A 115343-nucleotide genomic window follows, 5' to 3' on the forward strand; every position below is an offset into this window, starting at 1 on the left:
GGGAGGACACCATGGACGTCCTGCATGATCGATGCGCCGCGTTGGACGTTGCCAAGGACGAGGTCAAGGTCTGCCTACGAACCCCCGGCAAACGCCGCAACACCCACCACACCGAGGTCCGCACGTTCACCACGATGACCAACTCGCTGCTGGCGATGCGCGACTGGCTGATCGCCGAACAGGTGTCGCTGGTGGTCATGGAGGCCACCGGCGACTACTGGCGCTCACCGTTCTACCTACTCGAAGATGCCCTCAACGTCGAGCTGATCAACGCCAAGCACGCCAAGGCCCTGCCCGGCCGCAAAAGCGACGTCGCCGACTCGGTCTGGCTGTGCCAGCTGGGCGAGTGCGGGCTGCTGCGCGCCAGCTTCGTGCCTCCCGAGCCGATCCGCCAGCTGCGTGACCTCACCCGCTACCGGCAGGTCCTGCAACAAGAACGCACCCGCGAAGCCCAACGCCTGGAGAAGGAACTCGAAGACGCCGGGATCAAACTGTCGGTGGTGGCCACCGACATCCTCGGCGTCTCCGGGCGGGCCATGCTCGGCGCGCTCATCGACGGTGAACGCGACGTGGAAGTCCTCGCCGACCTCGCCCGAGGCCGGATGCGCCCGAAGATCCCCGACCTGCAAGAAGCCATGGTCGGACGCTTCGGCCCCCACCACGCGTTCCTATGCCGTATGCACCTGGACCGCATCGACGGCATCGACCGCGACATCACCGCCCTGTCACAGCGAATCGACGCCGCGATGACCCCGTTTCAGGACCTGCTGACCCGCCTAGACACCATCCCCGGGGTCAACCAGCACGTCGCGCAGGTCATCATCGCCGAGACCGGCGGCGACATGTCCCAGTTCCCCACTCCCGCGCATCTGGCCTCCTGGGCCGGGGTCTGCCCCGGCAACCACGCCTCCGGCGGCAAACGCAAGTCCGGCAAGACCCGCAAAGGCGACCACTGGCTCACCGCCAGCCTCGGCGTCGCCGCCCTGGCCGCCCTCCGCAGCAAGAACACCTACCTGGCCGCCCAATACCGACGCCTGGTCCGCCGGCTAGGCAACAAACAGAAAGCCATCGTCGCCCTGGAACACTCCATCCTGACCTCGGTCTGGCACATGCTCACCAACACCACCGACTACCACGACCTCGGCGGGGACTACTTCCTACGCCGCGACCCCGAACGCGAACGCCGCCGCGCCATCACCGCCCTCAACAAACTCGGCTACACCGTCACCCTCAACCCCATCCAACCCACCCAGCCCGCCGCATGATCCAGTGACCAGCACCGACCGCCACTCACGGGGTCATTTTCGAGCTAGTGTGCGGCAACCCGTGGTCTCGTCATCGGTTTTGACCACAACATGCCGCACATCGAGGCCGAAGGCGTCGCGGTTGACGCATCGAGACAAGCTGATCAGAATGAGCGGCAGAGCCAGGTCTGCCCACCGGCGTGAGGGCACCGACGGCGAGGCCGCCGTCGCAGTCGCCGGTGCATCCCCCGTGAGTGGCCGTCCACGTGGCACGGCCCGTCGCGCTCTGTCCGCGTACTCGATGATGAGCGGGCCGTCTCCCTTGGTCTTTCCGCCCGCGGCGCTCCCGCGGCGCGGGCATCCGAAGTGGAGCTCGCAATGTCCCGACCCACCGCTCTCGGCGGCGCCCTCGCGGCGCTCGCCACCGCCGCGGCCGGCATCCTCGTCGCCGCCGCCGTCAGCACCAACCCGGCTGTCGCCGCCGTCGGCGGCACCGGCACCGGTTACCTGCACACCAGCGGTAACAAGATCATCGACAGTACGGGGGCCACGGTCCGGCTCACCGGCATCAACTGGTTCGGCATGGAGACCGACAACAAGACCTTCCACGGTCTGTGGTCGAGCAACCCGTGGCGCAACCAGCTCGACACCATGGCGCAGTTGGGCTACAACACGCTGCGCGTCCCGTACTCGAACGACGCGCTGAAGCCGGGCGCGACAGCCACCAGCATCAACGACTACGTCAACCCGGACCTGGCCGGGCTCTCTCCGTTGCAGATCCTCGACAAGGTCATCGGCTACGCGGGCAGCAAGGGGATGCGGGTCATCCTGGACCGGCACCGGCCCACCTCGGCCGGGCAGTCCGCGCTCTGGTACACCTCCACGGTCTCGGAGGCGACCTGGATCAACGACTGGAAGATGCTGGCCCAGCGGTACGCCGGCAACAGCACGGTCATCGGCGCGGACCTGCACAACGAGCCGCACGCCGAGGGCACCAACCCGAACGCCACCGGCGCCTGCTGGGGCTGCGGCGACACCGCCCGCGACTGGCGGCTGGCCGCCGAGCGGGCCGGCAACGCGATCCTCGGGGTGCAGCCGAACTGGCTGATCTTCGTGGAGGGGGTGAGCTGCCCCAGCGGCGGGCAGCCGAACGTCTGGAACGGCGAAACCGAAGACTGCGGCTGGTGGGGTGGCAACCTCTCCAAGGCCGGGCAGTTCCCGGTCCGGCTGAACGTGGCCAACCGGCTGGTCTACTCCCCGCACGAGTACGCGACCTCGGTCTACCGCCAGCCGTGGTTCGACGACCCGACCTACCCGGCGAACATGCCGGGCATCTGGGACAACTACTGGGGTTACCTCTACAAGCAGAACATCGCGCCGATCATGATGGGCGAGTTCGGCACCACGCTCCAGGACCCGAAGGACAAGGTGTGGCTGCAGAACCTGCTCGCGTACACCGGGACCGGGGTGAACGGAATGTCCTTCACCTACTGGTCGTGGAACCCGAACTCGGGTGACACCGGCGGCATCGCGAACGACGACTGGACCACCATCAACCAGGCCAAGCAGAGCATCATCCAGCCGTACCTGATCCCGCCGGTGGGCGGCGGCAGCCCGTCACCGACCGTCTCCCCGACCGGCACGGCATCGCCCACCGCGCCTCCGCCGACCGGGGCCTGCACCGCCACCTACAACCAGGTAAACGCGTGGCAGGGCGGCTTCCAGGGCGAACTGACGGTGAAGAACACCGGCACCGCCACGTTGAACCCGTGGTCGGTGACCTGGACCTGGCCGTCCGGGGTGACCCTCGCCAGCGGCTGGAACGCCACCGTCACCCAGTCCGGCACCACGGTCACCGCCGCCGCGCCCGACTGGGCGAGGTCCCTCGCGCCGGGTGCCTCGGCGACCATCGGCTTCACCGCCAACGGCACCGCCGCCGCGCCCGGCGCGGTCAAGCTCAACAGCGTCGCCTGCTGAACCTTCCGCCACCCCGGGACCGGCGGCCGTCACCGACACGTGGCGGCCGCCGGTCTTTACATCGATGCTCGTCTGTGTTTTCCCCGGGAAACGTTACCGATCCGTCGGGCAAACGTTTACACGGAGCCGCTTCTCAGGGCAGCACGTCCACTCCGGGCCCGCCACCACCGAGGGGAAGCACCATGCGCATCACGTCACGACGTCCCACCGCCCTACTCGCCGCAGCCGCCACCTCCGCGGTGCTCCTCGCCGGGGCCCTCACCGCCGCCACCTGACCGGCCACGGCCGCGCCGACCGACCTGGTCGGCTGGGCCACCGAGAACGGTGGCACCACCGGCGGCGGCAGCGCTCCGACCACCACGGTCACCAGTGCCTCGGCCCTCACCGCAGCCGTCTGCTCCAGCGGCGCGGCGGTCATCCGGGTCTCCGGCACCATCACCTGCTCCGGCATGCTGCAGGTCCGGTCCAACAAGACCATCCTGGGCAACGCCGGCGCGACCATCTCCGGCTGCGGCTTCAACATCAGCGGCGACCGCAACGTCATCATCCGGAACATCATGTTCCAGAACTGGAACGACGACGCGATCAACATCCAGGAGTCGGCGAACAACATCTGGATCGACCACAACACCTTCACCAACGGCTACGACGGCGTGGTCGACATCAAGCGGGGCTCGGACTTCATCACCGTCTCCTGGAACCGGGTGTACCGCCACGACAAGACGATGCTGCTCGGACACGACGACGCCAACGCCGCCCAGGACACCGGCCACCTGCGGGTGACCTACCACCACAACTGGTTCGACGCCAGCACCCAGCGCCACCCCCGGGTCCGCTTCGGCAACCCGGTGCACGTGTACAACAACTTCTACAACAACAACAGCGGCTACGGCGTGGCCTCGACCATGAGCGCCGGGGTCCTCGTCGAGGGCAACTACTTCGAGAACGTCAAGGACCCGTACCACCTCGGAGAGGCCGACTCCGGGCCGGGCACCCTGGTCGCCCGCAACAACTACTTCGTCAACTCGGGCAGCGGCCAGGCCGGCGGCAGCGTGGCCGGCATCCCGTACCCGTACACCCTCGACAGCGCGAGCAGCGTCAAGTCGATCGTGACAGGCGGCGCGGGCGCCGGGCGGATCACGGTCTGACCCACCATCGGTCGGGGCCCGCCGCGCCGGCGGGCCCCGACCGTCGTCAGTGGGCCCCCGACCGTCGTCAGTGGGCGGCGCAGCCGGTCGTCGGCGCGGGCGCCGCGGCCGGGGCGCCGACCGTGGGCAGTCCGAGCAGCACCCCCGGGGTACGCGGAGACCGTCCCGCCTCGGCGGCGTCGCCGGCCCGGGTACGCCGGTGCGACACCGGCTCGCCGTCGGCGTTGAGGTGGTGCGGGGCGGCGTAGGTGATCGTGGTGTGCACGATGTCGCCGGGGCGGATCTGCCCGGCCAGGGCGCCCGTCGCGAAGTGGACCAGGCGGCCGTCCCGGGCTCGGCCGGACATTCGGCCGGTGCGCTCGTCCTTGCGCCCCTCGCCGACGGCGACCAGCACCTCGACGGTCTCCCCCACCAGCTTCTTGTTCTCCGCCCAGGTGATCTCCTCCACCGTGGCGATGAGCCGTTCGTAGCGCTCCTGCACGACCTGCTTGGAGAGTTGGCCGTCCATGGTCGCGGCCGGGGTGCCGGGCCGCTTGGAGTACTGGAAGGTGAACGCCGAGGCGAACCGCGCCTCGCGGACCACGTCGAGGGTCCGCTCGAAGTCGGCCTCGGTCTCGCCGGGGAAGCCGACGATGATGTCCGTGGTGATCGCCGCGTCCGGCATCGCCGCCCGGACCTTCTCGATGATGCCCAGGTACTTCTCCGACCGGTACGACCGGCGCATCGCGCGGAGCACGTCGTCGGAGCCGGACTGCAACGGCATGTGCAGCGAGTGGCAGACGTTCGGCGTCTCGGCCATCGCGGCGATCACGTCGTCGGTGAAGTCCTTCGGGTGCGGGCTGGTGAACCGGACCCGCTCCAGGCCGTCGATGTCGCCGCAGGCGCGCAGCAACTTGCCGAACGCGTATCGGTCACCGAACTCGACGCCGTAGGAGTTGACGTTCTGCCCGAGCAGGGTCACCTCCAGCACGCCCTCGTCGACCAGGGCGCGTACCTCGGAGAGGATGTCGCCGGGGCGGCGGTCCTTCTCCTTGCCGCGCAGGGCGGGCACGATGCAGAACGTGCAGGTGTTGTTGCAGCCGACGGAGATCGACACCCAGCCGGCGTACGTCGACTCGCGGCGGGCCGGCAGCGTGGAGGGGAACACCTCGAGGGACTCGAGGATCTCCACCTCGGCGGCGGCGTTGTGCCGGGCCCGCTCCAGCAGCACCGGCAGTGAGCCGAGGTTGTGCGTGCCGAAGACCACGTCCACCCAGGGCGCCTTGCGGACGATCTCGCCGCGGTCCTTCTGGGCCAGGCAGCCGCCGACCGCGATCTGCATCCCGGGGTGCTTGTCCTTGACGGGGCGCAGATGACCCAGGTTGCCGTAGAGCCGATTGTCGGCGTTCTCCCGTACGGCGCAGGTGTTGAACACCACCACGTCGGGCTGCTCGTCGGCCTCGGCGGCGCGCAGGTACCCGGCCTGTTCGAGCAGGCCGGAGATGCGCTCGGAGTCGTGCACGTTCATCTGGCAGCCGTACGTGCGCACCTGGTAGGTGCGCGGGCTGCCCGCGGCTGCGGTAGTCATGACCCGGACAGCGTATCCGGGCCGAGCTGGTCGGACCGAACGAGGAGGAGCCGTGTGCCGGCCCTGCTCGACCAGCTGGTGGTCCGGGGCCAGCGCCCGGCGGCCCGGGCCTGACCCGGGCCGCCGCCCTCGCTGCGGGTCAGGCGGCGGCGAGGGCCGGGGCGACCGAGTCGGGCCCCCACTGCGAGCGGTGACACTGCGACCAGCCCCGACAGCCGGGGTGGGCCGCGGTGCAGAGCCGCTGGTCGCTGAGCACCTCACCCTCGTCGGTCTCGACGACGTCGAAGTGCACCGGGCGGATCGTGCCGTCCGGGGCGACGAGCAGGTGCCGCCCGGCGTCGAGGGTGTCGTCGCGCATCAGGCAGTTGCGGTCCAGCAGCCGGGCCAGCGCCGCGATGCTGGGCAGCTCGGGCAGGCCCTCGGGCACCCCGTAGCAGTCGACCATGGTGCCGTAAACCCCCGGCGCCTCCCACACGTCGCAGATGACCGCGTACGCGGGAAGTCGGGCCGAGTCGGCGGCGGCGAGGGGCATCACCACCCGGCCGAGCGCCTCGGCCAACGCCGGGTAGACCTCCACCGGCGCCGCACCGTCGATTCTCCAGTTCCACAGCTCGGTCATGCCGCCTCCTCGCTGTGCTCGTCCCACCGGCCTCCGGATCGGGCCTTACTGACGATGGTGGGGTGCATATGGCCTCAGCCGGGGGCAAGTTACCGGTCTGTGACCATTCCGGGCAAAATTTCCTCCGACACCATTGCTCAGAGTGGCGGGAAGATGACAGTTTATCGGGTATGGTGCCCCGCCGGAGGCAGCGACATGGGGGTTCAGCGGACCCGGACCAGATGCTCGCCGGCGGCCAACAGCTCGCCGATCACCGTGCCGCCGGGCACCTCGCCCGCGACCAGCAGCCCGCCGGAGGTCTGCGCGTCGGCCAGCAGCAGCCGCTCCCCCTCGTCGTGGCCGCCGAAGTCGGTCCACGGGGTCACCCAGTCCAGGTTGCGCCGGGTGCCGCCGCTGACGTGCCCGTCGCGCACCGCCTCCCGGGCCTCGGGCAGGTACGGCACGGCCGCCGCGTCGATCGCGACGGTGAGCCGGCTGGCCCGGGCCAGCTTCGAGGCGTGCCCGAGCAGCCCGAAACCGGTGACATCGGTCCCGCAGCGGATGCCGGCGGCGACCGCCGCCCGGGCCGCGTCCCGGTTGAGCCTGGTCATCGCGGCGACCGCCGCCGGGAACCGCTCCCCGGTCCGCTTGTGCCGGGTGTTCAACACCCCCACGCCGAGCGGCTTGGTCAGCGACAACGGCAGGCCGGCCCGGCCGGCGTCCAGTGTGATCAGCTCCTCCGGCCGGACCACCCCGGTGACGGCGAGGCCGTACTTCGGGCCGTCGTCGTCCACGCTGTGCCCGCCGGCCAGGTGGCAGCCGGCCTCCCGGGCCACGTCCTGCCCGCCGCGCAGCACCTCCCGGGCCAACTCCAACGGGAGTACGTCCCGAGGCCAGCAGAGCAGGTTGAGCGCGACGAGCGGGGTGCCGCCCATCGCGTACACGTCGGACAGCGCGTTGGCGGCGGCGATCCGGCCCCAGTCGTACGCGTCGTCCACCACCGGCGTGAAGAAGTCGGCGGTGCTGACCAGCCCCGTCCGCTCGTCCAGCCGGACCACCGCGGCGTCGTCGCCGTGGTCCTGGCCGACCAGGAGGTCGGCGGCGCCGCCGACCGGTCCGAGCCCGGCGACCATGGCCTCCAACTCGCCCGGGGGAATCTTGCAGGCGCAGCCACCGCCGCGGGCGTAATCGGTCAGCCTGAGCGGCTCGGTCATCCCCACATGATCTCCTTCAGCTGTCCGGGTCGCCACCCGAACGGGCCGGTCCCTGACGGAATTCGGACTCTCAGGCATACCGGTGACTGGTGTTACCGCTCCGTGACCATTCGAGTTGCGTCCTGACACATCGCCCCGCCTACAGTGGCCCAACCGGGGGAACGATCGCCCCCGGCTTTCCGCCACGGACGACAGGGACGACAGGGACGGTGGACGACGTGACGACGGGCGAACCGCTCATCGTGCTGGACGGGGTCAACAAGTGGTTCGGCCCCCTGCACGTGCTTGACGACGTCTCGCTTTCCGTCGGCAAGGGTGAGGTGGTCGTCGTGATCGGCCCCTCGGGCTCCGGCAAGTCGACGCTCTGCCGAACGGTCAACCGGCTGGAGCCCATCGACTCGGGCACCATCACCTTCGACGGCACCCCGCTGCCCGCCGAGGGGAAGGCCCTCGCCAAGCTGCGCAGCGAGGTCGGCATGGTCTTCCAGTCGTTCAACCTCTTCGCGCACAAGACCATCCTGGAGAACGTCACCCTCGGCCCGCTGAAGGTCCGCAAGGAGAAGCCGGCCGCCGTACGCGAGCGCGGCCTGGCCCTGCTCGACCGGGTCGGCATCGCCAACCAGGCCGCCAAGTACCCGGCGCAGCTCTCCGGCGGGCAGCAGCAGCGGGCGGCGATCGCCCGCGCGCTGGCCATGCAGCCCAAGGCGATGCTCTTCGACGAGCCGACCAGCGCACTGGACCCGGAGATGGTCGGCGAGGTGCTGGACGTGATGGCCTCGCTGGCCCGCGACGGCATGACCATGGTCGTGGTCACCCACGAGATGGGCTTCGCCCGGCACGCGGCGAACCGGGTGATCTTCATGGCCGACGGCAGGCTCGTCGAGGACGCCCCGCCGACCGAGTTCTTCGCGAACCCGCGCAGCGAGCGGGCCAAGGACTTCCTCTCCAAGATCCTCACGCACTGAGCATCCGTAGTGGAGCGCGCCGGCCTCCGGCGGCTCCTTCGAAGAAGGAGATGATTATGCGTTACAAGCGCGTGGCCGCGGTCGCCGCGGCGGCGACCCTGGCGCTCGGCCTGGCCGCCTGCGGTGGTGACAGCAATGAGGGCACCGGCGCCGGCAGCAAGTCCTTCAAGGCCGGCAGCACCATGGAGCGGCTGAGCAAGGCGCAGAAGATCAAGGTCGGCACCAAGTTCGACCAGCCGGGCTTCGGCCAGAAGGGCCTGTCGGGCAAGCCGGAGGGCTTCGACGTCGAGATTGCGAAGCTCGTCGTCAAGGAGCTCGGCATCCCCGAGGACAAGATCGAGTACATCGAGACGCCGTCGAAGGTCCGCGAGGACAAGATCGCCGACGGCACCGTCGACCTGATCGCGGCCACCTACACGATCAAGGACGAGCGCAAGGAGCGGGTCTCCTTCGCCGGGCCCTACTACGAGGCCGGCCAGAACATCATGGTGAAGAAGGACGACGCCAGCATCACCGGCCCGGACTCGTTCAAGGACGGCGCCAAGAAGGTCTGCTCGGTCACCGGCTCCACCCCGGCCGAGGAGATCAAGAAGTACGTCAAGGACGTCGCTTCCCAGCTGGTGCTCTTCGACACCTACGACAAGTGCCGGGACGCCCTCAAGGGCGGCCAGGTCGACGCGGTCACCACGGACAACGTGATCCTGCTCGGCTTCATCGCCAAGGACGAGGCTTCCTTCAAGCTCGCCGGCGACAACTTCACCAAGGAGCCGTACGGCATCGGGGTGAAGAAGGACGACACCGACTTCCGCAACTTCATCAACGACGTCCTGGACAAGGCCTTCAAGGACGGCAGCTGGAAGAAGGCCTGGGACGACACCGCCGGCAAGTTCGGCGCGACGCTGGGCGACCCGCCCACGATCGACCGCTACTGATCAAACCGCTGATCTGGAGGGTGGGGAGGAACACCAACCCGTGAGTGTGCTCATCGACAAGTTCGACGTCTTTGCGGGTGGTTTCTGGCTCACCCTCCAGATCTGCGTGCTCGCCGCGATCGGCGCCCTGATCCTGGGCGCCGTCGTGGCGATGCTACGGATCTCCCCGGTGCCGCCGCTGCGCGCCGTCGGCACGGCCTACGTCAACACCTTCCGGAACATGCCGCTGACCGTGGTCATGTTCTTCGCCGCGTTCGGCCTGCCAGCACTCGGGTCGAACGCGGACTTCCTGCGGATCCCCGGGCTGGAGCTGATCTTCCGCCGGCTCGGCACCGACCTGCCGTACTTCCGCTTCGCACTGATCGCGCTGGTGCTCTACACCTCGGCGTTCGTCTGCGAGGCGCTGCGCTCGGGAGTGAACGCGGTGCCCGCGGGACAGGCCGAAGCCGCCCGCTCGCTCGGCCTCACCTTCGGCCAGAACCTGCGCTACGTGGTGCTGCCGCAGTCCTGGAAAGCGTCGGCGGTGCCGCTCGGCTCCGTGATCATCGCCATGATCAAGAACTCCGCGCTGATCGGCTTCTTCGGCGTCGTCGGTGACCTCTCGCAGACCGCCGACCAGCTCACCTCGGCCGGCGGCTACGCCTTCATCCCGGTTGCCATCGGCATCTCCGCCGGTTACCTGATCATGACCGTGCCGCTCGGCGCCCTCCTCGACCGGATCGAGAAGCGACAGGCGGTGGCCCGATGAGCCAGCAGACCGTCCTCTACGACATCCCCGGCCCCCGCCAGCGGCGGATCACCCTGATCAGCAGCCTGGTCGCCGCGGTGGTGCTGCTCGTCGGGGCGTACTTCCTGATCTACCGGCCGCTGGCCGACAAGGGCCAGTTCTCGATGGAGCTGTGGGGCTCGTTGATCGACCCCGCCAACGAGAACTTCTCACTGGTCTGGCACCGGATCGGCATCGGCCTGAAGAACACGTTGATCGCCGCCGCGCTGGCCATCCTGTCCTCGCTGGTGGTGGGGACCCTGCTCGCCGTGCTGCGGATCCAGCTCAAGAGCCTGCTCCGGCGACGCTTCACCGGGCTGGCCGCGCCGGTCGCGTACCTGCTGCGCGGGTTGAGCCTCCTGCTGTCGGCGGTCACCCGGGTCTCCGTCGAGGTGTTCCGCGGCCTCCCGGTCGTGATCACCATCTTCTTCGTGGCCCGCGGCTTCCCCGCCTTCGGCGTCATGTTCGACAACCTCTGGTACCTGGTCATCGGCCTGACCATCTACAACGGGGTGGTCATCGCCGAGATCCTCCGCTCCGGCATGGAGGGGCTGCCCGGCGGCCAGGCGGAGGCCGCGGCCGCGATCGGCCTCTCCCCGCTGCAGGTCACCCGGATGATCCTGCTGCCGCAGGCGTTCCGGATCATGCTCCCGGCGCTGATCAGCCAGCTGGTCGTGGTGCTCAAGGACACCTCGCTGGGCTTCATCATCAGCTACGAGGAGACCCTGAACATCGGCAAGCAGATCATCGGCGTGCTGGGCAACCCGATCCAGGTCTACGTCGTGATCGCCGTGCTCTTCATCGCGGTCAACTACTCGCTGTCCAAGCTGGCCCAGTACGTCCAGCACCGCCTCTCCCGCGGCCGCAAGACCGCCGGCACCCCGGCGCAGAACCTGCCGCCCGCGGCGATCATGTCGCAGGCCGAGGGTACCGGCGGAATCTGATCCGACCCGTACGGTGAAAGGGCCGGCCCGGTTTCCCGGGCCGGCCCTTCTTCGCGTGCGGCCTCAGCGAGCGATCTCGGTGACCCGGGACTCGCGGACCACAGTCACCCGGATCTGGCCGGGATAGGTCAGCTCCTCCTCGACCTGCTTGGCCACGTCCCGCGCGAGGACCGCCGCGCCGATGTCGTCGACCTCCTCCGGCTTGACCATCACCCGAATCTCCCGGCCCGCCTGCATGGCGAAGACCTTCTCCACGCCGACCTTGCCGGCCGCGATCTCCTCGATCCGCTCCAGCCGCTTGACGTACGCCTCCAGGCTCTCCCGCCGGGCCCCCGGCCGGCCGCCCGAGCAGGCGTCCGAGGCCTGGGTGAGCACCGCCTCGATGGTCTGCGGCGGCACCTCGTTGTGGTGCGCCTCGATGGCGTGCACCACGTCCTCGCTCTCGCCGTACTTGCGGGCCATGTCGGCGCCGATGATGGCGTGGCTCCCCTCCACCTCGTGCGTGAGCGCCTTGCCGATGTCGTGCAGGAACGCGCACCGCTTGATCGTCGGCACGTCCAGCCGCAGCTCGGCGGCCATGGTCCCGGCGATGTGCGCGGTCTCCACCAGGTGCTTGAGCACGTTCTGCCCGTACGACGTCCGGTAGCGCAGCCGGCCCAGCAGAGTGACCAGCTCCGGGTGGATCTCGGTGATGCCGACCTCGACCAGGGCGTCCTCGGCGGCCCGATGGCAGAGCTCCTCGACCTCGTGCCGGGCCAGGTCGTAGACCTCCTCGATCCGGTGCGGGTGGATCCGGCCGTCCAGCACCAGCTTCTCCAGGGTGATCCGGCCGATCTCCCGACGTACCGGGTCGAAGCAGGAGAGCAGCACCGCCTCGGGGGTGTCGTCGATGATCAGGTTGACCCCGGTGACCGACTCGAAGGCACGGATGTTGCGCCCCTCCCGGCCGATGATCCGCCCCTTCATCTCATCCCCCGGCAGGTGCAGGACGCTCACCACGCTCTCCGCGGTCTGCTCGCTGGCGACCCGCTGAATGGCGTCCACCACGATGTGCCGCGCCCGCTGCTCGGCGGTGTCACGGGCCTCGGACTCGATGTCCCGGACCAGCAGGACGGCCTCCCGCTTGGCCTGGCCCTCGATCGACTCGACCAGCTCGGCCCGAGCCGCCTCGGCGGTCAGCCCGGCCACCCGCTCCAACTCCCGGCGGCGCTGCTCCTCCGCCTGCGCGAACGCCTGCTCCCGCTCCACCAGGCCGGCCTCCCGAGCGGCCAGGGCGGCGCTGGCGGCGGTGAGCTGCCGTTCCCGCTCGGCGAGCCGCTCCACCTCCTCGGTGTGCAGCCGCTCCCGCTCGTCCATCCGGGCGGCCCGCCGCTCCACCTCGGCGGCCTGCTCGCGGGTGGTCGCGGCGAGCACCGCCACCTCCCGCTCGCCACTGCGCCGGGCGGTGGCGCGCAACTGCTCGGCGTCCGCCTCGGCCTGCTTGTGCGCCCGCTCCAGCACGGTGTCGGCCTCGGCCCGGGCGTCGTCGAGAACCCGCCGCGCCTCGGCCCGGGCCGCCTTCGCCTCCGCCTTGGCGGCGGCCGCCTCCGTCCGGGCCGCGGCGGCGGCCGACCTCGCCACGTCGATCGTGCTGTTCGCCTCGTCGGCGGCGCTGCGTAACGCCGCCAGCGACTGCTCTCGCCGGTCCTTCTCGGCGATGAAGGCCGGGTCCTCCGGGGCGGGCGCGAGGTTGAGCCGGCGCAGGGTGCGGACGCCGACCAGGACGGCACCGACCACCAGTACGGCGAGGAGCAGCACCACCGCGAGGATGAGCATGTCGAAGGCGCTCATACGGCCACCCCGAGTGCGCGGCCGGTGGCGCGCGGAAGACCGGTTAATCTGTGTCGCCCCGCCATGGCCGCCTCCCCTGAACGTCGCGCCGCAGGCGTGGTGCCAACTGGCACGCACCTGCGGCTCTGGACGCCCGACCGAGCGGCTGGCCTTGGGTAGCTTTCCGTCGGCGGTGCCCCGTTGGGCATCGCTGGCGGCCGGTTGCAGTTGTCGGCGGTGCCGGACCGGCCGTCCGGAGCTGCCGTCAAAGGCCGGTTAAGCTGGCCCAAATTGATGCTGTTCTGTTACGGGATCTATGTTGTGCGCTTAGCCTGCGCTGGTCGGGCAATGTGAGCCTGTATGGCGAGGCTAGGTCTCCGAGGGCCGTCTGGTCAAGAACTCATGATCACACCACCCGGACGGAGAGAAGTTGCGGCATCACGCTGCGCCGATCAAATGCCGGACACGCCCGGACAAACCCCACCGACCACAGTGGCCTCAGTCACGTTCCCGACCTGCTCAGCAGGCTCCCGTGCTCGCCCGACCGGCACGCCGGGCCGCCCGACCGGCACGCCGGGCAGCCGGCACGCGCGCAACATCGGGGAAGTTGCTGCCTACCCGCGACGGCAGGCAGCAACTTTCCCGAAGCTGTGCGGATCTCGGACGCGGCCGGTGCTTCGGTGGCGGTGGTCAGTCGAGGGTGCGACGGTCCCGGTGGTCGAGGTCGTTCTCGGCGTCGGCCAGCGCATCGGCGTCGATGTGCTCGGCGAACTCGGCCGCCTCGGCGCTCTGCGCGGCCAGGGCGTCCTTCACCGCGCGGATCGCCACGCCCGGCGCGTACCCCTTGCGGGCCAGCATGCCGACGAGGCGGCGGAACACCGCGTCCGGCTCGCCCCTGGTGGCGCGCAGCTTCCGCTCCACCAGGGCGCGGGCCGTCTCCGCCTCGGTCTCCTCGTCCAGCTCGCCGAGCGCCTCGCTGGCCACCTCGCCGTCGACGCCGCGCTGACGCAGCTCATTGGCGAGCGCCCGCCGGGCCAGCCCACGGCCGGCGTGCCGGCTGCTGACCCAGGCTCGGGCGAAGGCGGCGTCGTCGACGATGCCAACCTCGTCGTAGCGATCAAGGACCTGAGCGGCGACCTCCTCGGAGATGCCCCGCCTGGCGAGGGCGCCAGCCAGCTCCGCCCGGGTACGCGGCCGGACCGCGAGCTGCCGCAGACAGATCTCCCGAGCCAGCTCGCCCTCGTCCTGGGGCGGGCTCGGGGTGGCCTCGGGATCGGTCTCCTCGGCACGCCCCCCACGGCCACGGCGGGAGCGGGGTGGGGTGGTGGCATCACCCGCGCGGGGCGGGCTGGCATCCCAGCCCCGCCCCGTACGGGCGCGTCGTCCTGCCACAGGTCAGGTCAGAAGTCGACCGGCGGCAGCTCCGGGCCACCGGCGGCGTCGCCCACGCCGAGCCCGACGCCGAGCTTCTCCAGGATCTTCTTCTCGATCTCGGCGGCCACGTCCGGGTTCTCCCGGAGGAACTCGCGGGCCTTCTCCTTGCCCTGGCCGAGCTGGTCGCCGTCGTACGTGTACCAGGCGCCGGACTTACGGATGATCGACTGTTCCACGCCGACGTCGATCAGGGAGCCCTCGCGGGAGATGCCCTTGCCGTACATGATGTCGAACTCGGCCTGCTTGAACGGCGCGGCGACCTTGTTCTTCACCACCTTGACCCGGGTGCGGTTGCCGACCACCTCGGTGCCGTCCTTGAGGCTCTCGATGCGGCGCACGTCGAGCCGGACCGAGGCGTAGAACTTCAGCGCCCGACCACCGGTCGTCGTCTCGGGGCTGTTGTGCACCAGAATCCCGTCGGCGAGGTAGTTGTGCGAGCCTTCGATCTCGATGTCGAACCGGTCCATGTTCTTGTAGTCACGCCTGACCTCGATCTCGAGGATCCTGGCAGGAACGGGAGCCATAACCGGCTTCATGAACTCCGGCACAACGGCACATTGCCCGTGGAGCTTTGGCAAGAGCTTGTACTCCATGCACTCAGGAATGTAGGGCGCGACGAGCCTCTGAAACTTCTCTGATGCCGCCGTCGTGAACCGCAGGTACGGAATTGACCTGGCACCCTTCGGGGCAACCCTCACGTCAAGTTGGTACGTGTCGCGCAGGTAGCTCGCGAGCCGTTCACGAGACCCCTCACTCATCGCTTCGACGCAAATCTCGATGCGTCCGCTGCCCCCCTCGGTCCGCTGCTGCAAGCCCTTGGAGCGCACCGTGAAGCAGCCGTCGTCCATGTACCAGACCGCCAGCGCCAGTGGGGTAAGTTCCTTGAGGTACTCCCAGCTCAGGTGCTTCTTCCCGTCACCGAGATAGACCGCCTCCCGCAGCTCTGCCAGCTCGGCGAGCGGTGTGAAGTCGGCGAAGACCGCCCCCTTGGCGTTGGACGTGCGGCTGTGCGGAACGTTGGCGAGCAGGGATACCTTCCAGTCAAGGTAGGCGGTCTGCTTCGCGCCATGCCCCATGCGAAAGCGGGCGCTCGCCGCCTCAGATCGGACCGGTGCCGAGAGATTGCCGTCACCCATCAGCGAGCCGAGGATGACCTGCCACTGCGATGGCCCAAGCAAGTGCGGTTGGGCGAGCATCACCCGGTCTCCGGGAAGGAGCTCGCCCGCCTCGCGCCAGCCGCCCGGAGTCATGATGAGGTGATTGCGGGTCATCGACATGACGGCTTGCCCGCGACCGGATCCACCACCCGCACGCTCGACCTTGAAGCGCAGGAACTCCTCGGTCGTGCCGTTGTTGAACCAGTTGACGACCCGGCGCGGAGCGAGGCAGCCCAACTCCCCGTCGTAGGAGAGCACCTCGACATCCATCTTCTCACTAACGATCTTGCCGAGAAGCTCTTGGGATCCGTCCGCCAGAGTGACCTTGGTATCCCAAGATCCACAGCCAAACATTACCCCGATCTTTTCGCGGAGCTGGTTGATGAAGATCGCGGTGGTGCCGGTGTTGTTGAGCACACCGGTGATCTTGCGGAGCGCCTGGCTCATCAGGCGGGCCTGGAGGCCCACGTGGCTGTCGCCCATCTCGCCCTCGATCTCGGCGCGCGGCACCAGGGCGGCGACCGAGTCGATCACGAGAATGTCGAGCGCGCCGGAGCGGACCAGCATGTCTGCGATCTCCAGCGCCTGCTCGCCGGTGTCCGGCTGGGAGACCAGCAGGGCGTCGGTGTCGACGCCGAGGGCCTTCGCGTATTCCGGGTCGAGCGCGTGCTCGGCGTCGATGAAGGCGGCGATGCCGCCCGCTCGCTGGGCGTTGGCCACCGCGTGCAGGGCGACCGTGGTCTTTCCGCTGCTCTCCGGTCCGTAGATCTCGACGACCCGACCGCGGGGCAGGCCACCCACGCCGAGCGCGACGTCGAGCGCGATGGAGCTGGTCGGGATCACGGCGGTCTGGATGACCGGCCGCTCCCCGAGTCGCATCACCGAGCCCTTGCCGAACTGCTTGTCGATCTGAGCGAGAGCAAGGTCGAGCGCCTTCTCCCGGTCCTGCCCTGCCGCCATCGTTGCCACCCCTGCCTTCGCCGGCGTCTTACCTGAGCTTCGCGTCACGCGGGACACGCTAGGCGCTGGGTCCGACAGAAAACCAGCCGACGGGCCGCGAGCTGTGGACGAGCACCCCGCTGTGGACAATAGCCGAACAGGTGTACGACTCGGCAAGCGACACGCGGAGCCCGGGGAAAAGGCTGCTCAGCGTAGCCGCGCGGGCACCCGGTCGGGATAGGCGGCGACCACCGCCCGCCACACCACGTGCGTCTCCTCACCCGCCGCGAGGGCCTGCTCGATGGTTCGCCCGTCGAGCTGGGACAGCACTTGGTCGCTGGCGATGCTGGCCGCGTAGCCCGGCCCGAACGCCTCCTCCAGCCGGACCCAGAAGTCGGTCAGCCGCACGTGATCAGTCCTCCTCGTCAGGTGCGTCGTCCGCGGGACGCCGGAGCCCGTCCGGTGTCGTCAGCGGGAGGCCGGAGCCCGTCCGATGTCGTCCACGGAACGCCGGAGCCCGTCCGGGGTCGTCGGCGGCACCGGACGCAACGCTAGCGCCACCAGGGGCACCACCGCGATCGCCGCCAGCAGGGTCAGGGTCGGATAGCCCACCGCCCGCAGGACAAACCCGCTGGCCGCCGCCGCGCCGGCCCCGGCCAGGCCCATGACGAGGTCGCAGAGCCCCTGCACGCCCGGCCGGGCCGCCGTGGGCACCGACTCCGACAGCAGGGTCGAGCCGGCCACCATGGTCCCCGACCAGCCCAACCCGAGCAGGATCAACCCCGCCGAGAGCAGCGGCGTGTGGTGTCCGGCGGTGCCGGCGACCGCGCAGGCGGCCAGCAGCAGGGCCACGCCGCTGAGGATCACCGGGCGCCGGCCCAGCCGGTCGGTGAGCCAGCCGACCATCGGGGAGAGCGCGTACATGCCGGCGATGTGCAGGCTCAGCACGATGCCGACCACTCGCAGCACGTCCGCGTCGGAGTGCGACTCGCCGAGGCGTACCGGGGTCATCGACATCACCGCGACCATCACCAGGTGGCCCATCGCCACCGCGGTGATGCCGAGGCGGGCGGCGGGCCGTTCGCGTACCACCTGCCAGGCCGCACGCATGCCGGCGGGGCCGCGGGCTGCCGGGGACTCCAGCTCGGCGCCGCGCGGCGGCCCGGAGCCGTCGGCGGTCGGGGCGGCCGGGGTGTCGTCCGCCGCCAGCCGGCGCGCGGTGAGCAGCGGGTCGGGCCGGAGCAGGAGCAGCAGTACGACGGCGGTCAGGGTGAACGCGGCGGCGCTGAAGGCGAACGGGCCGGCCAGCGGGGGCAGGCCCCAGTCGCGGGTGGTGGCGTCGGCGAGTGTGGCAAAGTTCGGCGCGGCCACCGAGCCGATGGTGGTGGCCCAGACGACCAGGGAGAGCTGCCGGCCCCGGCGGGCCGGCTCGGCCAGGTCCACGGCGCTGTAGCGGGCCTGGAGGTTGGCGGCGGTGCCGCCGCCGAAGAGCAGCATGCCGAGGAAGAACAGCGGCACCAGGTCGGCGACGGTGGCGACCACCACCAGCACGCCGCCCGCCGCGCCGGTGAGGTACGACGTCACCAGACCGGGTCGCCGCCCCCGGGCCGCCATGATCCGGGTGATCGGTACGGCGAGCAGTGCCGCGCCGACCACGCCGGCGCTCTGGGCCAGGCCGGCCAGGGCGGTGCCGGCGACCCGGGCGGCGAGGAGCGCCCCGACGGAGATGCCGATGGTGACGCCGATGCCGCCGATGATCTGGGTGCAGAAGAGCAGCCGGAGCGTCCGCCGTTGGATCGGGGCGATGTCCGGCCGGGTCGGTGCCGGGGCGGTCAGGTCGGTGGCCATGCCTGGTGCTCCTCGGTAAGGGGTGACCATCCTCCCGCACCCTACCGGGGCGCCGGCGCCGGGTTCCGCTACAGGCCGAGCCCTCGGCCGATGATCTCCTTCATGATCTCGGTGGTGCCGCCGTAGATGGTCTGCACCCGGCCGTCCAGCCAGGCCTTCGCCACCGGGTACTCCAGCATGAAGCCGTAGCCGCCGTGCAGTTGGAGGCAGCGGTCGGCGACCCGGTTCTGCAGTTCGGTGGTCCACCACTTGGCCTTGGCCGCGTCGGTCACCGAGAGCCGGCCGGCGTTGAACTCGGCGACGCAGTGGTTGACGAAGGTGCGTGCGATGGTGACCTCGGTGTCCAGTTCGGCCAGGAGGAACCGGTTGTGCTGGAACTTCCCGATCGGCCGGCCGAACGCCTCGCGGGTGCGGGCGTAATCGAGGGTGAGTGCGAGCAGCCGCTCCGCCGCTGCCACCGCCGCGACGGCGATGCCCAGCCGCTCCCGGGGCAGGTTGGCCATCAGGTGGTAGAAACCGTGGTTCTCGGTGCCGATCAGGTTTTTCACCGGGACCCGGCAGTCGTCGAAGAAGAGTTCGGCGGTGTCGTTGGCCTTCAGGCCGACCTTGGCCAGCCGCCGGCCGCGGCTGAAGCCGGGGGTGCCGGTCTCGACCGCGATCATGCTCACCCCGTGCGCGCCCTGGTCGGGTGCCGTCTTGGCGACCACCAGCACGAGGTCGGCCATTTCTCCGTTGGTGATGAAGGTCTTCTGGCCGTTGAGGACGTACGTGTCGCCGTCGCGGACCGCGCTGGTGCGGACCCCGGCCAGGTCGGAACCGGCCCCGGGCTCGCTCATCGCGATGGCGGTGACCAGGTCGCCGGAGCAGAAGCCGGGCAGCCAGCGCTTGCGTTGGTCGTCGGTGGTCAGCTCGGTGAGGTACGGCGCCACCACGTCGTTGTGCAGGCCGAACCCGAGGCCGGCGCAGCCGGCCGCGACGACCTCCTCGTCGAGCACCGCGTTGAACCGGAAGTCGCGCTGGCCACCGCCGCCGTACTCCTCGTCGACGTCCATGCCGAGCAGCCCGGCGGCGCCGGCCCGGCGCCACACCTGGCGGTCCACGATCCCGTCGGCCTCCCAACGCTCGTGGTGCGGCACGGCCTCCCGGGCCAGGAACTCGCGGCACAGCGCCCGGAACTCCTCGTGCACGGACTCGTAGAGATGCTGCTCCATGGCGATGAGTGTGCCGGCCGGACCGGCGGGCGGGAAGGGCCGGCGACGCCGCGAACCTGCCGCGGGGTCTTGACGACGCTATCCGTCGCGCCCTTATTCTCACGGCACGATTTCCGTGGACCTTGGTCCGCTGACGCAACGTTAACCGTAGGACTGAGGAGCCTCGATGCCTGCTGGGGCCGCTACCCCCGCGGTCGCCCTTCGCGGCCTGCGCAAGTCGTTCGGCCAGGTGGAGGCGGTGGTCGACGTCGATCTGGAGATCGGCGACGGTGAGTTCTTCGCCATGCTCGGGCCGTCCGGCTCGGGGAAGACGACCGTGCTGCGCATGATCGCCGGGTTCGAGCCGCCGACCGCCGGGGCGGTCCTGCTCGGCGGTCGCGACGTCACCCGGCTCGCCCCGTTCGAGCGGGACGTCAACACCGTCTTCCAGGACTACGCGCTCTTCCCGCACCTGACGGTGCGGCAGAACGTCGAGTACGGCCTGCGGGTACGCAAGGTGGGCCGCGCCGAACGCCAGGCGCGGGCGGACGAGGCGCTGCGCAGCGTACGCCTCGACGGCCTGGGCGACCGGCGGCCGGCCGCGCTCTCCGGCGGGCAGCGCCAGCGGGTGGCCCTGGCCCGCGCCCTGGTCGTCCGGCCGAAGGTGCTGCTGCTCGACGAGCCGCTCGGCGCGCTGGACCTGAAGCTGCGCGAGCAGATGCAGGTCGAGTTGAAGGCGCTGCAGCGGGAGGTGGGCATCACCTTCGTCTTCGTCACCCACGACCAGCAGGAGGCGCTCACCATGAGCGACCGGGTGGCGGTCTTCGACCACGGACGGATCGCGCAGGTGGGCACCCCCGCCGAGGTCTACGAGCGGCCCGCCACCCCGTTCGTCGCCAGCTTCGTCGGCACGTCCAACCTGCTCACCGGGGACGCGGCCCGGGCGGTGCTCGGCCGGGACGGCACGTTCTCGGTACGGCCGGAGAAGATCCGCCTCGAGGGCCTGCCGACGGCTCCGGGTCGCGGCGCGGCATCGGACGCGCCCGAGCTGGAGTTGCCGCCCGCCGGCGCGGAGGAGACGTCGGCCACGGGGCGGGTGGCCGAGGTGGTCTACGCCGGGGCGTCCACCCGGTTCGTCGTCGACCTCGACGCCGGCGCCCGGATGGTCGTGACGCAGCAGAACCTGACCACCTCCTCGGCCGACGTGGCGGCGCTGCGCGGCGTCCCGGTCCGCCTGGCCTGGCGTACCGAGCACGCCGTGCCCGTACCCGATCCCGTGGTGCCGATCCCCCGTGACGACAAGGAGAGCGCACATGCGTACCGGTAGAACTCTGACCGCGCTCGCCGCGGTCGGCCTGCTCGCCCTGACCGGCTGCGGCGACGGCGGCACCGACGCCGGCGGTTCCGGCCCCGGCGGCATCAAGCCACCCAAGATCGACAAGCTCACGACGCTGGGCGCCGGTGAGGGGCAGGTGAACATCGTCGCCTGGGCCGGGTACGTCGAGGACGGCTCGACCGACCCGAAGGTGGACTGGGTCAGCGACTTCGAGAAGCAGACGGGCTGCCAGGTCAACGTCAAGGTCGCCGGCACCTCGGACGAGATGGTGACCCTGATGAAGACCGGCGAGTACGACGTGGTCTCCGCCTCCGGGGACGCGTCGCTGCGGCTGATCTACGGTGGGGACGCCGCGCCGGTCAACACCGACCTGGTCAGCAACTACAAGGACGTCTTCGACGGGCTGAAGCTGAAGCAGTGGAACTCGGTGGACGGGGTGGCCTACGGCATCCCGCACGGGCGCGGCGCGAACCTGCTGATGTACCGCACGGACGTGGTGAAGCCGGCGCCGACGTCGTGGGGCGTGGTGTTCGACGCCGGCTCGCCGTACCAGGGCAAGATCACCGCGTACGACTCGCCGATCTACCTCGCCGACGCGGCCCTCTACCTGATGAAGCACCAGCCGGAGCTGGGCATCAAGAACCCGTACGCGCTGGACGACAAGCAGTTCACCGCGGCCGTGGACCTGCTGAAGAAGCAGAACGAGACGATCGGCGAGTACTGGTCGGACTACACCAAGGAGGTGCAGGCCTTCAAGACCGGCAACTCGGTGCTGGGCACCACCTGGCAGGTGATCGCCAACCTGGCGCAGGCCGACAAGGCCCCGGTCGAGGCGATCCTGCCCGAGGAGGGGGCGACCGGGTGGTCGGACACCTGGATGGTGTCGGCGAAGGCGAAGCACCCGAACTGCGCGTACCGCTGGATGGACCACATCGTCTCCCCGAAGGCCAACGCGGCGGTGGCGGAGTGGTTCGGTGAGGCGCCGGCCAACCGGCTCGCCTGCGCCGAGACGGCCGACAAGAACCACTGCGCGACCTACCACGCCGAGGACGAGGCGTACTACGAGAAGGTCTGGTTCTGGAGCACGCCGGTGGCCCAGTGCCTCGACGGGCGCAAGGACGTGACCTGCAAGGACTACGCGGCCTGGACCCAGGCCTGGACCACCGTCAAGGGCTGAGGTGGCCACCTCGACGCTCGACCGGCCCCCGGGCACCGCCGCGGCGGACATCCCCCGCGGGCCGGTCCGCCGGCTCTCGGCCTGGCTGCACCGCCACGCCGGGGTACGCCTCGCCGCCCTGCTCGCCGCGCCGCTGTTCTGGCTGGTCGTCGCCTACCTGGGCGCGCTGGCCGTGCTGTTCGTCTCGGCGCTGTGGACCGTCAACGGCTTCACCGGGGAGGTCGTCCGGCAGCCCACCCTGGTCAACTTCCGCACCATCGCCACCGACGAGGTCTACCGGACGGTCGCGCTGCGCAGCGTCGGCGTGGCCGCGGCGGTGACGGTGATCGACACGCTCATCGCCCTGCCGATGGCCTTCTTCATGGCGAAGGTCGCCCGGCCCCGGTACCGGCGCTGGCTGGTGGTCGCCATCCTCACCCCGCTCTGGGCCAGCTACCTGGTGAAGGCGTACGCCTGGCGGGTGCTGCTGGCCAACGGGGGGCCGGTGGACTGGCTGCTCGGCGGGCCGGGCAGCGGACCCGGATACGGGCTGAGCGCGACCGTGCTGGTGCTGGCCTACCTGTGGCTGCCGTACATGATCCTGCCCATCTACGCGGGCCTGGAGCGGCTACCCGACTCGCTGCTGGAGGCGTCGGCGGACCTCGGCGCCCGGGCGGGCCGGACGTTCCGGAAGGTGGTGCTGCCGGTCATCGTCCCGTCGGTGATCGCCGGTTCGATCTTCACCTTCTCGCTCTCGCTGGGTGACTACATCACCGTCCAGATCGTGGGTGGCAAGACGCAGCTCATCGGCAACCTCGTCTACGCCAACATCGGAGCGGCGAACAACCTGCCGTTCGCGGCCGCGCTGGCCACCATCCCGGTCCTGATCATGGTCGTCTACCTGGTCGCCGTGCGGCGGTCCGGGGCTCTGGAGGAGTTGTGACGCTCTCCCGGTCGGCGCGCTGGCTGCTGCGCGGCGCGATGGCGCTCGGCCTGGCCTTCATCTACCTGCCGCTGGTCATCGTGCTGGTCAACTCCTTCAACGCCGACCGCACCTTCGCGTGGCCGCCGCCGCACTGGACCACCGAGTGGTGGGCGCGTGCGTGGGACAACGCGGGCGCGCGGGAGGCGCTGTGGATGTCGGTCAAGGCGGGGCTGGGCGCCACCGCCATCGCGCTGCTGCTCGGCTCGCTGGTCGCCTTCGCCGTGCAGCGGTACCGGTTCTTCGGCCGGGGAACCGTGTCGCTGCTGGTCGTGCTGCCGATCGCGCTGCCCGGCATCGTCACCGGCATCGCGCTGGACACCGCGTTCCGCTCGGTGCTGGCGCCGCTCGGCATCGGCAAGGGCCTCTTCTCGGTGGTCGTCGGGCACGCGACGTTCTGTGTCGTGGTGGTCTACAACAACGTGCTGGCCCGGCTGCGCCGGCTGGGCGGCAACCTCCAGGAGGCGTCGGCCGACCTGGGCGCCGACGGGCTGCAGACCTTCCGGTGGGTCACCTTCCCGGTGCTGCGTTCGGCACTGCTTGCCGGTGCGCTGCTGGCGTTCGGGCTCTCCTTCGACGAAATCATCGTCACGACCTTCACGGCCGGCCCGGGCGTGCAGACGCTGCCGATCTGGATCTTCAGCAACCTGTTCCGGCCGAACCAGGCACCGGTCATCAACGTGGTGGCCGCCGTGCTGATCGTCGCCTCGGTGGTGCCGATCTATTTCGCCCAGCGGATCTCGGACACGGCCACCGGCGGTCGCCTCTGACGGCCCGCCGGGCCGGATCGGCCCGCCCGCCGGTGCCGCCGGCCGCCACGCCCACAGGCAGCGGCGGGCCGAGCGGGTTTGCCGGCGTACGGGGTGGGTAGCTCGCGTCGTCCATCGGCCTGACCTTTGGGGGCGACGCGGTGTCCGTACCGGCCAGGGCTGTCTCGCGGCGCGACCCGCCGCCGCCCCCGTTCGCCGCCGAACTGGCCCGGGAGCTGCGCGCCGCCGTCGAGGGCGAGGTGCGCTTCGCCCCGGGCGACCGCGCGTTGTACGCGTTCGACGCATCCGCCTTCCGCCAGCTGCCGATCGGCGTGGTGCTGCCCAGGAACGCGGCGGACGTGGCGGCGGCACTGGCGGTGTGCCGCCGGTTCGGGGCGCCGATCTTCGCGCGGGGATGCGGTACGGGGCTGACCGGACAGACCGTCAACTCGGCGGTCTGTTTCGACTTCTCCAAGTACCTGAACGAGATCGTCGAACTCGATCCAGTCCGACGACGGGCCCGGGTGCAGCCGGGAGTGATCTGCGACCAACTGCGGGACGCCGCCGAGGTCCACGGGCTGACCTTCGGACCGGACCCGGAGACGCACGACCACGTGACGCTGGGCGGCATGATCGGCAACAACTCGTGCGGCACCCACTCACAGATGGCCGGCAAGACCGTCGACAACATCGACGAGCTGGACGTGATCACGTACGACGGCACCCGGCTCCGGGTCGGCCCGACCGACGAACGGGAGCTGGCGCGGATCATCGCCGAGGGCGGCCGGCGTGGCGCGATCTACGCCGGGTTGCGACACATCCGGGACCGCTACGCCGACGTGATCCGCTCCGGGATGCCGGACATCCCGCGCCGGGTCTCCGGATACAACCTGGATCAGCTGCTGCCGGAGAACGGCTTCCACGTGGCGCGGGCGCTGGTGGGTTCGGAGTCGACGCTGGCGCTCACCCTGGAGGCGGAATGCCGCCTGGTGCCGTCGCCGCCGCACCGGGCGCTGGTCGTCATCGGCTACCCCGATATCGCCTCCTCCGGCGACGACGTGGCCTGGCTGCTCGGCTTCGCGCCGATCGGGATGGAGTGCACCAGCCGGCACGTGGTGGACAACCTGCGAGCGAAGCGGATGCACGTCGGCAACGAGCGGCTGCTGCCGCCGGGGAACGCCTGGCTGCTCGTGGAGTTCGGCGCGGACACCGAAGCCGAGGCGGCTGCCCGCGCACGGGAGCTGTCCGAGGCGCTCCGGCACCGCCCGGGCGGGCCCAGCCACCGCTGTTACACCGACCCGGCGCAGCAGACCGGGGTGTGGGAGATCCGCCGGAACTCGGCCGGCACGACCCGGATGCCGATCGGTCTGGGCGGCCACCCCGGCTGGCCCAACTGGGAGGACGCGGCCGTATCCCCGGACCGGCTCGGGGACTATCTGCGCGCGTACGCCGGGCTGCTGGACCGGTTCGGCTACGACGCGGTCATCTTCGGGCACTGGGGGCAAGGTTGCGTGCACTGCCGGCTGAACTTCGACCTGCGTACCGCCGAAGGGATCCGCCACTACCGCGACTTCATGGAGCAGGCCGCCGACCTGGTCGTCTCCTTCGGCGGCTCGCTGTCCGGGGAGCACGGCGACGGGCACGGCCGGGCCGAGCTGTGGCCAAAGATGTTCCCCCCGGAGCTGCTGCGCGCGTTCGAGGAGTTCAAGCGGGTCTGGGATCCGGACGACCGGATGAACCCGCACAAGCTGATCGACCCGTACCCGCTGGACTCGCACCTGCGGGAGGGCACCAGCTTCCGCCCGCTGGAGCTGGAGACGGCCTTCCGGTATCCGGTCGACGGGGGCAGCTTCGCCGAGGCGGCCGGCCGGTGCTTCGGGGTGGGCAAGTGCCGGCACACCTCCGGCGGGGTGATGTGCCCGAGTTTCATGGTGACCCGGGAGGAGCGCCACTCGACGCGGGGGCGGGCCCGGCTGCTGCAGGAGATGGCGGACGGGTCGGGCTCGATCACCGGCGGCTGGCGCAGCCCGGAGGTGAAGGAGGCGCTGGACCTCTGTCTGGCCTGCAAGGGCTGCCGGGGCGACTGCCCGGTCCAGGTGGACATCGCCACCTACAAGGCGGAGTTCCTGCACCATCACTACGCCGGACGGATCCGGCCCCGCCAGGCGTACGCGCTGGGGCTGATCAACGTGTGGGCCCGGCTGGCCTCGTACGCCCCGCGGGTGGTCAACGCCGTCACCCACGCGCCGCTGCTGCATCGGCTGGTCAAGCTCGCCGGTGGCGTCGCCCCGGACCGCGAGGTTCCCGACTTCGCCCGGCGTACCTTCGTCGACTGGTTCGCCGAGCACCGTCCCCGGGACGTGACCGCGCCCCCGGTGCTGCTCTGGCCCGACACCTTCACCAACCACTTCGAGCCGCGGATCGGCGTCGCGGCCGTGACGGTGCTGGAGGAGGCGGGTTTCCGGGTGGTGCTGCCCGAACGCCGCCTCTGCTGCGGCCGGCCGCTGTACGACTACGGGATGCTCGACCTGGCCCGCCGCTACCTGCGCCGGGTGCTCGCCGCGTTGGCCCCCGAGATCGAGGCCGGCATCCCGCTGGTCGGGCTGGAGCCGAGCTGCCTGACGGTGTTCCGGGACGAGCTCACCAACCTCTTCCCCCACGACGCGCAGGCGCAGCGGCTCCGGGCGCAGAGCTTCACCCTCGCCGAGTTCCTGCACCGGTACGCCCCGGACTGGCCGGTGCCCCGCCTGGAGCGCGACGCGCTCGTGCAGCCGCACTGCCATCACCACTCGGTGCTCGGCTTCGACAGCGACGCGGCGCTGCTGCGCCGGATGGGGCTGCGGGTGGCGCAGCCGGACGCGGGCTGCTGCGGCATGGCCGGCAGCTTCGGCTACGAGGCGGGCGAGCGGTACCGGGTCTCGGTGGCCGCCGGCGAGCGGGTGCTGCTGCCGGCGGTACGCGCCGCCGCCGCGCGGACGCTCATCGTGGCCGACGGGTTCAGCTGCCGCGGGCAGATCCGGGGCGGCACCGACCGCGAAGGCCTGCACCTGGCCGAGGTGCTGGCGCTGGCCATCCGGGAGGGGCGGGCGGGCCCACCGGGCGGCTACCCGGAGCGGCGGCGGCCCGAGGTGGCCCCGGCGGGACGGGGCCGGGCGCGGGTCCTGATCGGCGCCGGGCTGCTGGCGGCCGGCGCGCTCGCCGTCCGTCGTCGGGGCGCCGCTCGGGGTTGAGCGGCGACATTTCAGGACGCGGAGAGAGGAGGAGGCGGTGGCGGAGCAGCGTACGGCCGCGGACACCCTGGTCGACCGGCTCGTCGACTGGGGCGTGGAGGCCATTTTCGGATTGCCGGGTGACGGCATCAACGGGCTGATGGAGGCCCTGCGGAAGCGGCGGGACCGGATCCGCTACGTGCACGTGCGGCACGAGGAGGTCGCCGCGATGGCGGCGGTGGGGTACGCCAAGTTCACCGGCCGGCTCGGCGTCTGCTTCGCCACCTCGGGGCCGGGCGCGGTGCACCTGCTCAACGGCCTGCTCGACGCGAAGGTCGAGCAGGCGCCGCTGCTGGCGATCACCGGGATGTCGTACCACGACCTGATCGGCACCAGCTACCTCCAGGACATCAACACCGACTACCTGTTCAACGACATCGCGCTCTACAACCAGCGGATCATGGGCCCGGCGCACGTCACCAACGTGGTCGACTACGCGGTGCGTACGGCGCTGTCCCAGCGCGGGCCGGCGCACCTGGCGTTCCCGATCGACTACCAGGCGGCCCCCGCCGGGTCCGGCCCGCGGTACGTGCGCAACGTGCCCGGCCACACCTCGACCACGTTCCGTACGCCGGTCCGGGTGCCCTGCCGGGCCGACCTGGAGGCCGCCGCGCGGACGCTCGCCGGCCGGACGAGGGTCGCCATCCTGGCCGGGGCCGGTGCCCGTGGCGCCGGCGACGAGCTGGAGGCGGTGGCCGAGCTGCTGGGCGCGCCGATCGTCAAGGCGCAACTGGGCAAGGACTGCGTGCCCGACGACAGCCCGTACACCACCGGCCCGATCGGGCTGGTCGGCTCGCTGCCCTCCGAGGAGGCACTCGAGCAGTGCGACGCGCTGCTCATCGTCGGCTCGACGATGCCCTACATCGAGTACTACCCGAAGCCGGGGCAGGCGGTCTGCGTACAGATCGACGACAAACCGGAGCGGATGGGGCTGCGGTGCCCGGTTGACGTGCCGCTCTGCGGTGACGCCGGTGCCACCCTGGCCGCGCTCCGGCCGCTGCTGCCCCGCAACGACGACCGCCGCTTCCTGACGAAGGCGCAGGAGGGGATGGCCCGGTGGTGGGACCTGATCGCCGAGCGGGGCACCCGTTCCGACACGCCGATGAAGCCGCAGGTCCCGGCGTGGGCGTTGAACGACGCGCTCGCGCCGGACGCGATCGTGTGCGGGGACTCCGGCACGGTGACCACCTGGACGGCCCGGCAGATCAGGCTCCGCCGGGGCCAGCGGTTCAGCTTCTCCGGCACGAACTGTTCCATGGCGGCCGGCCTGCCGTACGCGATCGGGGCGCAGACCGCGTACCCCGGCCGGCAGGTGGTGGTCTTCACCGGCGACGGTTCGCTGACCATGCAGCTCGGTGACTTCCTCACCGCCGTTCAGCACGATCTGCCGATCAAGGTGGTGGTGCTCCGCAACGACACGCTGGGCCTGATCAAGTGGGAGCAGATGGTGTTCCTGGGCAACCCGGAGTACGGCGTGGACGTGGCCCCGCTGGACTTCGTGAAGTTCGCCGAGGCGTGCGGGGCGAAGGGCGTACGCATCGACGATCCCGGCCGCTGCGCCACGCAACTGGCCGACGCGCTCGCGGCGGACGGCCCGGTCATCGTGGAGTGCGTGGTGGACCAGCACGAGCCGCCCATGCCGGCCAAGATCCGGAAGGACCAGGTCAGCAAGCTGACCAAGGCGCTGCGGTCCGGCACGCCCAACCGCAACCGCATCGCGCTGGACATGGTCAAGGATCTGCTGGACGAGGCGAGCTTCCAGGCGAGCCCCGCGCGCGCGATCCCGGACCGGGCCGGGCAGGCGCTCTCCGGGCTGGCCGGCCGGTTGCGCGACCGCGCCGATGACGAGCACTCCGAGTAGGGCCGGGAGACGACGGGAGGCCCTTGTGGTGCACGCGCTGAGTGCCACGGCCGCCAGCGCGGATGTGATCAGCTACCTCGGCCTGGGACGGGCCTTCCCGGCGAACATGACCGGCAACACCGTGCTGGCTCGGACTGGGGGTGGCCACCGGCGACCTGGCCGCCGCGGGGCGCTCGGCCAGCGCGCTGGTCGCCTTCGTGATCGGTGCGGGCGTGGTGGGGGCGACGGTGTCGGTGCGGGGCTGGTCGCGGGGGCTGCTCTGGATGCTCGCGGTCGAGGTGCTGCTGCTCGCCGCCCTGCCGGCCTGGTGGTTCGCGCTGCCCGGCCGCCCGTCGGGCTGGCCGCACGCCCTCACCGCCCTGGGGGCGGCGGCGGCGTTCAGCACGTGGGCGGCCCGGGCCGCGCTGATCCCGGTGGCGCTGTTGGGCCTGGCCGTGGCGACCGCCGCGTCGGTGCAGCGAGCCCGGTCGATCTCTGGCGTCCGCTGAGCCGGCCGGAACTGCCGGGCCCGCCCCACGGCCGGCGCGTCGCCCGGCCCGGCCGGTGCCGGTCAGGCGACAAGCACCGCGGCGGCCACCCTCAGGTCCGCGACCAGACCCTCGTACGCCACGTCCTGGTTGTCGGCGCGCAGCACCGCGGACGGGTGGATGGTGGCCAGCAGTTGGGCCTCCGGGACGTCGGCCACCTTGCCGGTGTTGTCCACCGGTACCCGGGTGAAGTCCTCTGGGCGCTGGGCGGCCGCCGGCCAGGGCAGCAGCTCCCCGCGCTGCCTCGTCACCCGGAACGTCGGGCCGAGCAGGGCCTTGGCGGCGGTGGCGCCGAGCACCACCACGACCTCCGGGCGGAGCCGGGCGAACTCGGCGACCAGCCAGGGCCGGCACGCGGTGATGTGCACCCGGTCCGGCGTCTGGTGGATCCGGCGCTTCCCGCGCAGCTCGAAGCGGAAGTGCTTGACCGCGTTGGTCAGGTAGATGTGGCCGGGGTCGATGCCCGCGTCGTCCACCGCGCGGCGCAGCAGCCGGCCGGCGGGGCCGACGAAGGGCAGCCCCTGCTGGTCCTCCATGTCGCCGGGCTGCTCACCGACGAAGACCACCCGGGCGCTCTCGTCGCCCCGGCCGAAAACGGTCTGCGAGGCGTCCTGGTAGAGCTCGCAGCCCCGGCAGCCGGCCGCGGCGGCGCGCAACTGGTCGATGGTGTCCGCCTGCGGCGGGATGAAGTGCTGGGCTCCGGGCGCATTCTCGGTCTCGGCCATGCCGACTTTATATACCGGTTTCGGGCCACCCGTCGGGTGCGTCCGGTGGCTGGTCCGGATCAGAAGCCGCCGCCGCGGCGACCGGCCACCGCGAGCGAGATGATCACCAGGATGATCACCACCGCCACGGTGATCCAGAGGCCGACTACGGCCCGCTTCGAAGCCACGATGCTCCACCCCCTGGGTCGCGCGTTACGCGCTCGTCGCCGCACCATGCCGCCGGCGGAGGTCAGGCGGTGAACGAGGCCGGCCCGGCGGGACGCACCGCCCGCGCCACGGCGTCGGCGAGGGGGGTGAGGTCGCCCTCGTCGAGCGAGCTGACCGTGATGCGTACGCCGGGGGCGGCGGCGATCCGGTTGAGCGCGCCGGGGGCCACCGACCAGCCGGCATCGCGCAGCGCGGTGACCGCCACGGTCTCGTCGGGCACGGGCACCCAGACGTTGATCCCGGTCCGCCCGTGGGCGGCCAGGCCCCGCGCGGCGAGCGCCTCGACCAGCCCGTCCCGGCGCCGCTCGTAGCTCTCCCCCGCCTGGCGTACCAGGTCCGCGGTCGTCGGGTCGCGCCAGAGCGCCAGGACCAGGCGTTGCAGCACGGTGGAGACCCAGCCGGCGCCGACCTGGGCGCGGCCCGCGACCCGGGCCACGGTGGCCTCGTCGCCGGCGAGCACCGCGAGCCGCAGGTCCGGGCCGTAGGGCTTGCTCACCGACCGGACGAAGGCCCACGCCGGGGTCGCCCCGGCGATCGGGTGCAGGGGTACGCGGGCCAGTTCGGCGGCGTGGTCGTCCTCGATCAGCAGCAGGTCGGCGCGGCCGGCGAGCAGCGTGCGCAGGGCCGCGGCCCGGTCGGCGGAGACGGTGGCGCCGGTCGGGTTCTGGGCGCGGCTGGTGACGATCAGCGCGCGGGCGCCGGCGGTGAGGGCGGCCCGGACGCCCGGCTCGGTGGGGCCGTCGTCGTCGACGGGCACCCCGTTGGGGCGCAGCCCGAGCGCGGCGACGAGGTCGAGCAGGTTGGCCCAGCCGGGGTCCTCGACCGCGACCGCGTCGCCGGGTCGCAGGTGGGCGGTGAGCAGGCGCTCGATGCCGTCCAGCGCGCCCCCGGTCACGGTGATCTCCTCGGCCGGTACGCCGTCGGCGGCGAGCCGCTCCCGGGCCGCGTCGGACAGTTCGGGCAGGACGGCGGTGGCCGCGTACCCGGTGGGCGGGCCGACCTCGGCGGCGAGCGCGGCCAGGTGCGGGCCGAGCGGCGGCAGCAGTCGGCTGTCGGGCTCCCCGGAGGAGAGGTTGCGGGCGCCGGGCAACGCCGGCGGCATCAGCGCGGAGCGGCGGGTGGCCACCGGTGGGCGGGGCCGGACCCGGGTGCCGTGCCGGCCGGCGGTGGTCACCAGGCCGCGCTGCCGCAGCTCCTGGTACGCCTTGGCGACGGTGGCCGGGCTGACGGCCAGCGCGGTGGCGAGGGCGCGGACGGCCGGCAGGGCGTCGCCGGGGGCGAGGGCACCGGTGCGGATGCCGGTTTCCACGCTGGCCGAAATTGCCGACGACGACGACCCGACGACCTGATAACGTGCTGCCACAGTTCGAGGATTGTACTAGAACAAAGGTGGATTGTCGTATGTACCCCCGGACCGAACGGACCACCGCCACCCGCACCCGCGACCGGATGCACTACGACCGGGCCACCGCACACGCCCTGCTCGACGAGGCGTACCACTGCGCGCTGTCGTTCACCGTGGACGGCGAGCCGCGGGTGCTGCCCACGCTGCACGTCCGCATCGGCGACACCCTCTACCTGCACGGCTCCACCGGCAGCCGGCCGCTGCTCGCCGCCCGGGGCGACGCCGGGCTGCCGATCTGCGTCGCGGTGACCCACCTCGACGGGCTGGTCTACGCCCGTTCCCAGTTCCACCACAGCGCCAACTACCGGTCCGTGGTCGCCCACGGCACCGCCCGACTGGTCACCGACGAGCGGGAGAAGGCCGAGGTGTTCGCCGCGCTGGTGGAGAAGGTGGCCGCCGGACGCAGCACCGACAGCCGGCCGCCGAACCGACGGGAACTGGCCGAGACCGCGGTGCTGGCGCTGCCGCTGCGGGAGGTGTCGGTCCGGATCCGCGCCGGTGGGGTGAAGGACGAACCCGCCGACCTCGACCTGCCGCACTGGGCGGGCGTGGTGCCGCTGCGGCTCACCGCCGGGCTGCCCGAGCCGGCCGCCGGGGTGGCCGCGCCGGTGCCGGCGTACCTGCGGCCGGCCCGCTCGCCCTGGCTGGAGCCGGTGGTGCTGCGCGGCGAGCACGTGGTGCTGGAGCCGCTCGAGGAGTCCCACGCCGAGGAGCTGTACGCCGCCCTCGACGACGAGGAGGTGTGGCGGTACGTCGGCAGCCCACGGCCCACCAACGCCGACCAGATGGCCGGCCTCATCCGGGCCGCGCTGGCCGATCACGAGCGGGGCGTCCGGGTGCCGTGGGTGCAGCGCTGCGCGGCGACCGGCGCGGTGGTCGGCACCACCTCCTACTACCAGCCGGACGCGGGCCTGCGGACGATGGAGATCGGCTTCACCCAGCTCGGGCGGGCGTGGTGGCGCACCGGGATCAACACCGAGGCGAAGCTGCTGCTGCTCACCCGGGCCTTCGAGGAACTGGACGCGATCCGGGTGACCTGGCAGACCAGCACGCTCAACGAGCGCTCGCAGCGGGCCATCGAGCGGCTCGGCGCCACCCGGGAGGGGACGCTACGGTCCAACCGGCGGCGGGCCGACGGCTCGTGGCGGGATTCGGCCCTCTACTCGATGCTCGCCGCCGAGTGGCCGAGCGCACAGGCCAGGCTGCGGGAAAGGCTTCACTCGACGGCACCGGTGGCGTCATGATGACCGGCGTGCTGGGCATCACCGACATCTGGACGTACGTGCTGGGGACCGTGGCGATCGTGCTGCTGCCCGGGCCGAACTCGCTCTTCGTGCTCTCCACCGCCGCCAAGCGCGGCGTGCGGACGGGCTACCGGGCCGCCGGCGGCGTGTTCGTCGGCGACTCGGTGCTGATGATCCTCTCCGCCGCCGGGGTGGCGTCGCTGCTCAAGGCGTACCCGCCGCTCTTCCTGGTGATCAAGTACGCCGGCGCCGCGTACCTCGGCTACGTGGGGTTGACCATGCTGCGCGGCGCCTGGCGGCGCTGGCGCGACCGCAACGACCCGGCGACGCCGCGGCTGATCGACGCGGCGGAGCCGGCCGCGCTGCACAGCCCGTTCCGGAAGGCGCTGGTGATCAGCCTGCTCAACCCGAAGGCGATCCTCTTCTTCATCTCGTTCTTCATCCAGTTCGTCGACCCCGGGTACGCCTGGCCGGCGCTGTCGTTCCTGCTGCTCGGGCTGATCGCCCAGGTGACCAGCGCGCTCTACCTCACCGCGCTGATCTTCACGGGCACCTTCCTGGCCGCCCAGTTCCACCGCCGCCGGCGGCTGGCCGCCGGCGCCACGACCGGCATCGGCATGCTCTTCCTCGGCTTCAGCCTCAAGCTCGCCACCGCCTCGGTGTAAGGAAGGGCCCCTTGTTAACGCCTGCGGTATAGCAAGGGGCCCCTGTTAACGTCGATCGAGCGGCACCCGGCGGTGCTGCGGCTAGATGCCGCCACCGTTCCCGCTGCTGATACCGCCGGTGCCGCCGGCGGTGCCGCCGAGGCCGACACCGGGCGGGATCGGCTCGTCCGGGTGGCGGCTGACGTGCGCGGACTCCCGGATCGTGGCGGACCAGTCGGCGTGCGCGGCCGCCGCGGCGTGCCGGTCGATCGCGTGCCGCAGCCAGCCGTCCACGGTGGCGACCCAGTCCCGCTGCTCGGTACCGGCGTGCCAGGCCCGGAACCGGCTGATGCTCTGGTGGGTGACCCCGGCCAGGGAGAGCCGGCGGTCCATCCAGAGCAGCACCTCCAGTCCCGCCGCGTTGGTCACGAAGATCACCTCCAGCTCGGTGATCGGCCCGGCGTACAACGGCGCCACCCAGTAGCCGAGCCGCTCGTGGAACGGAAGTTTCTGCTCCACCCCGGGCAGCCGGCCCTGCTGCAGGCCCGCCTGGCGCATGACGAAGCCAAGGGTGTCCAGCGCGGCGAGGACGTGCTGCTGGACGGGGAGCGGATGGACGAGGACCGGCACCATCGCGCCCTGGTCCAGGTCTGGGTCGACGGACACCTCGGTACGCAGCCCGGTGCGCAGGCTCATCAGCGGCACCCCGCCGAAGATGGTCACCGGGGTCTCCCAGGGCAGCGGGACAGCGAAGTCGACCGCCCGCCGCCGGCCGGCCGGTACCACGAACCGGCCGGCGATCGGCACCTGGTGGTACTGCACCAGCCGGCGGGGCGAGTCGGGGTCCTCCGGTTCGACCTGGGCGACCAGCCCGAGCCGGACGTGCCGGACCAGCACGTCCTCACCCCCGGCCGTGAGGGTCACCCGGCCGGGCAGCCGCAGCCCGGGCCGGGTGCTCGGATTGGGCAGGGTGGTACTCACCGAGAGCCCGGTCCAGACGGACTCCGACGACACCCCGGTCAGCCGCATCCGCGCACCCCCTCCCCGACCGGCGGCATTCCCCGGATGCCGGCCGGGCACTCCTGGCCTGGGCTCCGCTACCGGACGTCAGCGCATCCGGCGGCCCCGGGGCACAGGGTCGGTCTCGTCGTCGAACTCGCCGATAACCTCCTCCAGCAGATCCTCGAGGGCGACGAACCCGACCGGCCGGGTCGGGCCGCCACCGTTGCGGACCAGCGCCAGCTGGGCCTGCCGGCCGCGCATCGCCGCGACCGCCTCGGTGACCGAGGCCCCGGCGGGCAGGACGAACGCGGAGGTCATCAGCTCGCCGGCGGTCGCCGGCCGCCCGGTGGTGACCGCGCGGACCGCCTCGCGTACGTGGACCAGGCCGCAGACCTCCCCGCCGGCGTCGACGACGGCCAGCCGAGAGCGACCGCTGTCCCGGGAGACGTGCTCGATCCGCTCGGCGCTGTCCTCCCGGCGGACCGTGACGATCCGGTCGAACGGCTCCATCACCTGCGCCACGGTGGTGCCCTGCAGCTCCAGCATGCTGGTCAGCATCTGGTGCTGCTCGGCGCCGAGCAGCCCGTGCTCGCGGGACTGCTCCAGCAGGATGCGCAGCTCGTCCGGGCCGTGCACCTGGGCGAGCTGGTCCTGCTGGCGTACGCCGACCAGCCGCAGTACCGCGTTGGCCAGCGCGTTCAGCGCGGAGAGCACCGGACGGGCGACCCGGGCGAAGGCCCGGAACGGCAGCGCCAGCAGCATCGCCGAGCGCTCCGCGTCGGTGATCGCCCAGGACTTCGGCGCCATCTCGCCGACCACCAGGTGCAGGAACGTCACCAGGGCCAGTGCGAACAGCAGCCCCACCACGTGGCTCGCCGCCTGCGGCAGCCCGACGGTCTGCAGCAGCGGGCTGACCAGGTGCTGGATCGCCGGTTCGGCCAGGGCGCCCAGCCCCAGGGTGCACAGGGTGATGCCGAGCTGCGCCCCGGCCAGCATCAGGGACAGCTCGCGGGCCCCGTCCAGAGCCGCCCGGGCCGCCCGGCCGCCGCCGGCCGCCAACTGTTCCAGGCGGTACCGCTTGGCCGCGACCAGGGCGAACTCGGCCGCCACGAAGAAGCCGTTGAGCGCCAGCAGCACGATCGAGAAGAAGAGCGCGAAACCGGGCGTCATGCTGCCTCCTCCCCGCGCTCGACGGCGGTCATCCGGAGCCGTACGGAGTCGGCCACGTGCCGGTCCACGGCCAGCACCTCGACCAGGGCGCGCGGCTCGACGGCGGACTCGTCGCCTTCGACGCCGAGGCTGATCTCCAGCCGGTCGCCCACCTCGGGCACCCGGCCCAGCTCCCGCATGACCAGCCCGGAGACGGTGTCGTACTCGGGCGCCTCGGGCAGCGCGATGCCGGTGCTGTCGGCGACCTCGTCGATCCGCCAGCGGGCGGGCACCACCCAGGACCCGTCCTCCTGGCGCGCCGGGGCCCGCTCCGGCGGGTCGTCCTCGTCGCGGATCGGCCCGACCAACTCCTCGGCGATGTCCTCCAGGGTGATCACGCCGGCGAAGCCGCCGTACTCGTCGACCACGCAGGCGAGCTGCCGGTGCCCGACCCGGAGCCGGTCCAGCACCGTCGGCAGCGGCAGCGTCTCCGGCACCAGCAGCGGGGGTACGGCCACCGCCGCGACCCGGGTGGTGGCCCGGTCGGCGGGTGGCACCCCGAGCACGTCGGCGATGCCGACCACGCCGACCAGGTCGTCGACGCCCTCCGCGCCCTGCACGGGGAACCGGGAGTGGCCGGTGTCGAGCAGCTCGACGACCCGGCTGACCGGTTCGTCGGCCCGTACGGTGTGCACGTCGACCCGGGGGACCATGGCCTCCCCGGCGGTCAGCTCGCGGAAGTCGAGGCCCCGGTCGAGCAGGTCGGACATCGCGGCGTCGAGGTGCCCCTCCTCCCGCGACTCGGCGATGATCTGTTCCAGGTCCTCCGGGGTGGCGCCGCTCGGCAGCTCCTCGATCGGCTCGATGCCGACCCGGCGCAGCAGCCGCACGGCGGCCCGGTCGAAGAGGGTGATCAACGGCCCGGCGATCCGCAGGTAGATCAGGGTGGACCGGGCCAGCGCCCGAGCGAGGTGCTCGGCGCGGGCGATGGCCAGGTTCTTCGGGGCCAGCTCGCCGAGGACCATCTGCACCACGGTGGCGATGATCAGGGCGAGCGCCACCGACAGCGGCAGCGCGACGGCGGCGGAGACCCCGGCGACGCCGAGCAGGTCGGCCAGCCCGGCGCCCAGGTACGGCTCGGCGGCGTAACCGACCAGCAGAGCGGTCACGGTGATGCCGAGCTGGGCGCCGGAGAGCATGAACGACAGCCGACCGGTCACCTCCAGGGCCCGGGCGGCGGCCCGGTCACCGCCGTCGGCGAGCTGCTTGAGCTTGCCCCGGTCCACGGCGACGTAACCGAACTCCTGGGCCACGAAGTAACCGGTGGCGGCGGTGAGCACGATGATGAGAACGAGTCCGACGAGGATCAGCACGGGAGGTTCAGGGCTCCCGGGGCCGTCGGGGCGAGGGGTTGCCGGGCCGTACCCGGCTGGCTACTGCTGCCCTCCTGGGCAGAAGAGTCGATCATGCCGCCATTCTATCGGCGTCGTCTGGACATCCGCTGAGGGTGCCGGGAAGGCCCCTCGACATCCGGTTGCGGCGCGGCGTCAGCCGCGCCGAGCCGGAATGGCCGGCTCGGCGGCCGGGCGCTCCCGCGGGGCCTCCACCAGCAGGTCGGGCCGGCCAAGCTGGCGCACGGCCTTGTTGACCACCCGTTGCGCGGCGGCGAGGGAGCGCACCGGAAGCAACTTGCCGCGGCTCTCCCTGCGTAGCACGAAGTAGTGCACGGCGGCACGGACCAGTCCACGGTCGGCGGCGCTGGAGTGGGCCGTGGCGACCACCAGCTCACGCAGGCAGCGGGCCAGTTCCTCGGCGAGCTCCAGCTCGGGGCCGTGCAGACCGGCGCGAAGCGCGGCGAGATGGCTGTCGACCTTGCGGATGAGCACGTCGGTCCCGGGCCCGGAGCCTCGCCCCTCGACGGTCATCCAAGCCCTCCACCCACGCTGCGTTGCGAGTGAAGTTACTTTATGTTGCGCGGTACAAGCAAGCAGTTAAGTAAGACTTAATACCTGCAACGCCTCATCCATCGCGTAAGCCTCCCTACCGGACAGACCAGCGCCCGGCAGGGGCCGGATGTCACATCGGCGAGGCAGGATGGACGGCGTGGCGGACGAGGTGACCGGCGGAGACGCGACGGTGCTGGCGGATTTCGGCGCGGCGACCCGGGAGTGGTTCACCGCCGCCTTCGCGGCGCCCACCGCCGCCCAGGCCGGCGCGTGGCGGTCGGTCGCCGCCGGGCGCAACGCCCTGGTCGTGGCCCCGACCGGCTCGGGCAAGACCCTGGCCGCGTTCCTCTGGTCGCTGGACCAGCTGGCCAAGGCACCGCCGCCGGCCGAGGCGCGGCAGCGCTGCCGGGTGCTCTACGTCAGCCCGCTCAAGGCCCTCGCCGTCGACGTGGAGCGCAACCTGCGCGCCCCGCTCGCCGGCATCCGGCAGGCGGCCACCCGACTCGGTCTCGCCCCGCCGGAGATCACCGTCGGCATGCGCACCGGCGACACGCCGGCCGACGAGCGGCGGGCCTTCGCGCGTACCCCACCGGACATCCTCATCACCACGCCGGAGTCGCTGTTCCTGCTGCTCACCTCCGCCGCCCGGGACTCGCTACGCGGGGTCCGCACGGTCATCGTCGACGAGGTGCACGCGGTCGCCGGCACCAAGCGTGGCGCCCACCTGGTGCTCTCGCTGGAACGCCTCGACGCGCTGCTGGAGGCGCCCGCGCAGCGGATCGGCCTGTCCGCCACCGTACGGCCGGTCGACGGCTGCGCCCGCTTCCTCGGCGGGGCCCGCCCGGTCGACGTGGTGCAGCCGGTCAGCCGCAAGACCATCGAGGTCAGCGTCCAGGTGCCGGTGGAGGACATGACCCGCCTCGACGAGCAGGAGCCGCCGGAGGACGACCTCGGCGGCCTCGGCCCGCGCCGGGCGTCGATCTGGCCGGCCGTCGAGGAACGGGTCTTCGCGCTGATCCGGTCGCACCGGTCGACCATCGTCTTCACCAACTCCCGCCGCAGCGCCGAGCGGCTCTGCGCGCGCCTCAACGAGCTGGCCGCCGAGGAACTGGAGGCAGCGTCCGCCCTGGACGGCAGCCGCGTGGCGCAGGGCGGCGGGCCGGTGGGCGTATCCGATCCGTCGGCGTCGGGCGACGAGCCGGCGGGCGGCGACGTCGGCCCGGCGGACGGACCCGGCCCGGAGCTCGGCGACGGACCGGCACGGCGGCGCGGCGCGGACGCGTGGGGTGGCCCGGCTGGGCCGCCACGCGCGCCACGGCAGCCGGCCGAGGTGATGGCGCAGTCCGGGGCGGCGGCCGGCGCGCCACCGGTGATCGCCCGCGCCCACCACGGCAGCGTCTCCCGCGAGGAACGCCGACACATCGAGGAGGCGCTGAAGTCCGGGCAGCTCCCCGCCGTCGTCGCCACCTCCAGCCTGGAGCTCGGCATCGACATGGGCGCGGTCGACCTGGTGGTGCAGATCGAGGCGCCGCCGAGCGTCGCCGCCGGCCTGCAACGGGTCGGCCGGGCCGGGCACCAGGTCGGTGCGGTCTCCCGGGGCGTCGTCTTCCCCAAGCACCGCGGCGACCTGCTCTCCTGCACCGTGGTCGCCGAGCGGATGGGGCAGGGCGCGATCGAGGAGCTGCACTACCCGCGCAACCCGCTCGACGTGCTGGCCCAGCAGATCGTGGCGATGGTGGCGCTGGAGCCGTGGCGGCTGGGCGACCTCGCCGTGCTGGTCCGCCGGGCGGCCCCGTTCGCCGAGCTGCCCGACTCGGCGCTGCACGCGGTGCTCGACATGCTGTCCGGGCGCTACCCGTCGACCGCCTTCGCCGAGCTGCGTCCCCGGCTGGTCTGGGACCGGGCCACCGACGTACTCACCGGCCGGCCCGGCGCGCAGCGGCTCGCGGTGACCAGCGGCGGCACCATCCCCGACCGGGGGCTGTTCGGGGTCTTCCTGGCCGGCGCCGAGCGGGCCGCCCGGGTGGGCGAGCTGGACGAGGAGATGGTCTACGAGTCGCGGGTCGGCGACGTCTTCCTGCTCGGCTCGTCGTCCTGGCGGATCGAGGAGATCACCCCCGACCGGGTGCTGGTCTCGCCCGCCCCCGGGCAGGCGGCCCGGATGCCGTTCTGGAAGGGCGACCAGCTCGGCCGCCCGGTCGAGCTGGGCCGCGCCATCGGCGCCCGGGTCCGCGCGCTGTTGCGGTCCGGCGACTCCGAAGCCGTCGCCGCGCTGCGGGCCGGCGGGCTGGACGACTGGGCGGCCGGCAACCTGATGGCCTATCTGCGGGAGCAGCGGGAGGCCACCCGCGCCCTGCCCGACGACCGGACGGTGGTGGTCGAGCGGTTCCGCGACGAGCTGGGCGACTGGCGGCTGGCGGTGCACTCGGTGCTCGGCGCCCGGGTCAACGGCCCCTGGGCGCTGGCCATCGGCCGCCGCCTCGCCGAGCGGTACGGGGTGGACGCCCAGGCGATGCCCTCAGACGACGGCATCGTGGTGCGGCTGCCGGACACCGCCGACGAGCCACCCGGCGCCGACGTGGTGGTCTTCGAACCCGACGAGATCGCCCAGCTGGTCGAGGAGTCCGTCGGCACCTCGGCGCTGTTCGCGTCCCGGTTCCGCGAGTGCGCGGCCCGGTCGCTGCTGCTGCCCCGCCGCGACCCCCGCCGCCGGCAGCCGCTGTGGCAGCAGCGGCAGCGGGCCGCCCAGCTCCTCGACGTGGCCCGCGAGTACGCCGACTTCCCGGTCACCCTGGAGGCCGCCCGGGAGTGCCTGCAGGACGTCTTCGACCAGCCGGCCCTGGCCGAGCTGATGCGCGACCTGGCCGCCCGGAAGGTACGCCTGGTCGAGGTGGAGTCCGAGCGCCCGTCCCCGTTCGCCCGTTCGCTGCTCTTCGGCTACGTCGGCGCGTTCCTCTACGAGGGCGACGCCCCCCTGGCCGAGCGCCGGGCCGCCGCGCTCGCCCTCGACTCCGGGCTGCTCGGCGAGCTGCTCGGCCGGGTCGACCTGCGCGAGCTGCTCGACCCGGCGGTGCTCGCCGAGACCGAACGGCAGCTGCGCTGGCGCACCGAGCAGCGCCGCCCCCGCGACGCCGAGGACGTGGTCGAGCTGCTCCGGGTGGTCGGCGACCTGAGCGAGGCCGAGCTGGCCGAGCGGGGCGTGCCGGCCGGCTGGCTGGCCGAGCTGGCGGCGGCCCGCCGGGTGCTGCGGGTCCGGATCGCCGGCGAGGAACGCTGGGTGGGCGTGGAGGACGCGGCCCGGCTGCGGGACGCGCTCGGCGTGGCGCTGCCGGTCGGGGTGGCCGAGGCGTACCTGGCGCCGGTGGCCGACCCGCTCGGCGACCTGGTCGCCCGGTACACGCGCACCCACGGCCCGTTCGCTGCGGCCACCTGCGCCGCCCGGTTCGGGCTCGGGGTGTTCGTGGTCGAGCAGACGCTGCGCCGACTCGCCGCCACCGGGCGGGTGGTCTCCGGCGAGTTCGCCCCGGACAGCGTCGGCACCCAGTGGTGCGACGCCGAGGTGCTGCGGTTGCTGCGGCGACGGTCGCTCGCCGCGCTGCGCCGGGAGATCGAGCCGGTGCCGCCGCGGGCCCTCGCCGCGTTCCTGCCCCGCTGGCAGCAGGTCGGCTCGTCGACGCGGGGCGTGGAGGCGGTCGCCGCCACCGTCGAGCAGCTCCAGGGAGCGGCGGTGCCGGCGTCCGCGCTGGAACGCCTGGTGCTGCCCGCCCGGGTGGCCGACTACTCCCCCGCCCAGCTCGACGAGCTGTGCGCCAGCGGCGAGGTGGTGTGGGCCGGGTCCGGGGCGATCTCCGGCGGCGACGGCTGGGTCACCCTGGCGTACGCCGACGTCGCGCCGCTGCTGCTCCCGCCGCCGGACGAGGCGCTGGCGCTGACCCCGCCGCACGAGGCCGTGCTCGACGCGCTCGCCGACGGGCAGGCGCTCTTCTTCCGCTCGCTCGCCGACCGGGTCGGGTCGACCGACGACGCCGCCCTGGCCGCCGCGATCTGGGACCTGGTCTGGGCCGGGCACCTGACCAACGACACCCTCGCCCCGCTGCGGACGGTGCTCGGCGGGGGCGGGGCGCACCGGTCCCGGCCGTCCGCCCCGCGCACCCGCTACCGCCGGCCGGGCCGGGTGGCGCTGCCCAGCCGCGGCGGCCCGCCCACCGTCGCCGGTCGCTGGTCCCGGCTGCCCGAGCGGGACCTCGACCCGACCCGCCGGGCCGCCGCCCTCGCCGACCTGCTGCTCGAACGGCACGGCGTGGTCACCCGGGGCGCGGTCATGGCCGAGCAGGTCACCGGTGGCTTCGCCGCGGTCTACCCGGTGCTGTCCGCACTGGAGGAGCGCGGGGCGGCCCGCCGGGGCTACTTCGTCGAAGGGCTGGGCGCGGCCCAGTTCGCGGTGCCCGGGGCGGTGGACCGGATCCGCGCCCTGGCCGACGACGTCCGGGGCGCGGGCGGGCCGACCGTGGTGCTGGCCGCCACCGACCCGGCGAACCCGTACGGGGCAGCGCTGCCCTGGCCGGAACGGGTGATCGACTCCGGCGACGGCGCGGCCCCGGCCACCGGGCACCGGGCCGGGCGCAAGGCCGGCGCCCTGGTCGTGCTGGTCGGCGGCGACCTGGTGCTCTACGTGGAGCGGGGCGGGCGGACCCTCCTGTCGTTCACCGATGACACCGACGCGCTCGCCGCGGCCGGCAAGGCACTCGCGGACGCGGTGCACTCCGGCGCCCTCGGCGCCATCTCGGTCGAACGCGCCGACGGTGAGGCGGTGCACGCCTCGCCGCTGCGCGACGCGCTGACCGCCGCCGGCTTCCGGCCCACCCCGCGTGGCCTGCGCCTACGCGGCTGACCGGAGGGGGCGAGCCCCGGTCGGTAGGGTGGCCGGCAGACGACGAGGGAGGACGGTCCGATGACCGCGATCCAGATACGACCCGCAGAGCCATCCGACCAGCCGGACGTGGCGGTGCTGCACCACCGCGAGTGGGGCGGCCCGTACGTGGTGGTCCACGACACCCAGTACGACCTGCGGGAGCTGCCGACGCTGGTGGCGGTGGACGACGCGGGCGAGCTGGCTGGCGCCCTGGTCTACCGGCTCGCCGACGACGGGCTGGAGGTGGTGAGTCTGGTGGCCGTCGACCCCGGCCTGGGCGCCGGCAACGCCCTGCTGACCGCTGCCGAAGGGGCCGCGCTGGACGCCGGGGCGGGCCGGCTCTGGCTGGTCACCACCAACGACAACCTCACCGCGCTGCGCTTCTATCAGCGACGAGGGCTGCGGATCGTGGCGGTCGACGTGGGCGCGGTCGACCGGGCGCGCGCGATCAAGCCGGCCATCCCGTACGTCGGCGAGGACGACATCCCGCTGCACGACGAACTGGTCCTGGAACGCCGGCTGGCGCCGACGCAACCTGGCCGACCTGCCGCCGGATAGCCTTCCCGCATGGCCCGGACCGCCTGGATCTCGCTGACCACCGACTACGGTCTCGCCGACGGGTTCGTGGCAGCGTGTCACGGCGTCCTCGCCCGGCTCGCCCCGTCCGCCCGGGTGATCGATGTGACCCACCTGGTGCCGCCGGCGGACGTCCGCAGGGGTGCGGCGGTGCTCGCGCAGACCGTGCCGTACCTGCCGGTGGGGGTGCACGTCGGAGTGGTCGACCCGGGCGTCGGGACCAGCCGGCGGGGCATCGGGCTCGCCACCCCGGGCGGCCTGCTCGTCGGGCCGGACAACGGGCTGCTGCTGGACGCCGCCGAGGCCCTGGGCGGGATCACCGAAGCGGTGGAGCTGACCAACCCGGCATGGCTGGCACCGGCGGTCTCCCGCACCTTCCACGGCCGGGACGTGTTCGCGCCGGTCGCCGCCCGGCTGGCGCTCGGCGCACCGCTGGCCGAGGCCGGTCCGGCAGTGGAGCCGGCGACGCTGGTCCGGCTGCCCGCACCGGTGATCCGCACCGAGCCGGACGGGTTCGCCGCCGAGGTCCTCACCGTCGACCACTTCGGCAACGTCCAGCTCGCCGCCCCCGCCGGCCTCCTCGACGGGTTCCCTGAGCAGGTCCGGGTAGTCGGCCCGGCCGACCGACAACTCCACCTCGGCGCGTCTGACGCCACGCCGCGACCTGAGGCCGTCGGTGAGGCCGTCGGTGGAGCCGTCGCGGTGCGCGGGGGCACCTTCGACGACGCCCCGGCCGGAGAGCTGGTGGTGTACGCGGACTCGGCCGGCCTGGTCGCCGTCGCGGTCAACACCGGCCGGGCGGCCGACCGACTCGGCGTACGCCCCGGGGACGTGCTGACGGTGACCCGGGGCTGAACCGGTCGGGCCGGGTCGCGGCCGGCTGCGGCCCGGTCGGGCTCGGATGTGGCCCGGTTGCCGCCCGTCGGGCCTGGTCGGGCCCGGCGGCCCGGTCCGACCGGGGTGCGGCCCGCACGGGCGAGGCAGGATGGACGGGTGCCCGAAGGTGACACCGTCTGGAACACCGCCCGCGTCCTGCAGCGGGCGCTGGCCGGTGCCCGGCTCACTGGCTCCGAATTCCGGGTGCCGCAGCTCGCCACGACCGACCTGGCCGGCTGGGCCGTCCGCGAGTCGGCCAGCCGGGGCAAGCACCTGCTGCTCCGGCTCACCGCGTCGGACGGGCACGTCGACGGCCGGCGGGACTGGACCCTGCACTCGCACCTGCGGATGGACGGCGCCTGGCGGGCGTACGCCCCGGGCGAGCGGTGGGCGGCCCGGCCGGCGCACCTGATCCGGGCGGTGCTCCGCTCCCCCGGCGCGGTCGCGGTCGGCTACCACCTGCACGAGCTGGCGCTGGTCCCGACCGCCGAGGAGGAGTCGCTGGTCGGCCACCTCGGGCCGGACCTGCTCGGCCCGGACTGGGATCCGGACGAGGCGGTCCACCGGCTGGCCGCCCACCCGGACGAGACCATCGGCGAGGCGCTGCTGGACCAGCGCAACCTGGCCGGGATGGGCAACATCTACACGTGCGAGGCGCTCTTCCTGCGCGGGATCTCGCCGTGGACGCCGGTCGGCGCGGTACCCGACCTGGCCGGCATGGTCGCCCTCGCGCGGCGGCTGCTCGCGGCGAACCGGGGCCGCTGGACGCGGAGCACCACCGGTTCGCTGCACCGGGGGCAGACCAGCTACGTGTACGGCCGCCGGGCCCAGCCCTGCCGGCGCTGCGGCACCGCCATCCGCAAGGGGGAGTTGGGCGAACGGGTCACCTACTGGTGCCCGGCCTGCCAGCCGGACCGCCGCTGACGGGGTTTGCTTTGGCCTCGCCGCCGACTCGGTCGGGCTGGTCGCGTCGGCGGTCAACACCAGCCGCGCCATTGCGAGGGGCAGCGCGTTCTCAGGGCCGCTCAGGGCCCTTTTCGGGGCCGTTCTCGAGGTTCGGATGGTCGGGCCCCAGTGGGCCCTTCCGCCTGACCCACAACATGAACCGGTCGTACATCACGTTGCCGTCGGGCGGGTTGGCCGGAGTGAGCCGGCGCAGGTCTTCCGCAGCTTGAGTCAACTGTTGGGCCATGTAGACACCAAGGGCGGCGAGGTTCCGCCGGTACTCGATGCCGAGGAGCATCCGGGCCGACGGGCACGGCCAGTCCATGTCCCCGCAGACACGGCACTTCCACCCTGGCCGGCGGGGCAGGTGAGGCAGGTGGGGCATCCGGTGGTGGGTGGCCGGCGCTCCGTTGGCGGGCCACCTCGCGGCACCGACGTGCTTGCGTACGTACGGACGGACGATCGGGCCTTGTTCCTCGCTGCGGCTCATCCCCCCATCGTGCTCCCGCTGTTAGCGATCGTCAACCCCGATCGGCGTTACCAATCGCCGATCAAGCGCCGATACCTACCGTCAACATGTGGTTGAGTTCGTGGGGATCGCTGAGATTCGGGAGATGCTTGGAGGCGTCAGCCGCGCCCGTGCATCCGTGATCGCCAGCCGACGCGACTTCCCTCCCCCGTATCAGGTGCTCAAGATGGGCCAGATATGGCGGAGGTCTGACGTAGAGAAGTGGATTAGAGAGCACCGGCCAGACCTGGCCACAGACTGACAGTGGGCCGAACGCCGCGAGCAGTCCACTTTGTAGGCTGGCCGCTCGTGCACATCGAGCCCGGGTCGGGCGTCACGGTCGACGGCGTCGCTCGGCTCCATACGACATGGGGGTAGGCGGTCTCGTGCGATTCAGCAGGAGCCGGCTCGGCGCGCTCGCGCTGACCACGGCCTTGACGATGACGGGATGCGGGGCCCTGGGCGGCCCCGACCGGCACGAAGGCGCGAAGGCCACGGCCGGCGCCGCGCCCGAGGGCGCCGCGGACCTCGGCGCGGTGGTCGCCACCCGCGACGTCCAGATCAGCAAGAGCAGGAACCTCTTCTCGGTGCATGTCGAGCTGTACGAACTGCGGCGGCGGGACGGGTTCGTCACGGTCAACGTCAAGATGACCCGCACCGACCAGGGCACGGGGAACGACGACTGGCAGGTCAGCGACACCTTCGAGGGCGACACCATCTCGCTCACCTTCGCCGGGGTGACCCTGGTGGACCGGAAGAACCGCAAGCGGTACCTGGTCGCGAGAGTGGACCCGAACACCACCCCGGACGGGAAGGACAGCCAGTACCTCGCCTCGACCAATCTCTCCAAGCTGTTCGTGAAGCCCGACCAGTCCATCTGGCTGTACGCCACCTTCGGTGCCCCGCCGGACGACGTCTCCGCCGTCGACGTGGTCATCCCTCAGGTCCCGGTGTTCGAGAATGTCCCGCTCGGCTGAGCGGGTGGCGGCGCTGGCCGTCGCCCTCGTCCTCGTCGTACCGGCCGGTGAGGCGGTGGCCGCGCAGTCGATGTCCCCGACGCCGGGACCGATGATTGTGCCCGGGCCGACCATCGCCCCCGGTGCGAACGTGGTCCGCCCGGCGCTGGACATCACTGCCTCCCCGCTGGACATCCTCGTCCCGGTCGAGGACCTGGCCGACGGCAGCATCACCGCCGAGTCCGGCTCGCGGGTCGAGCTGACGCTCGCCGCCGACGTCCTGTTCGCCTTCGGCAAGGCCGAGCTGTCCCCGGCCGCCCGGGCCCGGCTGGCCGGGATCGCCGAGCAGCTCCGTACGCAGGCCAAGGGCACCGTCCAGGTCGACGGCCACACCGACTCGGTCGGCGACGAGCAGAGCAACCTCACGCTGTCCCGGCGGCGGGCGGAGGCGGTCCGGGCCGAGCTGGCCCGGCTGCTCGGCGCCGCTCCGGTCCGCTTCGAGGTGCACGGCTTCGGCAAGGCGCGCCCGGTGGCGCCGAACCAGGTGGACGGCCGGGACAACCCGGCGGGCCGGGCCCGGAACCGGCGGGTGGAGATCCGTTTCGACCGGTGATGCCCGGCGACGGCCCGTGGAAGTTCCACGAACCGGCAAGATCCCCCAAGATACGGACGATTGGGTACTTCCCTCCTCGCCCCTGACGTCGCATGCTGCGGTTGACCGCTCACCGATCGTCAGCGGTGCGTACGCCCGGCACTCCAGGGTGGCGGCGGGCGCGCCTTGATCCGGGGGGAGAGCCATGGCCCTGTTCCGCAGATTCCGGTCGGGCTGGGCGGACCGCGCCGTCCGGACCGACGAGGACCACGCGCCGACCGTGCCCGCCGCCCGGGTCACCGAGGAGGAGACCGGGCCGACACCGGCCAGCCTCGACCCGGCCGCGGTGCCCCGCTGCTTCGGCCCGGTGCCGAACTTCGCCGGCAGCCCGCTGCCGGTGCTCGACCGGGCCGGCCGGCCGGTGCCCGGCACCGGCATCCGCAAGTTCGTGGACGCGCTCCCGCTGCCCGACGCATTCCGCAACTCCGGCTCGGCTGACGGCCATAATTCGGCCACCGCGCCGCCGGGCGGCAATCCGGACCGGATGAAGACCGGGTGGCCATACAATTCGGCCACCGCACCGCCAGGCGGCAATCCGGACCGGATGAAGACCGGGTGGCCATACAATTCGGCCACCGCACCGCCAGGCGGCGCTCCGGACCGAATGAAGGCCGGTCTGGCGCCGCGCCGGTTCGACAACTTCAGTTCGGCGCGTCTGGCGTCGCGCAGCGACCTGAAGCCGTCGCTGGAGCCGTCGCCGGTCACCGCCGGGCTGGGCGCCCGGCTGCCGGTTGCGGTGCCGGACACCATCACCTGGCCGGGCTGCGACTACTACGAGATCGGTTTGCAGGAGTACGCCCAGCGCCTGCACCGGGATCTGCCGGCCACCCGGCTGCGCGGCTACCGCCAGCTCAACCTGGGCACCGACCCGTCCGGGCACAACACCGTCAGCCCGCCGGACCGGCCCTGGCACCTCGGGCCGGTGATCATGGCACGCCGTGGTCGGCCGGTCCGGATCAAGTTCATCAACCAGCTGCCCACCGGCCGGGCCGGGGAGCTCTTCCTGCCCGTGGACGAGACCCTCGACGGGGCCGGCATCGGGCCGCTGGACGGGCCGGCGCCGTACCCGCAGAACCGGGCGGTGCCGCACCTCGCCGGGGCGCAGACCGCGTGGATCAGCGCCGGCAACCCCTGGCAGTGGGTCACCCCGGCCGGCGAGATCACCCTGTACCCGATCGGGGTGGGGGTGACGCCGGTGCCGGACATGCCGCCGCCGGGCGTCGGAGCCACCACCCTCTACTTCCCGAACGAGCAGAGCGGCCGGCTGATGTGGCTGCACGACAACAGCCTCGGTCTGTCCCGGCTCACCGTCTATTCCGGGCAGCTCGCTCTCTACCTGCTCACCGATCCCGCCGAGGAACGGCTGGTCGACGATTGTGTGCTCCCCGCCGACCAGCTGCCGCTGGTGATCCAGGACAAGACCTTCGTGCCGGACGACGCCCAACTGGCCGCGCAGGACCCGACCTGGGACCGGGACCGTTGGGGCGCCAAGGGCAGCCTCTGGCACCCGCACGTCTACCAGCCCCGGCAGAACCCGTACGGCAGCACCGGCACCAACCCGACCGGGCGCTGGGACTACGGGCCGTGGACGCACGACCCGGACGGCGTGGGCAGCCCGTGGGTCCCCCCGGTGCCGAACCCGCACCACGATCCGGTGGCCGAGCCGGACGAGCCGCCGCTGGCGCCGAACGTGCCGCACCCGTCGGCCGTCCCCGAGGCGTACGGGGACACCCCGCTGGTGAACGGGGTGGCCTATCCGTACCTGGAGGTGGCGCCGAAGGCGTACCGGTTCCGGATCCTCAACGCGTGCGCGGACCGCAGTCTCAACCTCCAGCTCTACCGGGCCGGGTCGGACGGGCGGATGTGGACCGAGGACGGGAGCCTGGCCGACCCGCACGCCGGGGAGGTGCCGATGGTCGAGGCGGTACGGGCGGCCGGACGGCCGGCGTGCTGGCCCACGGACGGGCGCGACGGCGGGGTGCCGGATCCCGCGGCCGCCGGCCCGGAGCTGATCCGGATCGGCAACGAGTCCGGTCTGCTGCCCGCCCCGGTGGTCCTGGCGAACCGGCCGATCGGCTACCGGTACGACCGGCAGGACCCGACCGTGCTCAACGTGGACGGGCACGCCCTGCTGCTGGCCCCCGGCGAGCGGGCCGACGTGGTGGTGGACTTCGCCACGGTCCCCCCGGGCAGCACCCTGATCCTCTACAACGACTGCCCCGCCCCGCTGCCCCGGTTCGACCCGCGATACGACCACCACACCGGCGCCCCCGACCGCACCGCGACCGGCGGGCTCCCCGCCGCCCGGCCCGGATACGGCCCGAACACCCGGACCCTGCTCCAGTTCCGGGTGGTCGGCACCCCGGCGGAGCCGTACGACCTGGCCCGGCTCGCCGCCCGCCTGCCCGAGGCGTACGCGGAAAGCCAGCGACCGCCGATCGTGCCGCAACCGGCGTACGACGCGGCCTTCGGCACCCGCACGGCCCGGGAGACGGTGGTCCCGGCGCGGGCCACCTCGGTCACCTTCACTCCGGCCGGCGCGGCCGCCCCGGTGACCCTGCCGCTGTCGGTCAAGTCGGTCGGGCAGGTCTTCGAAGCCCGGCACGGCCGGGCGGTGGGCCGGCTCGGTGTCGGCCACCCGAACGCCGGCCCGCTCACCTCGGCCACCCTGCCACTCGGGCCGGTCGACCCGGCCACCGAGGTGCTGTACGCGGCCGACCCCACCGCGCCGGTCGGCGGACCGGCCGACGGCACCCAGCTCTGGCGGATCGTCGGGGACGCCCCGCGTACCCATCCGGTGCACGTCGAGGGCTGCGACGTGCAACTGGTCAACCGGGTCGGCTGGGACGGCACCGTCCGCCCACCGGACCCGGACGAGCTGGGCTGGAAGGAGACCGTCCGGGTCAACCCGCGGGAGGACGTGATCGTGGCGCTACGCCCGGTCCCGCCCAGCCTGCCGTTCAAGATCGGCGACAGCGTACGGCTGCTCGACCCGTCCCGGCCGGCCGGCATCCGGCTCGACGCCAGCCCGGTCAGCCCGATCGACGGGCGGCCGGCGGCGGTGGTCAACCAGCTGGTGAACCTGGGCTGGGAGTACCGCTGGCAGACCCACGCGGCGGGGCTGCGCGACCAGGGGATGAGCCGGCCCCTGGTGCTGCGGGTCGCGCCGGCGGCGCCGACCGGGCTGACCGCCACCCCGGCGCCCGGCTCGGCCACCGCGCTACCGGCCATCGCGCTGGCCTGGACCGGCCACGGCAGCCGGCCCCCGGCCACGAGTCACCTGCTGCAACGGGCCACCGACGCGGCCTTCACCAGAGGGCTCACCGAGATCACCGTGGCCGCCACCGCCACCCGGTACACGGACGCGACGGTGACGCCGGGGGTCACCTACCACTATCGGATCCGCGCGGAGAACACGGTGAGCTGCTCGGCCTGGTCGAACAGCGTCCCGGCGTCGGTGCAGCTCACCTCCCCGGCGAAGCTGACCGCGGCGGTGCCGCCGGCCGCGCCGCTGCGCGTCGCGCTGTGCTGGGCCAACCGCTCCTTCGCCACCGGGGTGGACGTGCAGCGGGCCACCAACCCGACGTTCACCAGCGGGCCGGGTACCACCGCCATCGCGGTCGGCGACGCGCACGTCGACCCGGCGGTCGCCCCGGACACCACCTACTACTACCGGGTCCGCACCACGTACCTTGGTGCGGCGTCACCCTGGTCGACGGTCGCCACGGTGACCACCCCGCCCCGGCCGGGGCTGCCCACCGGGGTGAGCGCCACCGCGACCGCGCCCGCACCGGACACCGCCACGGTGATCCTGAGCTGGTCCGCCAGTACGCCCGCCGGGCCGGGCTCCGGGTTCGTGGTACAGCGGGCCGCCGACCCCGGGTTCGGCCACGAGCTGGCCACCTTCACCGTCACCGGCCGGGGGTTCACCAACACCGGGCTGACCCGGGGCGTCACCTACCACTACCGGATCCGCTCGTTCAACGTCGTCGGCACCTCCCCCTGGACCGCCCCCATCCCCATCACCACCCCCACCTAGCCCTCTTGATCAAGGAGTTTGCGTCAAGAATTCGCGCGAGCCCGACGCAAACTCCTTGATCAACCCTGCGCGGTGGGGGTGGGGGTCTGGAGGGGGGTGGTGGGGGTGCGAAGTTCGGCCAGGGCGGCGGCCACGCCGTGCAGCAGGTCGGTGGCCTCGGTGAGGCGGGCGGCGGCCGGGTGTTCGGTGCTCGGGCGGGCGTCCTCGGCCACGTAGCTGGCGGCTGCCACCACCAGTCGCTCGTACGCCGACACGCCGCTCTCCAGCTGGGCGGCCAGGGTGGCGTGCACCCCGGCGAGCGGCCCGCGCGGGGCGAGGCTGAGGGCACGTTCAACGCTGGCCACCCGGTTGGCCAGGTCGCGCAGGGAGCGGTCGGCCTCGGCCGCCTCGCGGACCGCCGGCTCGGCCGGCCCGTTGAGCCGGTCGGACATCCCGGCCAGGGTCAGCGCCGCCCGGTCGAGCCGAGCCCAGGCCGGCGCCGCCGTGGTGCCGCGCAGCGCGAGGCGGGTGCGGACCCGGCGTACCTCGGCGAGGACGCCGGGACCGACGGGCAGCCGCTCGACGGCGGCGACCAGCCGGGCGCGGGAGCGGGCGGCGGCCTCGACCGGGTCGAGGGCCGGCGGTGCCGGCGTGGCCGCGAGGGCCCGCAGGTCGGCCCAGCGCCAGGCGGCGACGGCGATCGCGCTGCCCGCGGCGCCGGCCCAGATCGCGTCCGGCAGGCCGATCCCGGCGTACGGGGTCAGCACCGCCGTCGCGCCGCCGAGCCCGCCGGCCAGGACGCTCCACCGGCGGGCGGAGCGCCGCAGCCGGCGCAGTTGACGGAAGTGTCGGGCCCGTTCGTCCGCCATCGCACTTTTCCCGTCTAGCTGGTGGTGCTCTCCCCGGTGCCGCGCTCCCGGCTCAGGCTGGCCCGGATCTCGTCCAGCCGAGCCGCGGCGGCCGGGTCGGCGGCGGGCGTGGGCTGCGCCTGCCCCACCGCCGGGTGCTCCTGCCGGCCGGAGAGCTGCTCGCCGGCCATGCTCGACCGGATCTGTTCCAGTCTCGCCGACCCGGCCGAGTCGAGCGTCGACTTCTGGATCTCCAGCATCCGGCCCTCGACCGAGTTGCCGGCCAGCTCGGCCCGCCCCATCGCGGTGGCGTACCGGCGCTCGATCCGGTCCCGGACCTCGTCCAGCGAGGGGGTGGTGCCGGGCGCGGTGAGCGAGGACATGGACTCCAGCGAATGGGCCACGCTCTCCTGCATCTTGGCCTGCTCGAGCTGGCTGAGCAGCTTGGTCCGCTCGGCCAGCTTCTGCTGGAGGATCATGGAGTTGTTCTCGACCGCCTTGCGGGCCTGGGCGGCCGCACCGAGCGCCTGGTCGTGCAGCGTCTTCAGGTCCTCGGTGGCCTGCTCGGCGGAGACCAGCTGGGTGGCGAGGAGCTGGGCGGACTGCTCGTACCGCCCCGCCTCAGCCTCCTCGCTGCGGGCCCGCGCCTGGTCGGCCAGCACCAGTGCCTGCCGGGCGTTCGCCTGGAGCTGCTCGACCTCGGACATCTGCCGGGACAGCTTCATCTCGAGCTGGCGCTGGTTGCCGATCACCGCGGCCGCCTGTTGGACCAGCGCCTGGTGCTGCCGCTGGGCCTCCTCGATGGCCTGCTGGATCTGCACCTTCGGGTCGGCGTGCTCATCGATCTTCGAGCCGAAGAGCGCCATCAGGTACTTCCAACCCTTGACGAACGGGTTCGCCATCTCCGCGTTGTCCCCTCATTAGCGTCGCGCCGCCCTCACCAGCCCGGGCGGAGTCGACCGGCGGGCCGTGCGGTGTGCCTCCATGGTTCCAGGCGGATGCCAGCCCGGCACCCCGACGAGCCTGATCAACAGTACGCGTCGGGTGCCACCGGCGGCTATGGCGCGGCCGAGCGGGTCAGGCGGCGCAGACCACGTCCCGATCCGCGGAGCGGACCCGAGTGCTGCGCAGCGTGGCCTTGAGCGGCGAATCCTGGCGAACCTGGACGGCCACCGATCCGTCGGAGGATACCTGGCGGACGTTCCGGCTGGTCGCCGTGCGGACGGCCGGCGAAGCCACCGGCGTCGGCTCGTCGGCTACCGGGACCAGCACCCCCGGCATCTGCTCGGCCAGGGCGACCGTGTCGCTGACGTCGCGTAGCAGCTCGGAGAGGCGGGCGCCGAGCGCGTCGCAGATCGCCGCCAGCAGCTCGCTGGAGGGCTCCTTCTGGCCGCGCTCGATCTCGGAGAGGTAACCGAGGCTCACGTTGGCGGCGGAGGAGACTTCGCGGAGGGTGCGGTGCTGCCCCTGCCGGCGCGCCCGCAGGGCGTCACCGATCACCCGGCGTAGCAGGACCATCGCACCTCCCCCTGACGGGACCACTATCTCCGGGCCGGCCGTGCCGCGTCGGGCGCGGCGGACCGCTCCCGGCGCCGACGCCGTCCGCCGAAGCCTTTCCGCCACGGTACCCGGTGGCTGCCCGCGCGACATCCCGCCCCGCCCCTCCAATTGCCCGGATCCGGCCCGCCGGCCGGAGCGAACCGCCCATCGCGGGCGGGCCCGCGGTCGGGCGCGTCGCCGGGTGACTCACCGGCGGCCCGCTCCGGCCCGGTCGGCGTCGTCCGGCCCGGCGGCCACGTCGATGGCCTGGATCCGGTCGGTCAGCAACCGCAGCGCCTCGATCACCGCGGCCGACCGGATGTGGTCGCGGCCACCGTCGAGGTCGAGCCGGCTCACCCGGGTGCCGCCGGGACCGGCGACGGCGACGTACACCAGGCCGACCGGCTTGCCGTCCTGTGGTTCCGGCCCGGCCACGCCGGTGGTGGCCAGCCCCCAGTCGGCGCCGCAGCGGCGCCGCCCGCCCTCGGCGAGCGCGGCGGCCACGTCCGGGTCGACCGGTCCGCGCTCGGCCAGCAGATCCTCCGGTACGCCCGCAAGCTGCGACTTGAGCTCGGTGGCGTAGACCACCAGGCCGCCCCGGTAGACGCCGCTCACACCGGCGATCTCCACGATCGAGGCGGAGAGCAGCCCGCCGGTGAGGGACTCGACGGTCGCCAGGGTCTCGTGTCGCAGCGACAGGCGGTGCACCACTCCCGCCGCCGGGCTGCCGACGGGCCGCTCGTGTCTGGCATCCGTTCCCATGCCGATCCTCACTCCCCGCTGCCGCCGGCCCCGCTCATCCTGCCGGGGCGGCGCAGGCGGAGGGCCTGGGCGATGTAGTCGAAGCCGGTCAGCACGGTGACGACGACCGCGGCGCCCATGATCCACGGGCCGACGACGGCCGCCGCGGCGGGCATCGGCCAGAGGTACCAGGTGATGGCGAGGATCTGGAGCGCCGTCTTGACCTTGCCGCCCCGGCTGGCCGCGATCACCCCGTGCCGGATCACCCAGAACCGCAGCGCGGTGATGCCCAGCTCGCGCAGGAGGATCACCGCGGTCACCCACCAGGGCAGCCGGTCGTACCAGGAGAGCAGCACCAGGGCGGCGCCGGTGAGCGCCTTGTCGGCGATCGGGTCGGCGACCTTGCCGAGCGAGGTCACCAGCGCGAACCGGCGGGCGATCCAGCCGTCCACGAGGTCGGTCGCCGAGGCGAACACGAAGATCAGGCAGGCGGTCATCCGCCAGCCCGCATGGGTCATCCCGGAGGCGACCACCGAGGCGGCGAAGACCGGCACGAGCACCAGCCGCAGCGCGGTCAACACGTTCGCCGCGTTGAGCAGCGGAACCGGGGACGCCACCGTCGATTCCGCCCCGGTCATCCCCGCACCCCGCTCCGGCCGCCGTGGCGTACCTCGCACCGCACCACGTGGCTCCCCCGCTCCGCTCGGGCCCGTCGTCACCGTGCCGCGCCGGGCGCCGCCGAGATCATCTCATCCGGCACGGCGACCAGGTCGACGCCCTCGGTCGCGGTGACCGTGGCCCGGACCAGGTCGCCGGGGCGCAGCGCGGCGAGGTCGACCCCGCCGCCCTCTGGTAGGACCAGAGTGGTCGAGCCGTCCACCTCGGGCGCCTGGTGGGCCGCCCGGCCCTCGACCACGCCGTCGGCGACCGAGTCGACCAGCACCTCGACCGTCGAGCCGACGCGCTCCTCGGCCCGCTGCGAGCAGAGCTCGTCGGCAAGCGCGCTGAGCTTGTCGTACCGCCGCTTGATCGTGGCGGCGGAGACCTTGCCCGGCAGGCCGGCGGCCTCGGTGCCGTCCTCGTCGCTGTAGTCGAACACGCCGATCGCGTCGAGCCGCGCTTCGGTCAGGAACCGGACCAGCTCGTTGACGTCCTGCCGGGTCTCACCCGGGAAACCCACGATGAAGTTGCTCCGGGCGCCCGCCTCGGGGGCCGACGCGCGGGCGGAGGCCAGCAGCTCCAGGAACCGGTCGGTCGAGCCGAAACGGCGCATCCGGCGCAGCACCGGCTCGCTGGAGTGCTGGAACGACAGGTCGAAATAGGGTGCCACGCCCGGCGTGGTGGCGATCACCTCGACCAGGCCGGGCCGGGTCTCGGCGGGCTGGAGGTAACTGGCCCGCACCCGGACGATCCCGTCGATCGCGGCGAGCTGCGGCAGCAGCTTCTCCAGCGCCCGGGGGTCACCCAGGTCCTTGCCGTACGAGGTGGAGTTCTCGCTGACCAGCACCAGCTCGCGGACGCCGGTCTTGGCCAGCCACTCCGCCTCGGCGAGCAGCTCGTCCGGGGTACGCGAGACGAACGCGCCGCGGAACGCCGGGATGGCGCAGAACGCGCAGCGCCGGTCGCAGCCGCTGGCCAGCTTGAGCGAGGCGACCGGGCCGGTGTCGAGCCGGTGCCGCAGCACCTGCCGCAGGTGGGCCGGGGTGCGCTCGTCCGTCTCGGTGGCCACCCGGGCCGGGGTGCCGTGGCCGGGCAACGACACCGCGGCGTCCCGCCGCTTGACCGGGGTGAGCGGCAGCAGCTCCCGACGGTCCCGCGGGGTGTGCGCGTCCAGCGCCTCCCCGGCGACCACCGCGTCCAGCCGGGCGGCGATGTCCGGATAGTCGTCGAAGCTGAGCACCGCCTGCGCCTCGGGCAGGCTCTCGGCCAACTCCCGGCCGTACCGCTCGGCCATGCAGCCGGCGGCGACCACCTTGGCGCCGGTGTCGGCGGCGGCGAGCAGCGTCTGGATCGAGTCGTGCTTGGCCTTCTCCACGAAGCCGCAGGTGTTCACGACCACCACGTCGGCACCCTCGCCGTCGGTGGTCACCTGCCACCCGTCGGCGTGCAGCCGGGCGGCCAACTCCTCCGAGTCGACCTCGTTACGGGCGCAACCCAGGGTCAGCAGGGCGACGCGGCGGCCAGCGGCATCGTCGGCAGGGGAGGTGGCAGACACCATCCGAGGGTACCGGGCCGCGCAGGTGGAGCCGCGAGGGCGGGCCGCCGCATCGACCGCCTCGCCGGCTGCCACTCCGGCCCGGGCCGCCTCGCCGGGCGGGCGCCGCGAGTTGCGGCATATCGCGGTCTCCGCGGGCCGAGAGACCCCAACTTGCCGCATCTAGCGCCGTGGCCGGACCGGGGGCGGGGCTGGGCGGGCAGCGGCGGGGCCGGGCGGGGGCGAGGGCCGGGCGGGGGGCCGCCGCGCGGACCACCGGTCAGCGGGCCGCCGCGCCCACCCGGGCCAGGCGGTCGAGCAGGAAGACCTCCGTGCCGGCCAGGCCGGTGGAGCAGAAGACCGAGATCTGGTCCGCGCCGGTCCGGCCGGGGACCGCCCCCGCCAGCACCGCGCCCAGGTCGCGCAGCCGCCCGGCGTACGGTTCGACGGCGGTGAGCATCGGCGGGACGTACGCGGCGGCCTGCGCCGGCGAGTCGGTGACCAGCACGTCGGCAGCGTCCAGCAGGTCGGTGCCGAACTCGTGCCGGTCGACCTGCTTGAAGCCGACCGTGTTGACGTGGGTACCCGGGGCGAGGTCGCGGGCGTCGAGCACCGGCGTGGTGCTGGTGGTGGCGAGCACCACCACGTCCCGCTCGCGGACCGCCTCGACGGCCGAGCCGACCGCGCGGGCCGGCACGCCCAGCTCGGCACGGACCCGGGCGGCGAACGCCTCCCGGCGGGCCGCCGACCGGCTGTGCACGGCCACCTCACGCAGCGGACGGACCGCCGCGGCCGCCCAGACCTGGGTCCACGCCTGGCGTCCGGAGCCGACCACACCGAGGGTGGCCGCGTCGGGGCGCGCGAGGGCGTCGACGGCCACGCCGCCCAGTCCTCCGGTACGCCGGGAGCCGAGCTCCTCGCCGACCGCGATCGCCCGCACCGCCCCGCTCCGCGCCTCGTGCAGCACGACCAACTGCCCACTCTCCGGGAGCCCGAAGGTGTCGTAGGACCGGAAGCCGTACCACTCACCGGTGAGGTGGCCGGCGGTGAGCACCATCCGACCCCCGCCCAGCGGGGCGGACGCCCGGGGCGGGGCGACCAACCGGCCCTCGTACGCGGCCAGCACGGCGTCCCGCATGGCGGCCACGGTGAACGGGGCATCCAGGGCGGCGACGTCCCCGTCGGAGTAGAGCAAGGTCATGACGACCATGGTGCAACTTCAAGTTGACATCAGCTCCAGCCATGGTGGCCTTTGTCACCGAGTCGGTCGGCCGCCGGCGTCGGTGCTACCGTCGGCTGCGGCGGCACTGCCGCCCCGGACGAGTGGTGGGCGTACCCGGTCAGGCCAAGACGCCCCGCGTGAGAGACCACCCGTCCCGGCCCTGGCTGCCGGGCCCATCCCGCAGAGGTGACCGTCATGGCCTGGACCGTGCTGGTGTTTTCCGGGCTGCTGGAGACCGTGTGGGCGATCGCCCTCGATCGCAGCGCCGGCTTCAGCCGCCCCCTCCCCTCCCTCGTCTTCGTCGTCTCACTGGTGGCGAGCATGGCCGGCCTGGCGTACGCGCTGCGCGACATTCCGGTCGGCACCGGCTACGCGGTCTGGGTGGGGATCGGGGCGGTCGGCACCGCGCTGGTCGGCATGCTCGCGCTGGACGAGCCGGCGACCCTGCCCCGGATCGCCTGCCTGCTGCTGGTGGTCGCCGGCGTGGTCGGCCTCAAACTCTTCCAGTGACGCCCCGCTGTCCAATTCGGTGGGCCCTCAGGCGTCGCCGCCGCGCAGGCCGACCAGGACCTCCTCCAGCTCGTCCGGCTTGACCAGCACGTCGCGGGCCTTGGACCCCTCGGACGGCCCGACCACGCCCCGGGTCTCCATCAGGTCCATCAGCCGGCCCGCCTTGGCGAAGCCGACCCGCAGCTTGCGCTGGAGCATCGACGTGGAGCCGAACTGCGAGGTGACCACCAGCTCCACCGCCTGCACCAACAGATCCAGGTCGTCGCCGATGTCCTCGTCGATCTTCTTCTTGCTGTCCTGCGCCACGGTCAGCACGTCCGAGCGGAACTCCGGCTCGCGCTGGTCCTTGCAGAACTTCACCACGTCGGCGATCTCGCGCTCGGTCACCCAGGCGCCCTGGATCCGGATCGGCTTCGACGCGCCCATCGGCAGGAAGAGGCCGTCACCGCGGCCGAGCAGCTTCTCCGCGCCCGGCTGGTCGAGGATGACCCGCGAGTCGGCCAGCGAGGAGGTGGCGAACGCCAGCCGGGACGGCACGTTCGCCTTGATCAGACCGGTGACCACGTCGACCGAGGGCCGCTGGGTGGCCAGCACCAGGTGGATCCCGGCGGCCCGGGCGAGCTGGGTGATCCGGACGATGGAGTCCTCAACGTCGCGTGGCGCGACCATCATCAGGTCGGCCAGCTCGTCCACGATCACCAGCAGGTACGGGTACGGGCGCAGCTCCCGCTCGCTGCCCGGCGGGGCCTTGATCTCGCCGGTGCGCACCTTGCGGTTGAAGTCGTCGATGTGCCGGACCCCGTTGGCGGCGAGGTCGTCGTAGCGCATGTCCATCTCGCGGACGACCCACTCCAGCGACTCGGCCGCCTTCTTCGGGTTGGTCACGATCGGGGTGACCAGGTGCGGGATGCCCTCGTAGCCGGTCATCTCGACCCGCTTCGGGTCGACCAACAGCAGCCGCACCTCGTCGGGGGTGGCCCGGGTCAAAATGGACACAAGCAGAGAATTCAGGCAGCTCGACTTCCCGGCACCGGTGGCCCCGGCGATAAGGATGTGCGGCATCTTCGCGAGGTTGGCCACCACGTAGCCACCCTCGATGTCCTTGCCCAGCGCCACCACCATCGGGTGGTGGTCGCCGGTGGCGGCCCGCGAGCGGAGCACGTCGCCGAGCGACACGTTCTCCGGGTCGGTGTTCGGGATCTCCACGCCGACCGCGCTCTTGCCCGGGATCGGGCTCAGGATCCGCACGTCCGGCGACTTCACGGCGTACGCGATGTTGCGGGAGAGCTGGGTGATCCGCTCCACCTTGACGCCCGGGCCCAGCTCGACCTCGTAGCGGGTGACCGTCGGGCCGCGGGTGAAGCCGGTGACCGCGGCGTCCACGTCGAACTGTTCGAAGACTCCGGTCAACGCGGCGATCACCTCGTCGTTGGCCTTGCTCCGGGTCTTCGGCGTGGCGCCGCTGCCCAGCATGTTGGCCGGCGGCAGCGTGTAGTCGCCGGCCAGCCCGGCGAGCGCGAGCTGCTCGGCCCGGGTGGGCAGGGGCGAGTGCTCCGGCGGCTCGGCCGGCTTGCGGCTCGCCGGCACCTTCGCGGGCCGCTTGCGCGGCAGCTTCAGGGTGTCCTGCAGGTCGACGCCGTCGAGGTCGTCGAGGTCGCCGTCCGGGTCCGCCGGTTCCAGCGGCGCAACGCGCTTGGCCGGCCGCTTGCGGGCCGGCTTCGGCGCCGCCTCGGCCTCGGCGTCGTCGGTGGCCGGCGCCCCGACCAGGCTGCCCGCGAGCAGCCCGAGCCGCTCCGGGATCTTGTTGATCGGCGTCGCGGTGACCACCAGCAGGCCGAAAATCAGCAGCAGGACGAGCAGGGGCATGGCCACCCAGGCGGTGACCGCGGTCGCCAGCAGGTCGCCCAGGCCCGCGCCGATCAGGCCGCCCGCGTAGTCCCGCTGCACCGCGTCGGCCGGGTCCTGTCCGATGTGCAGCAGCGCCGCGGTGGCGAGCAGCATCGAGCCCCAACCGACCAGGCCACGCCCGCGGTGCGCGGGATCGCCCGGGGTCCGCATCAGCCGCCAGGCACCGATCATCAGCAGCACCGGCACCACGATCGCGATCGCGCCGAGGAAGAGCCGGACGGTGTCGGCGAGGCGGGCACCGACCGGCCCGGCGCCACCGAACCAGATCGCCACCGCGCTGAGGATCGAGACGCCGAACAGAAGCAGCCCGGCACCGTCGCGGCGGTGCTCCGGGTCGAGGTCGCGGGCCGAGGCGGCCTGCCGGCCGGCGGCGCGGACCGCCCAGCCCACGCCGTGCGCCAGACCCATCCACAACGCACCGACCGCCCGACCGACGTAGACGGCCGGCCCCGGCCGGGCCGCTGGCCGCCGTCGGGGAGTCGCCCGGGTGGCCTTCTTCGCCGGCTGACGGGCACGACTGTTCGTGGTGCCACGCGGCGACGCGCCGCGCCGCCGGCTCGCCTGAGAGGTACGGCCCGCCATACAGTCACCGTAACGGCGGGACCCGGCGGATCGCCGCTTTTCCGGGTCGTGTCCGCGCGTCGCAGCGCAGACCGCGCCGTAGTGTGTGTTATTCGCATGGCGAAGGGATGCCGATGGCGTCGCCGGAGATCGAGGACGGTCCGGACGGCCCCCTGGCCGGACCGCCGCAGGCGTTGCGGCCGCTGACCGGCGAGCTGATCGCCGCCGTGCTGGCCAACCGGGGGTACGCGGTGGCCGAGGATGCCGACGGCGATCTGGTGGGCCGCTGGGAGCAGCACCTGATCTGGTTCCACCGCCGCGGCGCCGCCGGGGAGTTGCTGCAGGTCCGTACCGTCGCCGCGCACCGCTTCGGCATCGAGCGCGTCCCCGAGCTGTACGCGTTCTGCAGCTCCTGGAACCACGACCGGCTCTGGCCGAAGGCGTTCGTGCACGTAGCCGACGACGGGCTGGCCCAGGTCTGCGGCGAGGTGACCACCGACCTGGAACGCGGGGTCACCCCGCACCAGCTCGACCAGCTGATCGACTGCGGCATCACCACCGGCTGCCAGCTCGGCGCCGCCGTGGGCCGCCTGCCCGGCGGGTCGGTCCGGTGACCACCTTCCGTGACCGGGGCCTGGCCGAAGCCCTCGCCGACGCCCGGGATCTGCCCGACGGCGAGGCCCGCTGCGCCGAGCTGGAGCGGATCGCCGCCCGGGCCGACGCGACCGACGACCCGCGTACGGCACTGGCCGCGCGGTTCGCGCTGATCGAGGCGTACCTGCACCTCGGGGAGCGGTGGCGGCTGGTGGAGCCGGTGCGCCGCTGCCTGGCCGCGCTCGACCGGGCGCCCGGCCTGCTGGACGGCCGCCCGGACGACATCGAACGGCTGCGCCGGCACCAGCGGCAGGCGGTGGAGGCGCTGTTCGGCACCCCGCGGATCGGCCTGGACCAGGCCCGGTCCCTCTTGGACGAGCTGACCGACCGGCTCGGCCCGGACGCCGAGCCGGTGGTCGAGCTGCGCTGCCGGCTCGCCGACCACCTCGGCGACGAGCCGACCGCCCGCCGGGAATACGCGCGCTGGCCCGACCATGCCGGCTCGACGCGTCTGACGCCGCGCCGCGACCCGGAACAGCCGCCCGGCCAGCCCGGCCGCGCGGCACCCCGCGCCGACCTGGCCCGGCCGGCCGTGCCCGACCCGGTCGCCGGCTGCCCGGGGTGCGCGCCGGCGCGGCGGGCCGAGCTGCTGGCCGGGTGGGGGGAGCCGCTGGCAGCCCTGGCGGCGCTGCGCCCGGTGCTCGACGGCGAGGTGAGCTGCACCGATCAGCCGGAACGGGCCCTGGTGGCGGGGCTGCTGCCGTGGCTGCGGACCGGCGAGGCGGCCCGCGCCGCACGGGCCCACGTGCGCGCCTACCGGCGGCACCGCCGGGAGCGGAACGCCTTCCCGCTGCTGGCCGCGCACCTGCGGTTCTGCGCGCTGAGCGGGCACCTGGACCGCGGGCTGGACCTGCTGGCCGAGCAACTGCCCGGGATGGACCATCCCGCCGACGACCTGTCCGCCATGGAATTCGCGGCGGCGGGCGCGCTGCTCTGCGGGTTGGCGGTCGAGGCCGGGCAAGGCGAGCGGCAGATCCGCCGCCCGGGGCACGGGCCGCGGCCGGTGGCCGAGGTGGACGTGGCCACGCTGGGCGGCCAGCTCCAGGCGCTCGCCATCGCGCTGGCCGGCAGCTTCGACGCCCGCAACGGCACCGGGCACCAGTCCGGCCGGATCGCCTCCTGGCTGGCCGAACGGCCGCTCGCCGAACCGGTGCCGCTGCCCGCCGAGGACGACGTCGACGAGTGGCCGGACGACGACCCGGCCGAACCAGGCCCGCCGGGCGAGGAGGAGATCGCTCCGCTCAGCCTGGCCCTGCTCACCGCCGCCCTCGACGTACGCGGCGACGGCTACGCGGTGGAGCCGGACGGCACGGTGGTGGGCCGCTGGGGCGAGGCGGTGATCCAGTTCCGCCGGCTCGGGCGGCAGGGGGAGATCCTGCACGCCCGGGTGGCGGCGGCCCGCCGGCTGCCGGCCGCCCGCCGCGCCCAGGCGTACGCGTTCTGCAACGCCTGGAACCACGACCGGCTGCTGCCGGCGGCGTACGTGCACGATCCCGGCGACGGGACGCTGGTGCTGGCCGCCGACGTCACCACCGACCTGTCGCACGGGGTGGCCCCGGCGCAGCTCCTGGTGCTGGTGACGGCGGCGGTCAGCACCGGTACCGCGTACGCCGAGGCGGCCGCCGCACTGCCCTGACAGTGCCGTGCGGTCAGACCTCGACGACCGTCGGGACGATCATCGGCCGCCTGCGGTACGCGTCGTTGACCCAACGCCCGACGACCCGCCGGACGATCTGCTGGAGCTGGTGCGGGTCGGTGATGCCGTCCGCGGCGGCCCGGTTGAGCGCCTCGGTGACCAGCGGGACGACCGGGCTGAACGCCTCCGGGTCCTCGGAGAAGCCCTTCGCGGAGACGGTCGGACCGCCGACCACCTTGCCGGTGACCGAGTCGACCACCACGGTGGCGGCGATGAAGCCGCCGTCGCCGAGAATCCGCCGCTCGGTGAGCAGCGACTCGCTGACGTCGCCGACCGCGAGCCCGTCGACGTAGACGTACCGGCTCTTCACGTGGCCGGCCAGGCTGGCCCGCCCGTCGACCAGGTCGACGACGTCGCCGTCCTCGCAGAGCACCACCCGGTCCGGGGCGACGCCGGACTCGATGCCGAGCCGGGCGTGCGCCCGCAGGTGCCGCCACTCGCCGTGCACCGGCATCAGGTTGCTCGGACGGGTGACGTTGAGCAGGTAGAGCAGCTCCCCGGCGGGGGCATGGCCGGAGACGTGCACCTTGGCCACGTCCTTGTGCACCACCACCGCGCCGGCCCGGGCCAGCCGGTTGATCACCCGGTAGACCGAGGTCTCGTTGCCCGGCACCAGCGAACTCGCCAGCACCACGGTGTCGCCCGGGGCGATGGTGATGTGCCGGTGGTCGCCGCTGGCCATCCGGCCCAGCGCGCTCATCGGCTCGCCCTGCGAGCCGGTGGACATCAGCACGATCTGCTCGGGCGGCAGCGTGGTGGCCTCCTCCAGGCCGACCACCAGGCCCGGCGGGATGTTGAGCAGGCCGAGGTCGCGGGCGATGCCCATGTTGCGGACCATCGACCGGCCGATCAGCGCCACCTTGCGGCCGTGCTCGACGGCCGAGTCGAAGACCTGCTGCACCCGGTGCACGTGCGAGGCGAACGAGGCGACGATGATCCGGCCCCGGGCCTTCGCGAAGATCGAGTCGAGCACCGGTCCGATCTCCCGCTCCGGGGTGACGAAGCCGGGGATCTCCGCGTTGGTGGAGTCCGACAGCAACAGGTCCACCCCCTCGGCGCCGAGCCGGGCGAAACCGGCCAGGTCGGTGATCCGGCCGTCCAGCGGGAGCTGGTCCATCTTGAAGTCGCCGGTGTGCAGCACCAGGCCGGCGCCGGTGCGGAGGGCCACCGCCAGCGCGTCCGGGATCGAGTGGTTGACCGCGAAGAACTCGCACTCGAACGGGCCGAGCCGCTCCCGGTCGCCCTCCCGCACGGTCAGCGTGTACGGCTGGATCCGCCGCTCGGCCAGCTTCGCCTCGACCAGGGCCAGGGTGAACTGCGAGCCCACCAGCGGAATGTCCGCCTTGTGGGCGAGCAGGTACGGCACCGCGCCGATGTGGTCCTCGTGGCCGTGGGTGAGCACGATCGCCTGGACGTCGTCCAGCCGGTCCAGGATCGGGCCGAAGTCGGGCAGGATGAGATCCACGCCCGGCTGCTCGACGTCGGGGAAGAGCACCCCGCAGTCGACGATCAGCAGCTTGCCGTCGTACTCGAAGACGGTCATGTTCCGGCCGATGGCGCCGAGTCCGCCAAGCGGAATGATCCGCAAGCCGCCTTCCGGCAGTGGCGGGGGAAGTTCACCCTCGATATGCGCCTCGGTCACGCGTTCACCTCATTCTGCGACGCCGTCGCCCGGCGTCCGTCGTGTCGTTCGATCATTCGGGAAGGGCCAGGCCCGCCGCCGCGCAGTCGGCGCGCAGCTGGGCCAGTTCGTCGGCGGTGGCGTCCACCATCGGCGGGCGCACCGGGCCGGCCGGCAGGCCCTTGGCTGCCAGGCCCGCCTTCACCAGGATCACACCCTGGGTACGGAAGATGCCGGTGTACAGCGGCAGCAGCCGCCGGTGCAGGGCGAGGGCGGTCGTGGGGTCGCCCGCCTCGTACGCCTCGATCAGCTGCCTGGTCTGCACCCCGGTGAAGTGGGTCGAGGTGCCGACGACGCCGACCGCGCCGACCGCGAGGGAGGGCAGGGTCAGCGCGTCCTCGCCGCTGTAGAAGGCCAGGTCGCTGCGGGCGAGCACCTCGGAGGTGGCGGCGAGGTCACCCTTGGCGTCCTTGACCGCGACGATCCGGCCGTGCTCGGCCAGCCGCACCAGAGTGTCGGTGGCGATCGCGGTGCCGGCCCGGTGCGGGATGTCGTACATCATGATCGGCAGGCCGGTGGCGTCGGCGACCGCGGTGAAGTGCCGCAGCAGGCCGCTCTGCGGCGGCTTGTTGTAGTACGGCGTGACCACCAGCAGGCCGTGCGCGCCGGCCTTCTCCGCCTGCGCCGCCAGCTCGATGGTGTGCCGGGTGTCGTTGGTGCCGACCCCGGCGAGGATCCGGGCCCGGTCGCCGACCGCCTCCGCCACGGCCCGGATCAGGGCCTCCTTCTCGGCGTCGGTGGTGGTCGGGGACTCCCCGGTGGTGCCGTTGAGCACCAGCGCGTCGTTGCCCTGCTCATCGACGAGGTACTGGGCGAGCCGGCCGGCGCCGTCCAGGTCGAGGGATCCGTCGGCGGTGAACGGGGTCACCATGGCCGTGATCAGTCGCCCGAACGGGCGCGACGTGCCCCGGTCGGGAGCGGCAGGGTGGTCGTGCGTCATGTTCACAACCTAGCGGACGACCACCGGGGGCCCGGCGGCGAAGGGCGCAGGAGTCACTCGACGTGCGGGCTGGTCGCCACCTCGGTGCCGTCCGGCAGGGCGGAGATCACGAAGTCGGCGAAGACGTTCGGCGCGACGCGTGAGAGCTGCCGCAGGCACTCCACGGCCAGCTCGCGGATCTCCACGTCGGCGTGCTCGGTGGCGCGCATCTTGATGAAGTGCCGCCAGGCCCGGTAGTTGCCGGTGACCACGATCCGGGTCTCGGTGGCGTTGGGCAGTACCGCCCGCGCCGCCTGCCGGGCCTGCTTGCGGCGCAGCGTCGGGTTGGGCTCGTCGGTGAAGCGCGCCTCGAGTCCCTCCAGCAGCTCGGTGTACGCCCGCACGCTCGCCTCGGTCGCCTCGACGAACTTCTTGTGCAGCTCCGGGTCGTCGGCGATCACCGCGGGCTCGACCATGGCCGCGTCCCGCTCCGGCACGTACCGCTGGGAGAGCTGGGAGTAGGAGAAGTGCCGGTGCCGGATCAGCTCGTGGGTGAAGGACCGGGACACCCCGCTGAAGTAGAAGCTCACCGAGCCGTGCTCAAGCACGCTCAGGTGCCCGACCTCCAGGATGTGCGCCAGGTAGCCGGCGTTGGTCGCGGTGGCCGGGTTCGGCTTCTTCCAGCTCTGGTAGCAGGCCCGGCCGGCGAACTCGGCGAGGGCCTGACCACCCTCGGCATCGGTCGACCACGGCACATCGTCCGGCGCCTGGAACTGCGTCCACGCGATGAGCTTGACCTGGGGCTGCACCATCTCCGGCATTCCTGCGACTGTAGTGGCCGGTGTGCCTGGGGCGAAAGTTGGGCACGCGGACGTGAGGCGTCGCACCACAGCAAATCTTGCGGGCGCGGGTCAGACGTAGAGCGAGGTGAACGGAGCCCAGGGCAGGTTGCGGACCACCGAGAAGGCGAGCCACGCGGCGAGGAAGCCGCCGAGCACCTTCGGGCTGAGCCGCAGCTCCGGAATCCGCCAGCCGAACGCCTGGTTTCCCGCCCAGGCGACGAAGAGATACGCCAGGAAGGGCAGCGCGAACACGAAGAGGAAGTGGTGCCGGGCGGCGGCCGGCAGATCGGCGTGCAGCACGTACCACAGGGCGCGGGTGCCGCCGCAGCCCGGGCAGTCCAGCCCGGTGGTGAGCTTGAGCAGGCAGGTCGGCGGGGCGTCCGGTGCGCTGTGGGTGGGGTTGCTCAGCAGCGCGTACGCCATGCCGAGGCCGACACAGCCCACGGCGGCGAGGGGCACCGCCCAGCGCGGGGCGCGGGCGTGCACCCGCAGCACGAAGCGGGTGAACCGGTCCGGCTCGACGTGCTGGTACGCCACCCCGGCGGGCCAGATCGGCGGCGGGACGGGGCCGGTGGGCGGGACGGGGACTGCCTGCGGTTCGGGCGCCGCAGCTTGCCGGTCAACGCTCGTCACTGCCTCACCGTACACCCGCGACGCCTGCCAGCGCGGCAGCCAACGGGACCGCCAGGTCGCCGGCGGCCGGCGGGGCGACCGCGTCCAGGCCGAGCCACCCGGCGAGGCGGTAGAGCTCGGCGGCGAGCGCCACGGCGGTCTCCCCCGGATCAGCCCCCGGCTCCAGCCAGGCGGCCGGCACCAGCAGCACCCCCGCCTTCCGGTCGGCCTTCAGGTCGACCCGGGCGGTGAACCGCTCGCCCTGGAGGAAGGGCAGGACGTAGTAGCCGTGCACCCGTTGCGGGGCGGGCACGTAGATCTCGATGCGGTAGGTGAAGCCGAAGAGCCGCTCGGTGCGGGCCCGCTCCCAGACCAGCGGGTCGAACGGGCTGACCAGGGTGTTGCCGCGGACCCAGCGGGGCAGCCGGGCCTGCGCGTGCAGGTAGGCCGGCTGCCGCCAACCCTGCACCTCGACCGGGATCAGCTCCCCCGCCTCGACCAGCTCCGCGATCGCGCGTCGGGCCCCGACCACCGGCAGCCGGAAGTAGTCGCGCAGCTCCGGCTCGGCCGCCACGCCCAACGACCGGCCTGCGACCGCCACCAGGGCCCGGTGGGCGTCGACATCGGCCGGGGTGGGCGTGTCCAGCACGACCGCCGGCAGCACCCGCTCGGGCAGGTCGTAGCGGCGGGCGAACGAGGTGGTGCGGTCGGCCGCGGTCACCTCCCCGGCCCAGAACAGGAACTCCAGCGCCCGCTTGACCGAGGACCAGTTCCATCCCCAGTTGCCGGTCTCCCGGGGCGCGTCGTGCTCGATCTCGGCGGCGGTGAGCGGCCCCCGGGCCGCCACCTCGTCGCGTACCCGGGCGACCAGCTCGGGCTGCTCCTGCGCGATCCGGCGCATCCCGCCCCACGCCTCGTCACGGGCCCGGGCCATCCGCCAGCGCAACGCCGGCTGCAGGCCGACCGGGATCAGCGACGCCTCATGCCCCCAGTATTCGAACAGGTCCCGGGGGCGCCGGTAGGCCGCGATGTCGAGCAGCTCGGCCGGGTAGGGCCCGAGCCGGCTGTAGAGCGGCAGGTAGTGGGCCCGCTGCAGGACGTTGACCGAGTCCATCTGGATCAGCCCGACCCGGTCCAGCACCCGGCGCAGGTGCCGGCGGGTGGGCACCCCGGACGGCGCCGGGTCGGCGAAGCCCTGGGCGGCCAGGGCGACCCGGCGGGCCTGGGCGAGCGAGAGCGATTCCGGTGCGACCATCGCCGCGCACCCTAATCCACCCGTACGACACGACCGGCCGGAGCGGACGCTGGACCCGCCGGCCGCCCGGGCGTAGAACGGACGGATGCTCACCATCCGCCGGGAGGAGCCGGACGATGCCGAGGCGATCGCCCGGGTGCACGTACGCGGCTGGCAGGCCGCGTACGCCGGGATCATGCCGGACGAGGTGCTGCACCGGCTGAACCCGGCCGCCTGGGCGCAGCGCCGCCGGGACCTCGGCACCGCCGACCCGGAGCACCCGTTCGTCACCCTGCTGGCCGAGGTCGACGGGGCGGTGTCCGGGTTCACCACCTTCGGGCCGTATCGGAACAACCAGGACCGCGGCGACCTCGACCACCGGTACGGCGAGGTCGTGGCGATGTACGTCGAGCCGGCGTGCTGGGGCACCGGGGCCGGCCGGGCGCTGCTGACGGCGGCCCGGGCCGACCTGGCCGAGCGGGGCTGGACGGAGTACCGGCTCTGGGTGCTCGCCGACAACACCCGGGCTCGGCGCTTCTACGAGCGCGGCGGGCTGTCACCGGACGGCGAGGAGGCCACCTACCCGCTGCCGCTGTCCGGCGGGCGCGGCCCGGTGCGGCTGCGGGAGCTGCGCTACGCCGCCCGCCTCGACGGCTGACTTGCGCCGCTGGGCGGGTGTGCCGCGGCTCGACGTGGCGGGGCGGCGGATCGGCAGGCCGAGCAGCAGGCCCAGGCTGATCCAGACGTACGCGTTGCTGCCGAGGAAGGCGTCGACCCCGGTGAAATCCTCGTCCCAGGACCAGACGATCCGGCTGATCAGGAACGCGTACCCGATGGCCGCGGCGGCCAGCAGGACCGCGCGCCGGCGGCCGCGCGCGGGGGCCGCCATGCCGTTGTCGACCAGCAGGATCAGCGCGGGCAGCAGCCAGACCAGGTGGTGCACCCAGGTCACCGGGCTGACCAGGCACATGGTGACGCCGGTCAGGGCCAGGCCGGTGGCCTCGTCGCCGGCGGCCACCGCCGCGCGGGAGCGCCATGCCCAGACGGCCAGGGTGGCGAGCACCAGCACCAGCCAGGTGACGGTGCTCGGGTCCGCCGGATCCAGCCGGGCGACCATCCCGCGCAGCGACTGGTTGGAGATGAAGGCCAGCTCGCCCACCCGGTCGGTGTTCCACAGCGCCGACGTCCAGAACTCGCGGGAGGCGTCCGGGAAGAGCGCGCCGGCGAGCAGGGTGGCTCCGGCCGCCGCGCCCATCGCGGTGAACGCGGCCCGCCAACGCCCGGTGAGCAGCAGGTAGACGATGAAGATGCCCGGGGTCAGCTTGGTCGCGGTGGCCAGTCCGATGCCCACCCCGGCCCACCGGCTGCGCTCCGGCAGCAGCCGCAGCAGGTCCACCGCCACCAGGCAGACCAGCAGCATGTTGACCTGGCCGAAGCTGACCGTCTCGCGCATCGGCTCGTAGGCGGCGGCCAGGCAGAGCGCCACCGCGAGGGCGAACCAGCGGGTCCAGCCGCAGCGGCGGGCGATCGGGTCGACCAGCCACCAGATCACCACGGTGCTGGTCACCACGGTGGCGATCACGCTCACCGTGGTCACGGCGTGCCACGGCAGGTACGCCATCGGCAGCATGACCAGCGCGGCGAACGGCGGGTAGGTGAAGCCGTACTGGGTGCCGGCCCGGAGGAAGTCGTAGATCTCCCCGCCGTGCACCCAGAAGGTCAGCGCGCCGTGGTAGACCTCGAGGTCGAAGAAGTCGTGCCGCACGGCCTCCTCCGACAGGAAGGCGGCCACCGCGACGGCGAGCACCACCACGGCGACGACCTGCGCGATCGCCCGCCTGGCACCCTGCGCCACCGTCGCCTCCCTCGCCCTGCGTAGGCTCACGTGCCATGGCACTCGGGTACGTCCGCCCCGCGCGTCCGGAGGACGCCGGCGAGATCGCTCGCCTCCAGCTCGCGACCTGGCGGGTCGCGTACCGCCGGATCCTGCCCCGACACGTGCTCGACAACCTGGACGAGGCGTACCTCGCCCGGCGGTGGAGTGCGGCGGTGCAGGAGCCGCCCTCGGGCGCGCACCGGGTGTTGGTCGCCGTCGAGCAGGCCGAGCAATCGTATCTGGTGGGGTTCGTGGCGGCCGGTCCGGCCGACGCCGAAGCGCTCGCGCCGGGCGAGCCGGCCGACGCGCTCGGCGACGGGGTGGTCGCGGTGACCGACCTGCTGGTCGAGCCGCGTTGGGGCCGGCGCGGGCACGGCAGCCGGCTGCTCGCGGCCGCGGTCGACCACTGGCGGGAAGACGGCTTCACCCGGGCGGTGGTCTGGGCGTTCGACGCCGACGCCGCGACCCGCAAGTTCCTCACCTCGACCGGCTGGGAGCCCGACGGCGCCACCCGCGCCCTGGACGTCGACGACATGCTCGTCCCCCAGGCTCGCCTGCACGTCGCCGTGCCCACCGAGGCGTCCGCGGAGAGCTGAGCGCCCCCGGCGCCGGGTACGCCGGTCGGCGGCCCCGGCGCGGGCCGGGACCGCCGATCGGGCGGCGGTCAGGCCTTGTCGGCGCCCTCGTTGGCGCCGCGGACGAAGTAGCGCTGGAAGATCGCGAAGAGCACCGCCACCGGGATGGTGGCGAGCAGTGCTGCGCCGAGCTTGAGCGGATACTGGCTGCCCTTGCCGAGCGAGCCGCTGAACAGGTCGGCCAGCCCCCGGGGCAGGGTGAACAGGTGCGGGTCCTGGACCGCGACCAGGCTGTGCGGGAAGTCGTTCCAGGAAGCCTGGAACGACAGGATGGTCAGCGTGATCAGGGCCGGCTTCGCCATCGGCAGCACCACCGACCAGAAGGTGCGGAAGACGCCCGCCCCGTCGATCCGGGCCGCCTCCTCGACGCTGACCGGGATCGACTCGAAGAACTGTTTCATGATGAACACCCCGGCCGCGTCCGCCAGCAGCGGCAACACCAGGCCCGCGTAGCTGTCGTAGATGCCGAGCTGCTTGAGCACCAGGAACTTCGGGATCAGCAGCACCACGCCGGGGACGGCCATCACCGCGATGATCGCGGCGAAGAGCCCGGCCCGGCCGCGGAACCGCAGGCGGGCCAGGGCGTAGCCGGCGAGCGAGTCGAAGAACACCCGGCCCACCGTCACCAGCACCGTGACCAGCACCGAGTTGCCCAGCCAGAGTGGGAAACCGGTGCCCGCGAAGATCCGCTCGAAGCCGGCCAACGTCACCGGATCGGGGATCGGCGACAGCCCGTTCGCCGCCGCGTCCGGCTCGGTCTTGAACGAGTTGGCGATCTGGATGACGAACGGGTAGAGGAAGACCAGCCCGAAGAAGATCAGGATGGCGTACCCCAGGATGCGGTTGACCTGGGCGCGCGGCCCGTGGTCGGCGCGGCGCGCGACGGGTGCCGCCGGCCGGTCGGTCAGCACGGCCATGTCAGGACCCCTCCGGTACGCGCCGCCGCCACCACCGGCCGCCCCGGGGCCTGTCCCGGTCGGCCAACGCCCGGCGCTGAACCAGGGTGAACACGATGATGATCAGGAAGAGAACGAATGAGATCGCCGCACCACGGCCGTAGTCGAACTCCCGGAACGCGGTCCGGTACGACAGGTAGGCCGGGGTGAGTGTGGTCTTGGCCGGGTCGCCCTGACTCATCACGTAGACCTGGTCGAAGACCTGCCAGGAACCGATCAGGCCGAGGGTGAGCACCAGAAACATGGTCGGCTTGATCATCGGCAGGGTGACGTGCCGGAACCGCTGCCAGCGGTTCGCCCCGTCGACGGTGCTGGCCTCCTCCAGCGTCACCGGGACGTTCTGCAGCGCGGCGAGGAACATCAGCATGAAGGTGCCCGAGGTGGTCCAGACCACCAAGCTGATGATCGTCGTCATCCCGACACTCGGCCCGGAGAGCCAGTCCCACCAGGTCAGCCCGAACGGGCCGCCACTGGTCAACGCGGCCGGCGGCGAGTCCACGCCGACCGCGCCGAGCAACAGGTGCAGCAGGCCACGGGAGTCGGAGAACCACTGCGGTCCGTCGATGCCGAAGACGCCGAGCAGGGCGTTCACCGCGCCGCCGTTGGTGAACATGAAGAGGAAGACCACGCTGATCGCCACCGAGCTGGTGACCGAGGGAAAGTAGAACGCGGTCCGGAAGAAGGTCTTCCCCTTCAGCATCCGGTTGTTGACCACCAGGGCGAGACCGAGGGCGAGCACGGTCTGCGCCGGCACCACCATCGCCACGTAGTAGAGGTTGTTCCGGATGCTGGTCATGAAGTCCCGGCGGGCCAGCCCGTCCTCGGTGAACAGCCGGGTGTAGTTCTTCGCGCCGACGAGCGGCACGTCGGCGGTGAACGGGCTGCCCTGGCCGTTCCAGCCGGTGACGCTCACCCAGAGCGCCATCAGGATCGGCAGCAGCAGGAAGAGCCCGAGGATCACGATGACCGGCGCGACGAAGAGCCAGCCCGCGATCTGCTCGTTGCTCCGGATGCCGCCGCCGGGTCGCTGGTGGCGCGCCGGGCCGGTCTGTGCGACCGCCGCGGTGGCGAGCGCGTCCGTTGCCATCTCCCCTCCCTTCCATCGGAGGCCGGCCGGAGGGCCCGGTGTGCGCCGGGCCCTCCGGGTCGCGCTCAGCCGCCGAGCGCGGCCTTGAAGTTCTTGTCGAAGTTCTGCAGGATCTGCTTCGGATCGCCCTTGGCCAGGCCCTGCAGGCCGGTGTCCAGGTCGCCGAGGACGCTGTCCATCTTCGGGGCGTTCACCGGGCCCTGCGCGTACGCGGCACCGTCGATGAACGCCTGGTCGGCCGGGAAGGCCTGAGAGTACTGGTCGCGGACGGACTGCCGGGACGGCATCACGCCGAACGCCTTGGCGAAGGTGATCTGCTGGTCGCCGGCGGTCATCGCCTCGACGAACTTGATCGCCTGCTCCTTGGACTTGCTCTTGGCCGCGATCCCCCAGCAGTTGGTGAAGGAGAGCGTCCCCTTGCCCTTCGGCCCGGCGGGCATCTCGACGACCTTGTACTTCACGTTCGGGAAGTCGTTCTGCAGGGCACCCTTGATCCAGTTGCCCTCGATGGCCATCACGGCCTTGCCCTTGCCGAACGCCTCACCGGACCAGCCGGCGTCGAGCTGCTTCGGGAACTGCGCGTAGCCGCTGGTGAGCAGGGTCTTGACGTACTCGAGGGCGGCCACGTTCTCCGGGGTGTCCGCAGTGGGCTGCTTGCCGTCCTTGCTGGTCAGCCAGCCGCCGTTCGCCACCAGGAAGGCGCCGATCCGGTCCCGGGTGTCACCGAGGGCCAGCGGCACCATGCCCTTCGCCTTGATCTTCTGGCTGGCCGAGGTGAGCTGCTCCCAGCTGGTCGGCAGGTCGGCGTCGGTCAGCCCGGCCTTCGCCCACAGGTCGGTGTTGATCTCCAGGGCCAGGGTGGAGAAGTCCTTGGGCGCGCAGTAGAACTTCCCGTCGTAGGTGAACGTGTTCCGCAGGCTCTCGTAGAAGTCGTTCGAGTTGCTGATCTTGTCGCCGTACGGCTCGAGGGCGCCGACGCTGGCGTAATCGGCGAACCGGCTGGCGTCGACGTAGAAGACGTCCGGCGGTTCGCCGCCGGCCAGAGCCTGGCCGAGCTGCTGGACGAGGTCCTGGGCCGGGGTGACGGTGGCCGTGTTGCCGGAGGCGGAGGCCCACTTCGCGGCGGCGTCCTGCACCGCCTTGGTCTCGGCGTCACCGGAGGAGCCGATCATGATCTGGAGGTTGGCCGGGCCGCTGGACTGCTTGGTGTCCTTCGCGGAATCGTCGAAGCCGCTGCCGCAGGCGGCGGAGCCGAAGAGGGCGACGGCGGCGAGGCCGGCCACCGTTGCCCGGGTGAGGGTGCGACGTGTCATCTCTTTCTCCTGGTGGGGGGGGGACGTGGTCACGCGGTGTGCCGGAGCACGAGCGTGGGACTGAGCAGCACATGAGGGTCGGTGGGCTGGCCGTCGAGCAGCCCGGTGAGCAGCTCGACGCAGCGGCCGGCGGCGGCCGCGAGCGGCTGGCTGACGCTGGTCAGCCCGATCGCGGCGGCCACCGGGGTGTCGTCGAAACCGGTGACCGCGACCGGGACCGCGGTGTCGCGTACGGCCCGGAGGGCGCCGAGGGCGAGTGAGTCGCTGACGCAGACCACCGCCGTCGGCGGTTCGTCCGCGGCGAGCAGGTGACGCATCTCCCGCTCACCCTGATCGATGCCGTCCTCGGTCTCGCGGTACGGTGCGGCGCCGTCGAGGCCGGCCGCCGCCATGGTGGTACGCCAGCCCGCGCGCCGGTCGTCGCCCACGCCGGAGCCGGCCGGCCAGCCGATGAAGGCGATCCGGCGATGGCCGGCGTCGAGCAGTCGCCGGGTCGCCTGCGCGGTGCCGGCGGCGCCGTCGACGTCGACCCAGGGGTGGGAGTCCGGGTCGTCCCAGGGCCGGCCGAAGGTCACGAACGGCACCTCCCGCCGCGCCAGCCAGGCGGTACGCGGATCGCCGTGGTCGGTGCCGGTGAGCACGAACCCGTCCAGGTCGTACGCGCTGAGCAGGTCGTCGTAGGTGGCGATCTCGTGGTCGACGTCGGTGGCGGTGTAGAGCATGACCCGGTAGCCCGCGGCGTCGGCGGTCTCGGTGAGCCCGTGCAGGAACCGGTCGAGCACCGAGCCGTTGATGCCGTCCCGGGTGGGCTCGATCCGGACGGCGAAGAGTCGGGAACGCCCGGTCCGCATCTGCCGGGCGGCCTGGTTGGCGCGGTAGCCGAGGGCGTTGATCGCCTCCTGCACCCGCCGCCGGGTTTCCTCGCGGACGATGTGCGGCGCGTTGAGCACGTTGGAGACCGTCTGCCGGCTCACCTGGGCCTGCCGGGCTACCGTCGCGATGGTCACCTTCTCAGTCACGAAATCCCTCTCGCCACCTTGAACGATCCAACTCCGATACGGCAGGATTAGATCGTTCAAGTTTCTGGAATGTTTCGCACTGTGCACCGGCCGAACGGCATCTGTCAAGATGCCCCGGCCACCCATCAGCACCCCAGGAGTTCCCCGTGTCCGAACGCCACCTGCAACCCCTGCTGCACGACCTGGTCGGGGTGGTCCATGCCCCCACCAGCGCGCTGGGCGACGCGGCGGGCCAGATCCGGCCGAGCGGCGTCCAGGGCGTCTTCCACGCCGACGCCCGGGTGCTCTCCCGGGCCGAGCTGCGCGTCGACGACCGGGAGCCGGAGCCGGTGGCCCGCGGTGCCGCCGGCCCGCACGGGACGCGGTTCGTCACCCTGGCCCGCTGGCTCGGCGACCCCGGAGCCGACCCGACCGTCCGGATCGACCGGACCCGGCTGGCCGGCCCGCACGGCATCACCGAGGAACTGCACATCCGCTCCACCGCCGCCGTCCCGGTCCGGGCCACGGTCAGCGTCGACCTCGGCTGCGACCTCGCCCCGATCGAGCTGGTCAAGTCCGGCGGCAGCGGGTCACCGCTGGAGGCGAAGGCCGGCGAGCCCGGCCGGATCGAGTGGGCCGCCGAGGGCCTGATCGTGACGGTGACCGGCGAGGCGGCCATCGTGGACGCCGCCGGCGACCGGGCCGTCGCGCCCCGGCTCAGCTGGCCGGTCGACCTGACCCCCGGCGGGTCCGTCACGCTGCGCTGGCGGCTCGCCGTCACCGATCCGAACGCGGTGGTGGCCACCCCGCAGGCCGCCCTGGACTGGTCCGTCCCGGAGGTACGCGCCGACGACCGCCGCCTGGTCCGGCTGCTCGACCGCTCCCTGGCCGACCTGCGCGCGCTGCGACTGGCCGACCCCGCCCACCCCGAGGACGTCTTCCTCGGCGCCGGGGTGCCCTGGTTCCTCACCCTGTTCGGCCGGGACAGCCTCTGGGCCGCCCGGATGATGCTGCCGCTCGGCACCGAGCTGGCCGCCGGCACGCTGCGCGTCCTCGCGCGCCGGCAGGGCACCCGGACCGACCCGGCCACCGGCGAGGCGCCCGGCAAGATCCTGCACGAGCTGCGCCGGCACGAGTTCGCCCTGCCGGCCCACGAGCTGCGGCTGCCGCCCGCGTACTACGGCACGGTCGACGCCACCCTGCTCTGGGTCAACCTGCTGCACGACGCCTGGCGTTGGGGTCTGCCCGCCGACCAGGTCGAGCCCCTGCTCCCCCACCTGGAGGCGGCGCTGCGCTGGCTCGGCGAGCACGCCGACGCCGACGGCGACGGCTTCGTCGAGTACGTCGACACCACCGGCCACGGCCTGGCCAACCAGGGCTGGAAGGACTCCGGCGACTCGATCCGCTTCCGGGACGGCCGGCTGGCCCAGCCGCCCATCGTGCTGGCCGAGGTGCAGGGATACGCGTACGCGGCGGCGGCGAACGGGGCCGCCCTGCTCGACGCCTTCCACCGTCCCGGCGCCGACCGCTGGCGCGAACATGCCGACCAGCTCGCCCGGCGCTTCCGCACCGCCTTCTGGGTCGACGGCCGCTACGGCCCGCAACCCGCGCTCGCGCTGGACCGGGACAAGCGCCCGGTCGACTCGCTGACCAGCAACATCGGTCACCTGCTCGGCACCGGGCTGCTGTCGGACGACGAGTCGGCGCAGGTGGCGGCACTGCTGTCCACCGAGGCGCTGGTCGGTGGCTTCGGGCTGCGCACCATGTCCACCGACGACGCCGGGTTCAGCCCGCTGTCGTACCACTGCGGGTCGATCTGGGCGCACGATACCGCGATCGTGCTCGGCGGGCTGGCCCAGGCCGGCTTCGCCGAGGCCGCGCTCCGCCTCGCCGACGGCCTGCTCGACGCCGCCGAGGCGTTCGACTACCGCCTCCCCGAGCTGTACGGCGGCGACGACCGGGAGGCGCTCGGCCGTCCGGTGCCGTACCCGGCGGCGTGCCACCCGCAGGCGTGGTCGGCGGCGGCCGCGGTGGCGCTGCTCCAGGCCGGCGTCGGCCTCTACCCCGACGTGCCCGGCGGGCGGGTGCAGGTGCGCCCGCTGGCCGGCCCCGAACTGGGCGCGCTCGCCGCCGGCGGCCTGCGGGTCGCCGGTGCCCCGGTCACCGTGGACGTCGACCGCTCCGGCCAACCCACGGTCACCGGCCTCCCCGCCCGCCTGACCGTGACGATCGCCCCCCACATCCCCACCCCCCGCCCCGCTCCACCGACCGAAACTCCCACCCCCACCTCCTGACCGCCGGCCCCCGCTGGCCGCCGCCTGGTTGATCAAGGAGTTCGCGTCAGAAACCGGCAGCCCCTCCGTGACGCGAACTCCTTGATCAACGCGGGCCGGTGGGGGCGGGGTGGCGGAGTGGCTAGGCAGGGGTGAGTTCGGCCACCAGTTCGTCGTCCTCCACGGCGCCGGTGGGGCGGAAGCCGAGCGAGGTGTAGAGGGCGACGGCCGGGGCGTTGTCGGGGTGGTAGCTGAGCCGGACCGGCCCACCCTGCGCGGCCAGCCAGTCGGCGAGGGTACGCACGGCGGCCCGGCCGACACCCCGGTCCTGCTCGGCGGCGTCGATCAACATGCCCCCGATCCAGCGCGAACCGTCGTCGTCCACGCCCCACATGACGTGCCCGACCACCGTCTCGTCCGCGTTCACGGCGAGCGAGGTCCAGACGTCCGAGCGCATGGTCAGCACCAGGTAGCGGGCGGCCAGGGCCGCCACCCACGAACGCTGATCGTCGCGGGGCGCGACGTCGGCCACGGCCCGCCAGTTGTCGTCGTCGACCGGACGCAGGGTCACCCGCCGGCCGGCACGGTCGCACAATCCAGAATCGATCATGCGGGTGAGCCTAGGCGCGGCTCGGCGACCCCGACGATCGGTTTCGGCCGCCGGCGAACGGTGCCCGGCCGGACGACGATCGGGTTCGCGGCGGCACGCCGCCGCCGGGAGGCGGGCCGCCGCTTGGGAGGACGCGCCGCCGCCGGGAAGGACGGGCCGCCGCCGGGAAGGACGGGCCGCCGCCGGGAGGGCGGCTAGTCGAGCAGGGTGTCCAGGCCGACGGTGAGACCCGGGCGGTGACGCACCTCGCGTACGGCGAGCAGCACGCCCGGCATGAACGACGCCCGGTCGTACGAGTCGTGCCGGATGGTCAGTGTCTCGCCGGTGGTGCCGAACAGCACCTCCTGATGGGCGACCAGGCCGGTGGCACGGACCGCGTGCACGCGTACCCCGTCGATGTCGGCGCCCCGGGCGCCCGGCACCTCGTCCCGGGTGGCGTCCGGCGCGGGACCGAGGCCGGCCTCGGCGCGGGCCCGGGCGATCAGCCGCGCGGTGTGCGTGGCGGTGCCGCTGGGCGCGTCCAGCTTGCGCGGGTGATGCTGCTCGACGATCTCGACCGACTCGAAGTGCCGCGCCGCACGGACGGCGAACTGCATCATCAGCACCGCGCCGATGCCGAAGTTGGGGGCGATCACCACGCCCACTCCGGGCTTGCGCGCCAGCCAGCCACGCACCCGGTCGAGGCGCTGCTCGGTGAAGCCGGTGGTGCCCACCACCGCGCTGATGCCCTGGTCGATGCACCAGTGCAGGTTGTCCATGACGACGTCAGGTGTGGTGAAGTCGACGACCACCTCGGCACCGGCGTCGGAGGCGGCGAACAGTCCGTCGCCCTGGTCGACCATCGCCACCAGGTCCATGTCGGTGGCGGCGTCGACGGCCTTGCAGACCTCCACGCCCATCCGGCCACGGGCACCCAGCACGCCGACCCGGATCGGCTCGACCGGGTTCTTCTCCTGCTCGTCTGTCACGGGGCACAACCTATCCCAATCGGGACGCGGTCATCCGGCGGGACCAGCGGCATCCCACCGGGAGCCCATGATCGACGCGGTGTGCGGCATACTGCGGTCTCCGCGGCACCGGACACCACCACTTGCCGCAACCCGCGCACGGCCAAGCGGCCGGGTCGGGCGGGCCGGGCGGGTCAGGCCGAGAAGGCGGACTCGTCGAACGGGCCGACCACCGCGAGGGACATCGGTCGGCCGAGCAGGTCGGCGGCGAGAGCGTTCACGTCGTCCAGGGTCACCGCGTCGACCCGGGCAAGCAGCTCGTCCACCGGCATCAGGTTGCCGTAGAGCAGCTCGCCCTTGGCCAGCCGGCTCATCCGGGAGCCGGTGTCCTCCAGTCCGAGGACGAACGAGCCCTTGCTCATCCCCTTGCCCCGGGCCAGTTCGGCCCCGGTGATGCCCTCGGCGGCCACCCTGGCCAGCTCGGCCCGGGTCAGCTCCAGCACCTCGTCCAACTTGCCGGGTGCGCAACCGGCGTAGACGGCGAACAGGCCGCTGTCGGCGTACTGGCTGGCGTACGAGTAGACCGAGTACGCCAGGCCGCGCCGCTCGCGGATCTCCTGGAACAGCCGGCTCGACATGCCGCCGCCGAGCACGTTGTTGAGCACCCCGAGGGCGAAGCGCCGCTCGTCGAGGCGGTCGATGCCGGGGCAGCCGAGGAGCACGTGCGCCTGCTCGGTCTCCTTCGACTCGACCAGGGTGGCGGCCGGCTTCGTGCGTACCGTCGGGGCGGCCGGGCGGCGTGGGGCCGGCACCGCCGGGTCGGTGTCCAGCGGGGTGCCGCGCAGCGCCTGCCGGACCAGCTTGACCACGGCGGCGTGGTCGAGGTTGCCGGCGGCGGCGATGACGATCTGCGGCGGGGTGTACCGACGGCGGTAGAAGCCATGGATCTGCCGGCGGGTCATCGGGGTGACCGTCTCCTCGGTGCCGGAGATCAGTCGGCCGAGGGGGTGGTCGCCGTAGACCGCGCGGGCGAACAGGTCGTGCACCTCGTCGCCCGGCTCGTCGTCGTGCATGGCGATCTCTTCGAGGATCACGCCACGTTCGGTCTCCACGTCGGCGTCGTTGAGCACCGAGTCGGCGACCAGGTCACACATGACGTCGATGGCCAGCGGCAGGTCCTCGTCCAGCACACGGGCGTAGTAGCAGGTGTATTCCTTGGTGGTGAAGGCGTTGGTCTCGCCACCCACCGCCTCGATCGCCGCGGAGATGTCCAACGCGCTGCGCTTACGGGTGCCCTTGAAGAGCAGGTGCTCCAGGAAGTGCGCGGCCCCGCCCTGCGGCCCCGTCTCGTCGCGGGAGCCGACGGCGACCCAGATGCCGAACGAGACGCTGCGCATCGCCGGGATCGCCTCGGTGAGCACGCGCAACCCGCTGGGCAGCACGGTACGGCGCACGGTCCCGCCCAGCGGGTCGTCGCTGAGCGTACGGGTGACCGCGCGGGTCGACCCGCCGGCGGACCGGGTATCCCCGGTCGCGTGCCGGGCGGCGCCGGGCACCACCCCCCGTCGATCCGCAGGAAAAGACGAACGCCGGGTCCGGCTCACGAAAACCTGCTTCCAGTTCGATGAGGGGTGGGTGGTGCGATGTTTCAGCAGCGACGCTCCTGGTCGCGGCACGACGGCTCCAGTTCGCGGCTGGCGGCCATAATTCGGCCTCCGCGCCGCCAGGCGGCGCTCCGGACCGAATGGAGGCCGGTCTGACGCCGCGCCGCGAACTGGAGTTGCCGCCAGGCCGGGCGACGCCGTCGGCGTCGCCCGGCTGCGGTGGATCAGCTGTGCCGGGTCCGGCGACGCGGGCGGGACTCGCCGCCGCCCTCGCCGCCCTCGCCCCGCTCCGGGCCACGGCCGCCGCGCTCGCGGTCCCGGTCGCCCCGGTCGCGCGGGCCACGGTCGCCCCGCTCCCGGCCGGCCGGCCGCTCGGCGGCGGCCTCACCGGCGGCCGGCGCCTCGGCGCCCTCCGGGCGGACCTTGTCCAGGTAGATCTTGCCGCGCTGGTCGATGTCGGCGATCTCCACCTCGACCTTGTCGCCGACGTTGAGGAAGTCCTCGACCTTCTCGACCCGCTTGCCGTCGCCCACCTTCGAGATGTGCAGCAGGCCGTCGCGGCCCGGGAGCAGCGAGACGAAGGCACCGAACGCGGCGGTCTTCACCACGGTGCCGAGGAACCGGTCGCCGACCTTCGGCAGGGTCGGGTTGGCGATCGCGTTGATCCGCTCGACCGCGGCCTGCGCCGACGGGCCGTTGGTCGCGCCGACGTAGATGGTGCCGTCGTCCTCGATGGAGATCTCGGCGCCGGTCTCGTCCTGGATGGCGTTGATGGTCTGGCCCTTCGGGCCGATCACCATGCCGATCTTGTCGACCGGGATCTTGACGGTGGTGACCCGCGGCGCGTAGTCGCTCATCGTGGCCGGGGCCTCGATCGCCGACTGCATCACGTCGAGGATGGTCTGCCGGGCCTCGTGCGCCTGCTGGAGCGCGGCGGCCAGCACGTCCGACGGGATGCCGTCGAGCTTGGTGTCGAGCTGCAGCGCGGTGACGAACTCCCGGGTGCCGGCGACCTTGAAGTCCATGTCGCCGAACGCGTCCTCGGCACCGAGGATGTCGGTCAGCGACACGTACTGGGTCTTGCCCTCAACCTCGTCGGAGATGAGGCCCATGGCGATGCCGGCGACCGGGGCCTTCAGCGGCACACCGGCCGACAGCAGACCAAGCGTCGAGGCGCAGACCGAACCCATCGAGGTGGAGCCGTTGGAGCCGAGCGCCTCGGAGACCTGCCGGATCGCGTACGGGAACTCCTCGCGCGACGGCAGCACCGGGATGAGCGCCCGCTCCGCGAGGGCGCCGTGGCCGATCTCACGCCGCTTCGGCGAGCCGACCCGGCCGGTCTCTCCCGTGGAGTACGGCGGGAAGTTGTAGTTGTGCATGTAGCGCTTGGACTTCTCCGGGGAGAGGGTGTCCAGCGACTGCTCCATGCGCAGCATGTTCAGCGTGGTGACGCCAAGGATCTGGGTCTCGCCGCGCTCGAACAGCGCCGAGCCGTGCACCCGCGGCAGCACGCCGACCTCGGCGGTCAGCGGGCGGATGTCGCGCGGGCCCCGGCCGTCGATGCGAACCTGCTCGCGCAGCACCCGGCTACGGACCTCGGACTTGGTCAGCGACCGGAAGGCAGCGGACAGCTCCTTCTCCCGGCCCTCAAAGCGCGGGCCGAGCTCCTCGACGACCTTGACCTTGACCCGGTCCAGGGCCTCCTCGCGGTCGTGCTTCCCGGCGATCTTCAGAGCCTCGGCGACCTCGCCGCGGGCCACCCCGGCGACCGCCTCGTACGCGTCGTCCTGGTAGTCCAGGAAGATCGGGAACTCGGCGACCGGCTTGGCGGCGACGTCGGCCAGCTCGCTCTGCGCCCGGCACAGCTCCCGGATGGCCGGCTTGGCGGCCTCCAGGCCGCTGGCGACGACCTCCTCGGTCGGGGCGGTGGCCCCGCCGGCGACCAGCTTCACGGTGTGCTCGGTGGCCTCGGCCTCGACCATCATGATCGCGACGTCGCCGTCCGGCAGGGCCCGGCCGGCCACCACCATGTCGAAGGTGGCCCGCTCCAGCTCCTCGTACGTCGGGAAGGCGACCCACTGGCCGTCGACGTGCGCCATCCGGGTGGCCCCGATCGGGCCGGAGAACGGCAGGCCGGAGAGCTTGGTCGACATCGAGGCGGCGTTGATCGCCACGACGTCGTACGGGTGCTGCGGGTCGAGCGCGAGGACGGTCTCGACGACCTGGACCTCGTTGCGCAGGCCCTTGACGAAGGACGGGCGCAGCGGCCGGTCGATCAGCCGGCAGGTGAGGATCGCGTCCTCGCTGGGCCGGCCCTCGCGGCGGAAGAACGAGCCGGGGATGCGGCCCGCGGCGTACATCCGCTCCTCGACGTCCACGGTCAGCGGGAAGAAGTCGAACTGCTCCCGCGGCTGCTTGCCGGCAGTGGTGGCGGAGAGGACGACCGTCTCGCCGAGCTGGGCGATGACGGAGCCGGCGGCCTGGCGGGCCAGCCGGCCGGTGGAGAAGGTGACCTCACGGGTACCGAACGATCCGTTGTCGATCGTGGCGGTGCGGGATTCGGTGCCGAGTCGATTCTCGGTCATGGTGCGGCAATGCTCCTTCGCATCGGGGGCCCACGACGCGGGAGCTGCTCAGACGGCCGGTCTTCGATCGAAGCGCCCGGGTGACCGGCGGATGCCGGGGTGCCCGGGGGCCACTACCGGAGACCGGTACGCCGACCGGCTCCCTCTCGGGTGGTCGCGTGGCCCGGTTCTTTCAGTGGTACCGGAACGGGGGAGCGGCCGTGTGGCCACTCCCCCGTCAGGTCACCGGCGCAGGCCCAGCCGCTCGATGAGCGACCGGTAGCGGTTGATGTCCTTCTTCTGGACGTAGTTGAGCAGCCGACGGCGACGGCCGACCAGCAGCAGCAGCCCGCGGCGGCTGTGGTGGTCGTGCTTGTGCACCTTCAGGTGCTCGGTGAGCTCGGCGATCCGCTTGGTGAGGACCGCGACCTGCACCTCGGGCGAGCCGGTGTCGCCCTCCTTGGTCGCGTACTCCGAACGGATCTTGGCCTTGGCTTCCTGGTCGAGCGCCATGTTCTCCCTGTTTCGTGGGTTGTTCGATGAGGTCCGTCGGGTCGCTCGCGGCGACCGGGGATCGGACAGGTCCTCGCGCCCGCGGCGTCGTGCAGGCACGCGAGGCCCCACGTCGGTCAGCCGACGTCCCCGCCAGACTACCAGCCCGCTCGGGAACCGCCCGGCGAAGGGCAGCGCGTCGGCCGCGCCGGGGCACCGGAGACCCGGCCGGCGGGCTCGATCGGGGGCCGGCGGCCAACCGCACCGCCGCGCCGAACCCGGCCCGGCCGGCTCAGCCGAGCGCCCGGCGGGTGTGCTCCACGTCCTCGGCGATCTGGGCCACCAACGGCTCGATCGAGTCGTACGTCCGTTGTTCCCGCAGATGCGCCACGAAGTCCAGGGCCAGCCGCTCGCCGTACAGGTCGCCGGAGAAGTCGAGCACGTACGCCTCCACCCGGCGCTCACGGCCGGAGAAGGTCGGGTTGGTGCCGATGGAGACGGCCGCCGCCACCGACTCCCGCCCGCGGCGCACCAGCCGGGCGGCGTACACCCCGTCGGCGGGGACGGCCGCGTACCGGTGGGTCAGCAGGTTGGCGGTGGGGTAACCCAGCTCCCGTCCGCGCTGGTCGCCGCGGACCACCACGCCCTCGACCCGATGCGGGCGGCCGAGCGCGGCGGCCGCCGCGACCACGTCGCCCGCGTCGACGCAGGAGCGGATGTACGTGGAGGAGAAGACCGTCCCCGCCTCGGCGACCAGCGGGGCGCCCTCCACCCCGAAGCCGAAGGTGCAGCCCAGCCGCTCCAGCAGGGCCACGTCGCCGGCCGCCCGGTGCCCGAACCGGAAGTTCTCACCGACCACCACCAGCGCGGCGTGCAGGTGCTCCACCAGGACGTCGTGCACGAACGCCTCGGCCGGCAGCCGGGAGAACTCCGGGGTGAACGGCACCACGCAGAGCACGTCGACGCCGAGCGCCTCGACCAGCTCCGCCTTGCGGGCCGGTTCGGTGAGCACCGCGGGATGCGAGCCGGGGCGGACCACCTCGGCCGGGTGCGGGTCGAAGGTCACCACCACCGACTTGACCCCCAGCTCACGGGCCCGGGTCACGGCGTGGCCGATGGTGGCCTGGTGCCCCTTGTGCACCCCGTCGAAGACGCCGATGGTGACCACCGAGCGCCCCCAGCCCCCGGGTGCCGCCTCGTACCCCCGCCACCGCTGCATTCCCGCTCCTTCCCTGCTCGCCACGCGCTCGCCGCCGCCGTCAGGCCGGGGCCAGCACGATCTCCGCGCGGGCCCGCCCGTCCCGCTCGCTGACGATAGCGATCAGCCCGCCGTCCGGCCCGAAGACGGCGTACGGGCCGGCGATACCGGCCGCCTCGAGCGGGCCGCCGTGGGAGAGGACCTTCGCCTCGTCGCCGGTGGCGTCCCGGTGCGGGAAGAACCGGTCGGCGGCCACGGCCAGGGGCAGGTTGACCACGTCGGGAGCGCGCTGCTCCAGCGTGTCCAGGGTGGCCGCCTCGGCCAGGGTGAAGCCGCCCACGGCGGTGCGGCGCAGCGCGGTCAGGTGGCCGCCGACCCCGAGCGCCAGGCCCGCGTCCCGGGCGATGGCCCGGATGTACGTGCCGGACGAGCAGGTCACGTCCACGTCCACGTCCACCACGTCCGGGGTGTCCCGGCGTACCGCCAGGACGTCCAGCCGGGAGATGGTGACCCGCCGGGCGGGCAGCTCGACGCTCTCCCCCTCGCGGACCCGCTTGTACGCCCGCTGACCGTTGATCTTGATGGCGCTGACCGCGCTCGGCACCTGGTCGATCTCGCCGGTCTGCGCGGCGAGCGCGGCGCGGATCGCGTCGTCGGTCACCCCGACGGTCGAGGTGGTGGCGATCACGTCGCCCTCGGCGTCGTCGGTGACGGTGGCCTGGCCCAGCCGGATCGTCGCGGTGTAGCTCTTGCCGGCGCCGATCACATAGGTGAGCAGGCGGGTGGACCGGCCCACCCCGATCACCAGCACCCCGGTGGCCATCGGGTCCAGCGTGCCGCCGTGCCCCACCCGGCGCGTACGCGCCAGCCGCCGGATCCGCGCCACCACATCGTGCGACGTCATCCCGCCCGGCTTGTCGACCACGATCAGACCGTCTGTGCTCACGACCGGCAAGCCTGCCAGACGCCGCTCCGCCAGCCAGCCGGGGGATGGCGCCGCACGGGGCGAGGTGTGAAGATCACCCCCTCCTTCCGCGTCAGCCCCGGGGAACCGTGATGACCGATCACCGTCCGATACCCGAACCGCCGCGTCACCCCGACCAGCCGGACCCGCCCAACGACGGGCTGGGGACCGTCCCGGAGCAGGCCAGTACGTCGGCGTCGCCGCCCCCGACGGCTGGCGGGGTCCCGCCCGCTCCGTCCGGTACGGCAGACTCCCCGAACCATGTCGCACCCCGTCCGGAGTCCACTTTGGCCGATCGGCTGCCGTCTCATCAGCACCGCCCCCGGGTCGACCTGCCCGAATGGATGCGCAACCCGGAGCCGCCGCGCCGCACCATCGACCGCCGCCTCTCTGAATTCATCGATGGGGCACCGGCCCTGCGGGCGGCCCGGCACCGGCTCTGGGCGTGGCGGGACCGCAGCCGGTTCAGCGAGCGGCATCCGGTGCTCTCCGCGATCGTGTCGTTCTTCGTCGTCTGGATCGTGGCGACATGCCTGGTGGTCGGCACGATGTACCTGTACCACATGATTCTCAGCGGCGAGATCTGACGGCGAACCGCCCGCAGCACCCCGGCCGCCCGCCTCGGCCCGACCATCCGATCGCCGCGTCGAACGCCTGCTGACCGCGAAGTATCGACCAGCGCGGAACGGGGCGGCGGGACGGCTGCCACGCATGCGAAGATCATCCGCCCCTCACCGCGCCAAGCACAGGAACGGGAATGACCGACGACCAGCAGCCCCCCGAGCCATCGCGCCGCATCGACGAGATGTTCGCCTCCGCCGAGGTGGTCAAGGTCCCCGACTGGATGCGCCATCCGGTTCAGGAACACGAACTGACCCGGCGGGAACGGCTGCACCTCGGCTGGGAGCGGCACGGCGGGAAGCTGATCGGCGCCGTCAGCCTGTTGCTGGTCGTCGGCTTCCTCGGCTTCCTCGGCACCACCGCCTGGCGCTTCGTCGACAAGGCGAACCGCGGCGAGGTGGTGTTGGGGACCCGAGCCACCAAGGCTCCGCGACAGGTCGACGCCAACGGCAACACCCTGGGCGTCTACCTCGACACGCCCGTCGAGCATTTCGCCGAGGGCGAGCAGGCCATCGTCCTACCGGCCGCCCGACCGGCCGGCCCGTTCACCCAGAAGCAGGTCGCGGACGCGCTGTCCAGCGTCCGGGCAGCGCTGGTCCAGGGCCGGTTGAGCAAGGACATGCTGTACGGCGACCCGAAGGTCTTCCTCGCCCGGCTCGCCCCCGGCGCGCGGGCCGGGGTCACCGAGGACCTGGCCGGGGGCAACAACCTCGGCTATGCCACCCGGATCCTCCGCGACGCCGACCCCGCCTTCGTGCCCGAGGACGGCATCCGCGCCCGCGGCACCATCGAATACACCGCCACGACTACCGGCGACGGCGTCCGGATGCTGGCCATCACCACCCGGTTCATCTGGGTCTACTCGTTCGACCTGTTCCAGGCGCAGAAGTACCCGCCCGGCGCCGAGTTGGTGACCGTGCGCGACGAGGTCGTGTGGCAGTTTCCCCACCCGGACGATGTACGCGCCTCGTCCCGGGGTCTCTGGATCGGCTCGGCCGCGGTGACCGTCGGGAACGCGTCCTGCGACGCGATGATGCGCGGCTACCTCGCCCTGGAGTACGACCCCGTGGTGTTCCGGCGCCCGAAGCCGGGGCCGACCAGCGACATCTACGATCCGGGCTGGCAGCCGGGCGACGGCGAATCCTGCTGAACGCGGCGGTGGTCAGCGGACCGCGCCGACCACCGCCCAGCCGCCGGAGTGCAGCCGCAGCAGCAGGGCGACCAGCCGGAGCACCACGAACAGCATCAGCCCAGCCCAGATCCCACCCAGCCCGAGGTCGAGCCCGTAGGCCAGCCAGATGGCGGGCAGGAAGCCGCCCAACGCCGCCACGATGGTGAGGTTGCGCAGGTAGCCGACATCGCCCGCGCCGATCAGCACGCCGTCGAGGGCGAAGACCACCCCGCCGATCGGCTGGAGCGCGACGAACCACGGCCAGGCGATCATCGCCTGCTCGCGTACCTGGGGATCGGAGCTGAACCAGGACGGCACCAGGCCGGTGCCGGCGGCGATGAGCACCGCGAAGGCCACGCCGCAGGCTCCGCCGAGCAGGGCGATCCGGCGGGCCAGGGCGCGGGCGCCGGCCGCGTCGCCGGCGCCTAGCGCCGCGCCGATCAGCGCCTGCGCGGCGATGGCGAGGGCGTCCAGCACCAGCGCGGTGAAGAACCAGAGCTGTACGGCGATCTGGTGGGCGCCGACCGCGGCGGCGCCGAACCGGGCCGCCACGGCGGTCGCGGACAGGAAGCTCGCCTGGAAGGCGACCCCCCGGATGAGCAGGTCGCGGCTGAGCACGAGCTGCTGGCGGATCAGCCGCGGCCGGGGGCGCAGGGAGACCCGCTCGCGCACCAGCGCCGCCGCGAACAGACCGCCGGAAATGGTCTGCGCGACCGCGTTCGCCACCGCCGAGCCGACCAGCCCGAGCCCGAGCGGGTAGACCAGCAGCGGGCAGAGCAGCGCGGAGAGCAGGTTGGGGGCGAGCACGAAGAGCAGCGGGCGTCGGGTGTCCTGGATGCCGCGCAGCCAGCCGTTGCCGGCGGCGGCCAGCAGCAGGCCGGGCGCGCCGAGCGCCGCGATCCGCAGCCAGCCGGCGGCGGCGTCGGCCACCTCGCCGGGACCGCCGACGAGGGTACGCGCCAGCCACCCGCCGCCGACCTGGCTGGAGAGCGCCACCAGCACGCCGACGGTCAGGGCGAGCCAGGACGCCTGGACGCCCTCGGCCACCGCCGCGGCCCGATCCCCGGAACCGAACCGCCGGGCGGACCGCCCGGTGGTGCCGTACGCGACGACGGTGCCGAGCCAGGCGATGAGGGTCAGCACCGTGCCGCCGACGGCGAGCGCGGCGAGCGGGACGCGGCCCAGGTGGCCGACCACCGCCGTGTCGACCAGGACGTAGAGCGGCTCGGCGGCGAGCACCACGAGGGCCGGCAGGGCGAGCGCGGCGATCCGGCCCGGCGATGCTGAGTTGGCGGCGGGGGCGGCGGTCTGACTCATCGCGCCCGATCCTGACACGCCCCACGTAAGGAACGCAACCGCCCCTCATCACTTACCCACCCGCCCCCGCCGACGCCGACGCCGGGCGTGGCCCGGTACGTCCAGCGGCGGTGCAGCACCCGGGCGAGGCAGAGCAGCCGGGGCGGGTCGCAGAGCACCAGCAGGTCAGCATGGGGCAGCCGCAGGTCGAGCGTGCTCGCATAGTTGCCATCCATTACCCAGGGCGGGCGACCGGCGAGCTGGGCGACCTCGGCCCGGAAGTCGGCGTCCGTCGCGGCGACCCAGCCCGACCGCCAGTAGTGCTGGTCGAGATGAATCAGCGGGAGGTCGAGCCGGCGGGCGACCTCGCGGGCGAGGATGCTCTTGCCGGCGCCCGAGCTGCCGACGATCAGGATGCGGCGCACCGCCCGACGGTAGCGCCGGACGCGTCGTACCCGGGAAGGCGACGGGTCGGCGCGGCGGTGACGTTGCGGCTGGGCGTCACCGCCGGGCGGTAACCGTCACTGACGGGTGTCCATCGAGGTCTGCAGCGCGCGGCGCATCTGCTCGCGTGCCTCGTCGGTGGTGGTCTCGGTCCGCGGCTTGCTCTTGGTCGCCATGGGAGTTCCCTTCCAGGGTGCGGACCACCGACAGCCGGTGGCCCTACGGGCTACGACAATCTCCAGCTCGGCGCGTCTAACGCCGCGCCGCGACCTGGAGCCGCCGGTCCTGCTGAGCGCCGGGGCGGCGGTCCGGGATCACCGGAGCGGCTCGCCTGGCGGCGTGAGCCCGGGTCGGTCAGACCCTGGAGGGAGGCGGCACCGGGTGTCGGCGCCACCGCCCGTGACCAGCGCCGAAGCACCGGTCCGCACCCAAATTAACGTTCACTTTCCTGCGCCCGCCCGCTGTTCCCGGGATGCGGACACCACGGGGGCAGCCCCGGTCAGCGGGCCAGGAAGTGCCAGCCGAGCCACCACCAGAAGCCGAAGAGGCCGATCCGGCCGACCGGCACCGGGCCGACCTCGTAGCGCATGACGAAGGCGCACACGTCAGCCAGCGACGGGATCCGCGAGCCCTCCCGCCGGGCGGCCCACTCGACGGCCCCGAACAGCAGCAGCGCGGCCAGGAAGCCGCCGATCGCCAGGGCGCGCATCATCGGCGGACCAGCCCCCAGAACGCGGACAGCCAGGCGAACCAGGCCGCGGAGCGGACCAGATGGTCCTCCAGCAGCGGATCGGCCAGCCGGGAGAAGGTGGGGAACTCGTCGCCCACGTTCAGCACGAAGGTCGCCCCTTCGAAGACCCCGAAGACGGTGACCGGCAGCAACCACCAGACCGCGCCGGACGGCAACCTGCCCGGCGCGGGCCGCCGGGGCACCCGGTTGCTCAGGCCGATCCAGATCAACGCCCCACCGGTGCCCAGGGTGTAGAGGTTGGCCTGGGCGGAGAAGGACGGGAACTGGCCGCCGACCAGGGAGAGACAGATCAGCACCGGCACGGAGACGACCGGGCGGTCCCAGGCTCGGGGTGCCTCGACGGTGAGCTCTCGGGGGTGATCCATCACTCGATTGTCCCCACCCTCACGGAGCGTGGGAACCCCAGCACGTCCCGGAGTCGTCCCTGAAATCAGGCCGTCAGCAACGCCCCGTCCAGCTCGGCGCGGATCCGGTCCACCACCTCGTCGACGGTGCCCCGCCCGGTGAATCCGGCCGCGAACCGGTGCCCGCCGCCGCCGAGCGCCACCGCCACCCGGCTCACGTCCACGGCGCCCTTGCTGCGCAGCGAGACCGCCCATTCGGCGGGGGCCACCTGCTTGACCACGCAGCTCACGTCCGCCTCGGCCGTGCAGCGCACCGAGTCGATCAGCGCCTCCAGCACGTACGCCGGTTGGCCGTACCGGGCCAGATCGTCCTGGGTGGCGTACGTCCAGACCAGCCCACGCCCGGCGGCGGTGGCCGGTTCCAGCCGGGCCCGGCCCAGTACCTCGCCGAACAGCCGGACCGCGCCGAACGGGCGGGTGTCGAAGATCCGCCGGGAGATGTCCCCGGGACGGATGCCGGTGGCCAGCAGCCGGGCCGCCATCCGGTGCACCGCGGGCGTGGTGGCCTCGAAGCGGAACGAGCCGGTGTCCGTGCTCAGCGCCACGTAGAGGCAGGTGGCGATCTCCGCGTCCAGCGGCACCTCGAGCCGGTCCAGCAGCCCCTCGGCGACCACCGAGGTGGCCGCCGCGTGCGGGTCCACCAGGTGGATGCCACCGAACCCGGTGTTCGAGGCGTGGTGGTCCAGGACCAGCGCGGCCCCGGCCTTGTCCAGCCGGTCGACCAGGTCGCCCAACCGGGACTCGCTCGCCGCGTCGAAGCAGATGACCAGATCCGGATCCGGGTACGCGTCGTCCTGCGGCACCAACAGCTCGAGCCCGGGCAGCCAACGGAACGGCTCCGGCACCTCCGGCGGCCCGGGAAAGGTCGCCTGGAGGTGCCGTACGCCCCACCGGCGCAGGCCCAGCCCGAAGCCGAGCATGCTGCCCAACGCGTCGCCGTCCGGGTTGACGTGGCAGATCAGCAGCACCCGCGCGTCGGCGGGAAGCGCGCGTACCGCCGCGACGGCCGCCGCCCAGTCGGTGTCGGTAGGGCCGGCACCGGGCGGCGTACCGCCCTCGGCGGGTGAGGTCACCGGCGGTCGCCGCGCGGCTCGTCGTCGCCGGTCTCGGTGTCCTCGACGTCGGCGTCCTCGTCGTCCAGCCGGTACGGCTGCGCCTCGCCCGCGTACTGGGCTTTGGCCGCCAGCCGCTGTACCTCGGCGTCGGCGTTGCGGGCCGCCGCGAGCAGGTCGTCGATGTGCTTGACCTGGTCCTGCACTTCGTCCAGGACAAACGTCAGGGTCGGCGAGTGGCGCAGCCCGAGCGCCTTGCCGACCGTGCTGCGCAGCATGCCCTTCGCGCTCTCCAGCGCGGCGGCGGTGCTGGCCTGCGCCGCCGTGTCGCCGAGCACCGTGTAGAAGACGGTGGCGTCGCGCAGGTCGGCGGTGATCCGGGCGTCGGTGATCGTGATCATCCCGAGCCGGGGGTCCTTGATCTGGCTCCGCACCACCGACGCGACCAGTTCACGGATGCGCTCCGCGTGCCGGCGTACCTTGGCCGGATCCGTCATGTCCCCCACCTCCAGGGCTGCCTGCTCCCGGCCGGAGACGACGGCGCGGGACGCCGCCGGGTCCGACCGCCCAACATCTCGAACACTACCCGCGCCGCCCCGCCCCCCGCGCACGGCCGCCGGCGCAAGGAAGGGCCCCCTATTAACGCCTGCGGGATAGCAAGGGCCCCTTGTTAACGGCCCGCCCCGCCCGCCGGGCCGCCCCGGCCGCCGGCCCGCCCCGCCCGGCGGGCGCGTTCAGTCCTCGGTGCCGTAGAGGCGGCGGCGGACGGACAGTAGCTCGGCCTCCGGGCGGGCGGCGACCAGCCGCTCGCAGGAATCCAGCACCTCGCGGACGTGCGCCGGCTCGGCGGCCACCACGGCCACCCCGATCTCGGCCCGCCCGTGCAGGTCGAGCGCCCCGACCTCGGCGGCCGACACCTCGAACTTGCGCAGCGCGGCGACGATCGGCCGGACGTACGAGCGCTTGGCCTTCAGGGACCGGGAGTCCCCCGGCAACAACAGGTCGAAATGCGCGGTTCCGGTATACACGGCGAGCAACGGTACGCCCAGGCCGCTCCTCGGGTCACCCGTTTTCCGCCGGCGCGACGGCCACCAGCACGTCCCGGTCGATCGCCTGGTCGACCCGGTGCGCGAGGTCCCGCCAGCCGGGCCCGTCCACCACCCGCAGGCCGGCCCCGGCAAGCACCGCCTCGGCCGCCGCCCGGGGCGCCACCTGGGTGTTCCAGGACAGCCCCAGCGCCCCGCCGGGGCGCAGCAGCTGCCGCCAGACCGGTACGGCCACGCCGAGCAGGTCCAGCGGGCTGCGCGACAGCCCCTGCCCGGTACGGCTGCCGTGCGCCACCCCGTACGGGGCGTCGGTGACGATCACGTCGGCACAGGCCGGCCGGAGCACCTCCCGGGCCCGGGTGGTGTCGGTGTGCAGCAGGGTCACCCGCTGGGTCGCCCCGGCCCGGTGCTCGTCCCGGGATGGCGCGAGCACCACCTCGAACCGCCGGGCGATCAGCTTGCGGTCGCGGCGTACCGGCACCGTCTCGGCGGTGTGCTTGAGCCGCTTGCGCCGCAGCCAGGTACGCAGGAACGCCGCGTACGCGTCCACGTCCTTGCCGTCGTGCTCGACGCCGATGCCGTCGTAGCCGTACATCAGCGCCTGGTTGAGGGTGGTGCCCCGGCCGCAGAGCGGGTCGAGCACCACGAGTTGCCGGTCCAGCATGCCGCCGGCCGAGGCGGAGGCCAGCACGGTGACGTTGAGCAGCAGCCGGGTGAACTGCTCGTTGGTCTTGCCGGCGTACTTGGGGATGGTGATCAGATCCGAGTCGTACCGGGCGAGGGGGTGCAGCGGCACCGGCCGGAGCAGGTCGTCGCCCACCCGCTCGAACAGCGCGTACGCCGCCGACAGGTTGGCCAGGTACGCCAGGTCCCGCGCGCCCAGCCCCGGCTCCGGCGCGGTGAAGGTCAGGTACTCGACCCCGCCGATCCGCTCCGCCGCGACGTCGCCGGGTGCCGCGTCGAACACTCCCGAGCCGGCGAAGACCGCCAGTTCGGCGCGGGCCAGCCGGCCGGCCGCGTCGGCGTAGACCCGGTTGGCGGAGGGGGCGAGGAGCAGCGCGTACCTGAGCACGCCGGAGATTGTCGCAGCCGGGCCGTGCGATGCCGCGCCGACCTCGCCGAGCACGTCGCGCGGACGGCGACGGCCGGGACCCTGTGGGCCCCGGCCGTCTCCTCGTTCACACCGCTCAGGCGCGCGGCTTCTCCCGCATCTCGAAGGTCTCGATGATGTCGCCGACCTGGACGTTGTTGAAACCGCCCAGCGTCAGACCACACTCGAAGCCCTCGCGGACCTCCGTCGCGTCGTCCTTGAACCGCTTGAGAGAGCTGATCGTGAGGTTGTCCGCCACGACCGCCCCGTCCCGCAGCAGCCGCGCCTTGGCGTTGCGGCGCATGATGCCGGACCGGACGATGCAACCGGAGATGTTGCCGATCTTGGACGAGCGGAAGACGTCGCGGATCTCCGCACTCCCCAGCTCGACCTCCTCGTACTCCGGCTTGAGCAGCCCCTTGAGCGCGGCGTCGATCTCCTCGATGGCCTGGTAGATGACGGTGTAGTACCGGATCTCCACGCCCTCGCGGTCGGCGATCTCGCGGACCTTGTTGGCGGCCCGCACGTTGAAGCCGATGATCGTGACCGCCTCGGACGAGGCGCTCGCGAGCATGACGTCGCTCTCGGTGATCGCACCCACGCCCCGGTGGATGATCCGCAGTTGGACCTCCTCCGGGATGTCGAGGTTGAACAGCGCGTCCTCGAGGGCCTCGACAGAGCCGGAGCCGTCGCCCTTGAGCACCAGGTTGAGCGAGGTCTTCTCGCCCTCCTTGAGCTGCTCCATGAGCGTCTCGAGGGTGGCCCGGCCACGGGAGTTGGCAAACGCCGCGGCCCGCCGCCGCGCCTGCCGCTGCTCGGCGATCTGCCGCACGGTCCGGTCGTCCTCGGCAGCCAGGAAGGTGTCACCCGCACCCGGCACCGTGGTCAGACCCAGCACCATGACCGGACGCGCCGGACCGGCCTCGTCGACCGGCTTGCCGTTCTCGTCCAGCATGGCCCGGACCCGGCCGTGCGCCCCACCGGCGACGATCGAGTCGCCGGCCCGCAGGGTGCCCTTCTGCACCAGCACGGTCGCCACCGAGCCGCGGCCCTTGTCCAGGTGCGCCTCGATCGCGACACCCTGCGCCGGCCCGTCGATCGGAGCGGTCAGCTCCAGCGACGCGTCGGCGGCCAGCAGCACGGCCTCCAGGAGGTCCTCGATGCCGATGCCGGGCTTCGCGGCCACGTTGACGAACATGGTGTCGCCGCCGTACTCCTCGGCGACCAGGCCGTACTCGGTCAGCTGCTGGCGGACCTTGTCCGGGTTGGCCTCCGGCTTGTCGACCTTGTTGACCGCGACCACGATCGGCACATCCGCCGCCTTGGCGTGGTTGAGCGCCTCGATGGTCTGCGGCATCACGCCGTCGTCGGCCGCGACCACCAGGATCACGATGTCGGTGACCTGGGCACCACGGGCACGCATGGCGGTGAACGCCTCGTGACCCGGGGTGTCGATGAAGGTGATCGCCCGGTCCTCGCCCTCGTGCGGGACGTGGACCTGGTAAGCGCCGATGTGCTGGGTGATGCCACCCGCCTCGCCTGCCACGACGTTCGCCTTGCGGATCGCGTCGAGCAGCTTGGTCTTACCGTGGTCGACGTGACCCATGACGGTCACCACCGGCGGCCGGCTGACCAGGCGGTCCTCCGACACCACCGCGTCGAGGTCGATGTTGAACTGCGCGAGCAGCTCGCGGTCCTCGTCCTCCGGGCTGACGATCTGCACGTCGAAGCCGAGGTGCTCACCCAGCAGCAGCAGGGTGTCGTCGGAGCACGACTGGGTCGCGGTCACCATCTCGCCCAGGTTGAACATCTCCTGGACCAGCGAACCCGGGTTGGCGTTGATCTTGTCGGCGAAGTCCGACAGCGAGGCGCCACGGGACAACCGGATGACCTGACCCTGGCCCCGGGGAGCACCCGAGGACATGGTCGGGGCCGACAGGTTGTCGAACTCCTGTCTGCGCTGCTTCTTGGACTTGCGGCCTCGGGTCGGCCGGCCACCCGGACGCCCGAAGGCACCCGCGGCGCCGCCGCCACGGCCACGACCGCCGCCACCCGGACGACCGCCACCGCCGGCCGGGGCACCCGGACGGAAGCCACCGCCGGCACCGCCACCGCCACCCGGACCGCCGCGGTAGCCACCGCCACCGCCACCGCCGCCACCCGGACCGCCGCGGTAGCCACCGCCACCGCCGCCGCCACCCGGACCGCCGCGGTAGCCACCGCCACCGCCGCCACCGGGACGCCCGGCACCGCCGCCGGGACGACCCGCGCCGGGACCGCCGGGGCGGCCGGGGCGCTGGCTCGGCATGGAGGCCGGGCTGGGCCGCGGGGGCATGGAGGCCGGGCTGGGCCGCGGGGGCATCGAGGCCGGGCTCGGCCGCGGGCCGCCCGCACCGGCGGCCGGGGGCCGCTGCTGCTGGCCACCCTGGATGCCGAACGGGTTGTTACCGGCGCCACGCGCCGGCGGACGACCGCCGGGCCGCGCGCCCGGACCCGGGGTCGGCGCGCCGGGACGACCGGCGGCCGAGGAACCCGGACGGGGCGGCATGGTGCCCGGACCCGGAGCCGGACCCGGACGCGGGCCGGGACGGGGGCCACCCTCGGTCGGGGGCTCCCGGCGAACGTTCTCGCGCTGCTGCTGGCGGGCGGCCTGCGCGGCCTTGACCGCGGCCTCCTGCTCGGCCTTCAGCGCGGCGGCACGCGCCTCGGCGGCCGCCACCTCGATGTCGTGCGCGCTCGCCGGCTTGGCCACCGGGGTCGCCGGCTGCGGCGGACCCGGAACCGGGCCCTTGGGCTTCGGCCCAGGGGTCGGGGTAGGCCGCCGCGGCGGCATCGGCTTGGCCGAGACCCGGGGGGCACCCGGAGTCGGCGTCGGGGTCGGCGTCGGGGTCGGGGTGGGCGCGGCCGCCGGCGGGGCGGCCGGCGCCGCCGCACCGGCGGACGCCACGAACGCGCCACGCAGCCGTCGGGCGACGGGCGCCTCGACGGTGCTGGACGCGGACTTCACGAACTCGCCCATCTCCTTGAGCTTGGCGAGAACGGTCTTGCTTTCGACCCCGAGCTCCTTGGCAAGCTCGTGTACGCGGGCCTTTCCTGCCACTGCACTCCTCACTCCGAGGTCGTGCGGGCAGCACCCGCAGCGACCTCACTCGTGCACTTGAAGCCTGGTCATTTCTGCGACTTCATCGTGTGCTCATGTCGGTCGTCCTACCTTGCTAGCGACCCGCGACCGGTCGGGTTGACCGGTCGTCGGGGTTGGCGCGTCAACGTGCTCCGCCAGCGCACCGTGATCGATGACCCCGGTGATGCGCAGCGCCCGCCCGAAGGCGCGGCGCCGCACCGCTTGCGCGAAGCAGGCCGGATCCGGGTGCATACTCGCTCCCCGACCCGGCAGTCTGCGGGCCGGATCGGGCCGGAGGCTGAAGTGATCAACCCCGTCGCCGACCGCGACCATCCGCAACAACTCGCTGGCCGGCGCTCGTTTCCGGCAGCCCACACAGGTGCGCTCCGGCAGCGCGCGTCGTGCCACTGGAGGAAGTCTACCCCTAGCTGCTCGAGACCGCGCCGCCCGGCTCGGGTACGTGATCAGCACCGCTCCGGCCACCCCCGCCGGCCTGCTCCGCGTCGGAACGGATGTCGATCCGCCAACCGGTCAACCGGGCCGCAAGTCGGGCATTCTGCCCTTCCCGCCCGATGGCGAGCGAGAGCTGGAAGTCCGGCACGGTGACCCGGGCAGTCCGGCTGGCCAGGTCGACCACCTCCACCCGCAGCGCCTTGGCCGGGGAGAGCGCGTTGCCCACGAAGGTGGCCGGGTCGTCCGACCAGTCGATGATGTCGATCTTCTCGCCGTGCAGCTCGCTCATCACCGCGCGGACCCGCTGGCCCATCGGGCCGATGCAGGCACCCTTGGCGTTGACCCCCGGCGCGGTCGAGCGCACCGCGATCTTCGTACGGTGACCCGCCTCACGGGCGATCGCGCTGATCTCCACCGTGCCGTCGGCGATCTCCGGCACCTCCAGCGCGAAAAGCTTCTTCACCAGTGCGGGGTGCGACCGGGACAACGTGATCTGTGGGCCGCGCATTCCCTTGGCCACGTGCACGACGACGCAGCGGATCCGCTCGCCGTGGTCGTACCGCTCGCCGGGGACCTGCTCGGACTGGGGCAGGACGCCCTCCAGCTTGCCCAGGTCGACGCTGACGATGCCCTTCTCCTTGCGGGCCTCGTGCGCCTGCACCACGCCGGTGACCAGGTCACCGTCGCGGCCCACGTACTCGCCGAAGTGCACCTCGTCGGTGGCCTCCCGCAGCCGCTGGAGGATCACCTGCTTCGCCGTCATGGCCGCGATCCGGCCGAAGTCGTGCGGGGTGTCGTCCCACTCCCGTACCACGCCGCCCTCGTCGTCCAGCTCCTGGGCGTACACCGAGGCGGCCCCGCTCTTGCGGTCGATCTCCACCCGGGCGTGCGGTTCGGCGCCCTCGGTGTGCCGGTAGGCGGTAAGCAGCGCGGTCTCGATCGCCGCGAGGATCGTGTCGAACGGGATCTCCCGCTCGCGCTCGAGTGCGCGCAGCGCCGCGAGGTCGATATTCACCTCTCCTCGTCCTCCACATCATCTTCGTCGTCGATGTCGTCGATGTCCTCGGCGGCCTCGTCGTCGGCCACCTCGTCCAGCCGGCTGAACTCCACCTGGACCCGGCCGGGGCCAAGCTCGGCGTACGGGTGCGCCACGCGGCCGGCGTCGGTGTCCAGCACCACGCGCTCGTCGTCGGCCTCGACCACCCGGCCGGTGAGCTGGCGGTCCCCGGCCGTCCGCTGCTCGGGCACGCCCGCCGCGCCGCGCACGGTCACCTTGACCAGCCGGCCGACGTTGCGCCGCCAGTGCCGGGGCAGGGTGAGCGGCCGGTCCACCCCCGGCGAGCTGACCTCGAGCTGGTACTCGCCGGCGACGATGTCGCCGCCGGCCTCCTCCGCCGCGTCGAGCGCGGCGGAAACCGCCCGGGAGACGTCCGCGACCGCGTCCAGGCTGATCCCGCCGTCGGCGTCCACGATCACGCGTACGACGTGCCGCCGGCCGGCGCGGGAGACGGCGAGGTCCTCCAGGTCGTACCCGGCCTCGGTGACGACCGGCTCGATCACCTCGCGCAGCCGGGCCCGACGGGCGCCCAGGTCGCCACGCGGTGCGCCGCCCCGGTCCCCGCCACGGGGGCCGTCGGGCCGGCGGGGTCGCCCGGAGGGCCCCGTCGGCCTGGTGGCACGGCCACGCTGCGTCATCTGGCGCACCCTTTCCCTCTCGGACGTGCCGTTCGGCCCGCCATGCCGGCAGGCCACCGGGGCAGACGCGCCCGGTGGCTGTGCAGAGCGTAACGCGCGGGCCGGGCGACAGACCCGGCGGCGCACCGACGCCACTGGCCCACAAGCTGACGGAGATGGTGTTGACTTGTCCGCGTGGGGACAGTCAAAACGACACAGCGCAACGAAGCACCAGGGCATTCCCGGCGAAACCTGCTGCGCGCCGGGGCGCTGGTGGCGCTCGGCGGCGCCGCCGTACCGCTGGCCGGCTGTGATCTTTTCGACGACGACAAGCCGCCCGCGCCGGACCCCCTGGAGCCGCTCGCCGCGGAGGCCGCCGACCTGTCGGGCCGGTACCGGGAGGCCATCGCCGCCGCCTCCATGCTGACCGACCGGCTCACCCCGATCGCCGACGCCCATCAGGCACACGCCGACGAGCTTCGCCGGGTGATCGGGCGCCCCGCCCCCTCCGGCACCCCCGCCGCCAGCCCGACCGTGACGGCCACCGACCCGGACGGGCTCCTGACCGAGCTGCGGCAGGCCGAACAGCAGGCCCGGGAGAACGCCGCGAAGGCGTGTGCCGCCGCGCCGGCCGAGCGGGCCGCGATGCTCGGCTCGATCGCCGCCGCCCGGGCGACCCACCTGGAGGCGCTGAAGTGACTCCCCGTACCGCACCGAAGGGGCCGGGCCAGGCCCTGGCCGGCGCGCTCGCCGCCGAGTACGCCGCCATCTGGGCGTACGGGGTGATCGGCGTGCACCTCGCCGACGCGGCCCGCACCGCCGCCCGCTCGGCCGAGGCGGCCCACCGAACCCGCCGGGACGCCCTCATCCTCCAGCTCAACGACAGCGGCGGCCAGGTTCCCGCCGACCAGGCCGGGTACGCGCTGCCCTACCCGGTGACCGACAAGGCCAGCGCGCTCAAGCTGGCGGTGGAGATCGAGGAGCGGACCGCCGGCCACTGGCGGGCGGCCCTGCCGCACACCACCGGGGCCGACCGGAACCGGGCCCTGGCGGCGTTGACCGACTGCGCGGTACGCGCCACCCGCTGGCGGCGCACCGCGAAGGTGAATCCGATCACGGTCCCGTTCCCCGGCCGGCCGGCCTGAGTCGAGGTTTCGGTCACTCGGCGCAGCACTCCGGTTGCGGGCCGCATACCAGGTATGCATACTCCTCGCCATGTCCATCCGTCACGGCCTGCTCGCCCTGCTCGAACGCGGTCAGATGTACGGCTACCAGCTGCGCGCCGCGTTCGAGGAGTCGACCGGCTCGACCTGGCCGCTGAACATCGGACAGGTCTACACCACCCTTTCCCGCCTGGAACGCGACGGCCTGGTCCACTCGCTGCCGGAGAGCGACGGCGGGCAGCGGCCGTACGAGATCACCGACGCCGGGCGGGCGGACCTGGCGCTCTGGTTCGCCACCCCGATCAGCCACGCCGACCGGCCCCGCGACGAGCTGTCGATCAAGCTGGCCCTGGCGCTCACCACCCCTGGCGTGGACGTCCGTGCGGTGGTGCAGACCCAGCGCAGCGCGACCATGCGCGCGTTGCAGGAGTTGACCCGGTTGAAGTACGCCAGCGACAAGCCGGAGGACCTGCCCTGGCGCCTGGTGCTGGACGCCATGATCTTCCAGGCGGAGGCGGAGATCCGCTGGCTCGACCACTGCGAGACCAGCCTGATCCGCTACCGCCCCGCCCCGAGCCGGCCGACGCCGCAGGTCGATGCGGTGGACCGGGCCGACGAGGAGGCCCGGCGGTGAGCCGGGGCCCGGCCCGCCCGGAGGGAGGCCGGTGAGCGCGAGGAGTGAGCCGGTTTTGCGAGCCCCGCAGTCGCGAACGGAGATGGCGCCGTGAGCGCGAGGAGTGAGCCGGTTTTACGAGCCCCGCAGTCGCGAACGGAGATGGCGCGGTGAGCGAGGTACTGGAGCTACGGGACGTGCACCGCACCCACGGCGCCGGCGAGGCGGCCGTGCACGCCCTGCGCGGGGTCAGCCTGAACGTCCGGGCCGGCGAACTGGTGGCGGTGATGGGCCCGTCGGGCTCCGGCAAGTCGACGCTGCTGGCGCTCGCCGGCGGGCTGGACCGCCCCACCGGCGGCGAGGTGCTGGTCGAGGGGGAGTCGCTCGGGGCGCTCGCCCCGCGCCCGCGGGCCCGGCTGCGCCGCCGCCGGATCGGGTACGTCTTCCAGGACCTCAACCTGCTCAACAGCCTCACCGCGGTGGAGAACGTGGCACTGCCCCTGGAGCTCGACGGTGCGGGTGTGCGGGCGGCCCGGAAGGCAGCCCTGGCCGCGCTCGCCGAGGTGGGTGTGGCCGCGCTGGCCAACCGGTTCCCGGACCAGATGTCCGGCGGCCAGCAGCAGCGGGTGGCGATCGCCCGGGCGCTGGTCGGCGAGCGCCGGCTGGTCCTCGCCGACGAACCCACCGGCGCGCTCGACTCGCAGGCCGGGGAGGCGGTGCTGCACCTGCTGCGCCGCCGGGTGGACGCCGGCGCCGCAGGGGTGCTGGTCACCCACGAGGCGCGGCACGCCGGCTGGGCCGACCGGGTGGTTTTCCTCCGGGACGGGGTGCTGGTGGACTCGACGGCGCCGCTGGCCGGCGTCGAGCAGCTGCTCGCCGGCAGCGGGCGGTGACCCGGGGCCGGCTTGCCGCCACGCTCGGTTCGTGGCGGGCAGCCCTGCGCATCGCCCGGCGCGAGGCTCGGCGGGCGCGCGGACGTACGGCGCTGGTGCTGGCGATGATCGCGCTGCCCGTGCTGGCGCTGAGCTTCGCCGCGGTGAGCTACGACATGGCCCAGCTCACCCAGGCCGAACGGCTGGACCTCCGGCTCGGCGCGGCCGACGCCGAGCTGCGCTGGACGGCCGTGAACGCGATGGAGCAGGACGCCTGGGGGGAGAACTCCTGGCCGGTCGAGGGCGAGATGGTGTCCCGGACCCAGCCGGTGACGGCCGACGAGATCCGCGCGCTGCTGCCCGCCGGCAGCCGGGTCACCGAGCTCCGCCGCTGGATTCCGTTCGAGGTACGGATCGACGGCCACATCGTCGCGTTCGACGCGCGGGCCGTCGACCTCACCGATCCGCTCACCCGTCCCCTCGCGGTGCTGCGCGCCGGCCGCCGGCCGACCGCGCCCGACGAGATCGCGGTCAGCCCGTCCGCGCTGCGCCGGCTGGGCGTACGTCTCGGCGAGCCGGTGCGCACGATCGACGGCACCACGTACACGGTGGTGGGGGTGGCGGAGTTCCCGGACAACCTGCGCGAGGTGGTGGCGCTGCGGCCGGAGACCCCGCCCGGACCGATGACCCCGCCCGAAGAGAGCTGGCTGGTGGACCTGCCCGGCCCGGTGGACCGGGCACTCGTGGACCGGCTCAACGCGCGCGGGATCGTGATGTCCACCCGGACCCCGCTGCCCGGGCGGGAGGTGGCGGTCACCGGCCCGGGCTTGCCCGACCCGGAGCAGGCGAGCAACGCGGTGCTGGTCGGCGGGCTCGGGCTGCTGGAGGTGGTGCTGCTGGTCGGCCCGTCCTTCGCGGTCGGCGTACGTCGGCGTCGCCGGGACCTGGCCCTGGTGGCGGTCGCCGGCGGGGACGCCACGCACCTGCGCCGGATCGTGCTCGCCGACGGGGTGGTGCTCGGCGCGGGCGGGGCGGCGCTCGGGCTGCTGCTCGGGGTCGGCGCGGCGTTCGCCGGCCGGCCGCTCGTCGAGCAGTACCTGGTGTCCGCCCGCCTCGGCGGGTATCGGTTCTTTCCCGCCGCCCTGGCCGCGATCGCCGCGGTGGCGGTGCTGGCCGGGGTGCTGGCCGCGCTGGCCCCCGCGTGGACGGCCGCCCGGCAGGACGTGGTGGCCGGCCTCGCCGGCCGGCGCAACCCGCCCCGGCACCGCCGCCGCTGGCTGGTGCTCGGGGTGCTGCTCACCGGGGCTGGTGCCGGCTTCGCCGCGCTGGGCGCCACCCGGAGCAGCTCGCCCGGGGTCCTGGCCGGGCTGATCCTCGGCGAACTGGGCCTGGTCTTCTGCACCCCGACGCTGATCGGGCTGCTCGCCCGGGCGGGACGGCTGCTGCCGCTGGCGCCCCGGCTGGCGCTGCGCGACGCCAGCCGCAACCGTTCCTCGGCCGCGCCGGCCATCTCCGCGGTGATGGCGGCGGTCGCCGGCAGCGTGGCCCTCGGGATCTACCTGGCCAGCGACGAGGCTCGGCAACACGCGCAGTGGCAGTCCGCCATCCCGCCGGGCCACGTGCTGCTCATGAGCGCCGACACTCCGGGGAAAGTCCCACTGCCGCCGATCGACGAGGTCGCACAGCGGGTCCGGGCCGTGCTGCCGGACGCCACGGTCGTCGCGCTCACCGGCACCGGGTGCGCACGGCCGGCGGCCCCGGAGGACTGGTGCGTCGCGACCGCCGTGCTGCCACCCGAGCTGCGCTGCCCGTACCACCCGGGCGAGGCGGTCACCGCCGCCGAGCGCGCCGAGGCCCGGGCCGATCCGCGCTGCGTGCGGCCCTTCCGGGAGCCGAGCAGCATCTACCTGCCCGCGTTCGTCGACGACGGGGCGGCCCTGCCCGGGCTCACCGGCGCCCCGGTGGAGGAGATCGCCGCCGCGACCCGGGTGCTCCGGGCGGGCGGGGTGGTGGTCACCGACCCCGGGCAGGTGGTGGACGGCCGGGTGACGGTCACCGCCACCCACGGCGCCGGTGGCTCGGAGGAGAGCGCCATGCTGCCCGGGTACGTGCTGCGCGGCGGGCTCCCCGTCGACCGGCTGTTCCTCTCCCCGCCGGCGGCGGCCGCGGTCGGCCTCGTCGGCGGGCATTTCGGCTACGTGGTGAGCCCGCCGGCACCGCCCACCGCCGAGCAGCAGGCGCGGCTCACCGCCGAGCTGTCGCGGTCGACCCCGCGGTCGGTCCCGCTGTCAGTCATGGTGGAGAAAGGGCCGCCGGGCGGGGACCAACGGCCCCTGCTGCTCCTGCTGGCGGCCGCCTCCGGCGTGATCACCGTGGGCGCGGCCGGGGTGGCCACCGGCCTCGCCGCCGCCGAGGGCCGCCGGGACCTGTCCACCCTCGCCGCGGTCGGCGCCGACCCCCGGGTACGCCGTGTGCTGTCGCTCTGTCAGGCCGGGGTGATCGCCCTGCTCGGCTCGGCGCTCGGCATTGTGGCCGGCCTCGGCTCGGCGGCGATCATCCTGGCCTCCCTGAACCGGCGGTACGCGCAGGCGTGGCCGGTCCCGGAGCCGTACCCGCTGGTGGTGCCCGGCCTGGCCCTCGCCGTAGTGGTGGTGGTGCCGCTGGTGGCCATGCTCGGCGCCGGGCTGCTCACCCGCTCCCGACTCCCGGTGGAACGCCGCCTGGACTGAAAGGAGGGGTCCCCTGTTAACGCCTCGCGTTGTACGAGGGGCCCCTATTAACACCTGGCTCGCGCCTCGAATCTGAGCGAGTCCGACGTGAAGCCACCGCCGGGGGCGCCCGGAGGGCAGACTGGACGGGTGTCCGCTCTGCGCGCCCTCGCCCGCCGTCTCGGTCACCAGAGGTGGTTCGCCGCCGCCCTGCGCCCGCTCGTACCGGCCGACCGGCTGGTCGGCCGGCTGACGAAGGGGCGGGTGGTCGCGCTCGGGCTGGTGCCGTCCCTGGTCCTCACCACCACCGGCCGCCGCTCCGGCAAGCCGCGCAGCAATCCCCTGCTGTACGTCCCGGACGGCGACGCCTACGTGGTGATCGGGTCGAACTGGGGACAGCGGCAGCAGCCCTCCTGGTCGCTGAACCTGCTCGCCCAGCCGGCCGCCGAGGTCGACGTCGGGGGACGCCGGATCCCGGTACGCGCCGAACTGGTCGACGGCGACGGGCGGGAACCGCTGTTCGACCGGCTGGTCGCCGAGTGGCCGGCCTACCGGACGTACGTGGCCCGGGCCGGGGACCGCGAGGTGGGGGTCTTCCGCCTGGTCCCGGTCGGCGAGCCCCGGCCCCCGGCCTGACCCGCGGCCCGGCATCGGTTCGGCACCGTTGGCGGCGCCGACGACGGACACGAGCCCGGGCGCGGCGTACGAGTGGGTCCGCGCTGCCTGGCTAGGGTGGTTGACGTGCGCCGGATCGCCGACGGGCGGCCCGGGGAACGGAGGTGGACCGTGGACGCCGGCGGCACCGACGTGGAGACCGACCGGTACATCGACGATCCCCGGTGGCGGGTCGCCGAGCGGGTGCGCGACGCGGCGCTGCGGCGGTTCCCCGCCGACGTGCTCGCCGTCGCGGTGCACGGGCCCCTCGCGCACGGTGACGACGACGGCGGCGGGGACGGCGAGGTGGGCCTGCTGCTGGCCACGTACCGGCCTGGCAGCGGGCCGTCGCCGGCCACCCGGCGGGTGGACGGGGTGCTGGTCGACCTCACCGTCGCCGGGGCCGACGACTACCTGCGGCAGGCCCGGGCCATCACCGCGCTCTGGCCGCTCACCGCCGACCGGTACGTCACCACCCGTACGCTGCACGACCCGACCGGCTGGCTGCGTACCCTGCGCGACGAGCACCTGGCCCGGCTGGCCCGGGCCCGGCCGGCCGAGTTCACCGCCGCCGCAAGGCAGGCGTGGTACCGGGGCAGCGCGGCGCACGCCCGGGCGCTCCGGCTGGCCGAGTGGTACGAGACCGATCAGGCGCTGCTCATGCTCGGCGAGGCGCGGCTGGCCGCCGCCACGGTGCACGGGCTGTTCAGCCGCACCTACTTCCGCGATCCGGGCGACGCGGTACGGCGTACCGGGCTGGCCGGCGCGGACATGACCGAGGTGGGCACGGTGCTGGCGCGCCAGGCCGAGGAACTGGCCGCCCGGGGTCGCCCCGTCGACGGCACCGTCGACGACCTCCTCACCGGCTGACCTGGAAGGCCGGCGTTAATAGGGGGCCCTTGCTATGCCGTAGGCGTTAACAGGGGGCCCCTCCTTTCATCCAACGCCGGAGACGCCGATGAGGGTGCCGATGAAGTAGGTCGCGGTGGCGGCCAGGCCGCCGAGCAGGAGCTGCCGCAGGCCGCTGGACCACCAGGCGCGGTAGGTGAACCTTGCCACGACGGCGCCGGCCACGAAGAGCCCCACCCCGCCGACGCCGAGCGCCAGCCAGAGGCTGGTGAAGCCGAGCAGGTAGGTCAGCAGTGGCACCAGGGCGCCGATCGAGAAGCAGAGGAACGACGAGATCGCCGCCGCCCACGGGTTGGGCTGCTCGTCGGGGTCGATGCCCAACTCCTCCCGTACGTGCATGCGCAGCGCCTCTTCCGGGTTGTCCCGGACCGCCTCGGCCACCTGCGTGGCCAGGTCCCGGGGCAGCCCGCGGGCGACCCACGCCTCGGCCAGCTCGCGGGCCTCCGCCTCGGGGTGCCGTTCCAACTCGCGCCGTTCCTTGGCCACCTCGGCGGCCACCTGCTCGTTGGCCGACCGGACGCTGGTGTACTCCCCCAGCCCCATCGAGATGGCGCCGGCGACCAGGCCGGCGGCGCCGGTGAGCACGATGCTGCGCGGCGAGACGCCACCGCCACCGACGCCGGCGATCAGGGCGATGTTGGTGACCAGGCCGTCCATCGCGCCGAACACGGCCGGCCGCAGCCAGCCGCCGGACACGTCGGCGTGGTGCGCCTCGCGCAGCGCCGCGGGGGTGTCGGTCACGGCAGAGTCAGGATCTCGTGGCCGTCGTCGGTGACGACGATGGTGTGCTCGAACTGGGCCGTCCACTTGCGGTCCTTGGTGACCACCGTCCAGCCGTCGTCCCACATGTCGTACTGGTAGGTGCCGAGGGTGATCATCGGCTCGATGGTGAACGTCATGCCCGGCTCCATCACGTCGGTGGGACGCGGGCTGTCGTAGTGCGGCACGTAGAGGCCACTGTGGAAGGACTCGCCGATGCCGTGGCCGGTGAAGTCCCGGACCACCCCGTAGCCGAACCGCTTGGCGTACGACTCGATGACCCGGCCGATCACGTTGATCTGCCGGCCCGGGGCGACCGCCTTGATGCCGCGCATCATCGCCGCATGGGTCCGCTCGACCAGCAGGCGGGCCTCCTCGCTCACCTCGCCCACGCAGAAGGTCGCGTCGGTGTCCCCGTGCACCCCACCAAGGTACGCGGTGACATCGACGTTGATGATGTCACCGTCCTGGAGCACGGTCGTGTCCGGGATGCCGTGGCAGATCACCTCGTTGAGGCTGGTGCAGCAGGACTTCGGGAAGCCCTTGTAGCCCAGCGTCGACGGGTAGGCGCCGTGGTCGCAGAGGAACTCGTGGACCACCTTGTCGATCTCGTCGGTGGTCACCCCCGGCTTGCAGTGCTCACCCGCGAGCTGGGTGGCCTGGGCGGCGAGCCGGCCCGCGAGCCGCATCTTCTCGATGGTCTCCGGCGTCTGCACGTGCGAGCCGCGCCACTCCTGCGGACGCTTCTTGCCCACGTACTCGGGGCGCGGAATGTGGGCGGGCACCGCCCGCCACGGGGAGAGCGTGCCTGGGGTCAGCGGCGCACGGACGGTCATGACGACAGCCTATCGCCGCCCACCGGGGTGACCCCCGGCACGGCCCGCTCGCCGCGGTTGTTGCCGGCCGGCAAAGGGCTGTGCCATTGTTGCTACGTGGATCAAGGGGCCGCACCTCCCGTCTTCTCCGCTGTCGCGGAGGTCGACGGTGATCAGCTCCGGGTGGTGGTGACCGGCGAGGTCGACATGGCGACCGCCGACACCATGTACCAGACCGCGCTGCGGGAGCCCGCCCGCCACGTCACGCTCGACCTACGGGCGGTCACCTTCTTCGACTCGGCCGCGATCCACGCGGTGGTCCGGCTGGCCAAGCGGTTCCCCGGGGCGCTGGCCGTGCTGCCGTCCCGCCAGGTACGCCGGGTGCTGGAGGTCTCCGGCCTGGGCGACCAGAGCTGGCTGGCGGCCGCCTGAGCTGAGCCGCGCCGGCGCGGCTGATCAGTCGAGGCAGAACTCGTTGCCCTCGGGGTCGGCCAGCACGATGTGACCGGCGCCGAGCGGCGGAGCGGGCTCGTAGCGCCTGAGCCGGTTGGCGCCGTGGGCGACGAGCCGCTCGGCCTCCGCCTCCAGGGCCGCCATCCGCGCGTCGCCATGGAGCCCGGGGGCGGCTCGCACATCGAGGTGCACCCGGTTCTTGGCCTGCTTGCCCTCCGGCACCCGCTGGAAGAAAAGCCGCGGCCCGGAGCCGGCGGGGTCGATCACCGCCGAGGCGTCGTTGCGGCGCTCGGGCGGCACGCCCATCGCCGCCAGGGCCTGGTCCCACGACTGGAAGCCCGCGGGCGGGTCCTGCGGCTGGTAGCCGAGGGCCTCGGCCCAGAACGCGGCCAGCCCGGCCGGGTCGGCGCAGTCGAAAGTGATCTGGACGTCCCGGGCCATCTCAGCTTGCCTCCGGCCGGGTCTGCTGGTCTCGGAGCAGGGGGTTCCAGGTCTGGTCGGTCATGGCTCCAGCCTGCCGCATATAGCGGACAGGATTGTTCCTAGATCTGTGGAACGATGAGCGCGTGACCGTCGAGGCAACGACCGAGCGGGTGCTGCGGTTGCTGGCGCTGCTGCAGCGACGGCCGTCCTGGACCGCCGCCGAACTCGCCGCCGAACTGCGGGTCACCGACCGCTCGGTGCGCCGCGACGTGGAGCGGCTGCGCGCGCTCGGCTACCCCGTGCACGCGACGGCGGGCGTCGGCGGCGGCTACCAACTCGGCGCGGGCACCCGGCTGCCGCCGCTGCTCCTCGACGACGAGGAGGCGATCGCGACGGCGGTGTCCCTGCGGCTGGCGGCGGGGGGCACGGTCGCCGGGGCGGGCGAGGCGGCGCTGCGGGCGCTCGCGAAGCTGGACCAGGTGATGCCGCCACGGCTGCGCGCCGAGGTGCGGGCGGTGCACGACGCCACCGAGACCCTTGTCGGCCCCGGAGTCGAGATCGACGCGGAGCTGCTGGTGACGCTCGCGCGGGCCTGCCGCGACGCCGTGCGGGTGCGGTTCCGGTACGCCGGCCGCGACGGCGGGGAGCGCGAGCGCACGGTCGAGCCGGTGCGGATGGTCACCACCGGCCGCCGCTGGTACCTGATGGCCTGGGACGTCGACCGCGACGACTGGCGCACCTTCCGGCTGGACCGGATGCGCGAGGTGGTGGCGACGGCCTGGCGCTTCCGGGCGAGGGAGCATCCGGACCCGGTCGCGTACGTGCAGCGATCCGTGACCGAGACGCCGTACCGGTATCTCGCCCGGGTGCGGATGCACGCCCGGGCCGACCGGGTACGGGAGCTGGTGCCACCCCAGGTGGGGCGCGTCGAGGACGATCGCGACGGGTGGTGCGTGCTCGTCGTCGGCGGGGAGGACCTGGACTGGCTCGCCGTACAGGTGGCCCGGCTGGGCATCGAGGCGGAGGTGCTGGAGCCTCCGGAGCTGCGGGAGGCCGCCGCCCGGCTCGCCCGCCGGGTCGCCGCGATGGCCGGGACCGGCTGACGGACCCCGGTCAGCCCGTGCTCGACACCGTGCCGGTCGAGCTGTCGACGGCGCGGACGGTGCGGAGCAGGAAGCCGGGCAGGCAGAACTCCTGGCCGCCCCACGCCGCGGCCACGTCGATCTCCTCGATCGCCGTGTCGACCCACTCCGGTTCGGGGAAGCCCGCCCGCAGGAACTCCTCGGTCACGCCCCAGCCGTGACCCGCGTCCGGCGACACCGCGAGTACGAAAACGGTCGCGCCCGGCGCGGCGAGGCCCGGTAGCAGCGCGAGGTAGTCGTCCACCTCGCCACCGCCGCGCCGGTGCAGGCTGTGCAGCAGGCCGGAGTCGAACACCGAGTCGAACGGCGCCGACGGCGACGACAGCTCCGTGGCATCCTGGACCTCGAAGTGCACCGTCAGGCCCTCGCGGGCGGCCTTGGCGCGGGCCATGCCGACCGCCACGCGTGAGATGTCGACCGCCGTTACCTGGTAACCGCGGCGAGCGAGGGCGAGCGCGAGATCACCGGTGCCGCACCCGATGTCGAGCACCTTTGGGCCCGGCACCCCGTCGTCCAGCACCGCCGCGAGCGCCGGCTGCGGACCGCCGATGTCCCAGGGCGGCCCGCCCGTGTCGGCAGTGTCGCGGTAGAGCTCGTCGTAGTCGTTGTCGTCGATGGTGAAGCAGCCTACCGGGGAAGCTGCCAGCCGGCGGCACAGAGTCACCTCGGTGCCGTGGTCGGTCCGGGTCACGGTCAGCCCGCCGAGCGCCCGGATCAGCGCCAACCCACGGCCGCGGAAACTCGACCCGGTGGACTCCCGCCACCGGCCGCTGTCCCGGACCGTGGCCGTCACCGTACAGTCCTCGATCGTCACGGCCACGCCGATCACCGGCTCGGTCGGGTCAACCGGGTGCTCGATGGCGTTCGCGGCGGCCTCGGAGATCGCCACGGTGAGGTCGAACAGGTCGTGCTCGCCGACGCGGTGGGCGACCAGGAAGTCCTCCAGCAGCTTACGCAGCACGCTGAGCCGGGTCGGATCGGCCGGCAGCCGCAGCGCGAGGCGGTTCAACGTACCCATCTCACCGTCGGCGGCGAACGCCGCAGCCAGCAGCGGTGGAAGTTGCCTCACGGCTGTCCCCGACCGCGCCGCGTCCTCGCCCCCCTGGGCAGCGCCCATGCCGCCTCCCGCTCCGGTCATGTCCACGACGGCCAGCGCAACTCCGCCGGCCGTCCCCGCCTGGTACCCAGCCGGGGGAGCAACGTAACCGCAGGTCCGACGCGGGGTGCTGGTTACCTCCGCCTCATCCTGGCGTAACCCCCGGCCGGGCGCGAGCTGGGGCGGGCGCTGGTCGTCGTCGGGCCGGGCCGGGGCCGGTGATCTGGGTCACCCCGCCGCCGGCCCGCTGGTGGCGGCGCGGACCAGGGCGGCCACCGGCCGCGGGTCCGGGTCAACCTCCGGATGCCACTGCACGCCGAGCAGGAAGCGCCGCCCCGGGTCCTCGACCGCCTCCACCACCCCGTCGCCGGCCCAGCCGGTCACGGTCAGGCCGCCCGGGTCGGCCACCCCCTGGTGGTGGTACGAGTTGACCCGGTCCACCCCCGCCATCACCGTTCCGGCCAGGCTGCCCGGGGCGAACCGCACCGGGTGCGCGCCCCACACCCCGGGGGCCGGGCGGTGGCCGTCGTGGCCGATCACGTCCGGCAGATGCTGGTGCAGCGCGCCGCCGTGGGCGACCGCGAGCAACTGCATGCCCCGGCACACCCCGAGCACGGGCAGGTCGGCGGCGAGCGCGGCGGTCAGCAGCGCCAGCTCGCCGGCGTCCCGGTCCGGCCGGCTCTCGGTGCGCGGGTCGGGCGACCGGCCGTACCGCTCCGGGCCGATGTCGGCGCCGCCGGCCAGCAGCAGCCCGTCGAGGACCCGCAGCACGTCCGCGTCCGTGTCGTCCGGGGGCAGCACCACGGCCCGGCCGCCGGCGGCGGTCACCGCCCGGACGTACGCCTGCGGCACCAGCGCCGCCGGGACGTCTCGCCACACCGCCCAGCCGGCCGGCTCGACGTACGCGGTGATCCCGATCAGCGGCCGCCTCACAGGGCCGGCACCGTTCGCGACTGCGGGGCTCGCAAACCCGGCTCACTCCTCGCGCTCACAGGGGCGTGACGTAGGCGCCGGTGATCCCGCCGTCCACCACGAACTGGGCGGCGGTCATGAACGACGCGTCGTCGCTGGCCAGGAAGGCCACCGCGGCGGCGATCTCCTCCGGGTTGCCGAACCGGCCCATCGGCACGTGGACGAGGCGGCGGGCGGCCCGCTCCGGGTCCTTGGCGAACAGCTCCAGCAGCAGCGGGGTGGCGACCGGGCCGGGGCAGAGCGCGTTGACCCGGATGCCCTCCCGGGCGAACTGCACGCCCAGCTCCCGGGTCATCGCCAGCACCCCGCCCTTGCTCGCGGTGTACGCGATCTGCGAGGTCGCCGCGCCCATCAGCGCCACGAACGAGGCCGTGTTGATGATGGAGCCCTTGCCCTGCCGACGCATGTGCGGGATGGCGTACTTGCAGCACAGGTAGACGCTGGTGGTGTTGACCCGCAGCACCCGCTCCCAGGCGTCCAGCCCGGTGTCCAGGATCGAGTCGTCCTCAGGCGGGGAGATGCCGGCGTTGTTGAACGCGACGTCGACCCGGCCGTGCCGCTCGGCCACCCCGTCGAAAAGGCTCCGGACCGAGGCTTCGTCGGCCACGTCGCAGGCGACGAACTCGCCGCCCACCTCGTCGGCGGCCCGCTTGCCCGCCTCGGCGTCGATGTCGACGCAGACCACCCGCGCCCCCTCGGCGGCGAACCGCCGTACGGTGGCCAGCCCGATCCCGCTGCCCGCCCCGGTCACCACGGCCACCCGGTCCGTCAATCGACCCTGCATCTCACTCCTCCGTGCTGATGAACACGTTCTTGACGTCGGTGAAGGCGTGCAGCGCGTCCGGACCCAGCTCCCGGCCGAGCCCGGAGCGCTTCATCCCGCCGAACGGGGTCCAGTAGCGCACCGAGGAGTGCGAGTTGACGCTGAGGTTGCCGGACTCCACCGCCCGGGCCACCCGGACCGCCCGGCCCACGTCCCGGGTCCAGATCGAGCCGGAGAGGCCGTACTCGGTGTCGTTGGCGAGCCGGATCGCGTCCGCCTCGTCGTCGAACGGGAGCACCGACACCACCGGGCCGAAGATCTCCTCGCGCCAGTGCCGGTCCGCCGGGGAGTCTGCGAGCAGCACCGTCGGGGCGTACCAGAAGCCGGGGCCGTCGGGGCACGAGCCGGTGAAGGCGACCTTCGCCCCGTCGACGTACCCCGCGACCCGGCCCCGGTGGCCGGCGGAGATCAGCGGGCCCATCTCCGCGGTCTCGGCGGCCGGGTCCTCGACCCGGAACGCGCGCACGGCCGGTTCGAGCAGCTCCAGGAAGCGGTCGTACACCGGGCGCTGGACCAGGATCCGGGAGCGGGCGCAGCAGTCCTGGCCGGCGTTGTCGAAGACCGCGTACGGCGCGGTGGCCGCCGCCTTCTCAAGATCGGCGTCGGCGAAGACCAGGTTGGCGGACTTCCCGCCCAGCTCCAGGGTCACCCGCTTCACCTGGGCGGCGCAGCCAGCCATGATCCGGGTGCCGACCTCCGTGGAGCCGGTGAAGCACAGCTTGCGGACCGCCGGGTGGGTGACGAACCGCTCCCCCACCACGCTGCCCTTACCCGGCAGCACGGTGAAGACGTCCTCCGGCATGCCCGCCTGCAGGGCCAGCTCGGCCAGGCGCAGCGCGGTGAGCGGGGTCAGCTCGGCCGGCTTCAGCACGACGGTGTTCCCGGCGGCGAGCGCCGGGGCGAAACCCCAGCCGGCGATGGGCATCGGGAAGTTCCACGGCACGATCACGCCGACCACGCCGAGCGGCTCGTGGAAGGTGACGTCCAGCCCGCCGGGCACCGGGATCTGGCGCCCGGTGAGCCGCTCCGGCGCGCCCGCGTAGTAGTCCAGGACGTCCCGGACGTTGCCCGCCTCCCAGCGAGCGTTGCCGATGGTGTGCCCCGCGTTGCGCACCTCCAGTAGCGCCAACGCCTCCAGGTGCGCGTCCACCACCGCCGCGAACCGCCGCAGCAGCCGGCCCCGCTCCCCCGGCGCCACGTTCCGCCACGTCTCGTACGCCCGCCCCGCCCGCGCGATCGCCGCATCGGTCTCGGCTGCCGAGGTCGCGGCCACCTCCCGCAACACCTCCCCCGTCCCCGGGTTCCGCACCTCGGTCACGCGCAGTGGGGGGTCAGAGACGTTCGAAGCCACGGGTCAGCTCCCAGTCGGTGACGGCGGCGTCGAAGGCGGTCAGCTCGACGCGGGCGTGGTTGGCGTAGTGGGCGACCACCTCGGGGCCGAAGGCGTCCTTGGCGAGGGTGGAGCCTTCCCAGAGGGCGAGGGCGTCGCGGAGTGTCCCGGGCACCCGCTCGGCGGTGTCGTCGTCGTACGCGTTGCCGGTGCACTCGCCCTCAAGCTCCAGCTCCCGCTCGATGCCGTACACCGCCCCGGCCACCAACGCGGCGATCGCCAGGTACGGGTTGACGTCGGCACCGGGTGCCCGGTTCTCCACCCGCAGACCCGGGCCGTGCCCGACCAGCCGCAGTGCGCACGTACGGTTGTCGGTGCCCCAGCGCAGCGCGGTCGGCGCGAACGAGCCCGGCTGGTAGCGCTTGTAGGAGTTGACGTTCGGGGCGGAGAAGAGGCTGAACTCGCGCATGGTGGCGAGCAGCCCGGCCAGCACCCGCTGCCCGGTCAGGCTCAGGTGCGCCGGCCCGTCGCCGGGCAGCAGCGGACGGCCGTCGGCGTCGCGCAGCGAGAAGTGGATGTGGCAGGAGCTGCCCTCCCGGGCGTTCGGCTTGGCCATGAAGGTGATCGACATGCCCTCCTGGGCGGCGATCTCCTTCGCCCCGTTCTTGTAGACGACGTGGTGATCGGCGCACGCGAGGGCCTCGTCGTAGCGGAAGGCGATCTCGTGCTGGCCGAGGTTGCACTCGCCCTTGGCGCTCTCCGGGGTCAGTCCCGCTCCGGCCATCTCGGTGCGGATCCGGCGCAGCAGCGGCTCCACCCGGGCGGTGCCGAGCAGCGAGTAGTCCACGTTGTACTGGTTGGCCGGGGTCAGGTCGCGGTAGCCGCGCCGCCACGCCTCCTCGTACGAGTCGCGGTAGAGCACGAACTCCAGCTCGGTGCCGGCGTACGCGGTCAGCCCGTGCCTGGCCAGCCGGTCGAGCTGCCGGCGCAGGATCTGCCGGGGCGAGGCGACCACCGGGCCGGAGCCGTCCAGCCATTCCAGGTCGGCCAGAAGCAGGGCGCTGCCCGGCTGCCACGGCGTCCGGCGCAGGGTGTCCAGGTCGGGCTTGAACGCGAAGTCGCCGTAGCCGCGTGCCCAGCTGGTCATCGCGTACCCGTCGACGGTGTTCATCTCGACGTCGCAGGCGAGCAGGTAGTTGCAGCCCTCGCCGCCGTGCTCGACCACCTGGTCGAGGAAGTACGGGGCGTGGAACCGTTTGCCCTGGAGCCGGCCCTGCATGTCGGTCAGGGCCAGCACCACCGTGTCGATCTCACCCTCGGCGACCGCGGCCCGGAGGTGTTCCAGCGTGAGCGGGGCTTTCGTCATCGGCGCGCCTCCATGGGAAAGGTCTACTACCGAACCTTTGAATCCGTCAATGGGCGACTCTGACTTA

100 protein-coding genes, 3 pseudogenes and 1 riboswitch are annotated in these 115343 nt (G+C 73.1%); of the genes and pseudogenes, 40 read left to right on the forward strand and 63 right to left on the reverse strand.

Annotation, left to right across the window (positions count from 1 at the left end):
• The first annotated feature begins 11 nt into the window (after nucleotides 1-11).
• The 3 genes and pseudogenes from ACNAW0_RS05855 (at nucleotide 12) to ACNAW0_RS05865 (ending at nucleotide 4369) form a co-directional block, all read left to right on the forward strand.
• Nucleotides 12-1265: an IS110 family transposase gene (locus ACNAW0_RS05855; RefSeq protein WP_416286792.1), complete on the forward strand. Its 1254-nt coding sequence runs from the start codon at nucleotides 12-14 to the stop codon at nucleotides 1263-1265.
• A 357-nt stretch (nucleotides 1266-1622) separates the two neighbouring features.
• Nucleotides 1623-3221, forward strand: a complete 1599-nt coding sequence (locus ACNAW0_RS05860; RefSeq protein ID WP_416286676.1) for a cellulase family glycosylhydrolase — start codon at nucleotides 1623-1625, stop codon at nucleotides 3219-3221.
• A gap of 182 nt (nucleotides 3222-3403) precedes the next feature.
• Nucleotides 3404-4369 (forward strand): annotated as a pseudogene (locus ACNAW0_RS05865) (pectate lyase family protein).
• Nucleotides 4370-4436: 67 nt separating this feature from the next.
• Here the strand turns inward: ACNAW0_RS05865 and miaB are convergent.
• The 3 genes from miaB to selD form a co-directional block, all read right to left on the reverse strand.
• Nucleotides 4437-5936 (reverse strand): tRNA (N6-isopentenyl adenosine(37)-C2)-methylthiotransferase MiaB, encoded by a 1500-nt coding sequence (gene miaB / locus ACNAW0_RS05870; RefSeq protein ID WP_416286677.1) that lies wholly within the window; start codon nucleotides 5934-5936, stop codon nucleotides 4437-4439.
• 139 nt (nucleotides 5937-6075) lie between these two features.
• Nucleotides 6076-6555 (reverse strand): hypothetical protein, encoded by a 480-nt coding sequence (locus tag ACNAW0_RS05875; protein WP_416286679.1) that lies wholly within the window; start codon nucleotides 6553-6555, stop codon nucleotides 6076-6078.
• A 203-nt stretch (nucleotides 6556-6758) separates the two neighbouring features.
• A complete protein-coding gene (gene selD, locus ACNAW0_RS05880) occupies nucleotides 6759-7748 on the reverse strand; it encodes a selenide, water dikinase SelD (protein ID WP_416286680.1) in 990 nt (329 codons plus the stop codon).
• Between the two features lie 209 nt (nucleotides 7749-7957).
• Between selD and ACNAW0_RS05885 the strand changes: the two genes are divergently transcribed.
• Genes ACNAW0_RS05885 through ACNAW0_RS05900 form a run of 4 tightly spaced genes read left to right on the forward strand, consistent with a single transcriptional unit; the run spans nucleotide 7958 to nucleotide 11355 of the window.
• Complete coding sequence (locus ACNAW0_RS05885; RefSeq protein WP_416286681.1) at nucleotides 7958-8713, forward strand: amino acid ABC transporter ATP-binding protein; 756 nt, start codon at nucleotides 7958-7960, stop codon at nucleotides 8711-8713.
• A 56-nt stretch (nucleotides 8714-8769) separates the two neighbouring features.
• Nucleotides 8770-9645 carry a glutamate ABC transporter substrate-binding protein gene (locus ACNAW0_RS05890; RefSeq protein ID WP_416286682.1) on the forward strand — a complete coding sequence of 292 codons (876 nt, stop codon included), beginning with the start codon at nucleotides 8770-8772 and terminating at the stop codon, nucleotides 9643-9645.
• 40 nt (nucleotides 9646-9685) lie between these two features.
• Nucleotides 9686-10393, forward strand: a complete 708-nt coding sequence (locus ACNAW0_RS05895; RefSeq protein ID WP_416286683.1) for an amino acid ABC transporter permease — start codon at nucleotides 9686-9688, stop codon at nucleotides 10391-10393.
• Nucleotides 10390-11355: an amino acid ABC transporter permease gene (locus ACNAW0_RS05900; RefSeq protein ID WP_416286684.1), complete on the forward strand. Its 966-nt coding sequence runs from the start codon at nucleotides 10390-10392 to the stop codon at nucleotides 11353-11355. Before ACNAW0_RS05895 ends, ACNAW0_RS05900 begins: the two co-directional genes overlap by 4 nt.
• Nucleotides 11356-11418: 63 nt before the next feature.
• Here ACNAW0_RS05900 and rny read toward each other — a convergent pair whose 3' ends face one another.
• The 8 genes and pseudogenes from rny to ACNAW0_RS05940 form a co-directional block, all read right to left on the reverse strand.
• On the reverse strand, nucleotides 11419-13185 hold the full coding sequence (gene rny, locus ACNAW0_RS05905; protein WP_416286685.1) for a ribonuclease Y: 1767 nt from the start codon (nucleotides 13183-13185) through the stop codon (nucleotides 11419-11421).
• Between the two features lie 669 nt (nucleotides 13186-13854).
• A complete protein-coding gene (locus ACNAW0_RS05910) occupies nucleotides 13855-14556 on the reverse strand; it encodes a regulatory protein RecX (RefSeq protein WP_416286686.1) in 702 nt (233 codons plus the stop codon).
• Nucleotides 14557-14564: 8 nt separating this feature from the next.
• Nucleotides 14565-15065, reverse strand: a complete 501-nt coding sequence (locus tag ACNAW0_RS05915) for a hypothetical protein (protein WP_416286793.1) — start codon at nucleotides 15063-15065, stop codon at nucleotides 14565-14567.
• 171 nt (nucleotides 15066-15236) lie between these two features.
• A pseudogene (locus ACNAW0_RS05920) lies at nucleotides 15237-15875 on the reverse strand (recombinase RecA); the annotation flags it as partial.
• Nucleotides 15855-16715: pseudogene (recA, locus tag ACNAW0_RS05925) on the reverse strand (recombinase RecA); the annotation flags it as partial. The pseudogenes ACNAW0_RS05920 and recA, both read right to left, overlap by 21 nt.
• Before the next feature lie 186 nt (nucleotides 16716-16901).
• Nucleotides 16902-17102 (reverse strand): DUF3046 domain-containing protein, encoded by a 201-nt coding sequence (locus tag ACNAW0_RS05930; protein WP_416286687.1) that lies wholly within the window; start codon nucleotides 17100-17102, stop codon nucleotides 16902-16904.
• A gap of 60 nt (nucleotides 17103-17162) precedes the next feature.
• Nucleotides 17163-18542 carry an MFS transporter gene (locus ACNAW0_RS05935; RefSeq protein ID WP_416286689.1) on the reverse strand — a complete coding sequence of 460 codons (1380 nt, stop codon included), beginning with the start codon at nucleotides 18540-18542 and terminating at the stop codon, nucleotides 17163-17165.
• Between the two features lie 68 nt (nucleotides 18543-18610).
• Complete coding sequence (locus ACNAW0_RS05940) at nucleotides 18611-19753, reverse strand: acyl-CoA dehydrogenase family protein (protein ID WP_416286690.1); 1143 nt, start codon at nucleotides 19751-19753, stop codon at nucleotides 18611-18613.
• A 166-nt stretch (nucleotides 19754-19919) separates the two neighbouring features.
• On the opposite strand from ACNAW0_RS05940, the gene ACNAW0_RS05945 reads away from it, so the two are divergent.
• The 7 genes from ACNAW0_RS05945 (at nucleotide 19920) to ACNAW0_RS05975 (ending at nucleotide 29573) form a co-directional block, all read left to right on the forward strand.
• Nucleotides 19920-21059 (forward strand): ABC transporter ATP-binding protein, encoded by a 1140-nt coding sequence (locus ACNAW0_RS05945; RefSeq protein WP_416286691.1) that lies wholly within the window; start codon nucleotides 19920-19922, stop codon nucleotides 21057-21059.
• The gene (locus tag ACNAW0_RS05950) at nucleotides 21046-22245 is read left to right on the forward strand and encodes an ABC transporter substrate-binding protein (RefSeq protein ID WP_416286692.1); all 1200 of its coding nucleotides are present in this window, start codon (nucleotides 21046-21048) and stop codon (nucleotides 22243-22245) included. Before ACNAW0_RS05945 ends, ACNAW0_RS05950 begins: the two co-directional genes overlap by 14 nt.
• Before the next feature lies 1 nt (nucleotide 22246).
• Nucleotides 22247-23167: an ABC transporter permease gene (locus tag ACNAW0_RS05955; protein WP_416286693.1), complete on the forward strand. Its 921-nt coding sequence runs from the start codon at nucleotides 22247-22249 to the stop codon at nucleotides 23165-23167.
• Entirely contained in the window at nucleotides 23164-23976 is an 813-nt protein-coding gene (locus ACNAW0_RS05960) for an ABC transporter permease (RefSeq protein WP_416286694.1), read from the forward strand. Before ACNAW0_RS05955 ends, ACNAW0_RS05960 begins: the two co-directional genes overlap by 4 nt.
• Nucleotides 23977-24116: 140 nt before the next feature.
• A complete protein-coding gene (locus ACNAW0_RS05965) occupies nucleotides 24117-27185 on the forward strand; it encodes an FAD-binding and (Fe-S)-binding domain-containing protein (protein ID WP_416286695.1) in 3069 nt (1022 codons plus the stop codon).
• Nucleotides 27186-27222: 37 nt separating this feature from the next.
• Nucleotides 27223-29085: a thiamine pyrophosphate-dependent enzyme gene (locus tag ACNAW0_RS05970; protein WP_416286696.1), complete on the forward strand. Its 1863-nt coding sequence runs from the start codon at nucleotides 27223-27225 to the stop codon at nucleotides 29083-29085.
• Between the two features lie 140 nt (nucleotides 29086-29225).
• Nucleotides 29226-29573, forward strand: a complete 348-nt coding sequence (locus tag ACNAW0_RS05975; protein ID WP_416286697.1) for a hypothetical protein — start codon at nucleotides 29226-29228, stop codon at nucleotides 29571-29573.
• A gap of 62 nt (nucleotides 29574-29635) precedes the next feature.
• Here the strand turns inward: ACNAW0_RS05975 and ACNAW0_RS05980 are convergent, their stop codons facing one another.
• On the reverse strand, nucleotides 29636-30337 hold the full coding sequence (locus ACNAW0_RS05980; RefSeq protein WP_416286698.1) for a UdgX family uracil-DNA binding protein: 702 nt from the start codon (nucleotides 30335-30337) through the stop codon (nucleotides 29636-29638).
• 229 nt (nucleotides 30338-30566) lie between these two features.
• Nucleotides 30567-31907, reverse strand: coding sequence for an aminotransferase class I/II-fold pyridoxal phosphate-dependent enzyme (locus ACNAW0_RS05985; protein WP_416286699.1), 1341 nt, complete (start codon nucleotides 31905-31907; stop codon nucleotides 30567-30569).
• 38 nt (nucleotides 31908-31945) lie between these two features.
• Here ACNAW0_RS05985 and ACNAW0_RS05990 point away from each other — a divergent pair, with 38 nt between their 5' ends.
• Entirely contained in the window at nucleotides 31946-33193 is a 1248-nt protein-coding gene (locus ACNAW0_RS05990) for a bifunctional pyridoxamine 5'-phosphate oxidase family protein/GNAT family N-acetyltransferase (RefSeq protein WP_416286700.1), read from the forward strand.
• Nucleotides 33190-33858 (forward strand): leucine efflux protein LeuE, encoded by a 669-nt coding sequence (gene leuE, locus ACNAW0_RS05995; protein WP_416286701.1) that lies wholly within the window; start codon nucleotides 33190-33192, stop codon nucleotides 33856-33858. The genes ACNAW0_RS05990 and leuE overlap by 4 nt, the downstream gene beginning before the upstream one ends.
• Before the next feature lie 81 nt (nucleotides 33859-33939).
• Here leuE and ACNAW0_RS06000 read toward each other — a convergent pair whose 3' ends face one another.
• The 4 genes from ACNAW0_RS06000 to ACNAW0_RS06015 form a co-directional block, all read right to left on the reverse strand.
• Nucleotides 33940-34866 carry a sporulation protein gene (locus ACNAW0_RS06000; protein ID WP_416286702.1) on the reverse strand — a complete coding sequence of 309 codons (927 nt, stop codon included), beginning with the start codon at nucleotides 34864-34866 and terminating at the stop codon, nucleotides 33940-33942.
• A 78-nt stretch (nucleotides 34867-34944) separates the two neighbouring features.
• Nucleotides 34945-36009: a hemolysin family protein gene (locus ACNAW0_RS06005; protein ID WP_416286703.1), complete on the reverse strand. Its 1065-nt coding sequence runs from the start codon at nucleotides 36007-36009 to the stop codon at nucleotides 34945-34947.
• The gene (locus tag ACNAW0_RS06010) at nucleotides 36006-37361 is read right to left on the reverse strand and encodes a hemolysin family protein (RefSeq protein WP_416286704.1); all 1356 of its coding nucleotides are present in this window, start codon (nucleotides 37359-37361) and stop codon (nucleotides 36006-36008) included. Before ACNAW0_RS06010 ends, ACNAW0_RS06005 begins: the two co-directional genes overlap by 4 nt.
• A 174-nt stretch (nucleotides 37362-37535) precedes the next feature.
• Nucleotides 37536-37913 (reverse strand): hypothetical protein, encoded by a 378-nt coding sequence (locus ACNAW0_RS06015; protein WP_416286705.1) that lies wholly within the window; start codon nucleotides 37911-37913, stop codon nucleotides 37536-37538.
• 169 nt (nucleotides 37914-38082) lie between these two features.
• Here ACNAW0_RS06015 and ACNAW0_RS06020 point away from each other — a divergent pair, with 169 nt between their 5' ends.
• From ACNAW0_RS06020 to ACNAW0_RS06035, 4 genes are all read left to right on the forward strand, one after another.
• Entirely contained in the window at nucleotides 38083-42825 is a 4743-nt protein-coding gene (locus ACNAW0_RS06020) for a DEAD/DEAH box helicase (RefSeq protein WP_416286706.1), read from the forward strand.
• 60 nt (nucleotides 42826-42885) lie between these two features.
• The gene (locus tag ACNAW0_RS06025; RefSeq protein WP_416286707.1) at nucleotides 42886-43404 is read left to right on the forward strand and encodes a GNAT family N-acetyltransferase; all 519 of its coding nucleotides are present in this window, start codon (nucleotides 42886-42888) and stop codon (nucleotides 43402-43404) included.
• 9 nt (nucleotides 43405-43413) lie between these two features.
• Nucleotides 43414-44277: an SAM hydrolase/SAM-dependent halogenase family protein gene (locus tag ACNAW0_RS06030; RefSeq protein ID WP_416286708.1), complete on the forward strand. Its 864-nt coding sequence runs from the start codon at nucleotides 43414-43416 to the stop codon at nucleotides 44275-44277.
• A gap of 138 nt (nucleotides 44278-44415) precedes the next feature.
• Entirely contained in the window at nucleotides 44416-45222 is an 807-nt protein-coding gene (locus ACNAW0_RS06035; protein WP_416286709.1) for a DNA-formamidopyrimidine glycosylase family protein, read from the forward strand.
• Between the two features lie 91 nt (nucleotides 45223-45313).
• Here ACNAW0_RS06035 and ACNAW0_RS06040 read toward each other — a convergent pair whose 3' ends face one another.
• A complete protein-coding gene (locus ACNAW0_RS06040; protein ID WP_416286710.1) occupies nucleotides 45314-45733 on the reverse strand; it encodes a hypothetical protein in 420 nt (139 codons plus the stop codon).
• 404 nt (nucleotides 45734-46137) lie between these two features.
• Between ACNAW0_RS06040 and ACNAW0_RS06045 the strand changes: the two genes are divergently transcribed.
• The 3 genes from ACNAW0_RS06045 (at nucleotide 46138) to ACNAW0_RS06055 (ending at nucleotide 51398) form a co-directional block, all read left to right on the forward strand.
• Nucleotides 46138-46728, forward strand: a complete 591-nt coding sequence (locus ACNAW0_RS06045; protein WP_416286711.1) for a hypothetical protein — start codon at nucleotides 46138-46140, stop codon at nucleotides 46726-46728.
• Complete coding sequence (locus ACNAW0_RS06050; RefSeq protein ID WP_416286712.1) at nucleotides 46712-47320, forward strand: OmpA family protein; 609 nt, start codon at nucleotides 46712-46714, stop codon at nucleotides 47318-47320. The genes ACNAW0_RS06045 and ACNAW0_RS06050 overlap by 17 nt, the downstream gene beginning before the upstream one ends.
• A 259-nt stretch (nucleotides 47321-47579) precedes the next feature.
• Complete coding sequence (locus ACNAW0_RS06055) at nucleotides 47580-51398, forward strand: fibronectin type III domain-containing protein (RefSeq protein ID WP_416286794.1); 3819 nt, start codon at nucleotides 47580-47582, stop codon at nucleotides 51396-51398.
• Between the two features lie 59 nt (nucleotides 51399-51457).
• Here ACNAW0_RS06055 and pspM read toward each other — a convergent pair whose 3' ends face one another.
• From pspM to ACNAW0_RS06090, 7 genes are all read right to left on the reverse strand, one after another.
• Nucleotides 51458-52246, reverse strand: coding sequence for a phage shock envelope stress response protein PspM (gene pspM, locus ACNAW0_RS06060; protein WP_416286713.1), 789 nt, complete (start codon nucleotides 52244-52246; stop codon nucleotides 51458-51460).
• A gap of 14 nt (nucleotides 52247-52260) precedes the next feature.
• Nucleotides 52261-53127: a PspA/IM30 family protein gene (locus tag ACNAW0_RS06065; protein WP_416286714.1), complete on the reverse strand. Its 867-nt coding sequence runs from the start codon at nucleotides 53125-53127 to the stop codon at nucleotides 52261-52263.
• A gap of 175 nt (nucleotides 53128-53302) precedes the next feature.
• Complete coding sequence (locus ACNAW0_RS06070; protein WP_416286715.1) at nucleotides 53303-53743, reverse strand: helix-turn-helix domain-containing protein; 441 nt, start codon at nucleotides 53741-53743, stop codon at nucleotides 53303-53305.
• Nucleotides 53744-53971: 228 nt separating this feature from the next.
• Nucleotides 53972-54526, reverse strand: coding sequence for a CinA family protein (locus ACNAW0_RS06075; protein ID WP_416286716.1), 555 nt, complete (start codon nucleotides 54524-54526; stop codon nucleotides 53972-53974).
• A gap of 8 nt (nucleotides 54527-54534) precedes the next feature.
• Nucleotides 54535-55143, reverse strand: a complete 609-nt coding sequence (pgsA, locus tag ACNAW0_RS06080) for a CDP-diacylglycerol--glycerol-3-phosphate 3-phosphatidyltransferase (protein ID WP_416286717.1) — start codon at nucleotides 55141-55143, stop codon at nucleotides 54535-54537.
• Between the two features lie 77 nt (nucleotides 55144-55220).
• Nucleotides 55221-56723 (reverse strand): 30S ribosomal protein S12 methylthiotransferase RimO, encoded by a 1503-nt coding sequence (rimO, locus tag ACNAW0_RS06085; RefSeq protein ID WP_416286718.1) that lies wholly within the window; start codon nucleotides 56721-56723, stop codon nucleotides 55221-55223.
• 256 nt (nucleotides 56724-56979) lie between these two features.
• The gene (locus tag ACNAW0_RS06090; protein ID WP_416286719.1) at nucleotides 56980-57900 is read right to left on the reverse strand and encodes an ornithine cyclodeaminase family protein; all 921 of its coding nucleotides are present in this window, start codon (nucleotides 57898-57900) and stop codon (nucleotides 56980-56982) included.
• 94 nt (nucleotides 57901-57994) lie between these two features.
• A riboswitch (guanidine-III (ykkC-III) riboswitch) is annotated at nucleotides 57995-58059 on the forward strand.
• A gap of 57 nt (nucleotides 58060-58116) precedes the next feature.
• Between ACNAW0_RS06090 and ACNAW0_RS06095 the strand changes: the two genes are divergently transcribed.
• Complete coding sequence (locus ACNAW0_RS06095) at nucleotides 58117-58431, forward strand: DMT family transporter (protein WP_416286720.1); 315 nt, start codon at nucleotides 58117-58119, stop codon at nucleotides 58429-58431.
• A gap of 27 nt (nucleotides 58432-58458) precedes the next feature.
• On the opposite strand, the gene ACNAW0_RS06100 is transcribed toward ACNAW0_RS06095, so the two are convergent.
• Nucleotides 58459-60921, reverse strand: coding sequence for a DNA translocase FtsK (locus tag ACNAW0_RS06100; RefSeq protein WP_416286721.1), 2463 nt, complete (start codon nucleotides 60919-60921; stop codon nucleotides 58459-58461).
• A 113-nt stretch (nucleotides 60922-61034) separates the two neighbouring features.
• Here ACNAW0_RS06100 and ACNAW0_RS06105 point away from each other — a divergent pair, with 113 nt between their 5' ends.
• Both ACNAW0_RS06105 and ACNAW0_RS06110 read left to right on the forward strand, forming a co-directional pair.
• Nucleotides 61035-61514, forward strand: a complete 480-nt coding sequence (locus ACNAW0_RS06105; RefSeq protein WP_416286722.1) for a YbjN domain-containing protein — start codon at nucleotides 61035-61037, stop codon at nucleotides 61512-61514.
• Nucleotides 61511-63190, forward strand: a complete 1680-nt coding sequence (locus ACNAW0_RS06110; RefSeq protein ID WP_416286723.1) for a YbjN domain-containing protein — start codon at nucleotides 61511-61513, stop codon at nucleotides 63188-63190. The genes ACNAW0_RS06105 and ACNAW0_RS06110 overlap by 4 nt, the downstream gene beginning before the upstream one ends.
• 13 nt (nucleotides 63191-63203) lie before the next feature.
• Here ACNAW0_RS06110 and ACNAW0_RS06115 read toward each other — a convergent pair whose 3' ends face one another.
• The 5 genes from ACNAW0_RS06115 to ACNAW0_RS06135 all read right to left on the reverse strand — a co-directional run bounded on the left by ACNAW0_RS06115 (nucleotide 63204) and on the right by ACNAW0_RS06135 (nucleotide 68559).
• On the reverse strand, nucleotides 63204-64892 hold the full coding sequence (locus tag ACNAW0_RS06115) for a ribonuclease J (protein ID WP_416286724.1): 1689 nt from the start codon (nucleotides 64890-64892) through the stop codon (nucleotides 63204-63206).
• Between the two features lie 52 nt (nucleotides 64893-64944).
• Nucleotides 64945-65871: a 4-hydroxy-tetrahydrodipicolinate synthase gene (dapA, locus tag ACNAW0_RS06120; RefSeq protein WP_416286725.1), complete on the reverse strand. Its 927-nt coding sequence runs from the start codon at nucleotides 65869-65871 to the stop codon at nucleotides 64945-64947.
• Between the two features lie 53 nt (nucleotides 65872-65924).
• A complete protein-coding gene (gene thyX, locus ACNAW0_RS06125) occupies nucleotides 65925-66662 on the reverse strand; it encodes an FAD-dependent thymidylate synthase (protein WP_416286795.1) in 738 nt (245 codons plus the stop codon).
• Nucleotides 66663-66761: 99 nt separating this feature from the next.
• Complete coding sequence (locus tag ACNAW0_RS06130; RefSeq protein WP_416286726.1) at nucleotides 66762-67325, reverse strand: DUF2752 domain-containing protein; 564 nt, start codon at nucleotides 67323-67325, stop codon at nucleotides 66762-66764.
• 4 nt (nucleotides 67326-67329) lie between these two features.
• Complete coding sequence (locus ACNAW0_RS06135) at nucleotides 67330-68559, reverse strand: winged helix-turn-helix domain-containing protein (RefSeq protein WP_416286727.1); 1230 nt, start codon at nucleotides 68557-68559, stop codon at nucleotides 67330-67332.
• 85 nt (nucleotides 68560-68644) lie between these two features.
• Between ACNAW0_RS06135 and ACNAW0_RS06140 the strand changes: the two genes are divergently transcribed.
• Nucleotides 68645-69196 (forward strand): GNAT family N-acetyltransferase, encoded by a 552-nt coding sequence (locus tag ACNAW0_RS06140; protein WP_416286728.1) that lies wholly within the window; start codon nucleotides 68645-68647, stop codon nucleotides 69194-69196.
• On the opposite strand, the gene ACNAW0_RS06145 is transcribed toward ACNAW0_RS06140, so the two are convergent.
• The gene (locus tag ACNAW0_RS06145; protein WP_416286729.1) at nucleotides 69095-70393 is read right to left on the reverse strand and encodes a glycosyltransferase 87 family protein; all 1299 of its coding nucleotides are present in this window, start codon (nucleotides 70391-70393) and stop codon (nucleotides 69095-69097) included. The two genes, ACNAW0_RS06140 and ACNAW0_RS06145, sit on opposite strands and share 102 nt — an antisense overlap.
• A 35-nt stretch (nucleotides 70394-70428) precedes the next feature.
• On the opposite strand from ACNAW0_RS06145, the gene ACNAW0_RS06150 reads away from it, so the two are divergent.
• Nucleotides 70429-71010 carry a GNAT family N-acetyltransferase gene (locus ACNAW0_RS06150; RefSeq protein WP_416286730.1) on the forward strand — a complete coding sequence of 194 codons (582 nt, stop codon included), beginning with the start codon at nucleotides 70429-70431 and terminating at the stop codon, nucleotides 71008-71010.
• A 68-nt stretch (nucleotides 71011-71078) separates the two neighbouring features.
• Here the strand turns inward: ACNAW0_RS06150 and ACNAW0_RS06155 are convergent, their stop codons facing one another.
• The 4 genes from ACNAW0_RS06155 to ACNAW0_RS06170 all read right to left on the reverse strand — a co-directional run bounded on the left by ACNAW0_RS06155 (nucleotide 71079) and on the right by ACNAW0_RS06170 (nucleotide 75424).
• Nucleotides 71079-71966, reverse strand: coding sequence for a carbohydrate ABC transporter permease (locus ACNAW0_RS06155; RefSeq protein ID WP_416286731.1), 888 nt, complete (start codon nucleotides 71964-71966; stop codon nucleotides 71079-71081).
• A gap of 1 nt (nucleotide 71967) precedes the next feature.
• Complete coding sequence (locus tag ACNAW0_RS06160) at nucleotides 71968-73092, reverse strand: carbohydrate ABC transporter permease (protein WP_416286732.1); 1125 nt, start codon at nucleotides 73090-73092, stop codon at nucleotides 71968-71970.
• 65 nt (nucleotides 73093-73157) lie between these two features.
• Complete coding sequence (locus tag ACNAW0_RS06165) at nucleotides 73158-74405, reverse strand: sugar ABC transporter substrate-binding protein (protein ID WP_416286733.1); 1248 nt, start codon at nucleotides 74403-74405, stop codon at nucleotides 73158-73160.
• 29 nt (nucleotides 74406-74434) lie between these two features.
• On the reverse strand, nucleotides 74435-75424 hold the full coding sequence (locus ACNAW0_RS06170) for a LacI family DNA-binding transcriptional regulator (protein ID WP_416286734.1): 990 nt from the start codon (nucleotides 75422-75424) through the stop codon (nucleotides 74435-74437).
• Between the two features lie 146 nt (nucleotides 75425-75570).
• On the opposite strand from ACNAW0_RS06170, the gene ACNAW0_RS06175 reads away from it, so the two are divergent.
• Complete coding sequence (locus ACNAW0_RS06175; RefSeq protein WP_416286735.1) at nucleotides 75571-77697, forward strand: glycogen debranching N-terminal domain-containing protein; 2127 nt, start codon at nucleotides 75571-75573, stop codon at nucleotides 77695-77697.
• 121 nt (nucleotides 77698-77818) lie between these two features.
• Here ACNAW0_RS06175 and ACNAW0_RS06180 read toward each other — a convergent pair whose 3' ends face one another.
• The 7 genes from ACNAW0_RS06180 to truB all read right to left on the reverse strand — a co-directional run bounded on the left by ACNAW0_RS06180 (nucleotide 77819) and on the right by truB (nucleotide 86070).
• Nucleotides 77819-78286 carry a GNAT family N-acetyltransferase gene (locus ACNAW0_RS06180; protein WP_416286737.1) on the reverse strand — a complete coding sequence of 156 codons (468 nt, stop codon included), beginning with the start codon at nucleotides 78284-78286 and terminating at the stop codon, nucleotides 77819-77821.
• 194 nt (nucleotides 78287-78480) lie between these two features.
• Nucleotides 78481-79254 (reverse strand): 4-hydroxy-tetrahydrodipicolinate reductase, encoded by a 774-nt coding sequence (gene dapB, locus ACNAW0_RS06185; RefSeq protein ID WP_416286738.1) that lies wholly within the window; start codon nucleotides 79252-79254, stop codon nucleotides 78481-78483.
• A 173-nt stretch (nucleotides 79255-79427) separates the two neighbouring features.
• On the reverse strand, nucleotides 79428-80792 hold the full coding sequence (locus ACNAW0_RS06190; RefSeq protein ID WP_416286796.1) for a M16 family metallopeptidase: 1365 nt from the start codon (nucleotides 80790-80792) through the stop codon (nucleotides 79428-79430).
• Nucleotides 80793-81061: 269 nt separating this feature from the next.
• Nucleotides 81062-83422 carry a polyribonucleotide nucleotidyltransferase gene (locus tag ACNAW0_RS06195; RefSeq protein ID WP_416286739.1) on the reverse strand — a complete coding sequence of 787 codons (2361 nt, stop codon included), beginning with the start codon at nucleotides 83420-83422 and terminating at the stop codon, nucleotides 81062-81064.
• A gap of 222 nt (nucleotides 83423-83644) precedes the next feature.
• Complete coding sequence (gene rpsO / locus ACNAW0_RS06200; protein ID WP_089008806.1) at nucleotides 83645-83914, reverse strand: 30S ribosomal protein S15; 270 nt, start codon at nucleotides 83912-83914, stop codon at nucleotides 83645-83647.
• Between the two features lie 271 nt (nucleotides 83915-84185).
• Nucleotides 84186-85112 (reverse strand): bifunctional riboflavin kinase/FAD synthetase, encoded by a 927-nt coding sequence (locus tag ACNAW0_RS06205; protein ID WP_416286740.1) that lies wholly within the window; start codon nucleotides 85110-85112, stop codon nucleotides 84186-84188.
• 40 nt (nucleotides 85113-85152) lie between these two features.
• Nucleotides 85153-86070, reverse strand: coding sequence for a tRNA pseudouridine(55) synthase TruB (gene truB / locus ACNAW0_RS06210; protein WP_416286797.1), 918 nt, complete (start codon nucleotides 86068-86070; stop codon nucleotides 85153-85155).
• A 272-nt stretch (nucleotides 86071-86342) separates the two neighbouring features.
• Between truB and ACNAW0_RS06215 the strand changes: the two genes are divergently transcribed.
• Complete coding sequence (locus ACNAW0_RS06215; RefSeq protein WP_416286741.1) at nucleotides 86343-86642, forward strand: hypothetical protein; 300 nt, start codon at nucleotides 86343-86345, stop codon at nucleotides 86640-86642.
• A gap of 170 nt (nucleotides 86643-86812) precedes the next feature.
• Entirely contained in the window at nucleotides 86813-87826 is a 1014-nt protein-coding gene (locus tag ACNAW0_RS06220; protein WP_416286743.1) for a hypothetical protein, read from the forward strand.
• Nucleotides 87827-87838: 12 nt separating this feature from the next.
• Here ACNAW0_RS06220 and ACNAW0_RS06225 read toward each other — a convergent pair whose 3' ends face one another.
• From ACNAW0_RS06225 to rimP, 12 genes are all read right to left on the reverse strand, one after another.
• Entirely contained in the window at nucleotides 87839-89164 is a 1326-nt protein-coding gene (locus ACNAW0_RS06225; RefSeq protein ID WP_416286745.1) for an MATE family efflux transporter, read from the reverse strand.
• Nucleotides 89161-89568 carry an AAA family ATPase gene (locus ACNAW0_RS06230; RefSeq protein WP_416286746.1) on the reverse strand — a complete coding sequence of 136 codons (408 nt, stop codon included), beginning with the start codon at nucleotides 89566-89568 and terminating at the stop codon, nucleotides 89161-89163. Before ACNAW0_RS06230 ends, ACNAW0_RS06225 begins: the two co-directional genes overlap by 4 nt.
• Before the next feature lie 518 nt (nucleotides 89569-90086).
• The gene (locus tag ACNAW0_RS06235) at nucleotides 90087-90296 is read right to left on the reverse strand and encodes a DUF6186 family protein (protein WP_416286798.1); all 210 of its coding nucleotides are present in this window, start codon (nucleotides 90294-90296) and stop codon (nucleotides 90087-90089) included.
• On the reverse strand, nucleotides 90296-90703 hold the full coding sequence (locus ACNAW0_RS06240; RefSeq protein WP_416286747.1) for a hypothetical protein: 408 nt from the start codon (nucleotides 90701-90703) through the stop codon (nucleotides 90296-90298). Before ACNAW0_RS06240 ends, ACNAW0_RS06235 begins: the two co-directional genes overlap by 1 nt.
• A gap of 65 nt (nucleotides 90704-90768) precedes the next feature.
• A complete protein-coding gene (locus tag ACNAW0_RS06245) occupies nucleotides 90769-91815 on the reverse strand; it encodes a DHH family phosphoesterase (protein WP_416286748.1) in 1047 nt (348 codons plus the stop codon).
• Nucleotides 91812-92291, reverse strand: coding sequence for a 30S ribosome-binding factor RbfA (gene rbfA, locus ACNAW0_RS06250; protein ID WP_416286749.1), 480 nt, complete (start codon nucleotides 92289-92291; stop codon nucleotides 91812-91814). The genes ACNAW0_RS06245 and rbfA overlap by 4 nt, the downstream gene beginning before the upstream one ends.
• Nucleotides 92292-92528: 237 nt before the next feature.
• The gene (locus ACNAW0_RS06255) at nucleotides 92529-92822 is read right to left on the reverse strand and encodes a DUF503 domain-containing protein (protein WP_416286750.1); all 294 of its coding nucleotides are present in this window, start codon (nucleotides 92820-92822) and stop codon (nucleotides 92529-92531) included.
• A 34-nt stretch (nucleotides 92823-92856) separates the two neighbouring features.
• Nucleotides 92857-93912: a TRM11 family SAM-dependent methyltransferase gene (locus ACNAW0_RS06260; protein WP_416286751.1), complete on the reverse strand. Its 1056-nt coding sequence runs from the start codon at nucleotides 93910-93912 to the stop codon at nucleotides 92857-92859.
• Nucleotides 93913-94027: 115 nt separating this feature from the next.
• The gene (gene infB / locus ACNAW0_RS06265) at nucleotides 94028-97030 is read right to left on the reverse strand and encodes a translation initiation factor IF-2 (protein WP_416286752.1); all 3003 of its coding nucleotides are present in this window, start codon (nucleotides 97028-97030) and stop codon (nucleotides 94028-94030) included.
• A gap of 93 nt (nucleotides 97031-97123) precedes the next feature.
• Nucleotides 97124-97459 carry a YlxR family protein gene (locus tag ACNAW0_RS06270; protein ID WP_416286753.1) on the reverse strand — a complete coding sequence of 112 codons (336 nt, stop codon included), beginning with the start codon at nucleotides 97457-97459 and terminating at the stop codon, nucleotides 97124-97126.
• A 16-nt stretch (nucleotides 97460-97475) separates the two neighbouring features.
• Nucleotides 97476-98519, reverse strand: coding sequence for a transcription termination factor NusA (nusA, locus tag ACNAW0_RS06275; RefSeq protein ID WP_416286754.1), 1044 nt, complete (start codon nucleotides 98517-98519; stop codon nucleotides 97476-97478).
• A complete protein-coding gene (rimP, locus tag ACNAW0_RS06280) occupies nucleotides 98516-99199 on the reverse strand; it encodes a ribosome maturation factor RimP (protein ID WP_416286755.1) in 684 nt (227 codons plus the stop codon). The genes nusA and rimP overlap by 4 nt, the downstream gene beginning before the upstream one ends.
• A gap of 231 nt (nucleotides 99200-99430) precedes the next feature.
• Here rimP and ACNAW0_RS06285 point away from each other — a divergent pair, with 231 nt between their 5' ends.
• The 7 genes from ACNAW0_RS06285 (at nucleotide 99431) to ACNAW0_RS06315 (ending at nucleotide 106058) form a co-directional block, all read left to right on the forward strand.
• A complete protein-coding gene (locus tag ACNAW0_RS06285; RefSeq protein ID WP_416286799.1) occupies nucleotides 99431-99877 on the forward strand; it encodes a hypothetical protein in 447 nt (148 codons plus the stop codon).
• On the forward strand, nucleotides 99874-100323 hold the full coding sequence (locus ACNAW0_RS06290) for a ferritin-like domain-containing protein (protein WP_416286756.1): 450 nt from the start codon (nucleotides 99874-99876) through the stop codon (nucleotides 100321-100323). The genes ACNAW0_RS06285 and ACNAW0_RS06290 overlap by 4 nt, the downstream gene beginning before the upstream one ends.
• Before the next feature lie 70 nt (nucleotides 100324-100393).
• A complete protein-coding gene (locus tag ACNAW0_RS06295) occupies nucleotides 100394-100975 on the forward strand; it encodes a PadR family transcriptional regulator (RefSeq protein ID WP_416286757.1) in 582 nt (193 codons plus the stop codon).
• A gap of 149 nt (nucleotides 100976-101124) precedes the next feature.
• Complete coding sequence (locus ACNAW0_RS06300; protein ID WP_416286758.1) at nucleotides 101125-101847, forward strand: ABC transporter ATP-binding protein; 723 nt, start codon at nucleotides 101125-101127, stop codon at nucleotides 101845-101847.
• The gene (locus ACNAW0_RS06305; protein ID WP_416286759.1) at nucleotides 101844-104555 is read left to right on the forward strand and encodes an FtsX-like permease family protein; all 2712 of its coding nucleotides are present in this window, start codon (nucleotides 101844-101846) and stop codon (nucleotides 104553-104555) included. Before ACNAW0_RS06300 ends, ACNAW0_RS06305 begins: the two co-directional genes overlap by 4 nt.
• Nucleotides 104556-104684: 129 nt before the next feature.
• On the forward strand, nucleotides 104685-105170 hold the full coding sequence (locus ACNAW0_RS06310) for a nitroreductase family deazaflavin-dependent oxidoreductase (RefSeq protein ID WP_416286760.1): 486 nt from the start codon (nucleotides 104685-104687) through the stop codon (nucleotides 105168-105170).
• A 171-nt stretch (nucleotides 105171-105341) separates the two neighbouring features.
• Nucleotides 105342-106058, forward strand: a complete 717-nt coding sequence (locus ACNAW0_RS06315) for a nucleotidyltransferase domain-containing protein (RefSeq protein WP_416286800.1) — start codon at nucleotides 105342-105344, stop codon at nucleotides 106056-106058.
• A gap of 66 nt (nucleotides 106059-106124) precedes the next feature.
• On the opposite strand, the gene ACNAW0_RS06320 is transcribed toward ACNAW0_RS06315, so the two are convergent.
• Both ACNAW0_RS06320 and map read right to left on the reverse strand, forming a co-directional pair.
• Nucleotides 106125-106838, reverse strand: coding sequence for a VIT1/CCC1 transporter family protein (locus ACNAW0_RS06320; RefSeq protein ID WP_416286761.1), 714 nt, complete (start codon nucleotides 106836-106838; stop codon nucleotides 106125-106127).
• Nucleotides 106835-107692 carry a type I methionyl aminopeptidase gene (gene map, locus ACNAW0_RS06325; protein WP_416286762.1) on the reverse strand — a complete coding sequence of 286 codons (858 nt, stop codon included), beginning with the start codon at nucleotides 107690-107692 and terminating at the stop codon, nucleotides 106835-106837. Before map ends, ACNAW0_RS06320 begins: the two co-directional genes overlap by 4 nt.
• Nucleotides 107693-107788: 96 nt before the next feature.
• Here map and ACNAW0_RS06330 point away from each other — a divergent pair, with 96 nt between their 5' ends.
• A complete protein-coding gene (locus ACNAW0_RS06330) occupies nucleotides 107789-108103 on the forward strand; it encodes an STAS domain-containing protein (RefSeq protein WP_416286763.1) in 315 nt (104 codons plus the stop codon).
• A 24-nt stretch (nucleotides 108104-108127) separates the two neighbouring features.
• Here the strand turns inward: ACNAW0_RS06330 and ACNAW0_RS06335 are convergent, their stop codons facing one another.
• Nucleotides 108128-108565 (reverse strand): VOC family protein, encoded by a 438-nt coding sequence (locus ACNAW0_RS06335; RefSeq protein ID WP_416286764.1) that lies wholly within the window; start codon nucleotides 108563-108565, stop codon nucleotides 108128-108130.
• A 125-nt stretch (nucleotides 108566-108690) separates the two neighbouring features.
• Here ACNAW0_RS06335 and ACNAW0_RS06340 point away from each other — a divergent pair, with 125 nt between their 5' ends.
• The gene (locus tag ACNAW0_RS06340; RefSeq protein ID WP_416286765.1) at nucleotides 108691-109650 is read left to right on the forward strand and encodes a helix-turn-helix transcriptional regulator; all 960 of its coding nucleotides are present in this window, start codon (nucleotides 108691-108693) and stop codon (nucleotides 109648-109650) included.
• Between the two features lie 10 nt (nucleotides 109651-109660).
• On the opposite strand, the gene ACNAW0_RS06345 is transcribed toward ACNAW0_RS06340, so the two are convergent.
• From ACNAW0_RS06345 to ACNAW0_RS06365, 5 genes are all read right to left on the reverse strand, one after another.
• The gene (locus ACNAW0_RS06345; protein ID WP_416286766.1) at nucleotides 109661-110758 is read right to left on the reverse strand and encodes a methyltransferase domain-containing protein; all 1098 of its coding nucleotides are present in this window, start codon (nucleotides 110756-110758) and stop codon (nucleotides 109661-109663) included.
• 255 nt (nucleotides 110759-111013) lie between these two features.
• Entirely contained in the window at nucleotides 111014-111718 is a 705-nt protein-coding gene (locus tag ACNAW0_RS06350; protein WP_416286767.1) for a gamma-glutamyl-gamma-aminobutyrate hydrolase family protein, read from the reverse strand.
• Nucleotides 111719-111773: 55 nt separating this feature from the next.
• On the reverse strand, nucleotides 111774-112541 hold the full coding sequence (locus ACNAW0_RS06355; RefSeq protein ID WP_416286768.1) for a 3-oxoacyl-ACP reductase: 768 nt from the start codon (nucleotides 112539-112541) through the stop codon (nucleotides 111774-111776).
• A gap of 1 nt (nucleotide 112542) precedes the next feature.
• On the reverse strand, nucleotides 112543-113898 hold the full coding sequence (locus tag ACNAW0_RS06360; protein ID WP_416286769.1) for an aldehyde dehydrogenase family protein: 1356 nt from the start codon (nucleotides 113896-113898) through the stop codon (nucleotides 112543-112545).
• A 13-nt stretch (nucleotides 113899-113911) separates the two neighbouring features.
• Nucleotides 113912-115276: a glutamine synthetase family protein gene (locus ACNAW0_RS06365; protein ID WP_416286770.1), complete on the reverse strand. Its 1365-nt coding sequence runs from the start codon at nucleotides 115274-115276 to the stop codon at nucleotides 113912-113914.
• Nucleotides 115277-115343: the final 67 nt, after the last annotated feature.

Source organism: Micromonospora sp. SL1-18 (genome assembly GCF_047921505.1).
Lineage (GTDB): Bacteria > Actinomycetota > Actinomycetes > Mycobacteriales > Micromonosporaceae > Micromonospora.

Coding starts and splice junctions, on each gene's coding strand:
- selD (WP_416286680.1), bottom strand. CDS start 7,748: ATGACCGAGCCGCTCAGGCTGACCGATTACGCCCGCGGCGGTGGCTGC.
- ACNAW0_RS05945 (WP_416286691.1), top strand. CDS start 19,920: ATGCCTGCTGGGGCCGCTACCCCCGCGGTCGCCCTTCGCGGCCTGCGC.
- ACNAW0_RS06160 (WP_416286732.1), bottom strand. CDS start 73,092: ATGGCAACGGACGCGCTCGCCACCGCGGCGGTCGCACAGACCGGCCCG.
- ACNAW0_RS06150 (WP_416286730.1), top strand. CDS start 70,429: ATGGCACTCGGGTACGTCCGCCCCGCGCGTCCGGAGGACGCCGGCGAG.
- ACNAW0_RS05935 (WP_416286689.1), bottom strand. CDS start 18,542: ATGGCCACCGACCTGACCGCCCCGGCACCGACCCGGCCGGACATCGCC.
- ACNAW0_RS06225 (WP_416286745.1), bottom strand. CDS start 89,164: ATGAGTCAGACCGCCGCCCCCGCCGCCAACTCAGCATCGCCGGGCCGG.
- ACNAW0_RS06205 (WP_416286740.1), bottom strand. CDS start 85,112: ATGCAGCGGTGGCGGGGGTACGAGGCGGCACCCGGGGGCTGGGGGCGC.
- rimO (WP_416286718.1), bottom strand. CDS start 56,723: ATGGTGTCTGCCACCTCCCCTGCCGACGATGCCGCTGGCCGCCGCGTC.
- rimP (WP_416286755.1), bottom strand. CDS start 99,199: ATGACGCAGCGTGGCCGTGCCACCAGGCCGACGGGGCCCTCCGGGCGA.
- rbfA (WP_416286749.1), bottom strand. CDS start 92,291: ATGACGGATCCGGCCAAGGTACGCCGGCACGCGGAGCGCATCCGTGAA.
- dapA (WP_416286725.1), bottom strand. CDS start 65,871: ATGACGCACGACCACCCTGCCGCTCCCGACCGGGGCACGTCGCGCCCG.
- ACNAW0_RS06105 (WP_416286722.1), top strand. CDS start 61,035: ATGGCGTCGCCGGAGATCGAGGACGGTCCGGACGGCCCCCTGGCCGGA.
- ACNAW0_RS06015 (WP_416286705.1), bottom strand. CDS start 37,913: ATGACCGTCGAGGGGCGAGGCTCCGGGCCCGGGACCGACGTGCTCATC.
- thyX (WP_416286795.1), bottom strand. CDS start 66,662: ATGGTGCAGCCCCAGGTCAAGCTCATCGCGTGGACGCAGTTCCAGGCG.
- leuE (WP_416286701.1), top strand. CDS start 33,190: ATGATGACCGGCGTGCTGGGCATCACCGACATCTGGACGTACGTGCTG.
- ACNAW0_RS06075 (WP_416286716.1), bottom strand. CDS start 54,526: ATGGGAACGGATGCCAGACACGAGCGGCCCGTCGGCAGCCCGGCGGCG.
- ACNAW0_RS06070 (WP_416286715.1), bottom strand. CDS start 53,743: ATGGTCCTGCTACGCCGGGTGATCGGTGACGCCCTGCGGGCGCGCCGG.
- ACNAW0_RS06095 (WP_416286720.1), top strand. CDS start 58,117: ATGGCCTGGACCGTGCTGGTGTTTTCCGGGCTGCTGGAGACCGTGTGG.
- ACNAW0_RS06235 (WP_416286798.1), bottom strand. CDS start 90,296: ATGCGCGCCCTGGCGATCGGCGGCTTCCTGGCCGCGCTGCTGCTGTTC.
- ACNAW0_RS05980 (WP_416286698.1), bottom strand. CDS start 30,337: ATGGCCGAGACCGAGAATGCGCCCGGAGCCCAGCACTTCATCCCGCCG.
- ACNAW0_RS06020 (WP_416286706.1), top strand. CDS start 38,083: ATGGACGGCGTGGCGGACGAGGTGACCGGCGGAGACGCGACGGTGCTG.
- ACNAW0_RS05860 (WP_416286676.1), top strand. CDS start 1,623: ATGTCCCGACCCACCGCTCTCGGCGGCGCCCTCGCGGCGCTCGCCACC.
- ACNAW0_RS05900 (WP_416286684.1), top strand. CDS start 10,390: ATGAGCCAGCAGACCGTCCTCTACGACATCCCCGGCCCCCGCCAGCGG.
- ACNAW0_RS06090 (WP_416286719.1), bottom strand. CDS start 57,900: ATGACCTTGCTCTACTCCGACGGGGACGTCGCCGCCCTGGATGCCCCG.
- ACNAW0_RS06165 (WP_416286733.1), bottom strand. CDS start 74,405: ATGACACGTCGCACCCTCACCCGGGCAACGGTGGCCGGCCTCGCCGCC.
- miaB (WP_416286677.1), bottom strand. CDS start 5,936: ATGACTACCGCAGCCGCGGGCAGCCCGCGCACCTACCAGGTGCGCACG.
- ACNAW0_RS06100 (WP_416286721.1), bottom strand. CDS start 60,921: ATGGCGGGCCGTACCTCTCAGGCGAGCCGGCGGCGCGGCGCGTCGCCG.
- ACNAW0_RS05855 (WP_416286792.1), top strand. CDS start 12: ATGGACGTCCTGCATGATCGATGCGCCGCGTTGGACGTTGCCAAGGAC.
- ACNAW0_RS06240 (WP_416286747.1), bottom strand. CDS start 90,703: ATGGATCACCCCCGAGAGCTCACCGTCGAGGCACCCCGAGCCTGGGAC.
- ACNAW0_RS06140 (WP_416286728.1), top strand. CDS start 68,645: ATGCTCACCATCCGCCGGGAGGAGCCGGACGATGCCGAGGCGATCGCC.
- pgsA (WP_416286717.1), bottom strand. CDS start 55,143: ATGACCGGGGCGGAATCGACGGTGGCGTCCCCGGTTCCGCTGCTCAAC.
- pspM (WP_416286713.1), bottom strand. CDS start 52,246: ATGGCGGACGAACGGGCCCGACACTTCCGTCAACTGCGCCGGCTGCGG.
- ACNAW0_RS06335 (WP_416286764.1), bottom strand. CDS start 108,565: ATGGCCCGGGACGTCCAGATCACTTTCGACTGCGCCGACCCGGCCGGG.
- ACNAW0_RS05915 (WP_416286793.1), bottom strand. CDS start 15,065: ATGGACCGGTTCGACATCGAGATCGAAGGCTCGCACAACTACCTCGCC.
- ACNAW0_RS06030 (WP_416286708.1), top strand. CDS start 43,414: ATGGCCCGGACCGCCTGGATCTCGCTGACCACCGACTACGGTCTCGCC.
- ACNAW0_RS05950 (WP_416286692.1), top strand. CDS start 21,046: ATGCGTACCGGTAGAACTCTGACCGCGCTCGCCGCGGTCGGCCTGCTC.
- map (WP_416286762.1), bottom strand. CDS start 107,692: ATGACCGTCCGTGCGCCGCTGACCCCAGGCACGCTCTCCCCGTGGCGG.
- ACNAW0_RS06000 (WP_416286702.1), bottom strand. CDS start 34,866: ATGCGGCTGACCGGGGTGTCGTCGGAGTCCGTCTGGACCGGGCTCTCG.
- ACNAW0_RS06040 (WP_416286710.1), bottom strand. CDS start 45,733: ATGAGCCGCAGCGAGGAACAAGGCCCGATCGTCCGTCCGTACGTACGC.
- ACNAW0_RS06135 (WP_416286727.1), bottom strand. CDS start 68,559: ATGGTCGCACCGGAATCGCTCTCGCTCGCCCAGGCCCGCCGGGTCGCC.
- rny (WP_416286685.1), bottom strand. CDS start 13,185: ATGAGCGCCTTCGACATGCTCATCCTCGCGGTGGTGCTGCTCCTCGCC.
- ACNAW0_RS06295 (WP_416286757.1), top strand. CDS start 100,394: ATGTCCATCCGTCACGGCCTGCTCGCCCTGCTCGAACGCGGTCAGATG.
- ACNAW0_RS06365 (WP_416286770.1), bottom strand. CDS start 115,276: ATGACGAAAGCCCCGCTCACGCTGGAACACCTCCGGGCCGCGGTCGCC.
- ACNAW0_RS06065 (WP_416286714.1), bottom strand. CDS start 53,127: ATGGCGAACCCGTTCGTCAAGGGTTGGAAGTACCTGATGGCGCTCTTC.
- ACNAW0_RS05940 (WP_416286690.1), bottom strand. CDS start 19,753: ATGGAGCAGCATCTCTACGAGTCCGTGCACGAGGAGTTCCGGGCGCTG.
- ACNAW0_RS05890 (WP_416286682.1), top strand. CDS start 8,770: ATGCGTTACAAGCGCGTGGCCGCGGTCGCCGCGGCGGCGACCCTGGCG.
- ACNAW0_RS06195 (WP_416286739.1), bottom strand. CDS start 83,422: ATGACCGAGAATCGACTCGGCACCGAATCCCGCACCGCCACGATCGAC.
- ACNAW0_RS06155 (WP_416286731.1), bottom strand. CDS start 71,966: ATGGCCGTGCTGACCGACCGGCCGGCGGCACCCGTCGCGCGCCGCGCC.
- ACNAW0_RS06050 (WP_416286712.1), top strand. CDS start 46,712: ATGTCCCGCTCGGCTGAGCGGGTGGCGGCGCTGGCCGTCGCCCTCGTC.
- rpsO (WP_089008806.1), bottom strand. CDS start 83,914: ATGGCGCTCGACCAGGAAGCCAAGGCCAAGATCCGTTCGGAGTACGCG.
- ACNAW0_RS06180 (WP_416286737.1), bottom strand. CDS start 78,286: ATGATCGATTCTGGATTGTGCGACCGTGCCGGCCGGCGGGTGACCCTG.
- ACNAW0_RS06025 (WP_416286707.1), top strand. CDS start 42,886: ATGACCGCGATCCAGATACGACCCGCAGAGCCATCCGACCAGCCGGAC.
- ACNAW0_RS06220 (WP_416286743.1), top strand. CDS start 86,813: ATGACCGACGACCAGCAGCCCCCCGAGCCATCGCGCCGCATCGACGAG.
- ACNAW0_RS05875 (WP_416286679.1), bottom strand. CDS start 6,555: ATGACCGAGCTGTGGAACTGGAGAATCGACGGTGCGGCGCCGGTGGAG.
- ACNAW0_RS06005 (WP_416286703.1), bottom strand. CDS start 36,009: ATGACGCCCGGTTTCGCGCTCTTCTTCTCGATCGTGCTGCTGGCGCTC.
- ACNAW0_RS06355 (WP_416286768.1), bottom strand. CDS start 112,541: ATGCAGGGTCGATTGACGGACCGGGTGGCCGTGGTGACCGGGGCGGGC.
- ACNAW0_RS05990 (WP_416286700.1), top strand. CDS start 31,946: ATGTACCCCCGGACCGAACGGACCACCGCCACCCGCACCCGCGACCGG.